The sequence below is a fragment of the Terrihabitans aquatilis genome (assembly GCF_052542005.1).
The window spans coordinates 666,967-777,383 of sequence record NZ_JBOCUO010000002.1 but is presented as its reverse complement, the minus strand read 5'-3'; the positions used below and the strand labels follow the sequence as shown (position 1 = coordinate 777,383).

Annotated in this window: 114 protein-coding genes and 1 tRNA gene (2 of these 115 only partly in view); 43 read left to right on the top strand and 72 right to left on the bottom strand. The window is 62.9% G+C overall.

Annotation, left to right across the window (positions count from 1 at the left end):
• Positions 1-598, top strand: the 3' portion of a protein-coding gene (locus ACQ6S1_RS09845; protein ID WP_445040999.1) for a methyltransferase domain-containing protein. The gene continues 176 nt to the left of window position 1, outside the view; the window shows 598 of its 774 coding nt (coding positions 177-774); the start codon falls outside the window, past its left edge; its stop codon occupies positions 596-598.
• A 33-nt stretch (positions 599-631) separates the two neighbouring features.
• Here the strand turns inward: ACQ6S1_RS09845 and trmB are convergent, their stop codons facing one another.
• The 14 genes from trmB to trpS all read right to left on the bottom strand — a co-directional run bounded on the left by trmB (position 632) and on the right by trpS (position 12,996).
• Positions 632-1,333, bottom strand: coding sequence for a tRNA (guanosine(46)-N7)-methyltransferase TrmB (gene trmB, locus ACQ6S1_RS09840; protein ID WP_445040998.1), 702 nt, complete (start codon positions 1,331-1,333; stop codon positions 632-634).
• Between the two features lie 19 nt (positions 1,334-1,352).
• Positions 1,353-2,531: a methionine adenosyltransferase gene (metK, locus tag ACQ6S1_RS09835; RefSeq protein ID WP_445040997.1), complete on the bottom strand. Its 1,179-nt coding sequence runs from the start codon at positions 2,529-2,531 to the stop codon at positions 1,353-1,355.
• An 88-nt stretch (positions 2,532-2,619) separates the two neighbouring features.
• Positions 2,620-3,027, bottom strand: a complete 408-nt coding sequence (locus ACQ6S1_RS09830; RefSeq protein ID WP_445040996.1) for a helix-turn-helix domain-containing protein — start codon at positions 3,025-3,027, stop codon at positions 2,620-2,622.
• A 146-nt stretch (positions 3,028-3,173) separates the two neighbouring features.
• Positions 3,174-4,742, bottom strand: a complete 1,569-nt coding sequence (gene lnt / locus ACQ6S1_RS09825; protein ID WP_445040995.1) for an apolipoprotein N-acyltransferase — start codon at positions 4,740-4,742, stop codon at positions 3,174-3,176.
• 5 nt (positions 4,743-4,747) lie between these two features.
• Entirely contained in the window at positions 4,748-5,776 is a 1,029-nt protein-coding gene (locus ACQ6S1_RS09820; RefSeq protein ID WP_445040994.1) for a transporter associated domain-containing protein, read from the bottom strand.
• An 18-nt stretch (positions 5,777-5,794) separates the two neighbouring features.
• Positions 5,795-6,295 (bottom strand): rRNA maturation RNase YbeY, encoded by a 501-nt coding sequence (ybeY, locus tag ACQ6S1_RS09815; protein WP_445040993.1) that lies wholly within the window; start codon positions 6,293-6,295, stop codon positions 5,795-5,797.
• Entirely contained in the window at positions 6,292-7,311 is a 1,020-nt protein-coding gene (locus ACQ6S1_RS09810; RefSeq protein ID WP_445041262.1) for a PhoH family protein, read from the bottom strand. Before ACQ6S1_RS09810 ends, ybeY begins: the two co-directional genes overlap by 4 nt.
• A gap of 2 nt (positions 7,312-7,313) precedes the next feature.
• The gene (miaB, locus tag ACQ6S1_RS09805; protein WP_445041261.1) at positions 7,314-8,699 is read right to left on the bottom strand and encodes a tRNA (N6-isopentenyl adenosine(37)-C2)-methylthiotransferase MiaB; all 1,386 of its coding nucleotides are present in this window, start codon (positions 8,697-8,699) and stop codon (positions 7,314-7,316) included.
• A gap of 114 nt (positions 8,700-8,813) precedes the next feature.
• Positions 8,814-9,602, bottom strand: a complete 789-nt coding sequence (gene olsA, locus ACQ6S1_RS09800) for a lyso-ornithine lipid O-acyltransferase (RefSeq protein WP_445040992.1) — start codon at positions 9,600-9,602, stop codon at positions 8,814-8,816.
• A gap of 7 nt (positions 9,603-9,609) precedes the next feature.
• On the bottom strand, positions 9,610-9,990 hold the full coding sequence (locus ACQ6S1_RS09795) for a Fur family transcriptional regulator (RefSeq protein ID WP_445041260.1): 381 nt from the start codon (positions 9,988-9,990) through the stop codon (positions 9,610-9,612).
• Positions 9,991-10,083: 93 nt separating this feature from the next.
• On the bottom strand, positions 10,084-10,566 hold the full coding sequence (locus ACQ6S1_RS09790; protein WP_445040991.1) for a GNAT family N-acetyltransferase: 483 nt from the start codon (positions 10,564-10,566) through the stop codon (positions 10,084-10,086).
• Between the two features lie 4 nt (positions 10,567-10,570).
• On the bottom strand, positions 10,571-11,245 hold the full coding sequence (gene tsaB / locus ACQ6S1_RS09785; protein ID WP_445040990.1) for a tRNA (adenosine(37)-N6)-threonylcarbamoyltransferase complex dimerization subunit type 1 TsaB: 675 nt from the start codon (positions 11,243-11,245) through the stop codon (positions 10,571-10,573).
• A 64-nt stretch (positions 11,246-11,309) separates the two neighbouring features.
• Positions 11,310-11,876 carry a NifU family protein gene (locus ACQ6S1_RS09780; protein WP_445040989.1) on the bottom strand — a complete coding sequence of 189 codons (567 nt, stop codon included), beginning with the start codon at positions 11,874-11,876 and terminating at the stop codon, positions 11,310-11,312.
• Between the two features lie 82 nt (positions 11,877-11,958).
• Positions 11,959-12,996, bottom strand: a complete 1,038-nt coding sequence (trpS, locus tag ACQ6S1_RS09775; RefSeq protein ID WP_445040988.1) for a tryptophan--tRNA ligase — start codon at positions 12,994-12,996, stop codon at positions 11,959-11,961.
• Between the two features lie 96 nt (positions 12,997-13,092).
• Here trpS and ACQ6S1_RS09770 point away from each other — a divergent pair, with 96 nt between their 5' ends.
• The 3 genes from ACQ6S1_RS09770 to ACQ6S1_RS09760 are packed head-to-tail and all read left to right on the top strand — an operon-like array spanning position 13,093 to position 15,149.
• Positions 13,093-14,100, top strand: a complete 1,008-nt coding sequence (locus ACQ6S1_RS09770) for an adenosine kinase (RefSeq protein ID WP_445040987.1) — start codon at positions 13,093-13,095, stop codon at positions 14,098-14,100.
• The gene (locus ACQ6S1_RS09765; RefSeq protein ID WP_445040986.1) at positions 14,097-14,420 is read left to right on the top strand and encodes a YnfA family protein; all 324 of its coding nucleotides are present in this window, start codon (positions 14,097-14,099) and stop codon (positions 14,418-14,420) included. The genes ACQ6S1_RS09770 and ACQ6S1_RS09765 overlap by 4 nt, the downstream gene beginning before the upstream one ends.
• A 21-nt stretch (positions 14,421-14,441) precedes the next feature.
• Positions 14,442-15,149: a DUF3053 family protein gene (locus ACQ6S1_RS09760; RefSeq protein WP_445040985.1), complete on the top strand. Its 708-nt coding sequence runs from the start codon at positions 14,442-14,444 to the stop codon at positions 15,147-15,149.
• 21 nt (positions 15,150-15,170) lie between these two features.
• Here the strand turns inward: ACQ6S1_RS09760 and coaA are convergent, their stop codons facing one another.
• From coaA to hisB, 7 genes are read right to left on the bottom strand one after another with little or no spacing between them, the layout of a single operon-like run.
• Positions 15,171-16,118: a type I pantothenate kinase gene (coaA, locus tag ACQ6S1_RS09755; RefSeq protein WP_445040984.1), complete on the bottom strand. Its 948-nt coding sequence runs from the start codon at positions 16,116-16,118 to the stop codon at positions 15,171-15,173.
• A gap of 13 nt (positions 16,119-16,131) precedes the next feature.
• Positions 16,132-16,452 (bottom strand): phosphoribosyl-ATP diphosphatase, encoded by a 321-nt coding sequence (locus tag ACQ6S1_RS09750; RefSeq protein WP_445040983.1) that lies wholly within the window; start codon positions 16,450-16,452, stop codon positions 16,132-16,134.
• Positions 16,452-17,249 carry an imidazole glycerol phosphate synthase subunit HisF gene (hisF, locus tag ACQ6S1_RS09745; protein WP_445040982.1) on the bottom strand — a complete coding sequence of 266 codons (798 nt, stop codon included), beginning with the start codon at positions 17,247-17,249 and terminating at the stop codon, positions 16,452-16,454. Before hisF ends, ACQ6S1_RS09750 begins: the two co-directional genes overlap by 1 nt.
• Positions 17,249-17,992 carry a 1-(5-phosphoribosyl)-5-[(5-phosphoribosylamino)methylideneamino]imidazole-4-carboxamide isomerase gene (gene hisA / locus ACQ6S1_RS09740; RefSeq protein WP_445040981.1) on the bottom strand — a complete coding sequence of 248 codons (744 nt, stop codon included), beginning with the start codon at positions 17,990-17,992 and terminating at the stop codon, positions 17,249-17,251. The genes hisF and hisA overlap by 1 nt, the downstream gene beginning before the upstream one ends.
• Entirely contained in the window at positions 17,980-18,615 is a 636-nt protein-coding gene (gene hisH / locus ACQ6S1_RS09735; RefSeq protein WP_445040980.1) for an imidazole glycerol phosphate synthase subunit HisH, read from the bottom strand. Before hisH ends, hisA begins: the two co-directional genes overlap by 13 nt.
• Entirely contained in the window at positions 18,612-19,115 is a 504-nt protein-coding gene (locus tag ACQ6S1_RS09730) for a DUF2628 domain-containing protein (protein ID WP_445040979.1), read from the bottom strand. The genes hisH and ACQ6S1_RS09730 overlap by 4 nt, the downstream gene beginning before the upstream one ends.
• 7 nt (positions 19,116-19,122) lie before the next feature.
• Entirely contained in the window at positions 19,123-19,719 is a 597-nt protein-coding gene (hisB, locus tag ACQ6S1_RS09725; RefSeq protein ID WP_445040978.1) for an imidazoleglycerol-phosphate dehydratase HisB, read from the bottom strand.
• A 176-nt stretch (positions 19,720-19,895) separates the two neighbouring features.
• Between hisB and hslV the strand changes: the two genes are divergently transcribed.
• From hslV to ACQ6S1_RS09710, 3 genes are all read left to right on the top strand, one after another.
• Positions 19,896-20,447 carry an ATP-dependent protease subunit HslV gene (gene hslV / locus ACQ6S1_RS09720; RefSeq protein ID WP_445040977.1) on the top strand — a complete coding sequence of 184 codons (552 nt, stop codon included), beginning with the start codon at positions 19,896-19,898 and terminating at the stop codon, positions 20,445-20,447.
• A gap of 33 nt (positions 20,448-20,480) precedes the next feature.
• Entirely contained in the window at positions 20,481-21,797 is a 1,317-nt protein-coding gene (gene hslU, locus ACQ6S1_RS09715; protein ID WP_445040976.1) for an ATP-dependent protease ATPase subunit HslU, read from the top strand.
• A gap of 61 nt (positions 21,798-21,858) precedes the next feature.
• On the top strand, positions 21,859-21,945 hold the full coding sequence (locus ACQ6S1_RS09710) for a small membrane protein YohP (RefSeq protein WP_445041259.1): 87 nt from the start codon (positions 21,859-21,861) through the stop codon (positions 21,943-21,945).
• Between the two features lie 2 nt (positions 21,946-21,947).
• Here the strand turns inward: ACQ6S1_RS09710 and ACQ6S1_RS09705 are convergent, their stop codons facing one another.
• From ACQ6S1_RS09705 to ACQ6S1_RS09695, 3 genes are all read right to left on the bottom strand, one after another.
• Positions 21,948-22,292, bottom strand: coding sequence for a Smr/MutS family protein (locus ACQ6S1_RS09705; protein ID WP_445040975.1), 345 nt, complete (start codon positions 22,290-22,292; stop codon positions 21,948-21,950).
• A gap of 248 nt (positions 22,293-22,540) precedes the next feature.
• Positions 22,541-23,608 carry a murein transglycosylase A gene (mltA, locus tag ACQ6S1_RS09700; RefSeq protein WP_445040974.1) on the bottom strand — a complete coding sequence of 356 codons (1,068 nt, stop codon included), beginning with the start codon at positions 23,606-23,608 and terminating at the stop codon, positions 22,541-22,543.
• Complete coding sequence (locus ACQ6S1_RS09695) at positions 23,605-24,297, bottom strand: Tim44/TimA family putative adaptor protein (RefSeq protein WP_445040973.1); 693 nt, start codon at positions 24,295-24,297, stop codon at positions 23,605-23,607. The genes mltA and ACQ6S1_RS09695 overlap by 4 nt, the downstream gene beginning before the upstream one ends.
• A gap of 212 nt (positions 24,298-24,509) precedes the next feature.
• On the opposite strand from ACQ6S1_RS09695, the gene secB reads away from it, so the two are divergent.
• Positions 24,510-24,983, top strand: coding sequence for a protein-export chaperone SecB (gene secB, locus ACQ6S1_RS09690; protein ID WP_445040972.1), 474 nt, complete (start codon positions 24,510-24,512; stop codon positions 24,981-24,983).
• Between the two features lie 6 nt (positions 24,984-24,989).
• On the opposite strand, the gene dnaQ is transcribed toward secB, so the two are convergent.
• From dnaQ to ACQ6S1_RS09670, 4 genes are read right to left on the bottom strand one after another with little or no spacing between them, the layout of a single operon-like run.
• A complete protein-coding gene (dnaQ, locus tag ACQ6S1_RS09685) occupies positions 24,990-25,700 on the bottom strand; it encodes a DNA polymerase III subunit epsilon (RefSeq protein ID WP_445040971.1) in 711 nt (236 codons plus the stop codon).
• A 14-nt stretch (positions 25,701-25,714) separates the two neighbouring features.
• On the bottom strand, positions 25,715-26,320 hold the full coding sequence (gene coaE, locus ACQ6S1_RS09680; protein ID WP_445040970.1) for a dephospho-CoA kinase: 606 nt from the start codon (positions 26,318-26,320) through the stop codon (positions 25,715-25,717).
• Positions 26,317-27,162, bottom strand: a complete 846-nt coding sequence (locus ACQ6S1_RS09675; protein ID WP_445040969.1) for a shikimate dehydrogenase — start codon at positions 27,160-27,162, stop codon at positions 26,317-26,319. The genes coaE and ACQ6S1_RS09675 overlap by 4 nt, the downstream gene beginning before the upstream one ends.
• The gene (locus tag ACQ6S1_RS09670) at positions 27,159-27,788 is read right to left on the bottom strand and encodes a Maf family protein (RefSeq protein ID WP_445040968.1); all 630 of its coding nucleotides are present in this window, start codon (positions 27,786-27,788) and stop codon (positions 27,159-27,161) included. The genes ACQ6S1_RS09675 and ACQ6S1_RS09670 overlap by 4 nt, the downstream gene beginning before the upstream one ends.
• A gap of 287 nt (positions 27,789-28,075) precedes the next feature.
• Here ACQ6S1_RS09670 and hemE point away from each other — a divergent pair, with 287 nt between their 5' ends.
• From hemE to rho, 3 genes are all read left to right on the top strand, one after another.
• Positions 28,076-29,131: a uroporphyrinogen decarboxylase gene (hemE, locus tag ACQ6S1_RS09665; RefSeq protein ID WP_445040967.1), complete on the top strand. Its 1,056-nt coding sequence runs from the start codon at positions 28,076-28,078 to the stop codon at positions 29,129-29,131.
• Positions 29,131-29,562, top strand: coding sequence for a protoporphyrinogen oxidase HemJ (hemJ, locus tag ACQ6S1_RS09660; protein ID WP_445040966.1), 432 nt, complete (start codon positions 29,131-29,133; stop codon positions 29,560-29,562). Before hemE ends, hemJ begins: the two co-directional genes overlap by 1 nt.
• A 201-nt stretch (positions 29,563-29,763) precedes the next feature.
• Positions 29,764-31,026: a transcription termination factor Rho gene (gene rho, locus ACQ6S1_RS09655; protein WP_445040965.1), complete on the top strand. Its 1,263-nt coding sequence runs from the start codon at positions 29,764-29,766 to the stop codon at positions 31,024-31,026.
• Between the two features lie 60 nt (positions 31,027-31,086).
• Here rho and ACQ6S1_RS09650 read toward each other — a convergent pair whose 3' ends face one another.
• Positions 31,087-33,111 carry a thioredoxin domain-containing protein gene (locus tag ACQ6S1_RS09650; RefSeq protein ID WP_445040964.1) on the bottom strand — a complete coding sequence of 675 codons (2,025 nt, stop codon included), beginning with the start codon at positions 33,109-33,111 and terminating at the stop codon, positions 31,087-31,089.
• Positions 33,112-33,163: 52 nt separating this feature from the next.
• Here ACQ6S1_RS09650 and mnmE point away from each other — a divergent pair, with 52 nt between their 5' ends.
• From mnmE to ACQ6S1_RS09625, 5 genes are read left to right on the top strand one after another with little or no spacing between them, the layout of a single operon-like run.
• Positions 33,164-34,471 (top strand): tRNA uridine-5-carboxymethylaminomethyl(34) synthesis GTPase MnmE, encoded by a 1,308-nt coding sequence (gene mnmE, locus ACQ6S1_RS09645; RefSeq protein WP_445040963.1) that lies wholly within the window; start codon positions 33,164-33,166, stop codon positions 34,469-34,471.
• Positions 34,472-36,334, top strand: coding sequence for a tRNA uridine-5-carboxymethylaminomethyl(34) synthesis enzyme MnmG (mnmG, locus tag ACQ6S1_RS09640; RefSeq protein ID WP_445040962.1), 1,863 nt, complete (start codon positions 34,472-34,474; stop codon positions 36,332-36,334).
• Positions 36,331-36,984: a 16S rRNA (guanine(527)-N(7))-methyltransferase RsmG gene (gene rsmG, locus ACQ6S1_RS09635; protein WP_445040961.1), complete on the top strand. Its 654-nt coding sequence runs from the start codon at positions 36,331-36,333 to the stop codon at positions 36,982-36,984. Before mnmG ends, rsmG begins: the two co-directional genes overlap by 4 nt.
• On the top strand, positions 36,984-37,793 hold the full coding sequence (locus ACQ6S1_RS09630; protein WP_445040960.1) for a ParA family protein: 810 nt from the start codon (positions 36,984-36,986) through the stop codon (positions 37,791-37,793). The genes rsmG and ACQ6S1_RS09630 overlap by 1 nt, the downstream gene beginning before the upstream one ends.
• A gap of 29 nt (positions 37,794-37,822) precedes the next feature.
• Positions 37,823-38,692, top strand: a complete 870-nt coding sequence (locus ACQ6S1_RS09625; RefSeq protein ID WP_445040959.1) for a ParB/RepB/Spo0J family partition protein — start codon at positions 37,823-37,825, stop codon at positions 38,690-38,692.
• Positions 38,693-38,861: 169 nt separating this feature from the next.
• Here the strand turns inward: ACQ6S1_RS09625 and holA are convergent, their stop codons facing one another.
• Genes holA through leuS form a run of 3 tightly spaced genes read right to left on the bottom strand, consistent with a single transcriptional unit; the run spans position 38,862 to position 43,044 of the window.
• Positions 38,862-39,887 carry a DNA polymerase III subunit delta gene (holA, locus tag ACQ6S1_RS09620; protein WP_445040958.1) on the bottom strand — a complete coding sequence of 342 codons (1,026 nt, stop codon included), beginning with the start codon at positions 39,885-39,887 and terminating at the stop codon, positions 38,862-38,864.
• A 6-nt stretch (positions 39,888-39,893) separates the two neighbouring features.
• The gene (locus ACQ6S1_RS09615; RefSeq protein WP_445040957.1) at positions 39,894-40,454 is read right to left on the bottom strand and encodes a hypothetical protein; all 561 of its coding nucleotides are present in this window, start codon (positions 40,452-40,454) and stop codon (positions 39,894-39,896) included.
• Complete coding sequence (gene leuS, locus ACQ6S1_RS09610; RefSeq protein WP_445040956.1) at positions 40,441-43,044, bottom strand: leucine--tRNA ligase; 2,604 nt, start codon at positions 43,042-43,044, stop codon at positions 40,441-40,443. Before leuS ends, ACQ6S1_RS09615 begins: the two co-directional genes overlap by 14 nt.
• 133 nt (positions 43,045-43,177) lie before the next feature.
• Here leuS and ACQ6S1_RS09605 point away from each other — a divergent pair, with 133 nt between their 5' ends.
• Entirely contained in the window at positions 43,178-43,894 is a 717-nt protein-coding gene (locus tag ACQ6S1_RS09605; protein WP_445040955.1) for a YggS family pyridoxal phosphate-dependent enzyme, read from the top strand.
• On the opposite strand, the gene ACQ6S1_RS09600 is transcribed toward ACQ6S1_RS09605, so the two are convergent.
• Together ACQ6S1_RS09600 and ACQ6S1_RS09595 are read right to left on the bottom strand one after the other, a co-directional pair.
• Positions 43,875-44,336, bottom strand: a complete 462-nt coding sequence (locus tag ACQ6S1_RS09600; RefSeq protein ID WP_445040954.1) for a Crp/Fnr family transcriptional regulator — start codon at positions 44,334-44,336, stop codon at positions 43,875-43,877. The two genes, ACQ6S1_RS09605 and ACQ6S1_RS09600, sit on opposite strands and share 20 nt — an antisense overlap.
• A gap of 35 nt (positions 44,337-44,371) precedes the next feature.
• Positions 44,372-45,058 carry a response regulator transcription factor gene (locus ACQ6S1_RS09595; protein WP_445040953.1) on the bottom strand — a complete coding sequence of 229 codons (687 nt, stop codon included), beginning with the start codon at positions 45,056-45,058 and terminating at the stop codon, positions 44,372-44,374.
• Between the two features lie 113 nt (positions 45,059-45,171).
• On the opposite strand from ACQ6S1_RS09595, the gene ACQ6S1_RS09590 reads away from it, so the two are divergent.
• The gene (locus ACQ6S1_RS09590) at positions 45,172-45,699 is read left to right on the top strand and encodes a L,D-transpeptidase family protein (RefSeq protein ID WP_445040952.1); all 528 of its coding nucleotides are present in this window, start codon (positions 45,172-45,174) and stop codon (positions 45,697-45,699) included.
• Between the two features lie 13 nt (positions 45,700-45,712).
• Here the strand turns inward: ACQ6S1_RS09590 and ACQ6S1_RS09585 are convergent, their stop codons facing one another.
• From ACQ6S1_RS09585 to tesB, 6 genes are all read right to left on the bottom strand, one after another.
• Positions 45,713-46,513, bottom strand: coding sequence for an exodeoxyribonuclease III (locus ACQ6S1_RS09585; protein ID WP_445040951.1), 801 nt, complete (start codon positions 46,511-46,513; stop codon positions 45,713-45,715).
• 296 nt (positions 46,514-46,809) lie between these two features.
• A complete protein-coding gene (locus ACQ6S1_RS09580; protein ID WP_445040950.1) occupies positions 46,810-47,646 on the bottom strand; it encodes an outer-membrane lipoprotein carrier protein LolA in 837 nt (278 codons plus the stop codon).
• A gap of 75 nt (positions 47,647-47,721) precedes the next feature.
• Positions 47,722-50,211 carry an FtsK/SpoIIIE family DNA translocase gene (locus ACQ6S1_RS09575; protein WP_445041258.1) on the bottom strand — a complete coding sequence of 830 codons (2,490 nt, stop codon included), beginning with the start codon at positions 50,209-50,211 and terminating at the stop codon, positions 47,722-47,724.
• 213 nt (positions 50,212-50,424) lie between these two features.
• The gene (locus tag ACQ6S1_RS09570; RefSeq protein WP_445040949.1) at positions 50,425-51,798 is read right to left on the bottom strand and encodes an ammonium transporter; all 1,374 of its coding nucleotides are present in this window, start codon (positions 51,796-51,798) and stop codon (positions 50,425-50,427) included.
• 44 nt (positions 51,799-51,842) lie between these two features.
• Positions 51,843-52,181, bottom strand: coding sequence for a P-II family nitrogen regulator (locus tag ACQ6S1_RS09565; RefSeq protein ID WP_445040948.1), 339 nt, complete (start codon positions 52,179-52,181; stop codon positions 51,843-51,845).
• A gap of 219 nt (positions 52,182-52,400) precedes the next feature.
• Positions 52,401-53,261 (bottom strand): acyl-CoA thioesterase II, encoded by an 861-nt coding sequence (gene tesB, locus ACQ6S1_RS09560; RefSeq protein ID WP_445040947.1) that lies wholly within the window; start codon positions 53,259-53,261, stop codon positions 52,401-52,403.
• A gap of 104 nt (positions 53,262-53,365) precedes the next feature.
• Between tesB and ACQ6S1_RS09555 the strand changes: the two genes are divergently transcribed.
• Positions 53,366-54,577 (top strand): FAD-dependent monooxygenase, encoded by a 1,212-nt coding sequence (locus ACQ6S1_RS09555; protein WP_445041257.1) that lies wholly within the window; start codon positions 53,366-53,368, stop codon positions 54,575-54,577.
• Positions 54,578-54,589: 12 nt separating this feature from the next.
• On the opposite strand, the gene ACQ6S1_RS09550 is transcribed toward ACQ6S1_RS09555, so the two are convergent.
• Genes ACQ6S1_RS09550 through trxA form a run of 3 tightly spaced genes read right to left on the bottom strand, consistent with a single transcriptional unit; the run spans position 54,590 to position 56,369 of the window.
• Positions 54,590-54,781 carry a Trm112 family protein gene (locus ACQ6S1_RS09550; protein WP_445040946.1) on the bottom strand — a complete coding sequence of 64 codons (192 nt, stop codon included), beginning with the start codon at positions 54,779-54,781 and terminating at the stop codon, positions 54,590-54,592.
• 10 nt (positions 54,782-54,791) lie between these two features.
• Entirely contained in the window at positions 54,792-55,463 is a 672-nt protein-coding gene (locus ACQ6S1_RS09545; protein WP_445040945.1) for an LON peptidase substrate-binding domain-containing protein, read from the bottom strand.
• Between the two features lie 6 nt (positions 55,464-55,469).
• Positions 55,470-56,369 (bottom strand): thioredoxin, encoded by a 900-nt coding sequence (trxA, locus tag ACQ6S1_RS09540; protein WP_445040944.1) that lies wholly within the window; start codon positions 56,367-56,369, stop codon positions 55,470-55,472.
• A gap of 161 nt (positions 56,370-56,530) precedes the next feature.
• Between trxA and ACQ6S1_RS09535 the strand changes: the two genes are divergently transcribed.
• From ACQ6S1_RS09535 to ACQ6S1_RS09525, 3 genes are all read left to right on the top strand, one after another.
• A complete protein-coding gene (locus ACQ6S1_RS09535; RefSeq protein WP_445040943.1) occupies positions 56,531-57,037 on the top strand; it encodes a GNAT family N-acetyltransferase in 507 nt (168 codons plus the stop codon).
• A 65-nt stretch (positions 57,038-57,102) separates the two neighbouring features.
• Positions 57,103-57,669 (top strand): inorganic diphosphatase, encoded by a 567-nt coding sequence (ppa, locus tag ACQ6S1_RS09530; protein WP_445040942.1) that lies wholly within the window; start codon positions 57,103-57,105, stop codon positions 57,667-57,669.
• Positions 57,670-57,784: 115 nt separating this feature from the next.
• On the top strand, positions 57,785-61,132 hold the full coding sequence (locus ACQ6S1_RS09525) for an autotransporter domain-containing protein (protein ID WP_445040941.1): 3,348 nt from the start codon (positions 57,785-57,787) through the stop codon (positions 61,130-61,132).
• A 61-nt stretch (positions 61,133-61,193) separates the two neighbouring features.
• Here ACQ6S1_RS09525 and folD read toward each other — a convergent pair whose 3' ends face one another.
• The 3 genes from folD to ACQ6S1_RS09510 are packed head-to-tail and all read right to left on the bottom strand — an operon-like array spanning position 61,194 to position 62,696.
• Positions 61,194-62,078: a bifunctional methylenetetrahydrofolate dehydrogenase/methenyltetrahydrofolate cyclohydrolase FolD gene (gene folD, locus ACQ6S1_RS09520; protein ID WP_445040940.1), complete on the bottom strand. Its 885-nt coding sequence runs from the start codon at positions 62,076-62,078 to the stop codon at positions 61,194-61,196.
• A gap of 1 nt (position 62,079) precedes the next feature.
• Complete coding sequence (locus tag ACQ6S1_RS09515; protein ID WP_445040939.1) at positions 62,080-62,406, bottom strand: DUF167 family protein; 327 nt, start codon at positions 62,404-62,406, stop codon at positions 62,080-62,082.
• The gene (locus ACQ6S1_RS09510; RefSeq protein WP_445040938.1) at positions 62,403-62,696 is read right to left on the bottom strand and encodes a YggT family protein; all 294 of its coding nucleotides are present in this window, start codon (positions 62,694-62,696) and stop codon (positions 62,403-62,405) included. The genes ACQ6S1_RS09515 and ACQ6S1_RS09510 overlap by 4 nt, the downstream gene beginning before the upstream one ends.
• 119 nt (positions 62,697-62,815) lie before the next feature.
• Between ACQ6S1_RS09510 and ACQ6S1_RS09505 the strand changes: the two genes are divergently transcribed.
• Positions 62,816-62,891: transfer RNA gene (locus ACQ6S1_RS09505), tRNA-Ala, on the top strand.
• 14 nt (positions 62,892-62,905) lie between these two features.
• On the opposite strand, the gene ACQ6S1_RS09500 is transcribed toward ACQ6S1_RS09505, so the two are convergent.
• The 5 genes from ACQ6S1_RS09500 to glk all read right to left on the bottom strand — a co-directional run bounded on the left by ACQ6S1_RS09500 (position 62,906) and on the right by glk (position 68,186).
• On the bottom strand, positions 62,906-64,606 hold the full coding sequence (locus ACQ6S1_RS09500; RefSeq protein WP_445040937.1) for an EAL domain-containing protein: 1,701 nt from the start codon (positions 64,604-64,606) through the stop codon (positions 62,906-62,908).
• A 116-nt stretch (positions 64,607-64,722) separates the two neighbouring features.
• On the bottom strand, positions 64,723-64,908 hold the full coding sequence (rpmF, locus tag ACQ6S1_RS09495; RefSeq protein ID WP_445040936.1) for a 50S ribosomal protein L32: 186 nt from the start codon (positions 64,906-64,908) through the stop codon (positions 64,723-64,725).
• Between the two features lie 116 nt (positions 64,909-65,024).
• Complete coding sequence (mtgA, locus tag ACQ6S1_RS09490) at positions 65,025-65,765, bottom strand: monofunctional biosynthetic peptidoglycan transglycosylase (RefSeq protein ID WP_445040935.1); 741 nt, start codon at positions 65,763-65,765, stop codon at positions 65,025-65,027.
• A gap of 33 nt (positions 65,766-65,798) precedes the next feature.
• Positions 65,799-67,058 carry a flavodoxin-dependent (E)-4-hydroxy-3-methylbut-2-enyl-diphosphate synthase gene (ispG, locus tag ACQ6S1_RS09485; protein ID WP_445040934.1) on the bottom strand — a complete coding sequence of 420 codons (1,260 nt, stop codon included), beginning with the start codon at positions 67,056-67,058 and terminating at the stop codon, positions 65,799-65,801.
• 168 nt (positions 67,059-67,226) lie between these two features.
• A complete protein-coding gene (gene glk / locus ACQ6S1_RS09480) occupies positions 67,227-68,186 on the bottom strand; it encodes a glucokinase (protein ID WP_445040933.1) in 960 nt (319 codons plus the stop codon).
• Between the two features lie 84 nt (positions 68,187-68,270).
• Here glk and ACQ6S1_RS09475 point away from each other — a divergent pair, with 84 nt between their 5' ends.
• Positions 68,271-68,996, top strand: coding sequence for an RluA family pseudouridine synthase (locus ACQ6S1_RS09475; protein WP_445040932.1), 726 nt, complete (start codon positions 68,271-68,273; stop codon positions 68,994-68,996).
• Between the two features lie 28 nt (positions 68,997-69,024).
• Positions 69,025-69,933 carry a diacylglycerol/lipid kinase family protein gene (locus ACQ6S1_RS09470; protein ID WP_445040931.1) on the top strand — a complete coding sequence of 303 codons (909 nt, stop codon included), beginning with the start codon at positions 69,025-69,027 and terminating at the stop codon, positions 69,931-69,933.
• Here ACQ6S1_RS09470 and ACQ6S1_RS09465 read toward each other — a convergent pair.
• The 3 genes from ACQ6S1_RS09465 to ACQ6S1_RS09455 are packed head-to-tail and all read right to left on the bottom strand — an operon-like array spanning position 69,930 to position 72,366.
• A complete protein-coding gene (locus ACQ6S1_RS09465; protein WP_445040930.1) occupies positions 69,930-71,621 on the bottom strand; it encodes a sensor histidine kinase in 1,692 nt (563 codons plus the stop codon). The genes ACQ6S1_RS09470 and ACQ6S1_RS09465 overlap by 4 nt on opposite strands.
• 9 nt (positions 71,622-71,630) lie before the next feature.
• A complete protein-coding gene (locus tag ACQ6S1_RS09460; RefSeq protein ID WP_445040929.1) occupies positions 71,631-72,188 on the bottom strand; it encodes a sigma-70 family RNA polymerase sigma factor in 558 nt (185 codons plus the stop codon).
• Entirely contained in the window at positions 72,181-72,366 is a 186-nt protein-coding gene (locus tag ACQ6S1_RS09455) for a NepR family anti-sigma factor (protein WP_445040928.1), read from the bottom strand. The genes ACQ6S1_RS09460 and ACQ6S1_RS09455 overlap by 8 nt, the downstream gene beginning before the upstream one ends.
• 233 nt (positions 72,367-72,599) lie before the next feature.
• Between ACQ6S1_RS09455 and ACQ6S1_RS09450 the strand changes: the two genes are divergently transcribed.
• The gene (locus ACQ6S1_RS09450; RefSeq protein WP_445040927.1) at positions 72,600-73,400 is read left to right on the top strand and encodes a response regulator; all 801 of its coding nucleotides are present in this window, start codon (positions 72,600-72,602) and stop codon (positions 73,398-73,400) included.
• A 75-nt stretch (positions 73,401-73,475) separates the two neighbouring features.
• Here ACQ6S1_RS09450 and ACQ6S1_RS09445 read toward each other — a convergent pair whose 3' ends face one another.
• Positions 73,476-74,390 carry a PRC-barrel domain-containing protein gene (locus ACQ6S1_RS09445; RefSeq protein WP_445040926.1) on the bottom strand — a complete coding sequence of 305 codons (915 nt, stop codon included), beginning with the start codon at positions 74,388-74,390 and terminating at the stop codon, positions 73,476-73,478.
• 181 nt (positions 74,391-74,571) lie between these two features.
• Between ACQ6S1_RS09445 and ACQ6S1_RS09440 the strand changes: the two genes are divergently transcribed.
• Positions 74,572-75,507 (top strand): AEC family transporter, encoded by a 936-nt coding sequence (locus ACQ6S1_RS09440; RefSeq protein ID WP_445040925.1) that lies wholly within the window; start codon positions 74,572-74,574, stop codon positions 75,505-75,507.
• Here the strand turns inward: ACQ6S1_RS09440 and gluQRS are convergent.
• Positions 75,467-76,363 (bottom strand): tRNA glutamyl-Q(34) synthetase GluQRS, encoded by an 897-nt coding sequence (gene gluQRS, locus ACQ6S1_RS09435; protein ID WP_445040924.1) that lies wholly within the window; start codon positions 76,361-76,363, stop codon positions 75,467-75,469. The two genes, ACQ6S1_RS09440 and gluQRS, sit on opposite strands and share 41 nt — an antisense overlap.
• 36 nt (positions 76,364-76,399) lie before the next feature.
• On the opposite strand from gluQRS, the gene ACQ6S1_RS09430 reads away from it, so the two are divergent.
• A complete protein-coding gene (locus tag ACQ6S1_RS09430; RefSeq protein ID WP_445040923.1) occupies positions 76,400-77,080 on the top strand; it encodes a DNA-3-methyladenine glycosylase family protein in 681 nt (226 codons plus the stop codon).
• Here ACQ6S1_RS09430 and ACQ6S1_RS09425 read toward each other — a convergent pair.
• Positions 77,038-77,631 (bottom strand): GXWXG domain-containing protein, encoded by a 594-nt coding sequence (locus tag ACQ6S1_RS09425; RefSeq protein WP_445040922.1) that lies wholly within the window; start codon positions 77,629-77,631, stop codon positions 77,038-77,040. The two genes, ACQ6S1_RS09430 and ACQ6S1_RS09425, sit on opposite strands and share 43 nt — an antisense overlap.
• 120 nt (positions 77,632-77,751) lie before the next feature.
• Between ACQ6S1_RS09425 and ACQ6S1_RS09420 the strand changes: the two genes are divergently transcribed.
• From ACQ6S1_RS09420 to ACQ6S1_RS09410, 3 genes are all read left to right on the top strand, one after another.
• On the top strand, positions 77,752-78,252 hold the full coding sequence (locus tag ACQ6S1_RS09420; RefSeq protein WP_445040921.1) for a CreA family protein: 501 nt from the start codon (positions 77,752-77,754) through the stop codon (positions 78,250-78,252).
• Between the two features lie 5 nt (positions 78,253-78,257).
• Positions 78,258-78,911, top strand: coding sequence for an alpha/beta hydrolase (locus tag ACQ6S1_RS09415; RefSeq protein ID WP_445040920.1), 654 nt, complete (start codon positions 78,258-78,260; stop codon positions 78,909-78,911).
• Between the two features lie 82 nt (positions 78,912-78,993).
• Positions 78,994-79,551, top strand: coding sequence for an HNH endonuclease (locus tag ACQ6S1_RS09410; protein WP_445040919.1), 558 nt, complete (start codon positions 78,994-78,996; stop codon positions 79,549-79,551).
• Here the strand turns inward: ACQ6S1_RS09410 and ACQ6S1_RS09405 are convergent.
• From ACQ6S1_RS09405 to ACQ6S1_RS09395, 3 genes are all read right to left on the bottom strand, one after another.
• Entirely contained in the window at positions 79,518-80,048 is a 531-nt protein-coding gene (locus ACQ6S1_RS09405; protein WP_445040918.1) for a disulfide bond formation protein B, read from the bottom strand. The two genes, ACQ6S1_RS09410 and ACQ6S1_RS09405, sit on opposite strands and share 34 nt — an antisense overlap.
• A 2-nt stretch (positions 80,049-80,050) precedes the next feature.
• Complete coding sequence (locus tag ACQ6S1_RS09400; RefSeq protein ID WP_445040917.1) at positions 80,051-80,632, bottom strand: YqaA family protein; 582 nt, start codon at positions 80,630-80,632, stop codon at positions 80,051-80,053.
• A gap of 64 nt (positions 80,633-80,696) precedes the next feature.
• On the bottom strand, positions 80,697-82,277 hold the full coding sequence (locus ACQ6S1_RS09395) for an alpha-amylase family glycosyl hydrolase (RefSeq protein WP_445040916.1): 1,581 nt from the start codon (positions 82,275-82,277) through the stop codon (positions 80,697-80,699).
• A 145-nt stretch (positions 82,278-82,422) separates the two neighbouring features.
• Here ACQ6S1_RS09395 and ACQ6S1_RS09390 point away from each other — a divergent pair, with 145 nt between their 5' ends.
• Positions 82,423-84,060: an alpha-amylase family protein gene (locus ACQ6S1_RS09390; protein WP_445040915.1), complete on the top strand. Its 1,638-nt coding sequence runs from the start codon at positions 82,423-82,425 to the stop codon at positions 84,058-84,060.
• A gap of 40 nt (positions 84,061-84,100) precedes the next feature.
• Here the strand turns inward: ACQ6S1_RS09390 and ACQ6S1_RS09385 are convergent, their stop codons facing one another.
• Positions 84,101-85,081, bottom strand: a complete 981-nt coding sequence (locus ACQ6S1_RS09385) for a TIM44-like domain-containing protein (RefSeq protein ID WP_445040914.1) — start codon at positions 85,079-85,081, stop codon at positions 84,101-84,103.
• Positions 85,082-85,184: 103 nt separating this feature from the next.
• On the opposite strand from ACQ6S1_RS09385, the gene ACQ6S1_RS09380 reads away from it, so the two are divergent.
• Complete coding sequence (locus ACQ6S1_RS09380; protein WP_445040913.1) at positions 85,185-86,489, top strand: GNAT family N-acetyltransferase; 1,305 nt, start codon at positions 85,185-85,187, stop codon at positions 86,487-86,489.
• 54 nt (positions 86,490-86,543) lie between these two features.
• Here the strand turns inward: ACQ6S1_RS09380 and aptA are convergent, their stop codons facing one another.
• The 3 genes from aptA to ACQ6S1_RS09365 form a co-directional block, all read right to left on the bottom strand.
• The gene (aptA, locus tag ACQ6S1_RS09375) at positions 86,544-87,878 is read right to left on the bottom strand and encodes an omega-aminotransferase AptA (RefSeq protein WP_445040912.1); all 1,335 of its coding nucleotides are present in this window, start codon (positions 87,876-87,878) and stop codon (positions 86,544-86,546) included.
• Between the two features lie 89 nt (positions 87,879-87,967).
• A complete protein-coding gene (locus tag ACQ6S1_RS09370; RefSeq protein ID WP_445040911.1) occupies positions 87,968-88,264 on the bottom strand; it encodes a DUF2293 domain-containing protein in 297 nt (98 codons plus the stop codon).
• 3 nt (positions 88,265-88,267) lie between these two features.
• Positions 88,268-89,353 carry an alkene reductase gene (locus tag ACQ6S1_RS09365; RefSeq protein ID WP_445040910.1) on the bottom strand — a complete coding sequence of 362 codons (1,086 nt, stop codon included), beginning with the start codon at positions 89,351-89,353 and terminating at the stop codon, positions 88,268-88,270.
• Between the two features lie 121 nt (positions 89,354-89,474).
• On the opposite strand from ACQ6S1_RS09365, the gene ACQ6S1_RS09360 reads away from it, so the two are divergent.
• Both ACQ6S1_RS09360 and ppdK read left to right on the top strand, forming a co-directional pair.
• Positions 89,475-90,338 (top strand): alpha/beta hydrolase, encoded by an 864-nt coding sequence (locus ACQ6S1_RS09360; protein ID WP_445040909.1) that lies wholly within the window; start codon positions 89,475-89,477, stop codon positions 90,336-90,338.
• 234 nt (positions 90,339-90,572) lie between these two features.
• Positions 90,573-93,239: a pyruvate, phosphate dikinase gene (gene ppdK, locus ACQ6S1_RS09355; protein ID WP_445040908.1), complete on the top strand. Its 2,667-nt coding sequence runs from the start codon at positions 90,573-90,575 to the stop codon at positions 93,237-93,239.
• Between the two features lie 53 nt (positions 93,240-93,292).
• On the opposite strand, the gene ACQ6S1_RS09350 is transcribed toward ppdK, so the two are convergent.
• Positions 93,293-94,576, bottom strand: a complete 1,284-nt coding sequence (locus ACQ6S1_RS09350) for an OmpP1/FadL family transporter (RefSeq protein WP_445040907.1) — start codon at positions 94,574-94,576, stop codon at positions 93,293-93,295.
• Between the two features lie 86 nt (positions 94,577-94,662).
• A complete protein-coding gene (locus ACQ6S1_RS09345) occupies positions 94,663-95,493 on the bottom strand; it encodes a class I SAM-dependent methyltransferase (RefSeq protein ID WP_445040906.1) in 831 nt (276 codons plus the stop codon).
• Between the two features lie 122 nt (positions 95,494-95,615).
• Here ACQ6S1_RS09345 and ACQ6S1_RS09340 point away from each other — a divergent pair, with 122 nt between their 5' ends.
• Positions 95,616-96,479: an alpha/beta fold hydrolase gene (locus ACQ6S1_RS09340; RefSeq protein WP_445040905.1), complete on the top strand. Its 864-nt coding sequence runs from the start codon at positions 95,616-95,618 to the stop codon at positions 96,477-96,479.
• Between the two features lie 9 nt (positions 96,480-96,488).
• Here ACQ6S1_RS09340 and ACQ6S1_RS09335 read toward each other — a convergent pair whose 3' ends face one another.
• Entirely contained in the window at positions 96,489-97,232 is a 744-nt protein-coding gene (locus tag ACQ6S1_RS09335) for an N-acyl amino acid synthase FeeM domain-containing protein (RefSeq protein ID WP_445040904.1), read from the bottom strand.
• Between the two features lie 262 nt (positions 97,233-97,494).
• On the opposite strand from ACQ6S1_RS09335, the gene ACQ6S1_RS09330 reads away from it, so the two are divergent.
• Complete coding sequence (locus ACQ6S1_RS09330) at positions 97,495-99,741, top strand: putative bifunctional diguanylate cyclase/phosphodiesterase (protein WP_445040903.1); 2,247 nt, start codon at positions 97,495-97,497, stop codon at positions 99,739-99,741.
• Positions 99,742-99,747: 6 nt separating this feature from the next.
• Here the strand turns inward: ACQ6S1_RS09330 and ACQ6S1_RS09325 are convergent, their stop codons facing one another.
• From ACQ6S1_RS09325 to hemP, 4 genes are read right to left on the bottom strand one after another with little or no spacing between them, the layout of a single operon-like run.
• Positions 99,748-100,548: a heme ABC transporter ATP-binding protein gene (locus tag ACQ6S1_RS09325; RefSeq protein WP_445040902.1), complete on the bottom strand. Its 801-nt coding sequence runs from the start codon at positions 100,546-100,548 to the stop codon at positions 99,748-99,750.
• Positions 100,549-100,550: 2 nt separating this feature from the next.
• On the bottom strand, positions 100,551-101,621 hold the full coding sequence (locus ACQ6S1_RS09320; protein ID WP_445040901.1) for a FecCD family ABC transporter permease: 1,071 nt from the start codon (positions 101,619-101,621) through the stop codon (positions 100,551-100,553).
• A gap of 4 nt (positions 101,622-101,625) precedes the next feature.
• The gene (locus tag ACQ6S1_RS09315) at positions 101,626-102,483 is read right to left on the bottom strand and encodes a heme/hemin ABC transporter substrate-binding protein (protein WP_445040900.1); all 858 of its coding nucleotides are present in this window, start codon (positions 102,481-102,483) and stop codon (positions 101,626-101,628) included.
• A 59-nt stretch (positions 102,484-102,542) separates the two neighbouring features.
• Complete coding sequence (gene hemP, locus ACQ6S1_RS09310) at positions 102,543-102,752, bottom strand: hemin uptake protein HemP (RefSeq protein ID WP_445040899.1); 210 nt, start codon at positions 102,750-102,752, stop codon at positions 102,543-102,545.
• Between the two features lie 192 nt (positions 102,753-102,944).
• Here hemP and ACQ6S1_RS09305 point away from each other — a divergent pair, with 192 nt between their 5' ends.
• The 3 genes from ACQ6S1_RS09305 (at position 102,945) to ACQ6S1_RS09295 (ending at position 106,107) form a co-directional block, all read left to right on the top strand.
• Positions 102,945-105,215, top strand: coding sequence for a TonB-dependent hemoglobin/transferrin/lactoferrin family receptor (locus tag ACQ6S1_RS09305; protein WP_445040898.1), 2,271 nt, complete (start codon positions 102,945-102,947; stop codon positions 105,213-105,215).
• 71 nt (positions 105,216-105,286) lie between these two features.
• On the top strand, positions 105,287-105,625 hold the full coding sequence (hmuQ, locus tag ACQ6S1_RS09300) for a heme-degrading protein HmuQ (protein ID WP_445040897.1): 339 nt from the start codon (positions 105,287-105,289) through the stop codon (positions 105,623-105,625).
• Positions 105,626-105,723: 98 nt separating this feature from the next.
• The gene (locus ACQ6S1_RS09295) at positions 105,724-106,107 is read left to right on the top strand and encodes a DUF4112 domain-containing protein (RefSeq protein WP_445040896.1); all 384 of its coding nucleotides are present in this window, start codon (positions 105,724-105,726) and stop codon (positions 106,105-106,107) included.
• Here the strand turns inward: ACQ6S1_RS09295 and hisE are convergent.
• Positions 106,104-106,424, bottom strand: a complete 321-nt coding sequence (gene hisE / locus ACQ6S1_RS09290; protein ID WP_445040895.1) for a phosphoribosyl-ATP diphosphatase — start codon at positions 106,422-106,424, stop codon at positions 106,104-106,106. The genes ACQ6S1_RS09295 and hisE overlap by 4 nt on opposite strands.
• A 201-nt stretch (positions 106,425-106,625) precedes the next feature.
• Here hisE and ACQ6S1_RS09285 point away from each other — a divergent pair, with 201 nt between their 5' ends.
• From ACQ6S1_RS09285 to ACQ6S1_RS09275, 3 genes are all read left to right on the top strand, one after another.
• Positions 106,626-107,915, top strand: a complete 1,290-nt coding sequence (locus tag ACQ6S1_RS09285; protein WP_445040894.1) for a hemolysin family protein — start codon at positions 106,626-106,628, stop codon at positions 107,913-107,915.
• A gap of 208 nt (positions 107,916-108,123) precedes the next feature.
• Positions 108,124-109,545 (top strand): circularly permuted type 2 ATP-grasp protein, encoded by a 1,422-nt coding sequence (locus ACQ6S1_RS09280; protein WP_445040893.1) that lies wholly within the window; start codon positions 108,124-108,126, stop codon positions 109,543-109,545.
• Between the two features lie 22 nt (positions 109,546-109,567).
• Positions 109,568-110,417 carry the 5' portion of an alpha-E domain-containing protein gene (locus tag ACQ6S1_RS09275; RefSeq protein ID WP_445040892.1) on the top strand. Its footprint extends 95 nt past the window's final position, so the window shows 850 of its 945 coding nt (coding positions 1-850); it begins with the start codon at positions 109,568-109,570; its stop codon lies off the right edge, out of view.

Sequence of the window (110,417 nt, the reverse complement as noted above, 5' to 3'; positions counted from 1 at the left end):
CGCGAAGATGCGCTACGCGGACGTGATGGACGAGGTGCAGATGAGGGGTGTGCTCTCGGCTATTCCCATCGAGAACCTTTACCACGAACAATTGGTAAAGCCCGACATCATCATAAGACCACCGAAATACGACCTTCCATCAATTGAGGATAGTACCCTCGACTTCGTGTATTCATCGCATTCGCTGGAGCACAGCCCAAACCCGATCTTCGCTCTCTCGGAATATTCGCGTGTCATCCGACAGGGTGGTTGCATCTATACGATTATTCCGAACAAGGACGAGACCTACGACCGGAAGCGCGCAACGACACCCGTAACGATTCTGATCGACAAATATCGAAACGGCATTTTCGAATACACGCTGGAGGAAGCGCGCGATGTGGCCGAGAATACCGTTGATCATCCGCTTTATGTCGGCCGCGGCCCGGAATATGCGGCGGAGCTCCTGGCAGAAAACAGCGGTATCCACCATTTCCACACGTTCGACATCGTCAATTCAGCCGAGATCATCAAGTTCTCGGAAGCCGAATTCGGCCTGAAACTTCAATATCTCTGCGCAGAAGGCCTCAACATTCACTTCTGTCTCAGGAAAACTTGAGCGGGGCTGACCTCTCGGGGCCGGCACCGCGGTTCAACGTCGACGGAAGATCAGATAGGCTGGGGGCCGGTTTTCGCGCAGGGCCTTGGCCTCATAGCGCGTGCCGGGCCAACCGGCCCAGGGCTTGCGCCATTCATCGGCCCGCTCCGCCGTCCACTCGAAATCGGTAGAGCGGCGCAGATGTTCCAGCGTCCATGTCACATAGGTGTCGATGTCGCTCGCGAAACGGAACTCACCCCCCGGCTTCAGGGCGCGAGCGATGCGTCCGACGTTCGCGTCCGAAACAAAGCGGCGCTTCCAATGCCGGATCTTCGGCCACGGGTCGGGATAGAGCAGGTCGACCCGGACAAGACTGGCCGGGGGCAGCCAGTCGAGCAACAATGCCGCGTCGTTATCGAACAGCCGCACATTGCGCAGACCGTCCTGCTCAACGCCGCCAAGAGCCTTGGCCATGCCATTGAGGAACGGCTCCACCCCGATAAAGCCCGTCTCCGGATGTGCCGCCGCCTCGGACAGGAGATGCTCGCCCCCACCGAAACCGATTTCGAGACGCACGTCTGAAACGGACGCCTCGAACAACGTGTTAAGATCGTCCGGAGCGGGCTGAGACAGATCGATCCGCAGACGCGGAAGGAGATTGGCTACACGCTCGCTCTGCCCGGCACGCAGGGGCTTACCCTTGCGCCGGCCATGAAGAGCCCCTCGCCCGATCGCGGCGTCGGATGCGTCGGGCATCAGATCCTCCAGCGAGGCCTCAGCGGATGGCCGACTTCAGGGCGTCGGCGAGATCCGTCTTTTCCCAGGAGAAGCCACCCTCGGCATCCGGCTCGCGGCCGAAATGGCCATAGGCGGCGGTGCGCGCATAGATCGGCTTGTTGAGCTGCAGATGCTGGCGGATGCCGCGCGGCGACAGGTCCATGACCTCACCCAGCGCGCGTTCGAGCGCCGCCTCATCCACCTGTCCCGTTCCGTGAAGGTCGGCGTAGATGGACAAGGGCTTCGACACGCCGATTGCGTAGGCGAGCTGGATCGTGGCGCGCTCGGCGAGACCGGCCGCCACAACATTCTTGGCGAGGTAGCGCGCGGCATAGGCTGCCGAGCGGTCAACCTTGGTGGGATCCTTGCCCGAGAAGGCGCCGCCACCATGTGGAGCCGCACCGCCATAAGTGTCGACGATGATCTTGCGGCCGGTGAGACCGGCATCACCGTCCGGGCCGCCGATGACGAACTTGCCCGTGGGATTCACGTGCCACTCGGTGGCATCACCGATCCAGCCTTCCGGCAGAGCGCCGCGAATGTAAGGCTCCACGATCGCGCGGACATCGCCGGAGCTCAGGCTCTCGTCGAGATGCTGCGTTGACAGCACGATGGAGGTGACGCCAACCGGCTTACCGTCCTCATAACGGATCGTGACCTGGCTCTTGGCATCAGGACCGAGCTTGGCAGCATCGCCCTGGCGCGCATGGCGTGCTTCCGCGAGACGGCGCAGGATGAGATGCGAATAATGCAGCGGAGCCGGCATCATCTCGGGCGTCTCGCTGCAGGCATAGCCGAACATAATGCCTTGATCGCCGGCGCCTTCGTCCTTGTTGCCGGCGGCATCGACGCCCTGAGCGATATGGGCCGACTGAGCATGCAGCAGAACGTCGATCTGCGCGTGTTCCCAGTGAAACCCGTCCTGCTCGTAGCCGATGTCCTTGATGGCGGCACGGGTCAGATCGACCAGATGTTCCTTCGTTACGCTTTCCGGACCACGAACTTCGCCGCCGATAACCACACGATTGGTGGTGGCGAACGTCTCACAACCCACCCGCGATTCGGGGAAAGCCGCGAGATAGGCGTCCAGAACCGTATCCGAGATGCGATCGCAGACCTTGTCGGGATGCCCTTCCGACACGGATTCACTGGTGAAGAGATAGGAGGAACGGCGCACGATGGAGGCTCCGGCAGAATAGACGGCGCAAGGATTTGAGCCGGGGTTCTCGCAGCCAGTGTGGCCGCCGTCAATACGGAGCGCAACCCTAGTTGGTCGACTGTTCCGTTGCGAGCGCGGTCACCAGATCCACAATGCGACGACGTACTTTGGGGTCCGAAACCTTCATGAAGGATTTCGTGAGCTGGAGACCATCGGACGTCGCCAGAAATTCCGCGACGTAATCATTGGCCTTGGGCTCACCCAGACCATCATCGATGCTCTCGCCCGCCGCATCCTCGAAGAAATAGGACACCTGAACACCGAGCAGGCTGGCGATCTGCTGCAGCCGGCTCGCACCGATGCGGTTAGTGCCCTTCTCGTATTTCTGGATCTGCTGGAACGTGATGCCCAGGGCGGAACCCAGCTTTTCCTGAGACATGCCCACCAGCAGGCGGCGCATGCGGACCCGGCTTCCGACGTGCTTGTCGATCGGATTGGGTGCCTTCGTGGTCATCAATTGCTCCTCAAGCACGCGGGCCGCTGTCAGGACCGACGCTCGGCGTGCTTACGCATGGCTAAGGGCAAACCGAGCGGGAGAAGCGGCGGCTTGGCCTCGTGGACATCTCAGGGCGTGCACAATGGTTCCAGCGTTTGGCAAAGTCAAACCCGTACACGGCCTACTAGAGCCCCGACAATAGTAGCAATGTAGACGAGAACAGCCGCCCAGAGCCCAAATCTGGCGAAGGGGGTCGGAGCCAGCGCTGCAGGGATTTTCGCGTCCAAAACCCCAGCAATCCCAAGAGGAAGGCTCGCAGTCCTTCGTCCCAATGGATCGATAACCGCAGATATCCCGGTATTGGCTGCGCGCAGAAGCGGCAATCCCTGCTCGATCGCGCGAACGCGGGCCTGCGCGAGATGCTGGTATGGTCCGGGCGTGATCCCGAACCAGCCGTCATTTGTCACATTAACCAGAACGCCAGGCCGTTGATCCGGGTCAATTGTTCCGGTGGAAAAGATCGCCTCGTAGCAGATCAACGGAGCAATGATCTGCCCTCCTGGCAGCATGAGATGGCGCGGTGTCTGGCCAGGCGTAAAGCCTCCCGGCAGGCGGGTGAGCTGACGCAGCCCAAGGGATTCGAGCGCGTCCTGAAACGGAAGATATTCACCGAACGGGACGAGGTGCACCTTGTCGTAGGTAGCGATGATCGAGCCGTCGCCGGCAAGCGCGTGGATCGAATTGAAGAACAGGCGCCTGCCGTCGCCGTCTTCTTCCATGCGCGCGGCACCGGTCAGGAGAATCGTTCGGTCGGGAAGCAGCGCGCCGATTTCCGCCAGGGCCTCCGGCGTGCGCGCCAACAGGAAAGGGAATGCGGATTCCGGCCAGATCAACAGGTCGATTTCGTCGAGACCGCGCGGCTCCGGTCCACCGGAGCCTACCGAGAGGGCGAGATAACGCGCCAAGGTGGCCGGGCCCGCCGATGCCCGGAACTTGTCGTCCTGCTGAACGACGGGCTGCATGATTCGGACATTCGTTTCCGTCTCGAGCGTCGGCGAGGCAGCCAGCCGCCATGCGCCGAATCCTGTGAGGAGGGCGAGCGCGCCGACGGCAAGAACACTCGGCCACCATCTGCCGCGTCCGGGATCCGCCAACGCGGCCGGCGCCGCAAAGATCAGGATCGCCAGAGGGGTAAGGCCATCGACGCCGAGAATGGACGCGCTTTGGCCCAGCACGGAATTGTCCGCCAGCGCGTATCCGAATTCATTCCAGGGAAAGCCGGACAAAAGACGTCCACGCAGGAATTCCGAAAGGCCCAGCCCGAACGCCAAAGCACAGATCCGGCCCCATCCCGGACTCCACAATCGCCAGGCCAGGGCGCAGCCGAACGCAGGAAAGACGGCCAGAAGCGCCGGCAGGCCGAGCACGGCAAACGGCATCAACCAGCCAAAGCTTTCCGCATCCACAAGGAACGCTGCACCGATCCACCAAAGACCGGCGAGGAAATAGCCAAATCCAAACGCGAATCCGGTTCCCGCCGCCGCGCGAAATCCCGCTCGGCCGGGACCCGCCCCGTCGAGCAGCCATACGAGGACCGGGAACGTCAGGGCAAGGACCGGAAAGATGCCAAATGGAGGCATCGCCAGCGCGCTGGCCGCCCCCGCTAGAGCTGCGGCCACAAGGCGCCGAGCGCCCTCCAGCAGGACGATCCTGTGCACCGGAAGTGCAATCAAGGCGTTTACTCCGACGGCTTGCCCGTGACCGGAGGCGGAAGAAGAATGGTCGGCCCGGTGTCCTCCGCCGGAAGCCCCTCCTCGGGCTTCCTGCGCCGCACGCGCACCCGCTTCACGCGACGGGGATCTGCTTCCAGCACCTCGAACTCGATGTCGCTCGGGCCGGAAATGATCTCGCTGCGCGCCGGAACGCGGCCTGCAAGAGTGACGATGAGGCCGCCCACGGTGTCGACCTCCTCGCCGAGCTCGATCAGATCCGGGTCGTTGCCCATGCGCTCGATCAATTGCTCGATGGGCGTGCGGGCGTTGGCGATCAGCGACCCGTCCCGGGCCTTCTGGATCATTGGCCCCTCGATCTCGTCGTGCTCGTCCTCGATCTCGCCGACGACGATCTCGATCAGGTCCTCGATGGTGACGAGACCGTCGGTCCCGCCATATTCGTCGATCACCAGCGCCATATGGGTGCGCGTCGCCTGCATCTTGGCCAGCAGATTGCTGGCGGCGGTGAACGGCGGCACATAGAGCACGTTGCGCAGCAGATTGGCTTGGCCCAGCGACACGGACAGATCCGCCCGGGTCAGATCAACGCCGGCGCTGGTGCGTCCGCGCGTGGCGACATAGCGCAGCACGTCCTTGATGTGGACCATGCCCCGCAGATCATCGATGCTCTCGCCGAAGACCGGAAGGCGGGAATGCTCGGCCTCCTCGAATCGCATCAGAAGTTCGGCGAGGGTGATGTCGATCGACACCGCCACGATGTCCGGCCGAGGCACCATCACGTCGTGGATGCGCCTCTCGCGCAATCCGAGGAGATTCTTCAGCATCGCCCGCTCAGCGGTCGAGAAGTCCGGCAGCAGCGTGTCGTCGGAGGCCAGCGCGTCTTCGATCTCGTGGCGCAGGGATGTCGCGGGCTTCATGCGCAACAGGCGCTTCAGAAGGCTCGTCCAGCGTTGCTCGGAGACCGGCTCGGAAGGCGGCACGACCACCGGAAGGTGATCGCTGGTTCTACTGGAATCGTCGGAAGAGGCTGTCATTGTCTCCTCGTCGGCCGCTCAGGCGGGCGACGTCTCGCTGTAGGGATCTGCGATGCCGAGGAGGGACAGGGCGGCACGCTCGGTGTCCTCCATCTCCTCGGCCTCATCGTCGGTCAAATGGTCGAAGCCGAACAGATGGAGCGTGCCGTGGACGACGAGATGCGCCAGATGGTCGGCGAAGGCCTTGCCTTCGTCAGCCGCCTCGCGCGCCACGGTCTCATAAGCGAGGATGACATCGCCCAAGAGGGTGGCCTCCTCGATCTCCTCGTCCTCGGCTCCGGGGAACGACAGCACGTTGGTCGCACTGTCCTTGCCCCGCCAATCGCGGTTCAGCTCGCGAACGCGGGCGTCATCGGCCAGCACGACCGACAATTCGGCGTTCTTCTGGCATTGCAGGCCCGCTGCCTCCATGGCCGCAAACACCGCCCGCTCGGCAATTTTGACACTCTCGGAATGGGCCGACCACAGGTCGCTTTCCGCCGCGACGTCGACGATCGGCCGTGGTCCGACGCCGTTCATCGCCGGTCCGCTGGGAGGCTGGCAGCTTCGTCCGCCGCCTCGTAGGCACGTACGATGCGGCCGACCAGCTCATGACGCACCACGTCTTCCTGGCCGAAGCGGGCGACATGGACGCTCTCGACGTCGCCCAAGAGGCGCACGGCCTCAGACAGACCGGATTTCTGGCCGGTCGGCAGGTCGATCTGGGTGACGTCTCCGCACACGATCATGCGCGAATGTTCGCCCAGCCGGGTCAGGAACATCTTCATCTGCATCGAGGTGGAATTCTGGGCTTCGTCCAGAATGATGGCCGCGTTGGAAAGCGTCCGGCCGCGCATGAAGGCCAGCGGTGCGATCTCGATGATGCCGGCCTGAAGGCCGCGCTCGACGCGTTCGGCGGGCATCATGTCGTAGAGCGCGTCGTACAGAGGGCGCAGATAGGGATCGACCTTCTCGCGCATGTCGCCGGGCAGGAAGCCGAGCCGCTCGCCGGCCTCAACCGCCGGACGTGACAGTACGATGCGATCGACCTCGCCGCGCTCCAGCAGCACCACCGCATGGGCAACCGCAAGATAGGTCTTGCCGGTACCGGCCGGGCCCACTCCGAACACGAGTTCGTTGCGGCCCAGCGCGCGGATATAGGCGTCCTGCGCGGGCGTGCGCGCCGTCACCGTCTTCTTGCGTGTGGACAGCTGCGCCATCAGCGGGCGCGTGGAATCATCACCGGGGAAGAGCGTGCCCTGGGAGGCCGTCATGCGGATCACGCCCTCGACATCGCCAAGCGCGACATGCTCGCCGCGCTTGACCCGCGCCGCCAATCCATCGAGAACGCGGCGCGCCTGCTCGATGGCGCCGACAGGACCGCGAAGGGCGAGATGATTGCCGCGGGGCGTGACCTCGACGCCGAGGCGCCGCTCGATGAAGGCGAGGTTCTGATCGTGGCTGCCGAAGACGCCGCTGGCGATGCGATTGTCCTCATAGCTGAGGACGATTTCGTTGCTTGCGCCCTGGGCGGGCGCGGCCGGCGAGGCAGGCAGCGTCAAGCAATGACCTCCAAAGCGTGCTGTTGCGATTGTTTCACGAGGGCCGGCTCGCCGAACAGGCTGTTGCGTCCGTTCGACAGGATGCGCACCGATACGATATCGCCGATCTTCACGTCCGGCGCCTCCATCTGCACCGGCTGGAGGAACGGCGAACGCCCCGCGACCTGACCCGGATGACGACCGGCGCGATCGAACAGCACATCCATGGTGCGGCCGACGCAGGAGCGGTTGAAGTCCTGACGCTGCTCCTCGAGCAGGCCCTGGAGGATGGCGAGGCGCTCGGATTTCACGGCTTCCGGCACCTGGGCGTCCATATCGGCCGCGGGGGTGCCGGGGCGCGGTGAATATTTGAACGAGAACGTCGAGGCAAAACCGACAGCCCGGATAAGATCGAGCGTCGCTTCGAAATCCGCATCGGTCTCTCCCGGGAAGCCGACAATGAAATCACTCGACAGGGCCAGCTTCGGCTGGGCGGCGCGGATGCGCTCGATCAAGCGAAGGTAATCCTCCGCAGTGTGCTGCCGGTTCATGTCGGCGAGAATACGGTCCGAGCCGGATTGCACAGGTAAATGCAGATACGGCATCAATTCCGCCAGATCGCCGTGGGCGGCGATCAGATCCTCGTCCATATCGCGGGGATGGCTGGTCGTGTAGCGCAGTCGATCGATGCCGGGAATCTTCGCGAGGCGTCGCAGCAGCCGGCCAAGCCCCCACACCGTGCCATCCGGCCCGTCGCCATGGAACGCATTGACGTTCTGGCCGAGAAGGGTGAGCTCGCGCACGCCCGCATCGGCAAGGCGCTCGGCCTCGCGGACGAGATGATCCACGCGCCGCGACAATTCCGCCCCGCGTGTGTAAGGCACCACGCAGAAAGTGCAGAACTTGTCGCAGCCTTCCTGCACCGTGAGGAAGGCGCTGGGGCCACGCGCGCGCGTCTTGGCTGAACTCGCCGCCGGCAGATGGGCGAACTTGTCCTCGACCGGGAATTCGGTGTCCACGACCTTGCCGCTGCGCGCACGGGCCATCAGATCGGGAAGGCGATGATAGCTTTGCGGGCCGACGACGAGGTCGACGCCTGCGGCGCGCTTCATGATCTCCGCGCCTTCGGCCTGGGCCACGCAGCCCGCTACCGCAATCATCGTGTCCTGCCCGCCGGCGGCGCGCTCGGCCTTCATCTCGCGCAGACGGCCGAGTTCCGAATAGACCTTATCGGCGGCCTTCTCGCGGATGTGGCAGGTATTCAGGACGACGAGGTCGGCGTCTTCGGGACGATCGGTTTCGACATAGCCTTCCGGCGCCAGCGCATCGGCCATGCGCTGGGCGTCATAGACGTTCATCTGACAGCCATAGGACCGGACGAAAAGCTTCCTGGGTTGTCCCATCATTCCTGCGATGTGCTCTGGCGCAGGCCCGTTTCGGCCACGAGGCGCCTGTGTATCCCGTCCAATAATCCCAGCTTCTCTTTAGACGTTTTTCCGGTCCAAGAGAATAGCGTGTCATTCAGCGCCGGAACGAAGGCGGCGCGTCATCTCGCGAACCTGCCGTTCCGCAGCACGGGCCAACGCCTTCCGGTCCGTGCCTGAATCGATCGCGATGGGCTCGCCGAACGAAATGGTGGCGTCGAGCACGCCGCGCTTCAAGAGCGCCCATAGATGCGGCGGCAAGGTCATGTCGCCGTACCAGGCGATCCTGGGACGCCAGAAGCGGCCGATCGGCACGCCGTGCCAGCCCGTATAGGTGATGGACACCGGCTGCACCCAGACACGCTCGCCGACGTCCTCGCCGAGCGCATCACGCGTCGCTCCCAGCAGCGCGCTACGAAACGGCAGCACGCGGTTGTGATCGCTCGACGTGCCTTCGGCGAACAGCACGATGGCGTCTCCCGACTGGAGCCGGCGCGCCATGGCGCCGGTCACATCGCGGGTGGCCGTCCTTCGGGTCCGATCGACGAAAATCGTCCGCTGCAAGCGCGCGAACAGGCCGAACACCGGCCAGGATCCGACCTCGCTCTTGGCCACGAATGAGACGGGAAGGACGGCCGAGAGAACGGAAATATCCAGCCATGAGACGTGGTTGGCGAGGAGAAGGAGCGGCCGCTGCGGGGCGGGCGCGCCCTCCACATGCCGCCGGACGCGGATGATGCGGTTCAGCGCGCGATGATAGAGCCAGGGCACCCGTCGGGCACCCGGCAGGCCGGTCTTCAGCAGCGCCCATTGCACTGGAATTCCGGCGAGGCTCAGCATCGTCAGGGCGCCGATCCGCCCGATCGCTCCCGGGACGGACATGAGGTGGCTAGCGCTCCTCGTCCTTCAGCGGCACGGCGTACAATTCCATGCGATGGTCGATCAGCCTGAAGCCCAGACGGCGCGCGATCTCGGCCTGGAGGCGTTCGATCTCCTCGTCGCGGAATTCCACCACCTTGCCGCTGCGCAGATCGATCAGGTGATCGTGGTGCTCGTCCGGCACGGGCTCATAGCGGGACCGGCCGTCCCGGAAATCATGGCGGGCCACAATGCCCGCATCCTCGAACAGCTTCACGGTGCGGTAGACCGTGGAGATCGATATCCGCGAATCGACGCGGGACGCACGGCGGTACAATTCCTCGACATCGGGATGATCGGTGGCGCCTTCGAGAACACGCGCGATCACGCGGCGCTGCTCGGTCATGCGCATGCCCTTTTCGGCACATTGCTCTTCGATGGAGGATGGGTCCAACACTGCCGCTCCCAGGCATTTACGTTTCGATGTTAGCCGCGGATCACGGTCTCAGCCAAGCCGGCGGGCCATGACAAGGGCAGTGCCGCGCGTGCCGTCGCGCCGCGCATAATAGGCCGGCCTTGTGCCGACCTGCTCGAATCCGAAGCGATTGTAGAGCCCGCAGGCCGGTGCGTTCGCCTCGTCGACCTCGAGCACGACGCGCCGCACGCCTGCCATCGCAACCCGGGCGAGATGACGGGTGAGAAGAGGCGTCGCGCCGCCTTTGCCGCGCTGCCGGGCCGCGATTGCGATGGAGAGAAGCTCGGCCTCGTCGGCCGCGATGCGCGACAACGCGAAGCCGTCGATGGAAGGGCTCTGTGCGGCCGAGCGAAGGATATCCGCGATCACCGCACGGTCACCGAGAAGATCCTCGATTTCGGCGGTGCTCCATCCCCGCGCGAAGCCTTCCGCATGCAGATCCGCAATCGCGGCCGCGTGTTGGGAGCCTGCGCGATCGACGCGCCATTGCGGCTTTCCGAAGAAGTCGAACATGGCGTCAGGCCCGCGCCACGCGTCCCGCCGTCTGCGGCTTGGCATCGGCGGCGCGCAGATAGACCGGACGCGGCGGACGGTCGGGCAAGGCCGAAACGGCGCCCAGCCGGGCCACCCATACGGTATCAGGGATTGCGGCATCCGCCTCGATGTCATGCTGCACGCCGCTCGCCGCCTCGGCGACAAGAGCCGAGCCGGAGCCGACCAGCCGGAAGGGCGAGGCTCCGGCCATGCGCGCCGCATCCTTCGCGGTGAGGAGGCGGGCCGGCACCATGCTGCGGCCATTGGGCGAGAACATCTGGAAGAAGACACGGCCATGGCGGGCGTCGATTGCGGCGCCGACCGCCCGCCCGTCATCAAGCGCGAGGATGGGCGCGGCAAGAGCGGCAAGAGTGGTGATGCCGATCAATGGGATGCCGGACACGAGACCGAGCCCGCGGGCGGCGGACAGCCCGACACGAATGCCGGTGAAGCTGCCGGGGCCTGTGGTGACCGCGATCCGATCGACGTCGCCCAAAGCCTCGCGATTGACCAGTACACGCTGGATCATGGGAAGCACGGCCTCGGCGTGGCCGCGCTCCATGTCCATGCTGTCACAGCTCAGCACCATGTCCTCGTCGGTGTCGAGCAGCGCCACCGAGCAGGCGGTGAGCGAGGTATCGATGGCCAGCACGCGCACTTTGGATCTCAGCCCCGAAAATCAGACATCACATTGGCCGAGATCGCACTGCGCCGGAAGCCCCTCAGACGGGACGCACTTCCTGCACTTCGGGCACGAAATGGCGCAGCAGGTTCTCGATGCCGTTCTTGAGCGTGGCGGTCGAGCTCGGGCAGCCGGCACAGGAGCCCTTCATGTTGAGGAAGACGATACCCTCGCGGAAGCCCTTGAAGGTGATGTCGCCGCCGTCCTGCGCCACGGCGGGCCGGACCCGGCTTTCGATCAGTTCCTTGATGGTGGCGACGAGGGTCTCGTCCTGCGGCTCGTAGAACTCGCCCTCCTCCGCGCCGTGGTCGGCCGCTATGCCTTCGGCAAGAAGCGGCCCGCCGCGCAGATAATGCTCCATGATGGCGCCGAGAATGGCCGGCTTGAGATGCTGCCAGTCTTCGCCTTCTGCCTTCGTCACCGTCACGAAATCGGAACCGAAGAACACGCCGCGCACCCCGGTGATGCCGAAGAGCCGCTCCGCCAGAGGCGAGCAGGGCGCGTCATGCGCGTCGGTGATCTCGAGCGTGCCGCCGGGCAGCACATCGCGGCCGGGCAGGAACTTCAGGGTGGCAGGATTTGGCGTGGCTTCGGTCTGAATGAACATATCGGTCTCCGTTCGCCACCGGGTTCAAGGCACGGGGCGTTCGCCCTCCCGATATGGCGCAAGGCACCGCCGATTGCAAAGATCAGCGGCGCACGAAGCCCACGATGTCCTTGATCTCGGCCATGTTCTTCGCGGCGATGGCCTCGGCGCGCTCGGCGCCATTGCGCAGGATGGCGTCGATCGCATCCGGATCGGCCATCAGGCGCTTCATCTCGCCGCCGATGGGCCCGAGCTTTGAAACCGAAAGATCGACCAGCGCCGCCTTGAACGCGGAGAATTGCGCACCGCCGAAATCGTTCAGCACCGCTTCACGGGTCGTGTCCGACAGGGCCGCGAAAATGCCGACCAGGTTGTCGGCCTCGGGCCGCGCCTTGAGGCCCTCGACCTCGGACGGCAGCGGCTCCGGATCGGTCTTGGCCTTGCGCACCTTGGCGGCGATGGTGTCGGCGTCGTCGGTGAGATTGATGCGGGAATTGTCGGAGGGGTCCGATTTCGACATCTTCTTGGAGCCGTCGCGCAGGCTCATCACACGCGTGGCCGGCCCGGTGATCAGCGGATCGGGCAGGGGGAAGCAGGCCTCGCCATAGCCTTTGGCGGCAATGCTCTCGGCGAAGTCGTTGTTGAACTTCTGGGCGATGTCGCGCGCGAGTTCGAGATGCTGCTTCTGATCCTCGCCTACCGGCACCTGGGTGGCCTTGTAGACGAGGATGTCGGCCGCCATCAGCACGGGGTAATCGTAGAGTCCGATGGACGCATTCTCGCGATCCTTGCCGGCCTTTTCCTTGAACTGCGTCATGCGGTTGAGCCAGCCGATGCGGGCCACGCAATTGAAGATCCAGGCCAGTTCGGCGTGCTGCGGCACCTGGCTCTGGTTGAAGATGATGCTCTTCTCGGGATCAAGGCCGCAGGCGATGAAGGCGGCAGCCACCTCGCGGATGGTGTGCCTCAGCTCGTCGGGCTTCTGTGCCACGGTGATGGCATGCAGGTCGACCACGCAATAGAGGCATTCGTGGTGGTGCTGGAGCGCCACGAAGCGCGAGATCGCGCCGAGATAATTGCCGAGGTGGAGATTGCCGGTGGGCTGAACGCCCGAAAATACGCGCGGCTGGAAAATGGCCATAACATCAACGTCCCGAAAGAGGCGCGGGTTATCGCAACCCCGCTTGCAGCGCGCAAGCCCGGCGGCTAAGCCTGCCCGACCCTTCCGGAGATACCCATGCCCTCGACCCGCTACGACGTTCTCGGCCTCGGCAACGCCATCATCGACGTTCTCGCCCGCGTCGAGGACGATCTCGTTGTCCGCGAGGGTCTGCACAAGGGCAGCATGACGCTGATCGACGAGGCGCGGGCCGCGGATCTCTACGCGAAGATCGGCCCCACGATCCTTGTTTCGGGCGGAAGTGCGGCGAACACCTGCGCGGGCATCGCCTCGCTGGGCGGCCGAGCAGCGTTCATCGGCAAGGTGCGCGACGACGCCTTGGGCGACAGTTTCGCCCACGATATCCGCGCCGTGGGCGTGCATTACGACACGCGGGCCGCCAATTCCGGGCCCGCAACGGCCAGCTGCACCATTCTGGTGACGCCGGATGGCGAGCGCACGATGAACACCTTCCTCGGCGCGAGCCAGCATCTCGGCCCGGAGGATGTCGACGCCGAGATCGTGCGCGCCAGCGGCACGATCTATCTCGAAGGCTATCTATGGGACCCGCCGCAGGCGAAGGAAGCCTTCCGGCGCGCGGCCGACATTGCTCACGAAGCCGGCCGCCAGGTCGCACTTTCCCTGTCGGACCTGTTCTGCGTGGAGCGGCACCGGCCGGAATTCCTCGACCTCATCCGCTCCGGCCGGGTCGATCTCCTGTTCGCCAACGAGCATGAGTTGAAGGCGCTTTACGAAACCGCTGATTTCGACACCGCCGTCGTCGCGCTGCGCAATGACGCGCGACAGGCGATCGTGACCCGCAGCGAAAAGGGTGCGCTTGTCGTGACGCGCGAGGAAACCTTTGCCGTTGCCGCTTTCCCCGTGGAGCGGGTGGTGGATGCGACGGGTGCAGGCGATCTGTTTGCCGCCGGCGTATTGACCGGCCTCGCCAAGGGACTGGCCCCCCGCGAAGCCGCTCGGCTGGGGGCGCTGGCCGCGTCCGAATGCCTTTCGCATATGGGGCCGCGTCCGCAGGCGAGCCTGTCCGATCTCGCGACGCAAAACGGCTTCTTCGCCGACGCATGAAGGCGTTCGCGATCTACGGCGCGGCCGCACTCTGCGAAATCGCCGGCTGCTTCGCCTTCTGGGCCTGGCTACGGCTTCATCAGCCGATCTGGTGGCTGCTGCCCGGCCTCGCCGCGCTGGCCGCATTCGCAGCCCTGCTGACCCTCGTCGAAAGCGATTTCGCCGGACGCGCTTATGCTGCCTATGGCGGCATTTACATTGCCGCGTCCCTGTTGTGGCTCTGGGCGGTGGAGGGCCATAGGCCCGATGCCTGGGATATGTCCGGCGCCGCGCTGTGCGTGGTCGGAGCGTCGATCGTGCTGCTGGCGCCGCGTGGCTGAGAACCGTCTGAACGGAGAGTGATGATGACCCGTCTTGTGCGCAAACTGACGATGGCTTTCGCGCTGCTGGGTGCCCTTGCCGTCGCCTCGTGCGGAGATTCCGACGCCGAGCACCGCAAGGCTTTCGCGCAATTCCTGCAAACCCGCATCGTCGACAAACCGGGCCTGCACGTGCCGCAGCTTACCGAGGACGAGCGAAAGAGCTTCGGTTCCTATGCGGCGCACTATGCCGTCATCACCGATTTCCACACAGCGATGAACGACAGCGTCTCGCCGAAGGTCAACGAGGCCATGCGCAAAGGCGGCTTCACCTCGGCGGGCGAGCTGGTGACCCGAAAAGGCGATATCGAAATCGCCCGGACGACCATCAACCAGATGGCCGCCGCGCTGGACGGGTCGCTGGCCAAGGCCGACACCGCGCATGCGGGACTGGACCAGCCGGACGACCTCAAGCCCGTCTACGATCAGGCCTACGAGCGCTCGGTGACGCAGCCTGCGGCGACCTTCAAGAGCATCGTGCCGGTGCTGGAGACGGTCTTCACCCAGGCGCTCGATCTCGGGGCGTATCTGGAGCAGCACAAATCCGTCATCACGATATCCGGGCCGGCCCTCCAGGTGACCGATCCCGCCGTGCTGAAGGAGGTCAACGCCAAGCTTCAGCAATTGCAGAGCTCTCAGCAAAGCGTGCTGAAGGCGCAGCAGGACATGGTGCGGATGATCCGCGGATAGGATGCAGACGGCAGCGCCGCCCTACAATTTCCGCAGCTTCACTTCCTCGACGCGGTGGTCGGCGCCCTTTTTCAGGATGAGGCTGGCGCGGCCGCGCGTGGGCAGGATGTTGTCGCGCAGGTTCGGCAGGTTGATGCGGTCCCACAGGCCCTCGGCCAGCTGGCGCGCCTCTTCCGCCGGCAGCTTCGCATAACGCTCGAAATAGGAATTCGGATCGCGGAACGCCGTGTCGCGCAGGCGCTGGAAGCGGCTGACATACCAATCGTGGATCAGCTCCTCCTCGGCATCGAGATAGATCGAGAAGTCGAAGAAGTCCGAGACGAATGGCATCGTACCCGCTCGCACCGTGCCGGCCTGCAGGACATTGAGACCTTCCAGGATGAGGATGTCGGGCCGATCGACAACGACCTCGCCGCCCGGCACCACGTCATAGGTCAGATGCGAATAGACCGGGGCGGCGACGCGGTCCTTGCCGGCTTTGATATCGGCCATGAACGCGAGCAGCGCCGCAAGGTCATAGCTTTCCGGGAAACCCTTGCGCTGCATCAGGCCTTCCTGCTGCAGGACCGCATTGGGCAGAAGGAAGCCGTCGGTGGTGACGAGATCGACCTTCGGCATGTTCGGCCAGCGCTTGAGAAGCGCCTGCAACAGCCGCGCGGTGGTGGACTTGCCGACCGCCACCGACCCGCCGATGCCGATGATGTAGGGCACTTTAGCGCCGCGCGTGTTGAGAAACGCCCGTGTCGCGTTGTAGAGGCCTTGCGTCGCCTCGACGTACAGGGCCAGCAGGCGGGAAATCGGGAGATAGATCTCCTCGACCTCCCGCTGGTCGACGGGATCGTCCAGCGAACGCAGCCCCACCACCTCTTCAGCCGTCAGCGTCATTGGCGTGTCGGCACGCAGCTTGGCCCATTCCTCACGGGCGAAGGTACGATAATGGGATTTCGGTCGGACCGGGCGCATGTCCATATTGTTCGCCCTCCTATCCACGTCGCGCCGCTTTTTCAGCGAGGCCGGACTGGGCCGTGCGCGATTCCAACTCCGCCATCACCTCATCGAGCGGCACGCCCTTCAGACGCAGCAGCACGAGAAGATGATAGAGCACGTCGGCAGCCTCCTTGGTGAGGCCGCTCTTGTCGTCGAGTGCCGCAGCCAGAACGGCCTCGAACGCTTCCTCGCCGAATTTCTTACCGCAGCGCTCGACACCGGCTTCGAGCAATTGCCGCGTATAGGACGAGCCCGCGTCCGCCGAGGCGCGCTGGGCGATCAATGCGTCCAGATCATGGAGCGTGAAACCGGCCATCAGAGATTCTCCCGCCAGGAGGGATCGAGCCGGACGGGAATGCCGCCGCGCGCCATGTGAGCCTTCGCCTCGCCGATGGTGAATGTGCCAAAATGGAACACACTCGCCGCAAGCACCGCGCTGGCGCCGCCGTCGCGCACGCCTTCCACGAAATGATCGAGCGTGCCGACGCCGCCCGATGCAACGACCGGCACCGGCACCGCGTCGGCCACGGCCCGCGTCAGCGCAAGATCGTAGCCGTCCTTGGTGCCGTCGCAATCCATGCTGGTCAGCAGGATTTCGCCGGCGCCCAAAGCCGCGACGTCGCGCGCGTAGTCCAGCACATCGATGCCGGTGGGGCGACGACCGCCATGGGTGAAGATCTCCCAGCGGTCGGCTTCGTTTGGCCCCGAAACCTTCTTCGCGTCCACGGCAACGACGATGGCCTGTGCGCCGAATTTATCCGCCGCGCGGCCCACGATGGCGCGATCCGCTACTGCTGCGGAATTGATGGAGACCTTGTCGGCACCAGCCAGCATCAGATTGCGCACATCGTCCACGGTGCGGACGCCGCCGCCGACCGTGACCGGCATGAAACAGTTCTCGGCGGTGCGCGCCACCACATCGAGCAGGATCGCACGCTCCTCATGGCTCGCGGTGATGTCGAGGAAACAAAGTTCGTCCGCGCCCGCGGCATCATAGGCCTTGGCGGCCTCGACGGGGTCGCCCGCATCCACCAGATCGACGAAGCGGACCCCCTTCACCACGCGGCCGTCCTTGACGTCGAGACAGGGAATGACGCGAACCTTGAGGGACATCAGGCAGATGCTCCCCGCACGAGGGCGATCGCCTCGGCCGGATCTAGCCGACCGTCATAGAGCGCACGGCCGGTGATGGCGCCGGCGATGGCCCGGTTCTCGGGCTCGAGCAGGCGCTTCACGTCCTCGATCGAGGCGAGCCCGCCAGAGGCGATCACCGGGATCGACAGAGCCTCGGCCAAAGCGCGCGTGCCGTCGAAATCGAGGCCCTTCAGCAGGCCGTCGCGCGAGATGTCGGTGTAGATGATGGCAGCCACGCCGGCATCCTCAAAGCGGCGTGCCAGATCGAGCGAGGTCAGTTCCGACAGCTCGGCCCAGCCTTCCACGGCGACGCGGCCATCGCGCGCGTCGACACCAACCGCGATCTTGCCGGGATGGGTGCGCGCGGCTTCCTTCACGAAGTCCGGATCGCGCACCGCCGCCGTTCCAAGGATGAGGCGGGCGATGCCCCGCTCCAGCCAGGTGTCGACAGCCGCCATGTCGCGAATGCCGCCGCCGAGCTGCACCGGCATGCTGACCGACTTCAGGATGGCTTCCACGGCATTCAGGTTGATACTCGAGCCGGCGAAGGCACCGTCGAGATCGACGACGTGCAGCCATTCAAAGCCGGCTTCCTCGAATTCCTGCGCGGTTGCGCCCGGATCGACCCCGTAGACGGTGGCCTGGTCCATGTCGCCCTGCTTCAGGCGCACGACGTTGCCCTGCTTCAGATCGATGGCGGGATAGAGGATCACGGCGTCCACCTCAGGAAGTTGGCAATGAGCGTCAGGCCGAGGCGCTGGCTCTTTTCGGGATGGAATTGCGTACCCGCCACATTGCCGCGCGCCACCATGGCCGTGACGCGGCCGCCGTAATCGGCGTGCGCCAGCACGTCCTGCGGATCGGCCGGCACGAAATGGTAGGCGTGCAGGAAGAAGGCATGCAAGCCGTCCGGACCGAGCGGCACGTCCTTCAGCAAGGGATGGTCCCGGTCGCGCTCCAGATTGTTCCAGCCCATATGCGGAACCTTGAGCGCCGCGTCGGAAGGCGTGATGCGCACCACCTCGCCGGGGATCCAGTCGAGGCCGTCGGCGCCTTCGTGCTCCACGCCGCGCGTGGCCAGCAATTGCATGCCGATGCAGATGCCGAAGAACGCCGCGCCGCGCGTGTGGACGGCCTCTTCGAGCGCCTCGCTCAGGCCATCGACCGCGGCCAGGCCGCGCCGGCAGTCGGGAAAGGCGCCATCGCCCGGCAACACGATGCGGGCCGCCGCCGCGACCTTTTCCGGATCGGACGAGATGACGAGATCGCGGGCGCCGGCCACTTCGAGCGCCTTGGCGGCGGAGCGGAGATTGCCGGCGCCATAATCGACGAGAACGACGCTCATCGCGACGGTCCCGGCTGAGGAAAGAGGCCGAGCACGGAATTATCAGGCTGCGGACGCAGCGCAGCCGCAAAACGCCCAGTGTCCGGAAGCTTCGGCGCGGGCGCCTGCTCGACTGCCGCAATGGGTGGATTGACGGTGAAATATTCCGTCTCGGCCGCCAATCCGTTCTTCGCCGCGATGCTGGCCACCTGGACGAAATCCCGTCGGGCCAGTTTGCGACGACGCAGATCGTTGCCCTCGAAGCCCGCATACAAGGCCGGAATTATGCCGAGGAGAAATTCGGCGCCGCCGGCAAGCGGAAGCCAGGCGCCGAGCAACCCGATTGCCGCCGTGACCAGAAGGTAGATGAGCGTGCCGAGCCAGAGCCGGTTGTAGAGCAGCCAGGGCAGCGAGAAAAAGAAGGCCAGCCACGAAAAGCCGTCCTTGACGACGACGAGCCGATCCGCCCGCTCCAGGGCGTTCTTGGCAGAGCGGGGCTCGTGAACGGTCCAGATTCGCATGAAGACCTCAGCCGCCGAGGCTGCCCTTGGTGGACGGAATGCGGTTTTCCGCACGCGGATCCACCGCGAGCGCCACGCGCAGCACACGCGCCAGACCCTTGAAGCAGGATTCAGCGATGTGGTGGGCGTTCACACCATAGGGGGTTTCGACATGCAGCGTGACCGCGGCATGGGTGGTGAAGCCCTGGAAGAACTCGCGCACCAGCTCGGTGTCGAAATCGCCGACCTTCTCGGCCGTGAACTGCGTGCGCCACACGAGAAACGGACGACCAGAGATATCGAGCGCGACTCGCGTCAGCGTTTCGTCCATCGGCATCGCGACGTCCGCATAGCGATTGATGCCTCGCATGTCGCCGAGCGCCTGCCGCACCGCCTGCCCGAGCGCGATGCCAATATCCTCCGTGGTGTGGTGGAAATCGATGTGCGTGTCACCCGTGGCGTCGACATCCAGATCGATGCCGGAGTGCCGGGCGAGAAGATCGAGCATGTGGTCGAGAAAACCCACACCGGTCGAGATGTTCGACCGACCCGAACCGTCGAGATCGACGGAGAGATTGATGCTCGTTTCGTTCGTCGTGCGGACGATGTTGGCGCGGCGGCTCATGGGCATACCTGACTTCGTGCGGCCATCAATGGACCACAAAGCATGAAAACCCCGTCACCGGGGCGTCATGGGCGCGTCTTTAGCAGGCCAGCCCCCGCCGCGCCAATGGTTCTGGCCCAAGCCTTTGCGGAACGCGCCCGCGCCCTTAGATAGAACGCCTGTTTTTCGGAGTGTTCATGAGCGATACCAGCACAATCTGGCACGGCACCACCATTCTCCACGTTCGCAAGAACGGAAAGATCGCCATCGGCGGCGATGGTCAGGTCTCGATGGGACAGACCGTGATGAAGCACACCGCCCGCAAGGTGCGGCGGCTGGCGGGCGGCACGGTCATCGGCGGCTTTGCCGGCGCAACCGCCGATGCCTTCACCCTGTTCGAGCGGCTGGAAGCCAAGCTCGAACAATATCCGGGGCAATTGCTGCGGGCCTCCGTCGAGCTCGCCAAGGATTGGCGGACCGACCGATATCTTCGCCGGCTGGAAGCCATGATGCTCGTTGCCGACCCGTCGACGAGTCTGGTGCTGACCGGCACGGGCGACGTTCTGGAGCCGGAGCGGGGTGTCGCTGCCATCGGCTCCGGCGGCAATTATGCCCTCGCGGCGGCCCGGGCGCTCGTCGATACCGAGCTTTCCGCTGAGGAGATCGTGCGGAAATCCATGAAGATCGCCGCCGAGATCTGCGTCTACACCAACGATCAGCTCACGCTCGAAGTTCTCGACGCAGCCTGATCCGGCCCACGACCGCATTCACGAAAGACCCAGATGACCGATTTTTCCCCCCGCGAGATCGTTTCCGAGCTGGATCGCTTCATCGTAGGCCAGTCCAAGGCCAAACGTGCGGTGGCGATTGCCCTGCGCAATCGCTGGCGCCGGCTGCAGCTCGACGAGGGCCTCCGCGAAGAGGTGCTGCCGAAGAACATCCTGATGATCGGCCCCACCGGCGTCGGCAAGACGGAAATCTCGCGGCGTCTCGCGCGCCTTGCCAATGCGCCCTTCCTCAAGGTCGAGGCCACGAAGTTCACCGAGGTCGGCTATGTCGGCCGCGACGTGGAGCAGATCATCCGGGATCTCGTCGAGATCGGGATAAACCTCACCCGCGAGGCGCGCCGCAAGGACGTCCAGACCCGCGCCCATCAGGCAGCCGAGGAGCGCGTTCTCGATGCGCTGGTGGGGCCGGGCTCCGGACCGGCGACGCGTGACAGCTTCCGCCGCAAATTGCGGGCCGGCGAGCTGGACGACAAGGAAATCGAGATCGAGCTGACCTCGGGCGCGGGAGCCGGCGGGATGCCGAATTTCGAGATTCCCGGAATGCCGGGCGGCGGGCAGATCGGCGTGATGTCCCTCGGCGACATTTTCGGCAAGCTCGGCGCCGGGCAGAAGCGCACGCGCCGCGTCAATGTGAAGGAGAGCCACGATCTCCTCCTGGCGGAAGAATCCGACAAGCTGCTCGATCAGGAGCAGGTGGTTCAGGAAGCGATCCGCTCGGTCGAACAGAACGGCATCGTTTTCCTCGACGAGATCGACAAGATCGCGGTGCGTGAGGGCCGCTCCGGCGGCGATGTCTCGCGCGAAGGTGTACAGCGTGATCTTCTGCCCCTGATCGAGGGCACGACGGTCGCGACGAAACACGGCTCGGTGAAGACCGACCACATCCTGTTCATCGCATCCGGCGCGTTCCATGTGTCGAAGCCGTCCGATCTGCTGCCCGAGCTTCAGGGCCGGTTGCCGATCCGCGTCGAACTGGAACCATTGTCGCGCCAGGATTTCCGCCGAATCCTGACCGAGACCGAAGCGAGCCTGATCAAGCAGACGGTTGCGCTGATGGGCACGGAAGGCGTGACCGTGACCTTCACCGATGACGGCATCGATGCCATCGCCGATGTGGCGGCGGAGGTGAACTCCACGGTCGAAAACATCGGCGCACGGCGTCTTTCCACCGTCCTCGAGCGCGTGCTGGACGAGATCTCCTTCACCGCTACGGACCGCACGGGTGAGCACATCGTCATCGACGAGGCCTATGTGCGAGCACGCATCGGCGACCTGGCGAAGAACGCCGATCTCTCCCGCTTCGTCCTTTAGACGTTGATTGGAACGTTGCAGCGTGTGCCGCGTCTAACCTGTACAAACACGGGGACGGCACATGCTGAAAGTACTGCTCTGGATCATCGCGTTCATCTTCATCGTCGGCCTTCTCGTGGTGACCGGAGTTCTGAAGCTGATCTTCTGAGCCTAACGTGTGCGGCGGATGCGGACGTAGAGCGCGCCGGATCCGCCATGGGCAGGCGCTGCGGGCGTGACCGAGAGAACGGCATCGCGCAGGTCGGGTTCGGCAAGCCACATCGGAACATTGCGGCGCAGCACTCCGCGTTCCTCAAACAGGGGCTGGTCGCGCAGAGGCGCGCCCTTTCCGGTGATAACGAGAACCACCCGCGCGCCCTGCCATTGCGCCTGTCGAATGAAGGTTCGCAGACGGGCGTGGGCCTCGTCCTGCCGAAGGCCATGAAGGTCAATCCGCGCATCGACCTCCCCGCCACGACGCAGGGTACGGGCGATTTTGGGCTCGAGGCCAACCAAAGGAGGCGCAGGTGGTTTGGAAGGAGCCGGTCGCTTCTGGTCCGGTGGAGCACCTCGCGACTTGCTGTTGGATGTCTGAGCGGGCTCTGATTCTTTTTCAGCCGAGGTGGGGAGCTTTGTGGGTTCGTGGGCAGCAGGCTTGAGCCGGCGCGGCTTCAATGGTGTGACGGTTTCCGCGATCTTCTCCCAGAGCGCCTTTTCCTCCGAGGTGAGTTCACGCCGCCGCCGGGGCCGCCAGACCCCGCTTTTCATCGCGAGCCGCGCGGAAGAAGCACCACGAAATCAGCCGGGTGCTTGGTGAGGCCGGCGATGTGCCCGGCCGCATCCCCGGACCCGACGAAAATATCGCCCCGCGCAGGCCCCTTGATCGCCGCGCCCGTATCCTGCGCGACCATCAGGCGGCTGATCTGCGCTTCGCCATTGCCGACAGGGAGTTGCCCCGAAATCCACACCGGCAGCCCCAATTGCCAGGCCGCACGGTCCACCGCCAGGCTGCGGCCGGCCGTCAGCGGCACCTGCTGCGCACCCAGCGGGCCTTGGCTTCCCTCACGCGAATCGATCCGGAAGAAGATGTAGGAGCGATTTTGCCGCATGAGCGCCGGTGCTTCTGCAGGGTGGGCCAGCATCCAGGCGCGGATGGTCTGCATGCTGACTTCTTCGCGCGTGAGTTCGCCACGATCGACGAGGATCTTGCCGATGGCCGTAAATGGCAGCCCGTTTCGACCGGCAAAGGCAACGCGGAGAACCGAACCGTCCTCCATGCGAATGCGGGCCGAACCCTGGATGTGAACGAAGAACGCATCCACGGGATCGAGCCATACGAGCGGCTGCGCCGTGTTCTTCAAGGCACCGGCCTCGATGGCCCCGCGATCCGGTGCCGGTTTCGGCAGCGCCTTCGGCATGGCCAGGAGGGGTGCCACGTGACGCGCGTTTCGACGGCGCGATCCGGAGAATTCCGGTTCATAATAGCCGGTGAGGAAGCCGGCGCCCGATGGCGGACGGACGCGAAAGGGCTGAAAGTGCTGCTCGAAGAAGGTCCGCGCAGAGGCTTTGTCGGCCCGACCAAGAGCCTGCGCCACCTGGCACGGCGCGCGGAGAGAGCGGCCCTTCATCACCGGCGTTGGCGACACCGGCTTGGCGCAGCTCTTGCGAAAAACCTCGAATGCCGCCGGGTGATCGTCCGCCGCCCAGTCCGGAAGAGCCTCGAACGCGGTGGGGGTGAGGTCGGCGCCAACCACCTGCTGCGCCGCTGCCGGAATGGACCCCGCGATGACGGCAAGCAACGCAGCCGCCGCCATACGGATGGCGGAAATCACGCCGCCTCGGTGCTGATGAGCTTCCAGTTCGGGTCCCGAGAGGTGACGTCGCGCGCGAAGGTCCAGTGATCGATGACTTCCGTCACCGTCTCGGGGCTGCCGTCGATGACGTTGCCCGATTTATCGCGGGTGACAGTGATCAATTGGGACGCAAAACGAACGCCGATTTGCGCCTGATTGCCCGCCAGCTCGGCTTCCTGGATTTCCGCCTTGCCGACGGCCACGAAACTGGATTCGACGGTTTCACCCTGGCGCTCGCGATCGGCGATCGTCGCAGCGAAGCTTTCGTAGACGTCCTTTGCCAGCAAGGTCTTGAGCATCTTCGTGTCACCCGACGCGAAGGATGTGACGATCATCTCATAGGCAGCGCGCGCGCCTTCGAGGAACATCTTTCCATCGAAGGACGGATCCTTCTCGACGATGGCGTCGAGGCCCGCTTCGGCGCGGTGACCTTCCGACACCACACCGTCCCAGCGCCGGCGCGGCGTGGCATCGTCCTCGTCGGCACCCTCGGGCAGCGGCAGCTTGACGACGTTTTCGTTGGCGCTCGTTTCCGGCGGGGCCTCGCGGCGGGCGAAGGGATCGGTCGGCGGGCGTTCATTGCCGGTCCGCGTACCGAGGACCGAACGCAGCCGCAGGAAAATGAATACGGCCAGAACGAGGAAGATGACGGTGTAGATATCGAACACGTCGCGAATTGACCTTGAGCAGGTGTGGCACTCAGCCCGAATATATGGGCGCGGACCGGGCAGGCGCCAGCTTTCGCCGTCGGAACGTCCCGCGGATCCAGCAATCTTAGAGCATAGGGCGCGGCCTGCCGTCCACCCGCGCTTGCGGCAGCAAGAAGCGGTGTGCTAGCCAGCCCCTCGGCCGGACAGGGGCCGAACAACGAGGATGTGACATGGCCACGAGCAACGGCGCACCGGAACAGAATGCGGCTCCTTCCCTCTCCGTGCTGGCGCAGTACGTCAAGGATTTCTCCTTCGAAAACCCCAACGCGCCGAATTCCCTGCGCGCTCAGGGCCAGAGCCCGAACATCCAGGTCAACGTAAACGTGAACGCGCGTGGCCTTTCGGAGAACGATGTCGAGGTCGAGCTGAAGATCGAAGGCCGCGCCGGCGAAGGCGCCGATACCGTCTTCCAGTTCGAACTGGTCTATGCAGGCGCCTTCCGCATCGAGAACGTGCCCGACGACAGCAAGGGTGCGGTGGCGCTGATCGAATGCCCGCGCCTTCTCTTCCCGTTCGCACGGCAGATCATTGCCGATGCGGTGCGCAATGGCGGCTTCCCGCCCTTGATGCTGGACCCGATCGATTTCGCGGCTCTGTATCGCCAGCGCGTGACGGCCCAGGCCGGCTCGCCGACCCTCAGCTGATCGCTTCTATTCGGCTGCGTCGCTCAGGGGCGTCTCATAGGCGCCCCAGATAGCCTCTCCACCCAGCGTGGAGATGAAGGCCGCATGCGCGGCCAGATCATCGGCCGTGAGGCGTGGCGGCAAGGCGATCGGGCGCTGCCCGATGGACGAGGTGCCATCGCCGAATGAACGCCGACCCGTGACGGACAGGCCGAGGCTGGCCTGTCGGCCCCCCATCAATTCGGCATAGACCTCCGCCAGCAATTCGGCATCGAGCAAGGCTCCGTGCTTGGTGCGGTGCGAATTGTCGATGCCATAACGTGCGCACAGATCGTCGAGGCGGTTCGAGGCAAAGCCGTGCCTACGCCGCGCCAGGGACAAGGTATCCACCATCCGGTCCGGATGAAGGATGGGCTTGCCGCACCGTGTCAGTTCGGCATTGAGGAAGCCGAAATCGAAGCTCGCGTTATGGGCGATGAGTTTCGTATCCGAGCCGACGAACGCCAGGAAATCGTCGACGATCTCATGGAAGCATTTGTGGCCTGCGAGAAATTCCGCTGACAGGCCATGCACCCGGAACGCCTCTTCAGGCATGTCGCGCTCGGGGTTTATGTAGACGTGATAGGTTTGCCCCGTCGCGATCATGTTGAGGATCTCGACGCAGCCGATCTCGACGACCCGATCACCCTTGTGGTGCTCGAGGCCCGTCGTTTCGGTATCGAAGATGATCGCTCGCATCGGCCCTGCTTCCCTCAGAGCGTCTTATCATCATCGGCGGGCAGGCTGTACCGCGCAATCAGCCGCTTCACAGCTTTGCGCGTGTCGTCCAGGCCCGTTCCCGTATCGATCACGGCGTCGGCCCTGCGGCGTTTTTCCTCATCCGCCATCTGATGGGCGAGTATGGCAGCAAACTTCTCCTCATTCATGCCCGGTCGCGCCAGCACCCGCGCGCGCTGGACCTCCGTCGGCGCCGAGACCACGAGGATGGCATCGCAGCGGTCCGCCCCGCCTTTTTCAAACAGAAGCGGGATGTCGATCACGGCCAAGGATGAACCCGCCTCGCGCGCAGCCTCGATAAAATCGGTCTCTGCCTGACGCACCAAGGGATGGACGAGACCTTCGAGCCGCTTCAGTGCTTCCGGCTTGCCGAGCGCCGCGGCTGAAAGAGCCCTACGATCAACCACACCTTCACGAACCGTGCCAGGGAACGCCTGTTCGATAAGAGGCGCTGCGGCACCACGGTAAAGGGCATGCACCGCCGCATCCGCTTCGAAGACAGGAACGCCCTCCGCCGCGAACATCGCCGCCACGGTGGTTTTTCCCATGCCGATAGAGCCTGTGAGGCCGAGGACAATCACCCTGCCTGTCCCAAGATTTCGGCTTCAACGATCGCGCGCAGCTCGCCCGTGACCTTTGGCCTGATACCGAACCATTTCTCGAAACCGGGAACCGCCTGATGGAGAAGCATGCCGAGGCCTTCCGCCGTGCGGTGCCCGCGAATCTCGGCCTCCTTAAGAAGCGGCGTCTTCAAGGGCACATAGACGATGTCGCTGACCACGGCGGCTTTTGGAAGCGGGCCAAGATCGATGTCGAGGGGTGGCTGCCCCTGCATTCCAAGGCTTGTCGCATTCACGAGGAAGGTTGCGTTCTTCAAAAGATCCGGCAGTTCTTCCCAGGCGAATGCCTGAACGGGTTCGCCGAGATCAGCTGAGATTGCATCGGCCCGTGGCTTCGACCGGTTGACCACGGCGACATTGTCGGCGCCGCGCGCTTTCAACCCATATGCCAGCGCGCGGGCAGCGCCGCCTGCGCCCAAGATCACCGCCTGCAAGGGGGATCTGTCCCATTCCGGGACAAGCTCATCGAGATTTGCGAGAAACCCATCGGTATCGGTGTTGCCCCCGATCAGCCTGCCGTTCTCACGCCAAACCGTGTTCACGGCCCCAATGCTGCGCGCGGTCGGTGTCACTTCGTCAAGGAGAGGCATGATCGCCTCCTTGTGCGGCACCGTGACGTTGCATCCGACGAAGCGGCCCTGGCGAAGCTCGCTCACGAAGGTCGGCAGGGACGTCGGCTCCACCGCGTGGCGCACATAGGATCCGGCAAGATCGTGCCGATCGAGCCAATGGGAGTGGATCAAGGGCGAGCGTGAATGGTTGATCGGCCAGCCGATGACGCAGGCCCGAGGTGCAATGTTCATTCGAGGATCAGACCCCGCGCGCGAAAACGATCGAGCAATGAGAGGAGCGGCAGACCGAGAATGGTGAAGTGGTTGCCCTCGACGCGGCTGAACAAATGCACGCCGGCGTTCTCGATCTGATAGCCGCCCACGCTGCTGCCGATCCGGTCGCCCATGAAGGCCAGATAGCGATCCAGAAATTCCTCGCTGAAGGCCCTCATCTCGAGGATGGCCTGATCCCAGACCCGCTCGATCACCACGCCATCGACGACGAGCACCGCGGCCGAGATCAGCCGATGTTCGCGTTCCCGGAGCTTCAGAAGCTGGCGGCGCGCGGCGGCCAGGCCGTCGGGCTTGTTGAAGAGTTCATTCCCGGCCGCGAGGATTTGATCGGCCCCAAGAACAAAACGCCCTGGAAAACGCTCGCTGACATGCAGCGCCTTGGCTGCCGCAAGGGCCAGCGCGATATCCGGCGGTGGCGATTTGGCCGCCACCAAGGGCGCTTCGACCGTGCGCTCGTCCAGATCAGCCGGTGCGCAGAGGATCGGAATCCCCGCACTTCTGAGCATTTGGGCGCGCGAAAGGCTGGCGGATGCCAACACCAGCGGCCAGGGCTCTATCCAGAGAGGGTGGGCGAGGTCGCTCATGCCGCACGATTTGGTTAACGTATTATTAACAGGGCGGCAGGGCATCTGTGGACAGCCGGCCGAGGATCGGGATCCTTCTGCCAGTCTGGGGGTTTTGGCTCAAGTCATCAACAGACAAGGCGCGGTGGATGAAGTCGGGAGAGGGTTCTGTGAAGAACGGTGAGAAATGCCGTCTCAATCTCTGGCCGGAGCATCGTCGCTGACGAGCGTCCTGTGTGGGTTTCTTGTGGACCCTCCGGAACGCCGCTAAAGAGCCCTGAAACAAACAACTAAAAGAAGAAAAAACCTTGGTAAATATTGGGTTAAGCGCGCAATCGGCCAAGCCGTTCCTGAGGGTCCTTGCGGGAGAGGTTCTCGACACCCCTCCTCTCTGGATGATGCGCCAGGCCGGCCGCTACCTGCCGGAATACCGTGCCCTACGGGCGGAGGCCGGGTCGTTTCTGGACCTTTGCTACAATCCGGAATTCGCGGCCGAGGTTACGCTCCAGCCCATCCGACGGTTCGGCTTCGATGCGGCAATCCTGTTTTCGGACATCCTGATCATCCCGCACGCGCTCGGACTCGGGCTTCAATTTCTGGAAGGCGAAGGCCCGAAGCTCGAGGTCATCCGGGATGCGGCGGAGCTTGGCCGACTGCGAAACGAACTCGATTCGTCAAAGACGAAACCGGTCTATGACGCGATCCGATTAATCCGGACCTCTCTGCCAACCGAGGTGGCGCTTATCGGGTTTGTCGGTGCGCCCTGGACAGTCGCGACCTACATCGCTGCTGGCGGAGGATCGAAGGATCATGCGGAAGCCCGACTTTGGGCGCTGCGCGATCCGCAGGGTTTCGATCAGCTGATGCGGCGGTTGATTGATGCTTCGGTCGAGCATCTGGCAGGACAGATCGAGGCCGGCGCGGAAGCCGTGCAGATCTTCGACAGTTGGGGAGGGGAATTGCCGCCCCGCGAGTTCGAGCACTGGTGCATCCGCCCAGTGGCCGAGATCGTGGCGCGCCTTCGGGCGCTTCATCCAACCGTTCCGATCATTGCCTTTCCACGGGGCGCGGGTTCGAAACTCCAGCGCTTCGGGGAAGGTGTGCCTGGCGTGGCGATCGGCCTCGATACGGCGGAGAGCCCCTCAGGCGCGGCGCTATTGCTTCCGGCCGATCGCGTGACGCAGGGAAATCTCGATCCTCTCGTTCTGGTCGCGGGGGGCGCGGCATTGGACCGCGCCGTCGATGACATCCTGGAGGGATTTTCGAATCGTTCTCATGTATTCAATCTGGGACACGGCATTCGGCAGGAAACGCCGATCGCTCATGTCGAGCAATTGGTCCGGCGCGTGCGCAGAGGGATGTGATGGCCGAATATTATCCATGGCTGAAGGCCTTCCACATCGTGGCCGTGATCGCCTGGATGGCCGCCCTGCTCTATCTGCCGCGGCTGTTCGTCTATCATTCCGGCGTCGCGGCGGGCTCGGACGCGTCGGCCACGTTCAAGATTATGGAGCGCCGGCTTCTCAAGGCGATCGCCACGCCGGCCATGATCGCCAGCTGGATCTTGGGACTGGCGCTGGCCGTAACGATCGGCGCCTTCAGCGAAGGGTGGATGCACGCCAAGTTTCTGCTGGTGCTGATCCTGTCCGGTTATCATGGCTTTCTGGCACGCACGACACGGCAGTTCGCCAGTGACGGCAACACCCGAACGGCGGGATTTTATCGGTTTCTGAACGAGGTCCCCACTGTGGCACTCGTGCTGATCGTCATCCTGGTCGTGGTAAAGCCGTTCTAAAATCACGAAAACGGCACTTGCGGGTTGTGGGCCGAATCCTTATTGCTAAAAGCATCTCCTAGCAGGTGGATGCATTCGGACGTTTCTGAAACCTCTGGCTTCAGATGAACCGGGGCAGATCGCGCCCAGTCTCATCCGGCACTCTGCTCTTCCGCCTCCCACCTTTGTCGCTTCGGCGACCACGTCATTGAAAGTTCTCCGATGGAGATCAGGCTTCAGGACCTGAAAAAGAAATCGCCGCAGGAATTGCTGGCGCTTGCCGATGAGTTCGAAGTCGAGAATGCCTCGACGCTGCGCAAGCAGGAATTGCTGTTCGCCATTCTCAAGCAGCATGCGGCGCGCGATCATGAGATCATCGGCGGCGGCGTCGTCGAGGTTCTCCAGGATGGTTTCGGGTTTCTGCGTTCCTGGGACGCGAACTATCTGCCGGGGCCGGACGATATCTACGTCTCGCCCTCTCAGATCCGGCGATTTTCGTTGCGAACCGGCGATACCGTCGAAGGGCATATTCGCAGTCCCAAGGAAGGCGAGCGCTATTTTGCGCTTCTTAAGGTCAATACCCTCAATTTCGAGGACCCCGAGAAGGCCCGACACAAGGTTCATTTCGACAACCTCACTCCGCTCTATCCGTCCGAGCGGCTGAAGCTTGAAATCCAGGATCCCACGATCCGCGACCAATCGGCCCGCGTGATCGACATCGTCTCTCCGATCGGCAAGGGCCAGCGCGGCCTGATCGTGGCACCGCCGCGCACCGGCAAGACGATGCTGCTGCAGAACATCGCCCGTTCGATCACCACCAATCATCCCGAATGCTATCTGATCGTGCTTCTGATCGACGAGCGTCCGGAAGAAGTCACCGATATGCAGCGGACGGTGAAGGGCGAGGTCGTTTCCTCTACCTTCGACGAGCCGGCTGTTCGCCACGTTCAAGTGGCCGAAATGGTCATCGAAAAGGCCAAGCGGCTTGTCGAGCATGGCCGTGATGTCGTCATCCTGCTGGATTCGATCACGCGTCTCGGTCGGGCCTACAACACGGTCGTGCCGTCCTCCGGCAAGGTGCTGACCGGCGGTGTCGATGCCAATGCCCTGCAGCGCCCGAAGCGCTTCTTCGGCGCCGCCCGTAATATCGAGGAAGGCGGCTCGCTGACCATCATCGCTACCGCCCTGATCGACACCGGCAGCCGCATGGATGAGGTGATTTTCGAGGAGTTCAAGGGCACCGGCAATTCCGAGATCATTCTCGACCGCAAGGTGTCGGACAAGCGCGTCTTCCCGGCAATGGACATCACCCGCTCGGGCACCCGCAAGGAGGAGCTCCTGGTTGCTCCGGACATTCTCAAGAAGATGTATGTCCTGCGCCGCATCCTCAATCCGATGGGCACGGTCGATGCCATCGAATTCCTCAACGACAAGATGCGCCAGACGAAAACGAATTCCGAGTTCTTCGATTCGATGAACACGTAATCGTGTCGAAACGGTCGCGACATCCAACGGGCCCGATCGATTCGGGCCCGTTTTATTTTGTCAGGCGGATGGTAAATCCTGACCCTGCCTCATTCGCCACGCCAGCGGGACGAGTTGGGTGGCATCCGTGATTGGACGGGAGCAGACCTGTCCGGCGCAAATGATGGCGCGTGCCTGACCCCCCGTTTGGGCAAGGGAATAAGCCGGGTGGCTTTCAGGGACGCTTGTCACGTCCTCAATCCAACGAACAATTGCGGTCGTGAAAGACAGCTTCTCAGCCTCGCGGCGAAGTTCATCGGCTTCTTGGCCGACGATGAGGATTTCAAGGCCAGCGATGCGCTGATCCAAGGCGTTCAATACGGAGAGGTGCCCGAACACATTCTTTGCGGCTGTGGCGCCCAAGGATTGCAGGATGGTATCGGCACGTTCGCCGTGCCGGTCTTCGCCGGTTAGAATCGCGGCTCGGATCAAGGCTGCGGCGGCAACGCCGGAGGCGCTTGGCGTTGCTTCGTCCTGATTCGCCGCAGGCCTGATGAGAAGCATTTCGCCATCGTCCGCCGAGAGGAAATAGCCACCCTTAGATCGGGCATGATGGCCATGGAGGCGATCCAGCCATTCGATGCTCTGCCGGAGATAGGCCGGTTTCCGGGTGGTTTCGGCAAGGGCGAGTCCGGCACGCGCCATCGCCGCGAGATCCGTCGCAAAACCCGGAAACACGAGTTGGCCGTCTCGCCAGGAATGACCGAGGCGATTGTTGCGCGACATCGATTCGGCCACGAAAGAAAAAGCGGTTTCCGCCCGCGTGATCCAATCCGGTCGGTCCAACGCATGCCCGGCACGTGCCAGCGCGGAGATGGTCAAGCCGTTCCAATCCGCGAGGACCTTGTCATCGAGACCAGGCCGAACGCGTCGTTCGCGCGCTTCAAGGAGCCTGAGCCTGAGCGCTGAAAGCTGTTCGTCCTCACGATCTTCATAGCGAACCGCGGATCGATTCGGGATCGAAACGCCTTCCCAGTTTCCGATATCGGTGATGTCGTAGGCTCCGGTAAACCGGGCTGAGTCGTCGCTACCCAGTACTTTTTCGATCTCTTCTTTACGCCAGACGTAAAATCGGCCTTCGTGCCCTTCGGAATCGGCGTCCAGGCTCGACGCGAATGCGCCGCCGGACTGAAGCATTTCCCGCTCCAACCAGATGATTGTCTCTTCGATTCGGCGACGAAACAGGTCTCGTCCGGTCTTACGCCAGGCGAGGACCAACAGCTCGATCAACTGGGCGTTGTCGTAGAGCATCTTTTCGAAATGAGGGACCAGCCATTCGGCATCGACGGAATACCGGGCGAAGCCGCCTCCGATATGATCGTAGATGCCGCCCTGGCAAATGCGGTCGAGAGTATGCACGGCAAGGTCTGTAAACCGATCGTCACCCGTCCGCTCACCGGCGCGCCATAGAAATTCCAGCAATGACGGGCTCGGGAATTTGGGCGCGCCCTTCAATCCGCCATGAACAGGATCTATGGCGCCCGCAAGCTGCTGCGCGACCGAATCAAGGTCGGCCCGTGACAGATCAACGGACGCTCCGCCATCCTCTTTCGCAATACGGCTTCGGATCAGTTCGGCGTTGTGGGCGACGTCCGCGCTCCGCTCCCGATATGTCGCGGCGACGCCTCGTAGCGCATCTACGAAGCCTGGCCGGCCATATGCGGACGTCTTGGGAAAATAGGTTCCTCCCCAGAAAGGCTCTCCGGAGGAGGTCAGAAACATGGTCAACGGCCATCCGCCTTGCTGGCCCATGGCGTGGAGGGCGGCCATATAGACCTGGTCAACATCGGGCCTTTCTTCACGGTCGACCTTGATGTTGACGTAGAGCTCGTTCATCACCTCTGCGGTTGCCTGATCTTCGAAGCTCTCATGGGCCATGACGTGGCACCAATGGCAGGCGGCATAGCCAACCGACAGCAGGATAGGCCGCCCGGTCCGTTGTGCTTCGGCCAGAGCCTCCGGTCCCCAGGGCCACCAATCCACCGGATTGTCGGCATGCTGGCGTAGATAAGGGCTTGTCTCGGCACGCAGACGGTGGGCGGGCACTGGCGGATCCTCCTGAACGAAGCCGAACTCTAGTTAGGTCGCGGAGACGGAATTGCGAACCGAAGATACGATCTTTGCGCTGTCGAGCGGCGCCGGGCGGGCCGGAATAGCCATTGTCCGCGTTTCCGGCTCCAAAGCCTTTGCGTGCGTCCAATCCCTCGCCGGCGATGTGCCGGCGGAGCGAAGGGTCACGAACGCGACCTTGCGCGACGGGAGAACCGGCGAGGCTCTGGATCGTGCCCTCCTGATCTGTTTTGCAAAACCGCGATCCTTCACAGGCGAGGATGTTGCTGAATTTCACGTGCACGGCAGCCCGGCCGTTGTTGCCGGTCTCCTGGATGCGCTTGGATCCATGGCAGGGGTTCGGCCGGCGGAACCGGGCGAATTTACCCGGCGCGCATTCGAAGCTGGCAAGATGGATCTTGCCGAGACAGAAGCCCTCGCCGATCTTCTTGCATCGGAAACCGCGGCCCAGAGAAGACAGGCATTGCGCGGCCTGGAAGGCGGGATCGGACGCTTGGCAGAAGGCTGGAGAACGCAGCTCATCGAGGCGATGGCCTTGATCGAAGCCGATATCGATTTCCCCGATGAGGGCGACGTTCCCACCGGATTGGTCGAACGCGCCCGTGACGTCGCGCACGGATTGCTGGGAAATCTTCGTGATGTGATCGCCTTGCCGGGGGGTGAACGCCTGCGCACGGGTGCCACAATTGTTATCGCCGGCCCGCCGAACGCTGGCAAATCGACGTTTCTCAATCGCGTGGCGCAGAGGGAGGTTGCGATTGTGACGCCCCATGCGGGAACGACACGCGATATGATCGAGGTCGCCCTGGATCTCGACGGTTACCCCGCCGTCTTGATCGATACAGCAGGATTCAGGGCGACCAGCGATCCCGTGGAAAGGGAAGCGCTCAATCGAGCACGGGGAAGAGCCGCCTCGGCCGACCTCGTTTTGTGGTTTCGCGACTCTTCAGCAATTGATTCGCAGCCGGATCGATTGCTCAGTGATGCGCCGATCTGGGAGGTTACGAACAAGATCGATTTGGCGAGATCGTCTGCCGATGGCTTCAATATCTCGGCCCAGACAGGTGCCGGGGTGGCCGACTTATTGGATGCGCTCACAGGTTGGGTGAAAACCAATTTTGCTTCCGCCGAGAATGCGATCGTGACACACCAACGCCATCGGCTAGCGCTTGCCGAAGCCGGAAGCGCGTTGGATCGAGCCATATCCTTGAAAGAATCAGATCTGATAGGCGAAGAATTGCGCCTTGCCGCGAGTGCTCTGGGTCGTATTTCCGGGCGAGTGGACGTAGAAGACCTCCTCGACGTGGTGTTCGGAACTTTTTGTATCGGAAAATAGATGTTTCACGTGAAACATTCTTTCGACGTGATCGTGGTTGGCGGTGGGCATGCTGGCTGTGAGGCTGCCTGCGCGTCCGCACGAATGGGCGCGTCAACGGCGCTGATAACCACGAATCCCTCCACGATTGGAGCTATGTCCTGCAACCCGGCAATTGGTGGGTTGGGAAAGGGGCATCTTGTCCGCGAAATCGATGCCCTCGATGGGATCATGGGGCGCGCCGCAGATCTGGGCGGTATTCAATTCCGACTGCTGAACCGACGGAAGGGCGCGGCTGTTCAGGGCCTTAGGGCTCAGGCAGACCGTAAGCTTTATGCGAGGGCGGTGCAGGACGCAGTCGCGAGACAAACAAATCTTATAGTCATCGAGGGTGAGGTTGATGATCTTGAGGTGAAGGACGGGCAGGTCCAGGCCGTTCTGTTGGCCGACGGATGTCGATTCGGAACCGGATCAGTCGTGCTGACTACAGGCACGTTTTTGTCAGGCGTGATCCATATCGGACAGGAGACATGGCCGGCGGGTCGGGTTGGGGAGCCGCCCTCGTTAGGACTGTCCAAAACCCTTAAATCTGCGGGGTTCGCAGTGGGCCGTCTGAAAACCGGCACTCCCCCACGGCTGGACGGGACAACAATTGACTTTGCGGTGCTGGAGCCCCAGCCGGGAGATGAATCCCCGGTTCCGTTTTCAACGCTGACCGATGTTCTGCCAAATACTCAGATCGATTGTCACATCACCCGCACGACACAGGCGACACATGATGTGATCGCAGCCAATCTGGCCGACGCTCCCGTCTTTTCCGGGCAAATTGCCAGCCGCGGACCGCGGTATTGCCCTTCTATCGAGGATAAGGTGGTGCGATTCCGCGAGCGGGAAAGCCACCAGATCTTTTTGGAGCCGGAGGGACTGGACGACAGCACGATCTATCCGAACGGGATTTCCACCTCGCTCCCAGAAAAGGTCCAGGCTCAGGTGATGAGCACCATTCCCGGTCTGGAGAGGGCGCGAATGGTCCGGCCCGGCTACGCGATCGAATATGATTATGTCGATCCGCGGGAATTACAGGCCAGCCTCGAGACGAAGCGTATCGCGGGGCTCTTCCTTGCCGGTCAGATCAATGGAACGACGGGTTATGAAGAAGCCGGGGCGCAGGGACTCGTCGCTGGATTAAATGCGGCTCGAACGGCTGCGGGCGGTTCGCAAATCGTCTTCGATCGGGCCGAGGGATATATTGGCGTGATGATCGATGATCTCGTCACACGGGGTGTGTCGGAACCCTATCGGATGTTCACGTCGCGCGCGGAATACCGCCTAGCGCTCCGTTCGGATAATGCCGATCAACGGCTTACCGAGAAAGGGCTCGCACTGGGGTGCGTCGGTGCGGAGAGGGCTCAAGCCTGGGCTGCCAAGAAGGATGCCCTTGACGCAGCCCGCGCGCTTCTGGAGCAGCTGAACGTGTCCCCTTCTGAGGCTGCAGCGAAGGGACTGCATGTGAACCGGGATGGCGTTCGCCGCAGTGCTTTCGAGCTGCTTTCGCGCGCAGACGTAGCCATGAGCGACCTCACGGGCGTCTGGCCTCAGCTCGCGGAGATGGATTTGGCCATTGCGGGTCAAATGGAGATCGAGGCCACCTACTCAGTTTATCTCCAACGGCAGGAAGCGGATATCGCAAGTTTCAGGCGCGAAGAATCGCGCGTGTTGCCTGAAGCTATCGTCTATCAGGAGGTGTCCGGGCTTTCCGCAGAATTGCGGCAAAAACTCGATTCGATTCGGCCCCGTACTCTTGGCCAGGCGGGCAGGATCGAGGGGATGACCCCGGCCGCATTGACGTTGCTTCTCGCCCATGCCCGGCGATATGCGGCATGAGCAACCGTCAGGCGGCGGAGGCCCTTCTTCCGGATGTTTCACGTGAAACATGGGATCGTCTCGCTATCTTGATCGAACTCCTTGGAAGATGGCAGCAGACGATCAACCTGATAGCCGCCTCGACCCTTCCGGAGGTATGGACGCGGCATATTGCTGATTCGCTTCAGATGGTTTCCCTGGCGCCTGACGCCGCCAAGGTCTGGGTGGACCTTGGCTCCGGGGCTGGATTTCCCGGCCTCGTCATCGCTGCAGCGCTTGCAGACCGACCGGGCGTCGAGAGTCACCTGGTGGAAAGCGATTCCCGAAAGTGCGCTTTCCTTCGGGAAGGCGCTCGTGCAATGGGCCTTCGTGTTTCCATCCACAATCAACGCGCCGCTCCATTGCTGGAAAAATGGGCTGGCAACGTGGATGTCGTCACTGCTCGTGCGCTGGCACCTGTCTCCGATCTGCTGGCTTTGGCTTATCCTCTTTTGGATAAAGGTGCTGTGGGGCTGTTTCCGAAGGGGAGAGACGTCGAGACCGAATTGACCGCAGCCGCCAAATCCTGGAAATTGATTTACGAAGTGATGCCGAGCATCGTTGATCCGCGGTCGTGCGTGCTGGCCATATCCCGCGCTGAACCGCTTGAAGCTTTCCGACCCAGGCGGTGATGAACATGGTGGATAGCGCCAAGACGATCCGGATTCTGGCCGTCGCCAATCAGAAAGGCGGCGTGGGTAAGACGACGACCGCCATTAATCTCGGAACCGCGCTTGCCGCGATTGGTGAGCGGGTTCTTATCGTCGATCTTGATCCGCAGGGAAACGCATCGACGGGTCTCGGTATCGACCGAAAAAGTCGCAAGATTTCGACCTATGACGTCATGGTCGGCGACGCGACCATGCGGGAAATCATCCTGCCGACGGCTGTGCCCCAGCTCGATGTCGCGCCCTCAACGATGGATCTGCTTGGAGTCGAGCTGGAGATCGCGAACGACCGCAATCGTGCGTTTCGCCTGAGAGAAGCCCTCAAGGTTCTTCAGCGCGATGAGGCCTACACCTATGTTCTGGTCGATTGTCCGCCGTCCTTCAATCTGCTGACGATCAATTCCCTCGCCGCGGCACAGGCGATCCTCGTGCCGTTGCAGTGCGAATTCTTCGCGCTGGAAGGATTGTCGCAATTGCTGCGCACGGTCGAGCAGGTTCGGACGACGTTGAATCCCGATCTCACTATTCAGGGGATCGTTCTGACCATGTTCGACGCGCGCAACAATTTGTCCAACCAGGTGGTCGCGGATGTGCGTGAGTTCATGGGCGACAAGGTCTTCCAGACCGTCATTCCGCGTAACGTCCGCGTCTCGGAGGCGCCGTCTCACGGCAAACCGGTCCTGCTGTACGATTTGAATTGCACGGGCAGCCAGGCCTATCTGCGGCTGGCCTCCGAGATCATTCAGCGTGAGCGTACTCTACGAGCGGCCTGAGCCGCGTTCTCTCTCCCAGGACGATTGATATGGCCGACGAACCCATACGCCCCCGGCTCGGACGCGGTCTCGCCGCCCTTCTCGGAGATGTCGGGGACGATGAGACAACGGCGCGTCCGAGGGCCGGACAGAAGCGCGTTCCCGTCGAGTTCTTGCGGCCGAACGCCCGCAATCCGCGCAAGAATTTCACCGAAGATGAGCTGGAAGATCTCGTCAATTCAGTGCGCGAGAAGGGCATCGTCCAGCCCATCCTCGTGCGCTCGGTTTCAAACGAGCCAGGGTCTTACGAAATAATCGCCGGGGAGCGGCGCTGGCGTGCGGCGCAACGAGCCGGTCTGCATGACGTGCCGGTGGTCGTTCTCGAAGTCTCTGATCGAGAGGCGCTCGAGCTTGCCATCATTGAAAATGTTCAGCGGGCGGATCTGAACGCGGTCGAGGAGGCTGCCGGCTATGAGGCATTGATTGCTTCCTACAATTACAGCCAATCCGATCTTGCCAAGATCATCGGAAAGAGCCGCAGCCACATCGCCAACACGATGCGGCTGCTGAAGCTCCCGCAGGATATCCAGCACGCGGTCCGTGAAGGTGAATTGAGCGCGGGACATGCCCGAGCTCTGCTCTCTCTGGACGATCCATCCGCCATTGCTCGGAAAGTCATCGAACAGGGATTGAGCGTGCGAGATGTCGAATCGCTCGTGCAAAGCGCTGCGCCGTCTGAACGGCGCACTGCACGGGCCCGTGCAGCAAAGGACGGCGATACCGTTGCGCTGGAACGGGAACTGACGGATTTGCTCGGATTGACGGTGAGCATCGATCACAAGTCCGGTTCGGGGCGCCTCAGCATTCGATATGAGAATCTTGACCAGCTGGACGGAATTTGTCGTCGATTGAAACACTGAGCGGTCTGCTCGAAGGTTCGGTAAACCGGCATACCCTCGTGCACGGCCGGAAACAGGGGTTCAGAGGCGGGTCGCGATTGGAGGTCCGATCGCACCTCCACAGTTGAGAATGGGCGCTGACGGCCTATTTCTCAGAGCAAAATTTTCCGGCGCTTGCCCTGAAAAGCGATCAGCGTCGACGGGCTTCGCTTGCCAAACTCGCGAGGACCCGCTTGGCGGCGATTTCTCCGAATGCTCCATGTCGGCGACCGTCCAACACCCCATTCGAGGCGCGGCCCAAAGCATCCTCAAGCCGGGGGATGTTCCATCGGTTCAGGGCGGCTTCTACCGACGCGCGCCGGCTGAAGTGCAAGGATGGCCAGTTACGCTCCAGCACCTGTGCGGCGTTCGATCCTTTTTCAACGTCGGCACGGAGGCGGTGCAGCTGCAGAAGAAAACGCAGCGTTGCTCCCAATATCTGACTTGGAGGCGTACCCGCACCGGCGAGCCGTGACAGGCCGTCTTCGAGCTTGGCCGCATCTCCCGCAAAGACGGCATCAACCACGGTATCGATCGCTCCGGCATTGCTGTCGGACGTGACGGCTTCGATATCGGCGGCCGTCAGTCGCGTTTGCCCATGCGCGTAAAGCAGCAGTTTGTCGATTTCCATCCGGGTTGCCAGACGGTCTGAACCGAGTGCCGAGACGAGCGCCCCCCGTGCATCTCGGTCGATCTCGATCCCGGCCTCGGCGAAGCTCATATCGACGAGGCGCGCCAGAGCGGCATCGTTGTCGGTGAAACACGGCAGCGCCGCAGCACCAGCGTTCCGCTCGCACAGCGCCCGCAACGGGGCGCCCTTCCGAAGCTCTCCCGCCTCGATCACGATTACCGCATCTGGTCTCGGACCTGTCAGCAGGCGTTCTACGGCGCTGTGAAAGGGACGTGAGCCGGCCTTGATGCGGATGACGCGTTGCCCGCCGAACATCGAGATGCTGTGGGCTTCATCCAGCAGACGGCTGGCATCGGCCGACAGCTCATCGCCGTCGAGCCGGACGAGACCAAAGGATTCATCGAGATCGGGCGCGACCTTCTTGATCAGCATCGCGCCGCGCTCGGCCACGAGGCCAGCGTCCGGACCGTAAATCAGAACGCAGAAGATGTCGGCGGGTGGGCGGGCGAGAAAGCCTTCGACACCGCCCGCCTTGACGGCGACCATCTTGGATCAGCCGCCCTTCGAGAAATGGCCCTGAAGCTGGGCGCGGATCTGCTCCACAACGGCGGTGGCGGCACGATCCTCGGCATCGCGACGTGCCCGCACGCTGGCGTAGCGCTGGCGGGTGCGCGTGTACGTGGCCCGGCCGAACGCCTTGCCGGTGAACAGGGCCGTGCCGTTGCCCGCATGCGTCAGCGTGAAGATGGCGTCGACACCGGCTGTCTCGACTTCCGGGCGATCCGTATAGGGATCGACGACCGCGGATTGTGCGCCGATGACCTGCGTCGAGATGTGGAGGCGATAGGCCGCGGCTGGCGGAGCCGATCCACCCGTGAAGGCGAAGATCAGATCGTTACGGATCCGCTGGCCGATACGGCCATCGATGGGCAGGATGTCAACTGACGCAAGCGCCCGCGCCGTCGTGCCGGCCGCGCCGGGCGTGATTGCGACCGACGTGGCCGTTCCGCCGCCCGCATTGTGCAGGGGTTGGAAACAGCCGCCAAGCAACAGCGCCAATCCCGCGACGCCGATGCCATAGGGCAGCCGGTGAAGCCTGCTAGAGCACGACATTGACGATCCTTTTCGGCACCACGATCACCTTGCGTACCGGCATATCACCAATCGCGCGTGCAATGGAATCGAGTTTCAAGACCTGCGCCTCTATGTCGGCAGCATTGGCATCGACCGGAACGGTGATTTCATCCCGTCGCTTGCCGTTCACCTGCACGGCAAGCGTCACTACGTCGGCGGCAACGAGGCCTGCATCGGCTTTCGGCCAGGGAGCCTCCGCGACGAGGCCCTGGTGACCGAGCGCGCTCCAGCACTCCTCCGCCAGGTGCGGCATCATCGGGGCCACCAGCTGAACGAGGATGCCGGCCGCTTCCCGCGCCGCCACGGCAAGGTCCTGAGCGCCCTTCCCCTCCCGGAGCTTCTGCAACGCGCCAGCCAGCGTGTTGGTGAACTCGTAGATGTGCGCCACGCAGCGATTGAAGCGCAGCCGGTCGATGTCCTCATCAACTGCGGCCAATGTGCGATGCGCCGCCTGGCGCAAGGCATGTGCGTCAGGCCCGAACGTTTCTGGTGCTGCCTCCGCCGGCAGGGCCGCCGTCTCCTGCACCAGGCGCCACAGGCGTTGAACGAAGCGCCCTGCTCCTTCGACGCCCGCTTCGGTCCAGATCACATCGCGTTCCGGCGGGCTGTCGGACAGCACGAACCAGCGGGCAGTGTCGGCACCATAGGTTTCGATGATGTCGGTCGGGTCCACCGTGTTCTTCTTGGACTTCGACATCTTCTCGATGCTGCCGATCTCGACGGGTCCACCGTCTGCGGCGTACGCCCGGCGAGCGCCATCGGTCTCCTCGATCCTGATTTCGGCTGGCGAGAGCCATTGCCCGGCCGCGTCCTTGTAGGTTTCGTGGACGACCATGCCTTGCGTGAACAGGCCGGCGAACGGCTCCTGAACACGTGTGTAGCCGGCTTCCGCCATGGCCCGTGTGAAGAAGCGCGAATAGAGAAGGTGAAGGATCGCGTGCTCGATGCCGCCGATATATTGATCCACCGGCAGCCAGCGATCCATGGTTAGCGGCACGACGGGCTGTTCGGCATTGGGATCGGTGAAGCGCGCGAAGTACCAGGACGAGTCCACGAAGGTGTCCATCGTATCGGTTTCGCGCCGTCCGGCCCCGCCGCATTGCGGGCAGGCGACGTGTTTCCAGGTCGGATGATGATCGAGCGGGTTGCCCGGACGATCGAAATTGATGTCGTCCGGCAACGTCACAGGAAGCTGATCTTCCGGCACCTGGACAACGCCACAGCTTTCGCAATGGATGACCGGAATCGGGCAGCCCCAATAACGCTGCCGGGAAATTCCCCAGTCGCGAAGACGGAACTGCACCTCGGCCTGGCCCCAGCCGCGCTCTTCATAAAGTGCGAGCGTGCGGTCCATGGCTTCCTGGCAGGTCTGCACGACACCCGGCTCGCCATGCCATTGAACGTAGCGCACCGTCTCGGTCTTCGGCGGCACGAAGGCCGTGTCGCCGACGCTCTCGTCGCTGTCGAGCGGCTTGAAGACGTCGATGACCGGCAGGCCGTATTTACGTGCGAAATCAAGGTCGCGCTGATCGTGGGCCGGGCAGCCGATCACCGCGCCGGTGCCGTAATCCATCAGCACGAAATTGGCGATCCACAACGGCAGGTGCAGCGTCGGATCCGCCGGGTGGGTGACCGTGATGCCCGTGTCGAAGCCGAGCTTCTCGGCCGTTTCCACCGCCTCTTCGGAGGTGCCCAGCGAGCGGCAACGGGCATTGAAGGCCGCAATCTCTGGACTGCCTTCTTCCAGCCGCTTGGCGAGCGGATGATCGGCCGCGATGGCCGCGAAGGTCGGCCCCATCATCGTATCCGGTCTAGTTGTGTAGACAGGCAGTTTTTCAAAGCCTTCTGGCGCGCCGTTCAGAGTGAATTCGAACGCCAGGCCCTTGCTCTTGCCGATCCAGTTGCGCTGCATCAGGCGCACCTTCTCCGGCCAGCGGTCCAGCGTATCGAGGCCTTCCAGCAATTCCTCGCCGAAATCGGTGATGCGGAAAAACCATTGCGTGAGTTCCCGCACCTCGACCAGAGCGCCCGAGCGCCAGCCACGGCCGTCCACCACCTGCTCGTTGGCGAGCACGGTCTGATCCACCGGATCCCAGTTGACGCGCGATTGCTTGCGGTCGACGAGGCCGACCTTCAACAGCTCCAGAAAAAGGCGCTGCTGATGGCGATAATAGGAGGGATCGCAGGTCGCGATCTCGCGCGACCAGTCGATCGACAGGCCCATGCTCTGTAATTGGCCGCGCATGGTGGCGATGTTGGCGTAGGTCCACTCGCGCGGATGGACCTTGTTCTGCATCGCCGCATTCTCCGCGGGCAGGCCGAACGCGTCCCAACCCATCGGGTGCAGCACGTTGAAGCCCTTGGCGCGCTTCATGCGGGCGACGACGTCGCCCATGGTGTAGTTGCGGACGTGGCCCATATGGATGCGGCCCGACGGATACGGGAACATCTCCAGCACGTAATATTTCGGGCGAGGATCGGAATTGTCGGTGGTGAAGACGTTGCGCGAGGTCCATTCGCGCTGCCATTTCGGCTCGGCTTCGCGGGCGTTGTAGCGCTCCGTCGTCATCGTATATGCCATCTCGAGGATTGGGCGGCTTGGCCGCAGGATCGAGCGGCGAAAGTGGCCTTTTGAGAGTACGGGGTCAATGGCACCTTCCGCCCAGGCGGGCGGCGCAGGCTGAAACGAAGGCAAGGGAACGATGGCAGCAGGCCTGACGGATATGGAAACGGCGGCCGAACGGGTGGGCGCCGTGCGCACGAACCTGGCGCAGGCAGTTGTGCAAAGCGGACGGGACGAAGAGGCCTGTGGGCTCGTCGTGGTGTCGAAGACCTTCGATGCCGATGCTGTCGCGGAGGTGCTCGGGCTCGGCGAGCGCGTGTTCGGCGAGAACCGCGTGCAGGAAGCCGCGGGCAAATGGCCCCAGCTGCGCGCCCGTTATGCGGACATCGAGCTTCATCTGATCGGCCCCTTGCAGTCCAACAAGGTGCGCGAGGCGGTGGAGCTGTTCGATGTCATCCAGAGCGTGGATCGGCCCAAGATCGCTCAGGCGCTTGCGGCCGAAATGGAGCGCCAGCAAAAGCGGCCGAAACTGTTCGTTCAGGTCAACACTGGCGCAGAACCGCAAAAGGCCGGCGTGCTGCCGGAGGATGTCGACGCGTTCGTGCAAATGTGCCGGGACGATCTGAAGCTTTCGGTCGCGGGCCTGATGTGCATCCCGCCGGTGGAGGAAAATCCGGCGCCTCATTTCGCGCTTCTCGAAAAGATCGCCCGGCGAAACGGCCTGACGGAGCTCTCGATGGGAATGAGCGGCGATTACGAGATCGCGGCCCGTTTTGGGGCGACCTGCGTTCGCGTGGGCAGCGCCATCTTCGGCGCGCGGCCGCCGCTTCCGGACGTCAGTGGTCCAGCTGCCTGAGAGTCGCGCCGATCTCGTCGAGCGCCGTCTGCCCGGCTCTCAGGCGGTCGGCCAGCCGCTGACGCAGAATGGCGGCGATCTCGGGAAACTCTTCCAGCATGCGCCGGAAGAGAGGACGAGGAATACCGATCAGACGCGTGGTTTCGGCGGCCAGCGCGTTGCACGGCCGCTCCGTCGGCACGAGCAGTGCCATTTCGCCGATCAAGGTTCCCGCGCCGACGATACGCTCGCTGACATCCTTGCCGTGAGCCGCCACAAGCCGCATGCGGCCGGATAGGACGATGAAGGCGCCTTCCGCCGGCGTGCCGCGTTGGAACAGCGTCTCGCCTTCGCCAAGCACAAGCTCCTCGCCCGAAAAGGCAAGCAGCCGCATCGCGTCGCGCCCGATCTCCGCGAACAGGGGCGCGCGTTCCATCACGCGAAGCGTGTCCTCCAGGCTCATACGGCTCCTCGGCTTCGTGCCCGAGGCAGCGCTTCTCACGGAATCAGCTTGTAGCCGCCAGCCTCAGTCACGAGCAGCGCCGCATTCGACGGGTCTTTCTCGATCTTCTGCCGCAAACGGTAAATATGTGTTTCCAAGGTGTGGGTTGTGACCTCGGAATTATAGCCCCAGACCTCCTGAAGGAGTTCGTCGCGCGCGATGACCTTGCCGCCGGCCCGGTAGAGGTAACGCAGGATGGAGGTTTCCTTCTCCGTCAGCCGCACCTTGGAGCCGCGTTCGCTGGTCAGCAGCTTCGTTGAAGGCCGGAAGGTGTAGGGACCGATGCCGAACACCGCGTCTTCGCTTGCTTCATGGCTGCGCAATTGGGCGCGGATGCGCGCCAGCAGCACGGCGAAGCGGAAGGGCTTCGTGACGTAATCGTTTGCGCCGGCATCCAGGCCCTGAATGGTGTCATCCTCGCTGTCCTGACCGGTCAGCATGATGATGGGGCCCTGATATCCACCGGAGCGGACGGTCTTTACGACATCGCGCCCGTCCGCATCGGGCAGGCCGACATCCATTAGAACAAGATCGAGATGACCGCTCTTGATGAGCGAAATGGCCGTCTCTCCGTCGGCGGCGGAGGAAACCTCGAATTCGCGATGCCCGGCCAATTGCTCGGTCAGCGCCTGCCGCAGGTCTTCGTCATCTTCAACGACGAGGATCTTGCGTCCAGCGGCCATGAAATTCTCCTTGTTTCGAGCCAGAACCGGCTCATGAAGATGCCTGGACGAAGTAGATCAGGCTTTACGCGCGGTGCAAGCCGCATCAACCCCATATTGTTTGTCGGGAATCGATGATCCAGCCCCTGAGAACCATTTATGTCCGGGCTTCGGCCTTGGACGCCCGCCGGGGCTGGCTCCGGGCGGGCGATCTGGTGGTGCCGTGCGCGCTCGGCAGCGGCGGGATCAGATCGGGAAAACGCGAGGGTGACGGCGCGACACCACGTTCCATTTTGCCGATGCGTCGTGTGTGGTGGCGTGCGGACAAGGTCGCTCGGCCGGCAACGTCGCTTTCTGTCCGGCGTACGCATCGTGATGATCTCTGGTGCGACGCACCGCTCCACCGCCGATACAATCGACCGGTGAAGGCACCGTTCGAGGCTTCGCATGAGAAGATGTGGCGCGAGGATGATCTCTACGACGCGGTCGTCGAGCTCGGCTGGAACGACCGCCCGCCGAAGGCCGGACGCGGCAGCGCCATCTTCATGCATGTGGCACGGCCGGGCTTCAGGCCCACGGAGGGCTGCGTGGCGCTGCGCAAGCGCGATCTCGTGCGGGTGCTGGCAAGGCTCGGCCCGCGCACCAAGCTCGTCATCGCCTGAGAAGGCTGCTGTCCTAGAGCTCGAACTCGGCAATCACCGGCACATGATCGGAGGGCCGTTCCCACGAACGGGCTTCCTTGCGGATGGCCACATTGCGCAGCGCCGGCTCCAGATCGGGCGTCGTCCAGATGTGGTCGAGGCGGCGGCCCCGGTCGGACGCTTCCCATTGCGGTGAGCGGTAGCTCCACCAGGTGTAGACGCGCTGCGGCTCCGGGATCAGATGGCGCACGGTGTCGACCCAGCCGCCTTCGATGCGGACCGCGTTGAGCCGCTCCGTTTCCGCCGGCGTGTGGCTGACGACATTCAGCAGCTGGCGGTGGCTCCAGACATCATCGGGCAGAGGGGCGACGTTGAGATCGCCGACAAGGATCGAGCGGCTGGAGGCGGCGTTGCCCGTCCAGGCGCGCATCTCGTCCAGATAAGCGAGCTTGTGCGCGAACTTCGGATTGAGTTCCGGATCGGGAATGTCGCCGCCGGCGGGAACGTAGAAATTGTGCAACGTGAGCCCGCCGCCGGCCGGCCCCATCGTGGCGGAGATGTGCCGGGCGTCCTCCTTGCCGCCGAAGCGAAACCGATCGACGGCCGCGAAGGGATGGCGCGAGAGGATGGCGACGCCGTGGTAGCCCTTCTGGCAGGTGAGGGCCGAATGTGTGTAGCCGCGCTGGTTGAAGGCCGACAGCGGGAATTGGGCCTCCATGCATTTCGTTTCCTGCAGGCAGACGACGTCGGGCTTTTCCTCATCGAGGAAACGCATGACCTGATCGATCCTGAGACGAACCGAGTTGATGTTCCAGCTGGCTATCTTGAAAAGCATCGCACATGACGTGGTGAAGAAGGGACGGCGGCAGGCTTAGCCTGTGCTGCTGCACTTCGCCAGACCTGCATCCGATGGGGTCCAGACAAAGCAACGCCCGGTCTGGGGGGATGACCGGGCGCGCTTTACGCTTATCGCGTGACCGCCGGGAGGGTTGGGACCGGCGTTGCAGGGGCTACTTGGAGACGGGGGCATCACCAGAAGCAGCCGTCCTGCCTGATGCAATATTTAGGTGTGGCCGTGCGTCGAACAAGCGGCAATGTATTCACGACGGCGTGAGCGCGGTTTCGCGCCAATCACTGGACGTAGCGTGTGTAATCGACCTTGAAGAGCTTCTCGTCCGGACGCGACCGGGGGTCGAGTTCCGACACGAAGATCGTGGTGTCCAGGCCCTGGGGGTCCGTCACCGTCCATTGCTTCAGCTCGATGCTCTGGGGATCGCTGCTGCTCGCGCCGAACACCAGCAGGATGCGGGACTTGCCGGCAAAGGTCGACTTCTCCTCGATCATGACGCTGACGACGTCGCCTTCCTGACGCACGCCGACGACCTTGGAATCGCGCACGAGATCGAGGTTCGGATCGAGCAGGAACCGAAGCGGTGTCTGCGACAGCGGGTAGACGTCCTGCGTCGCGAGCTTGCGATCACGCACGACGAGCGATTTGCCGTCGGCGATGATGTCGGTCGTGGAGGGCGCCTGATAGTAGAAGCGGATACGGCCGGGCTTCGCCAGGAAGAATTTGCCGGCCGTGCGGCTGCCATCCGGACCCACTTGGGAGAAATTGCCGACGAGCGTGCGGATGCCGTTGAAATAGGTGTTGACCTTGCGGACTGCTTCCGCAGGACTGGATTGCGTTGAGGCCGCCACGTTTTGCGCGGACGGGCGAGGCGACGGAGCCGTGGATGACGCTTGGGCCATGAGGGCCATGGGCGCATCGGATCGGCTCTTCGCACGCCGCGAGGCGGCCAGCGCCTCCGCGGTCAATGCCATCGGCGCCCCTGCGCCCGGCGCGTTTGCCGCCGCGATCAGCCCGGCAGGACGAGGCACGGGATGGGGAACGCCCTGCGCCCGGGCCTGATGCGGCATAGCGAGGGCGAGCAGGACGAATGCTGGGAGGGCGGCGCGCAGAATCATAATCAACCCGTTTGCCGGACCAGATAAAGCAGGTCTGTGGCGACAGTGCGGTGGCGGCCCTTGGGCACGCCGTTCTCAGTAATTTTCCGCGCGTTCGTTCTCGATCAGAATTTCACGCTTGCCGGCATGGTTCGCGGGGCCGACGACGCCCTCGCGCTCCATCCGCTCAACCAGGGACGCGGCACGGTTGTAGCCGATCTGCAGGCGGCGCTGAATATAGCTGGTCGAACATTTCTTATCGCGGATGACGATCTGGACGGCCTGGTCGAACAAATCGCTGCCCGGTTCGCCGAAATTGCCCTTGTCGAAGACCGATCCGTCCTCGCCGCCGCCCTCTTCGTCCTCGGCTTCGGTGACCGCTTCGAGATAATCGGGATGGCCCTGGGTTTTCAGATGCGCGACGACCTTCTCGACCTCGTCATCCGAGCAGAAGGGACCGTGCACGCGGCCGATGCGGCCACCGCCGGCCATATAGAGCATGTCGCCCTGGCCAAGCAGTTGCTCGGCGCCCTGCTCGCCCAGAATGGTGCGGCTGTCGATCTTCGAGGTGACCTGGAAGGAGATGCGGGTCGGGAAATTGGCCTTGATGGTGCCGGTGATGACGTCGACCGAGGGACGCTGCGTCGCCATGATGATGTGGATGCCGGCGGCGCGCGCCATCTGCGCCAGCCGCTGGATGGCGCCTTCGATCTCCTTGCCGGCGACCATCATGAGGTCGGCCATCTCGTCGACGATGACGACGATGTAGGGGAGGCGGCTGAGATCCATCTCCTCGGTCTCGTAAACCGCCTCGCCGGTGGCTTTGTCGAAGCCGGTCTGCACCGTGCGCTGGATGATCTCGCCCTTCTGGGCCGCCTCGTCGACGCGCGCATTGAAGCCGTCGATGTTGCGGACACCGACCTTCGACATCTTGCGATAGCGCTCTTCCATCTCCCGCACCGCCCATTTCAGCGCGATCACCGCCTTCTTGGGATCGGTGACGACGGGCGCCAGAAGATGGGGGATGCCGTCATAGACCGACAGTTCGAGCATCTTCGGGTCGATCATGATGAGCCGGCATTCCTCCGGCTTCAGCCGATAGAGCAGGCTGAGGATCATGGTGTTGATGGCGACCGATTTGCCCGAGCCGGTGGTGCCCGCGATCAGGAGGTGCGGCATGCGCGCCAGCTCGGCGATAACCGGCTCCCCACCGATCGTTTTGCCAAGGCAGAGCGGCAATCGCATCTTCGATTCCTCGAAGTCCGCCGAATCGATCATCTCCCGCAGGAAGACCGTGTCGCGCTTGGTGTTGGGTAGCTCGATGCCGATGACGTTGCGGCCGGGCACCACCGCGACGCGGGCGGACACGGCGCTCATCGAGCGTGCGATGTCGTCGGCGAGGCCGATGACGCGCGACGATTTGATGCCGGGCGCCGGCTCCAGCTCATAGAGCGTGACGACGGGGCCGGGGCGCACTTCGATGATCTCGCCCTTGACGCCGAAATCCTCGAGCACCCCCTCCAGGAGCCGCGCATTGTGCTGAAGGGTCTCACGACTCACGAGCCCGGCAACCTGCTTCTTCGGCGGTGCCAGCAGCGTGACAGGAGGAAGTTCGTAATCCTCGTTGCCGCTGAAGCGGGGCGGGGCCTCGTCACGAATCTGACGGCGCGGTGCGATCTTGTTGGCGGCGGGGACCACGGGCGGAGGCGCGGCGTTGCGGCCGGCCTTCTTCGCGGGCGGTGGGCTGACGAAGGAATCGTCTTCGTCCTCATCGTCCTGATCGAAGCCGTGCGACGTCAAAGGCGCGAAATCGTCCTCGTAATCGTCATCCGGAAGAGGCTGTCCCCGGTCCTCGGCGTCAAGCCGGCGCAGCACATCGCCCAGGCCCGTCGCGGGCTCACGGCGGGCGATGGCAGGGCGGGATCTGATCTGACGCCGGCGGGCGATGGCGCCGCGCAGCATGTACCAATAATGCGCGATGAGGCCGATCGGCAGGAACGAGCGATCCTCGTCCTCCAGATCGTCGATGAGATCGTTCTCCTCGTCGTCATCCTGCGCGGCACCGCCGGTGTGGAAGCCGAAGCCGGCGGCAAAAACCATGGCCAGTGCCGCGATGATGCCCAGGACGATCATCGAGACGATGCCGCCAAACCCCGCTTCCGGCACGAAAGCCCTGACGAACGCCAGCATGCCGTCGCCGCCAAAGCCGCCGAGGCCGCTTGGGAGCGGCCAGCTCGCGCCCGGGGGAATGGAGGCGGCAACCGCCGAGCCGGCGAGCGTCGCTGCGATCCAGGCCGAGAGGCGAAGCTTTTCCCGGTCGAGGGCGCGGTGGGTCACAAGACGCCAGCCCCAGGCCGCGACGGGAAACAGCAATACGATGGCTGCGAGACCGAAGGTCTGCATCAGGATGTCGGAGACGAAGGCGCCCGCCGCTCCCAGCAGATTGCTGACGGGCCCATCCGACGCATTGTTCAGCGACGGATCAAGGGCCGACCAGCTGGCAAGCGACAGCGCCGCCAGCGCCGTCAGCGCCACCAGGGCCAATCCGCCCAATTCAAAGGCGCGGCGCGTCAGCGCCTCCCACATTTCGTCGGAGAACGCCCGTTTGCGCCGTACTCCGCCGCGATAGACCAGCGTTCGCACGAGAGAACCTCCACAGCCGTTCGGAAGGTGTAACCGAACAGGGTAAAGGCTCGCTTAACCTTGATCGGCGGCACGAAGGAAAGCGTTCGGCGCAAAAAGAAAGCCCGGGCGGCGTGGGCCGTCCGGGCTTTGCCCTCTGGGAGGAGAGGGACCAGATTACATCGTGTAGGCGCGCTCGCCATGGGACGAGATGTCGAGACCTTCGCGCTCGGCCTCGGTCGAGACCCGCAGGCCGACGACCATGTCCACGATCTTGTAGAGGATGAACGAGACCACGCCGCCCCACGCGATGGTGATCAGCACGCCGACGATCTGGATCCAGACCTGGCCGCCCATCGTGTAGCCGTCGACGCCGACACCGCCGAGCGCCGGGCTGACGAAGATGCCCGTGCCAATGGAGCCGATGATGCCGCCGACGCCGTGGATGCCGAACACGTCGAGCGAATCGTCGTAGCCGAGGGCGTTCTTGATCGTGGTGCAGCAGAAATAGCAGATCACGCCTGCAATTCCGCCCAGCACGATGCCGCCGATCGGCCCGACGAGGCCGGCGGCCGGTGTGATCGCCACCAGACCGGCGATTGCGCCCGACACCGCGCCGAGCAGCGACGCCTTGCCCTTGGACATGGATTCCACGAGCAGCCATCCGAGAGCCGCGGCGGCCGTGGCAACCAGGGTGTTGATCAGCGCAAGAGCCGCGCCACCCGTGGCTTCGAGGTTGGAGCCCGCATTGAAGCCGAACCAGCCGACCCATAGAATGGCAGCACCGATCAGCGTCATCACAAGCGAATGCGGCGCCAGGATCTCACGTCCGTAGCCGATGCGCGGTCCGAGCACGAGCGCGCCGACGAGCGCGGCAATGCCGGCATTGATGTGAACCACCGTGCCGCCGGCGAAGTCGAGCGCGCCGAGCTTGAACAGGTAGCCTTCCGAATACCAGACCATGTGCGCGACCGGCAGATACACGAAGGTGGCCCACAGTACGCAGAACAGCAGGATGGCGGAGAACTTCACGCGTTCCACCAGACCGCCGATGATCAGCGTGGGCGTCAGCGCGAAGAACGTCATCTGGAAGGCCACGAAGACGTATTCCGGAATGACCACGCCGTCGGTGAACGTGGCAGCTGTGGAATCAGGCGTGATGCCCGAGAGGAAAAGCCGGCTTGTGCCGCCGAAGAACTGGTCGGCGATCGTCCCGGCGTTCAGGGCCACGCTGTAGCCATAGACCACCCAGATGATCATCATCAGGGAGGCAACCACGGTGACCTGCATCAGCACGGACAGCATGTTCTTGGCGCGCACGAGGCCGCCATAGAACAGGCCGATGCCCGGCATGATCATGAAGGTGACGAGGATGGTGGACACCAGCATCCAGGCCACGTCGCCCTTGTCGGTGGTGGCGGCCGCGGCAGCCGCCGGGGCGGCGGGATCCGTTGCGGATGGGAGGGCTTCCTGAGCCAAGGACGGCTCGATGGCCAGCAGGCCGAGCAGCGCTGCGGGCGCGGCCAGGCGTGCGAGTTTCGAAAGATTCATGGGCGGGCTCCGAATATCAAGATCGGGAAAGGTCGGGAAAGGGCTCACAAGGCGTCGAGGTCGGATTCACCGGTGCGGATCCGGACGGCCTGTTCGATCGGCGTCACGAAGATCTTGCCATCGCCGATCTGGCCGGTCTTCGCGGTGGTCGTGATGGTCTCCACGACGGCGTCGACCATGCCCGCCGCGACGGCCACCTCGATCTTGAGCTTCGGGAGGAAGCTGACGGCGTATTCCGCGCCGCGATAGATTTCTGTGTGCCCCTTCTGCCGCCCGTAGCCCTTCACCTCGGTCACGGTCAGGCCGTGTACGCCCAAGGCCGTCAGCCCATCGCGGACTTCGTCCAGTTTGAATGGCTTGATGATCGCCATAACGAGTTTCATGTTGGCCCCCAATCGCTCTCCGCCGGGGCTTGTGCCGGGCGGATCGAGTGACCCGCCGTTCGACCGGCCGGATCAATCCGGATTGGTATATTCAAGTGTCATGCCAAGTTGCGTTACCAGACACAATTCGCGCCCAAACCGCAGGCAGACGCTCGAAAACCGTTCACGTGCATATTTTCTATGCAAAAATGGCCAACTAGTTTTGCCTAGATTCTAGGCTCACTTGCGTGCCTCACGGATCAGCCCTTCCTGCATCGTCGATGCAACCAGCCGGCCGTCGCGCGTGAAGATCTGTCCCCGCGCAAGGCCCCGTGCTCCACCGGTAAACGGGCTTTCCTGTGCGTAGAGAAGCCAGTCGTCGGCCCGGAATTCGCCGTGAAACCATACCGAATGATCGAGGCTCGCGGCCGCTATGTCCTCGGCGAACACCGTGCGTCCATGCACGACGAGGGAGGTGTCGAGCAGGGTCATGTCGGATGCATAGGCCAATGTCGCCCGGTGCAGCCAGGGCGCGTCGGGCAGATCGCCGGCGGCGCGGAACCAAGAGGCTTGGTGCGGGACGCTGCGCCGGGTGCCGGTGTAGCGTCCCAGATCCACCGGACGGATGTGGATGAGACGCTTACGTCCGAAATAGCTGCGGATCAGCGGCGGTGCATTGGCCAGGAGGCGGTCGAACTCCTCGCTGCCCGGTAGCTCCTCCGGGGCCGGCACGTCGGGCATAGCGGTGCGGTGTTCGAAACCGGGCTCGACCCTGTGAAACGAAGCCGACATGGCGAAGATCGGCCGACCCTTCTGGATCGCGAGAATGCGGCGCACGCTGAAGCTCCCGCCGTCTCGCAGGCGGTCGACCGAATAGATGATCGGAATTTCCGGGTCGCCCGGCAGCAGGAAATAGGAATGGAGCGAATGAGGCGGACGCTCCCCGTCCACGGTGCGCTCGGCCGCGACAAGAGCCTGGGCGACGACCTGTCCGCCGAAGACGCGGATGCGATGTTCGCGCGGCGACACGCCACGAAAAAGGTTGTCTTCCAGCTGCTCGATATCCAGAAGCGTGGAAAGATTTGCGATCGCATCGGGCATGTGGTCTCTCGCGGATGGCGCCGGAACGGGACTAAAGGGGCGAACCCCGACCCGCGGTCAAGCGAGGCAAAGAGATGATGTCGCCTGGTTCTGCCACACCGATGATGGCCGCGCGCGCCGATGTGGTGATCGCGGGAGCCGGTTTCGTCGGCCTTGCGCTGGGCACGGCGCTTGCGCGCGCCGGATTGTCCGTGCTCATCGCGGATCCCACTCTCGCCCGGCCCGCGGGCAACGATCCGCGGGCCTCGACGCTTGTGGCCGGCGCCGTGCGCATGCTGCGGGAACTCGATGCGTGGTCGGCGATCGAGCCGTCGGCCGAGCCGATGCTGGGAATGGACATCACCGACAGCCGGCTTTCCGACGTGATGCGCCCCGTTTTGCTCTCCATCATCGAGGCCGCTGCTCCGGGCGAGCCGTTTGCGTATGTCGTGCCAAATGGCGCTATCCGTGAGGGGCTTATGGAGGCGGCTTGGCGGGCGGGCGTTCAGTTCCAGGCGTCTGCGATCGCGAGCATCGAGGTGGGCGAAGGCTATGCGCAGGCCCTGTTGTCGAATGGAGAGGCGCTGGTCTCGTCGCTTCTCGTCGGCGCAGAGGGAGCATCATCACCCTTGCGCGGGATGGCCGGCATCGCCGTTCGCGGGTGGCGCTACGATCAGGCCGCCATCGTCACGAACGTGTCGCTCGAAAAGCCGCATGAAGGCATCGCCGTTCAGCATTTCGTCGACGGCGGACCATTCGCCCTTCTTCCGCTTCCGGGACGAAGGGCTTCGGTGGTGTGGTCCGATCGGCGGATCGCCGCCCTCAAATTTGCCGCGCTCGACGATGCCGATTTCCGGGACGAATTGCAGGCGCGCGCGGGCTACAGGTTCGGCAGAATCGAGCTGGACGGCCCGAGGGCTGTGAGGCCGCTCAAGTTTGCTGTTGCCCGCAGCTTTGTCGCCACGCGCGTGGCCCTTGCGGGAGATGCCGCCCATGCGATGCATCCGATCGCCGGGCAGGGTCTCAACGTGGGACTGCGTGATGTTGCGGCGCTTGCCGAGAGCGTGGTGGATGCCGCGCGCCTCGGTCTCGACATCGGGTCGGAAGAGGTGCTCCGGCGCTATGAGACCTGGCGCCGGTTCGACGTGATGGTGTCGAGCGGGACGATCGATGGTCTGGTGCGGCTGTTCACCGCCCGCTCGGGCCCGGCGCGGCTGGTGCGCGATGTCGGGCTCGGCGTGGTGAACCGGCTTCCGAGCGCGAAATCGGCTTTTGTCCGATCCGCGGCCGGGTTGGCGGGCGATGTCCCCCGGCTTCTGAAGGGCGAGGCGCTCTGAGCGTCTCCCCGTTCAGTCATCGAGATGGCGAGCTTCTTCCGGCAGCATGATCGGGATGCCGTCGCGAATGGGATAGGCCAGTTTCGCCGGTCGGGAAATCAGCTCCTGCCGCGCGGCATCGTATTCCAGAGTTGCCTTGGTGAGCGGGCATACCAGGATTTCGAGGACCTTCGGGTCGATCCGCTGGGTGATGGTGTCGGTCATGGCATTCCGATCATTGCAGTGAGGTGTCGGTCTCGCCCCGGGTTTTGGCAAGATCCATCTCGGTCACGGCGACAAGGATATCGGCCCGGCTCTTGAGGTCGGGCGCCTCCAGAAGGGCCTGTTTTTCGCGGGCGCCATAGGGGCTCATCATCGACAGGGCGTTGACGAGCGCCTCGTTCGAAGCATTGCGAATGCCGGACCAGTCGGCCTCGAGGCTGTTTGCCTCGAGATAGGCCTTCAATGTGGCGAGCAGGGCAATGCGATCCACCGCATCTTCGCCAGCGCCGGGTACGAGATCCCCGGTGAATTCCGAATAATCCACCTCGAACTGGCGGTAGGGCGTATCGACATTCACCTCGTCGCGGCGGCGGAAGCGGCAAACCCCGGTCAACGTCACGAGATAGCGTCCGTCGCCTGTCTCCTGAAACGCGGTGATGCGGCCGACGCATCCGACATGAACCAGCGGCGGAGCCGGATTGTCTTCGACGACGTCAAAATCAGGCTGGATCATGCCGATGAGCCGGTTGCCTGAGATCGCCTGATCGATCATGGCGAGATAGCGCGGCTCGAAGATGTTGAGCGGCATCTCGCCGCGCGGCAGCAGCAGGACCTCCGGAAGCGGAAACAGAGGCAGCACCGCCGGCAGATCCGATGGCGCGTGATAGGCTGTGTTGATCGGCATGATGCCTCAGGAAAACAGGACGGACGACAGTCGCCGACGACCGGCGACGGCAGCGGGATCGGTGAAGCCCCAGGCTTCGAACAATTGCACCAGCTGCTTGCGCGCGCCGTCGTCGTTCCAGGAGCGATCCTGCCGGATGATGGTCAGAAGGTGATCGACGGCTTCGTCCTTGCGGTCGGCGGCGGCAAGGGCCGTGGCAAGCTCGGCGCGGGCCTCGTGATCGGCCGGATCCTGCGCGATCCGCGCCTCCAGCTTCTCGATCTCCCCGGCTTCGGGAGCGTTCTCCAGAAGAGCGATCTGGGCGCGTACCGAAGCGATCGACGCATCGTCCGCTGCGGATGGCGGCACCGATGCGAGCAGGCCCTGTGCGCCTTCCAGATTGCCGGCGGCGAGCTGGACCTTGATCAACCCCGCCATCGCGCGGGGCTCCTCAGGGTTCTGCGCGAGAAGCGCGCCCAACATTTCCGCCGCGCCGGCCAGGTCGTTCTCGGCGAGCAAGGCCTCTGCCTGTTCGAGGATGGCGGACGTGTCGGCCGCCTCCATCGGCTTGGTGAGGCGCTCGATGAAAGCGCGGATCTGTCCCTCGGGTTGCGCGCCCATGAAGCCGTCGACCGGTTGACCGTCGATGAACGCGATGACCGAGGGCAGGGACTTGATGCCGAGCTGGCCGGCGACGGCCGGGTGCTCGTCGGTGTTCATCTTGACGAGCTTGACCTTGCCGCGCGCTTCCGCGACCACCTTTTCCAGCACGGGCGCCAATTGCTTGCAGGGGCCGCACCAGGGCGCCCAGAAATCGACGAGCACCGGCTGCGTACGCGATTCCTGAACGACATCGACCATGAAGTCCTTGGTCGTCGTGTCCTTGACCACCGGCACGTCCGAGGCGGGGGCATCGCTGAGCAGCATATTGTCTCTCCTGCACGAACGGTGGTGATCCGATGATAATTGGGATCGGGCGTGCGTCTGGCAACCGGGAGGCTCCCGATAGCGTGGAGCGCCCGGACCGGCAAGCCGCGCGCGCGTTTTGCCTCTTGGCTTAAGCGGCGCGTCAGGCATAGACTTTTGCCATGAGCACGCTAGCGATCGATCTACGTCCCGCCCGCTTCGACGATGCCGACGGCCTCGCGACGGCCCATGATGAGACGTGGCGCTATGCGTATCGTGGCATTATCCCGGGTCGTGATCTCGAGCGCATGGTGATGCGGCGTGGCCCGGATTGGTGGCTGCGAGCCGTGCGGCGCAATCGCAGCCTGCTCGTCGTGACCGTGGCGGACGAGATCGCCGGCTATGCCAGCTTCGGCCGCAACCGCGCGGCCACTTTGCCGGTCAGCGGCGAAATCTACGAACTCTACGTGCGCCCGGAATTCCACGGCATCGGTCTGGGCCGGCGTCTGTTCGCGGCCAGCCGTGCGGATCTCGAGACGCGGGGCATGCCGGGTCTCGCGGTGTGGGCGCTGCGGGATAATGAGGATGGCTGCCGCTTCTACCGGGCGGCCGGCGGGTCGGAGACGGCGCGGGGCGCGGAAACCTTCGGCGATGTCACGCTCGAAAAAATCGCCTTTACCTGGCCTTGATATAAGATAGCTAGAAGCCCAGCCGGCCCGGCCCTGCGCCCAGCAAGGCATCAACAGGAGCGTCAATGCGCATCGAAGCTATTCCGATCGGCACCAACCCGCCGGATGATGTCAACGTCGTGATCGAAATTCCGATCGGTGGCGAGCCGATCAAGTACGAACTCGACAAGGAGTCCGGGACGCTCTTCGTCGATCGTTTTCTCTACACTTCCATGCGCTATCCGGGGAATTACGGCTTCGTGCCGCACACCCTGAGCGACGATGGCGATCCGATCGACGTTCTGGTTGCGAACACACGCGCCATCGTGCCCGGCGCCGTCATCAATTGCCGGCCGGTCGGCGTCCTCAAGATGGAGGACGAGAGCGGTGGCGACGAGAAGATCATCGCTGTGCCGGTGACGAAGCTCACCCGTCGCTACGAGAAGATCCAGACCGTATCGGACATGCCCGAGATCACGCTCCAGCAGATCGCGCATTTCTTCGAGCACTACAAGGATCTGGAGAGCAGCAAATGGTCCCGCCTGGTGGGTTGGGGCCAGGTGGAAGAGGCGCGCGAGATGATCGTGAACGCGATCCAGCGTGCCAACGGCGTCAAGAAGCTCGCCAACGAGACCCTGCTGGCCGGCAAGTAAACCGGCGGCTCTTCGCACGATGGCTGGCGGTGGATCGTACCCCGTCAGCCGTCATCCAGTTGTAACACCCGCGCCCTACTAGCCCGTCCTTACCCCCTTCCAGGTAGGACGTCCGATGGCACGCTGGTTCATGCACTCCAGCCATATCGCGCTGGTGCTCGCTCTTTCTCCGCTTGCCGCGTGGCATGCGAACGCTGCCGATTTCTCGGTGCCCGCGGGCACGACCGATACCAGGTCGAAGACGGTCGGCGGTGCCGATCAGGGCCAAATCGCCGCAGGCGCGAGCCTTTCCACATCCGGAACGTCCATTTCCCAGAACGGGGCGGCCACGGGCGTCGTCATCACGAACGACGGCACGATCAATTCCGGCAATCGAGGGTTCGACACCAGCGGAAGCAGCACCGACCGCACGATCTCGCTGGTCAACAACGGCGCCATCATCTCGGCCGATGACAGCGTGCGGATCAACACCGCGCTGACGAACGGCTCTGTTTCCGTGATCAACACGGGCACGATGACTTCGAACGGCGGCCAGGTACTGGATTTTTCGGCCCTGACCACCTCGGCCGCGAACAGCGCGAATGTCGCCGTCAACATCAACAACAGCGGCCGGCTGGAAGCGTTGGACAACGACGCCCTGCGACTTGGCGGCGGCTCGATCAGCGTCACGAACAGCGGCGAGATCCTTTCGACACAGTCGGAAAATCGCGCCATCAACCTCAATTACGGCACCAGCATCGCGTCGTTCACACTCAAGAACGAAGCGGGCGGCGTCATAAGCTCCATCGACGATGCGGTGCGCATCAGCGAAGTGCCGTCATTGGGGAGCGTTCTTGTCGAGAACGACGGCACCATCTCGGCCCGCGATGGTCAGGCTATTGATTTCAACAATGCGCGCGCCGGCAGCATCGTGATCCGCAATACGGGGACGATCGAAACGGCCGATGCCGATGCGATCCGCTCCGGAAACGGCAGTCTGGTCGAAAACTGGGGCACCATAAGTGGCGGTGCGAGCGATCCCAACGGCTCTTCGGACGGCATCGATTTCCAGGATACCAATAGCGGCACCGTCATCAATCATGCCGGCACGATCAGCGGCGCGCGGCACGGCATCACCGGCAAGCAGAATTCCAGCATCACCAACGAGGCCGGTGCCACGATCATTGGCCACAACGGTTCGGGCATCAATTTCGATACCCTTCCCGAACAGGGACCGATGATCGTCACGAATTACGGCACGATCATCGGCACCTTCAATCCGGACGCCGAATATGGCGATGGCGACGGCGTCGATATCGATGCGCTGGGTACGATCTACAATTATGGAACCATCATCGGCCAGGGCTCGAAAGGCACGAAGGGAGGCGACCTAGCGCCAGCCACGAGCGAAGCCATCGCCATTGGCGGCGGCACGATCGTCAACGGCTCCACCGATCACCGCAACGCGCTGATCAGCGGTGTCGACAACGGAATCCTGGTCGACGACAGCGATACGGGGCCGGCCTTCGCCGCCATCGATATCGTCAATTACGGCCGCATCGAGGGTCTGGACGGGTACGGCATCCGCATCGTCAGCAACGACGAAAACACCATCGAGAATTATGGCACGATCAGCGGTACGAACGGGATCGCGGTGGAGTTCGGCGCGGGCGACGACCTGTTCGCCTATCATGTGGGCAGCAGGGTCGAGGGCTATGTCACGGGCGGCGCCGGCACCGACACGTTCCGCCTTGCCGCGGCCGGATCGGCCAATTCCTTCGATGTCGCTCAGCTCGGCGATGATGCCACCTACCGTGATTTCGAGGTCTTCGAGGTCGCGCAGGGCGGTGTCTGGACGCTGAACGGGACGAGCAGCTTCGCCGGCGATACCCGGATCGGTTCCTCCCTCGTCGCGCTCGACGGCGCCGATCTCGGCGGATCCGCCGTAACCATTGCTGACGGCAGCCTCAGCGGATCGGGCACGATCGGATCGCTGGCTCTCGCGGGCTCCGATGTGCGGCTGTCGACATCCGGCGGCGCACCGGCGGTGCTTCAGGTCAATGGCGACGTGTCCTTCGACGCCAATTCCAGCCTCGTCGTGGATGTGAACGGCGATGCCGGAACGCTCATGTCCGGCGGTACCGTGTCGGTCGCGGATGGCGCGAGCTTCATCGTACAGGGCACCAGCGGCTGCGCAACGCGCGCGCCGTGCACCGTGATTTCCACGCAGAACGGTATCACCGGCACTTTCACGATCGACAATCGCCTCGCATTTCTCGATGCCAAACTCGATTATGTCGGTCTGGATGCGCTTCTGTCCCTGAGCCGCAACGGTGCCAGCTTCGCGAGCATCGGCGCCACAATGAACCAGACGAATGTCGGCAACGCGCTGGATCTCGCGGGTTCCGGATCCACACTCTACGATGAGATCGTCGGCTTCACCGAAAGCGCTGCCCTCGATGCCTTCGACCAGCTTGCCGGCGACGCCTTCGCCAGCCAGGCCAATGCGGTGAAATGGCAGGAACTGGAATTCGGCGATGCCCTGCTCGGCCGCGCACGCAGCAATCTTGCCCTGCGGCCACAGACAAGCGGTGCGCTGGGCTATGCCGAAACCAGGGCGTTGCCCGAGCCGTTCCGCGAGGACGCCACGTCCGGTGCCGCTTACGGCACATGGGTTCGTGGTACCGGCGGGCGCCTGGAACTCGATGGCGACGGCAATGCCGGCGGGCTCAAATCGACCTATGCCGGCCTGGTCGGCGGCGTTGATGCGGTTTGGGATCGCTTCACGCTCGGCCTCGCTGGCGGATACCAGAACAGCAGATCCGATGTGGACAGCCGCGATACCGAAATCGAGGCGGACACCGGTCGTGTGGCCATCTATGGCGGCGCCCGGTTCGACGCCCTACGGATCACCGGCGGGGGCAGCTTCGGATGGTCGTCCTATGCATCGGAACGCGAGATTGCGTTCGGGGGCATCGATGAGACGGCCGAGGGCGATTACGAGGGCAATAGCGGTTCGCTGTTCGCGGAGATCGGCTACACGTTTCTGGCCGGCAATCTCGGCATCGAGCCCTTCGCCGGCGTGAACTGGACGCATGTTTCCACGGACGGTTTCGACGAGGACGGCGCGGATGTGACGGGCCTGAGCGTTGGAAAGATCAGCGACAGCAGCACGTTCACCACGGTCGGCCTACGGCTCTCGCAGGAATTTGCCACGGCCGATGCGCTGGTCGTTCCGAGCGCTGGGCTTGCCTGGCGCCACGCCTTCGACAACGATCCACTCAATGTCGACATGAGGCTGCTTGGCACCGGCACCGACTTCGAGGTGCAGGGCCTGCCGCTCGGTGAGGACAGCCTGCTGGTCAATGCCGGTATCGACATCGGCTTTGCTTCGGGCCTCGCGCTTGGCCTGTCCTATCAGGGTGAATTTTCGGACGAGGGCGTGAGCCGTACCGCCCGGGGCATGGCATCATACCGATTCTGACAAAAGGCGGCGCGCTCCCCGCAGGAACGCGCCGCCTCAATTCTTTCCGTGATCGGCGCTGTCAGAAATGGGGCGCGTTCAGCCCCGCCTTCAGCATGGCCGCTTTCAGCGTGTTGGCAAGCAGGCAGGCAATCGTCATCGGTCCCACCCCGCCCGGCACCGGCGTGATGGCGCCCGCCATGTCACGCGCCTCCGCGAAGTTCACGTCGCCGACGAGCTTCGACTTTCCGTTTTCGCCCGGCACGCGGTTGATGCCCACATCGATCACGGTCGCGCCCGGCTTGATCCATGAACCGCGCACGATTTCCGGGCGCCCCACTGCGACGACGAGCAGATCGGCGCGGCGGCACACCGCTTCTAGATCGCGCGTCTTGGAATGAGCCACGGTGACGGTGGCGTTCTCCTGCATGAGCAATTGCGCCACAGGTTTTCCAACGATGTTGGAGCGGCCAAGCACCACTGCCTCGAGTCCCGTCAGATCGGGATGGACGGTTTTCGCCAGCAATACGCTGCCCTGCGGCGTGCACGGCACCAAGGCGTCATGCCCCACAGCAAGACGGCCGGCATTGATGGGATGAAAGCCGTCGACGTCCTTGTCCGGATCGATGGCGGCGATCACGAGATCGCCGTCGATCTGCGGCGGCAATGGAAGCTGGACAAGAATGCCGTGGACTGCGGGATCGCGGTTGAGACGCTCAACCAGCGCCAGCAATTCCTCCTGAGACGTCTCGGCGGGAAGAACATGCTCGAAGGACGCGAGCCCGGCTTCCTTGGTCTGCCGCACCTTGTTGCGGACATAGACCTGGCTGGCGGGGTTCTCGCCCACGAGGACCGCGGCGAGGCCCGGCACGATGCCGTGCGTGCGCTGCAATTCGGCTGCAGCCTCGGCAATCTTCGCGCGGATGGTCTCGGCAAGAGCTTTGCCGTCGATGATCTGGGCCGCCATGTCAGTCTCTCTTAGATGCGATAATGGATGAAAGCCGCTGGGCGATCCGCGATCCGTCGCCCGTAATGCGCAGTGTCTTCAGGCGGGCGGTGTGGCCGGCGGCCAGCGTGATGGACGAGCGAGGAACATCGAGTTCGGCCGCCATCAGTGCAATCAGCCCCGCATTGGCAAGGCCATCCTCCGGCGCGGCGCGCACGCGCGCCTTCAGCACCTGCCGGCCGTCCGACAAAGCAATGATCCCGTCGATGGCATCCCGGCCACCTTTCGGTGTCAATCGCACCGAAAGGGACAGCCCGTCTGCCGTCTCGGCCCAGGCGCCGGCGCTCAAAAGGCCAGAGCGGGCCGGATATCCCACCACAACAGATTGCGCAGGAAGCTGATCAAAAGGAGCACGATGACGGGCGAGAGATCGATGCCGCCCAGATTCGGCAGGAAGCGGCGGATCGGGTTCAGTACCGGTTCCGTCAGGCGCACAAGGGTGTCCCACACCATGCCGACATATTGATTGCGCGGATTGGCAATGTTCAGAGCAATCAGCCAGCTCATGACGGCCGACAGGACGATGACCCAGAACACCAGGGACAATATGGCGTCGATCAGGATGAAAAGGGCATTCATGCGGGGCCTCGGCGCGGCGGGAAGCAGGCGATATGTATCGGTGCATGCCCCAAGCCACAAGGCCACGCGCCTTTGCTTGACAGTGTTCCCGGCCACACCGTAAATGGCGCTGCCTGCGAGGGGCCGTAGCTCAGTTGGTAGAGCGCATCGTTCGCAATGATGAGGTCAGGGGTTCGATTCCCCTCGGCTCCACCACGCAGGCCAGCCCCCTATATTTTCGGAAGAGATCCGGCGGCGCCGTAGAGGTCGCCCTGCAGGAAATCCGTGCCGATCTCGCGCAGAATCTCGGCGATTTCCGGGTCCTCGACACTCTCGGCCACGGTGCGGAAACCGATCTCGCGGGCCAGCGAGACGATGGCGCGGATGAAGGCGCGGTCCCCGGAATTGCTTCTCATGCCGCGGATGAACTCGCCGTCGATCTTGACGAGATCGACGCCCAGCGCGCGCAGCGCGCGAAACGAGGTCTGGCCGGCTCCGAAATCATCCAGCGCAACCCGCACACCGGCCTCCCGAAGCGCCGAAACGAAATCGAGCGCCTCCGCAAGGTCGCCCGGAGCTGCGGTTTCCGTGATTTCGACGAGCAGGCGCCGGGCGGTCTCGGGGTGGCGGCGAAACGCGGCCAGAAGATGCTCGCGCCATTCATGATCGCTCATCGTCTCAGCCGAGATGTTGATGGCGATTTCGGCGGATGGCGCGGCGACGAGGGCTGATATCGTCAATTCCAGAACGCGGCGGTCGAGCAGATGAATGAGGCCGAGCTTTTCGGCGGCCTCGACATGCCGGCTGACCGAAATTGCTTCACCGTCGACCTTCCGCAGGCGAGCCAGCGCCTCGTACCAGACGGGCTGCAGCGAGCGCGCATCGACCACGGGCTGGAACGACAGGATCAGCCGATCGTCGTTGAGCGCTGCGATCAGTTCTTCGGCGAGCCGCATGTCCTGCCGGCGTTGCGCGTCGCGTGCGGGGCTCGGCGCGTAGACCTCGAAACGTCCCCGCCGCCTGCGGCGAAGCGCAACCAGCGTATCCACCGCCCGGCCCACCATTTCCGCCTGGTCGGCGGCATGGCGGGGGGCGACGATGCCCGCGCCGGTGACGCGAACGCCTATGGGCCCGGCACCGGTCTGCACCGGTTCGTCATGGATGGCGTCCATGAAGCGGCGCGCGGCCACGAGCAGATCGGCCGACGTGCAATTGGCCAAGGCGAGGCCGAAAATGGTGGTCGAGAACCGTCCGATGGCGTCTCCCGCGCGCATGCTCGCCCGCAAGCGTCGCCCAACGGCTCCGATCAGTTCATCCGCCGCGCGGCCGTAGGAATGATCCAGCAGGCCGACATTTTCCACCGCGAGGAGAAGAAACCCGCAGGAGGTCTGAAAGCGGCGCGCATCCGTGATCATGACCCCCAATGTGTCGAGGAGGCGCGGCCGGCTCAGCGTGCCTGTCAGCGGATCGATGCGGCTTGACGATGAGGCTCCGGAGGTTCCGCTGCCCCGACCTGCGACGATTCTGACAATGCCGTGAGCATAGAGAGGGCGACCGTCGGCACCGGCGTAACAGCGGCCGATATCCTCGATCCATACGAGCCGCGTCCCGTTCCGGTCGCGCACACGCAGCGGATATTCCAGTTCGTAGGGAATTCCGTTGCCGTCATCGGCGCCGGCAATCCTGAGAACCGAATTGCGGCGGTCGGTGATCGCGTCGGAATCTGTCCGCTCGTCCCATTCGGCTCCCGACAGCAGCGAGCCGGACGCGGCGAGGCCCTGCGGGGGCGCGGGAAACCAGTCCAGCTGATCGCTTTCAATCGTCCAGCGATAAAGCGCGCTGTCCAGTGCCGTGACAAGGGCCGATGCATCCAGTCGCGCTTCGTCCCCGATGGAACCATCTGTCTGCCCAGGTTCCATTGGCGCGACCATCTCTCCCGTAAACTGGATTATCGCGGCAATCGAGACGCGCGTCCAGCGTGCATGATCCCATCACGACAGCAAAAAGCCGGCGCGAGGCCGGCTTTTCAAGCACATGCGAAAATGGATCAGGCGTCGGCCTTGGGCGTCAGAACCTGGCGGCCACGATACATGCCGGTCTTCAGGTCGAGATGGTGAGGACGGCGCAGTTCGCCGGAATCCTTGTCCTCGATGTAGGTCGGAGCCTTGATCGCGTCGGCGGAGCGGCGCATGCCACGCCGGGACGGCGAGGTCTTTCGCTTTGGAACGGCCATGAGAATACTCCTGAAGAAAGCGCAGTGCGGCTTGTTCAGGCGCGCGCTAATTGGAATTGGGTGGTGCTGATATCAGAGAAGGGCCCGAATGGCTAGACCCCTCCGACGCGCTTACGCTAGTTCGCGGCGCAGGAAATGTCGGCCGTGCGCCGGGCGATCAGGGCGGCCCGCTGGATCTGGCCTCTGGTCGGCCGCGCCGTGTTGCGAATGATGGGATTGGGCAAGGCGGCGGCCATGAGGGCGGCTTCGCGCGGTGCGAGATTGGTGGCGGATTTGCCGAAGGCGTGCCGCGCGCCGGCCTCCGCGCCGAAAACGCCGTTGGGTCCCCATTCCGCCACGTTGAGATAGACTTCGAGAACCCGTTTCTTTGTCCAGACCAGATCGATCCAATAGGCGAGCACGATCTCGATGGGTTTGCGGATATAGCCTGCGCCGTTCCAGAGAAAGAGGTTCTTGGCAACCTGCATTGTGACCGTGGAGGCTCCGCGCGTGGGTCCATCCTCGCCAGCGGCTTCGAGCACGCCGCGCAGTTCGCGCCAGTCGATGCCGTTATGAGTGCAGAATCGGGCATCCTCGGAAGCGAGAACCGCGCGCTGGAGCGTGGGCGAGATGCTGGCGATCGGCACCCATTGCCGCTGCACGGGGCGCAGGGTCGCCCAGCGCGCCACCATCAGGGTGGAGACGGGCGGAATGACCGTATAGACGAGCGTGAGCGCAAACGGCAGCGCCACCAGCAGAACCACTAACCAGACGATGGAACGGAACAAGGAACGCGGCCTCCGATCCTCAAGCTGGATATCGTCGAATGAGTAATCGTCGGTAGGCACATCCCGCCGTGCCACGAGGTCGTCGTCCATGCGCCCCCGCAGCGTTCGGCGGTTTGCCCGAGATTATTCCGCAGCCTGTTCCGGAACCTTGCCCGTGACGCCAAACCGGCGCTGGACGTAATCCTCGACCATCCGGGTGAAATCGGCGGCAAGGGTCGGGCCACGCAGCGTCGTGACCTTCTGCCCGTCCACGAAGACGGGCGCGGTGGGCTGTTCGCCCGTACCCGGTAGCGAAATGCCGATATCCGCGTGCTTGGATTCGCCGGGACCGTTGACGATGCAGCCCATGACCGCGACGTTCAACGTCTCGGCGCCCGGGAATTCCGTCTTCCAGACGGGCATGCGGGTGTGGATGTAGCCCTGAATTTCCTGGGCCAGTTCCTGGAAGGTCGTCGAGGTTGTGCGGCCGCAGCCGGGGCAGGCGGCGACGAGCGGCACGAAGGTGCGGAAGCCCATGGTCTGCAGGATTTCCTGCGCGACCTGCACCTCCTTGGTACGATCGCCGCCCGGCTCTGGCGTGAGCGACACGCGGATCGTGTCGCCGATGCCGTTCTGCAGCACGACGCCCAGCGCCGCCGCCGAAGCCACGATGCCCTTGGAGCCCATGCCGGCCTCCGTCAGGCCGAGATGCAGCGCGTAGTTCGAACGTGTCGCGAGGTCGAGATAGACGGCGATGAGATCCTGCACCGCCGAGATCTTGGTGGAGATGATGATCTTGTCCGCGCCCATGCCGAGTTCCTCGGCGCGTTGAGCGGAAAACAGGACGCTGCGGATCAGCGCCTCGCGCGTCACGGCCCGAGCGCTTACCGGGGTGGCGCTCTTGGAATTCTCGTCCATCAGGGCGGTCAGCATCTCGCCGTCGAGCGAGCCCCAATTGCCGCCGATGCGGACCGGCTTGTCGAAGCGCAGCGCGGTCTCGATGATCTGGGAGAAGTGCTTGTCCTTCTTCTCCTTGAAGCCGACATTGCCGGGATTGATGCGGTATTTCGCCAGCGCCTCGCCGCAGGCGGGGTGATCGGCCAGCAGCTTATGGCCGATATAGTGGAAGTCGCCGACCATCGGCACGTCCACGCCCATGGCGGCCAGCTTGTCGCGGATGTGCGGCACGGCGGCCGCCGCCTCGTCGCGGTCGACGGTGATGCGGACCAGTTCCGAACCGGCCCTGGCCAAAGCCGCGACCTGACGGACAGTGCTCTCGATGTCCGCGGTGTCCGTGTTGGTCATGGACTGGACGACCACTGGCGCGCCGCCACCGACGGTCACGTTGCCGACCCGGACCGCCACAGATTGCCGGCGCCGGTTCTTCAGAGCCTCGTCCACCATCACGTCCTCTTCTCAGCCATCATTCGTCGCGCCGGGCGCGCAGCCTACGCTCTATAACAGATGATCGCGTGCCCGTCGCGCCAGGATCGGCACCGTTGCCAGAGTCGGTTTATCATCCGTGGATGGCAGACATGTAGCAATGTTGGACGAGATTGCCAGAGGCGCGGTTCAGCCTTCGATGGAGGCCATGGCCGCGCATCCCGTCAGGGCCGGGTAGGGGGCGGTGATCACCCGCGTGGCAATGGTGGAGACAAGCCGCTCGTGCGGCGCCTTCGCCTCGAACGATGCCCGGAAGGCTGCGCGGTCCATCAGGTCGATGGTCTTCTGCATCACGCCCCCGGCAAGATAGACGCCGCCCTGGGCGAGGAAGGTAAGCGCCATGTCTCCCGCAAAGCGGCCAAGCGCCGAGAAGAAGATGTCCATGGCCTCGCGGCCGCGCGCCTCTCCATCGCGGGCGGCACCGGAGATATCGGCACCCTTGCGCGATGTGCGTTCGCCGGAATCGATGAAGGCGAGCGCGGCGTCGATGCGGGTGAGACCGGTGCCGCAGGCGATCGCCTCGGCGGAGACGCGCCCCAGACCGCGGCGCACATGGTCGAACACCGCGGCTTCACGCTCCGTGCTCGGGGCGAGCTCGGCATGCCCGCCTTCGCTGGGAACCGGAATCCAGCGCTCATGATAGCGGATCAGTGCGGCGACCCCCAGCCCGGTACCGGGCCCGAGAACGAGTTTCGTCGCGTCATCGGTCGGGATGGCATCCCCGATCGCGCGCAGATCGGCCGGCAAAAGATGGGGCAGCGCCCAGGCGAGCGCCGCGAAGTCGTTCATCACGTCGACGCGGGCAAAGCCGAGTTGATCGGCCAGCACTCCCGGCACGAACGACCAGCCGCGCCGGTTAGTCAGATGCACCGTGCCCCCCTTGATCGGGCCCGCCATCGCGATGACGGCCCGATCCGGCCTGAAGGACGCGCCGGAGAGATAGAAGGGGACCGCCTCCTGGAGATTGGCGAAATCGTCGTTGCTGAGTTCGCGAATCTCCTTGGGGACCAGGGAGCCCGGCGTGACGATACCAAAGCGGCTGTTGGTGCCGCCGATGTCGGCGACGAGAACGCAATCGAGAGAAGCCATGCCGCGAGTCTAGCCCGCCATGCGAAGTGCGCACAACGCCGGCAAAGAATGCCTGCGCCTTCGCGGTGTGCTAAGCGCAGCGTCATGACGCCGCAAGACATCCAATCCCGTGTGCTTTACCGCGATGCCCTGATGCTCGTCATCAACAAGCCCTCGGGTCTGCCGGTCCATGCCGGACCGAAGGGCGGCGAGACGCTCGATCAGCATTTCGATGCGCTGACCTTCGGTCTGCCCAAGCGTCCCGAATTGGCACACCGACTCGATCGCGAGACGTCGGGCTGCCTGGTGCTGGGGCGTCATCGGCAGGCGCTGGCCAGCATCGGCAAGATGTTCCAGCGCGGTACGGTCGAGAAGATCTACCTTGCCGTGGTCCGTGGCGCTCCGCCGGAAGAGGCCGGGCGGGTGGAATTGCCGCTCGCCAAGCGCGATGCCAAGCGCGGCTGGTTCATGAAGGTGGACCAGGAGCATGGTCAGGCTTCGGCAACGAGCTACCGCGTGCTGGCGCGTTCCGGTGATTTCAGCGTGCTGGAGCTCAACCTCCACACCGGCCGCACCCACCAGATCCGGGTGCATATGGCGGCGCTCGGCTGTCCGGTTCTGGGTGAGCGGATCTATGCGACCGCCCCGCCGCCTCCGGCCGGCCCCTTGCTCCACCTTCATTCGTGGCGCGTGGGGCTGCCGCTGTATCCGAAACGCGAGCCCATCCGCGTGGAGGCGCCGTTACCGGGCCATATAGAAGCCACTTTGGCGGCTCTCGGTGTGGATCGCGACATTATGCGCGAGGGAACCAACGCCGACCCCGGCGTTTAGAGACCAGTTTCCCACGGCGAAGGACGTCATGACCTGTCTTGTTCTCCTCAATGCCCGTGCCGGAACCCTCCTCAGCGGCGGCATCAGCAATGCTGCCGACATCGTACGCGACGCCTTCGAAAAGGCTGGCCGACAGGCTGAGGTCCATCTGGTCGAGCCCGCGCAGATGGATGAGCGGCTGCAAACCGCCGCCCATTCGTCCCACGAGATCGTCGTGGTGGGCGGCGGCGACGGGACGTTCTCCCATGCTCTCCAGGCGCTGGCGAAAACCGACAAGGTTCTCGGCCTGCTGCCGCTCGGCACGATGAACCTGCTCGGCCGCGACCTTCAGTTTCCGCAGGGCGACCTCTTCACGCTCGCCTCTGCGCTGGCGCTGGGCGAAATTCGCAAGCTCGATCTTGCCACCGTCAACGGGCGACCGTTCCACACATTGTGCGGGCTCGGCTATTTCAGCCGTGTGGCGCGTGAGCGGGAACAGACGCGCTTCAGCATTCCGCTGGGCCGGCTTCTCAGCGTGACCATGTCGATCTGGCGTTCGGTGACCAAATCCGGCCGCATCCGCTACATGATCGAAGCCGACGGGCAGCGGATCGACACCGACGCCTACGCCATCCTCGTCACCAACAACCGGATCGGCAATGACTGGCGCCGCACCCGCCTCGACGAGGGCATTCTCGAACTTCACCTGATGCGGCATTCCCATCTGGCCGGGCGCGCTCGGGCGGGCTTCGAGCTGATCTCGGGCCGCTGGCGCGACGGCGAGGCGATCGAATCGTTCGCCACCCATGAAATCACGATCAGTTCGGCGCGCAGCCGGGTCTGGCTCGCGGTGGACGGAGAGCTCCGCCGCGCGAAGATGCCGTTGAGCCTCAAGATCGAGAAGGATGCACTGCGCATGCTGATGCCGGCGCCGCGGCTTACCGAACTGGAACGCTAGGCGCCGAGCTCGACCCGGCCCGGATGTTCCTGGGCGCTGCCGTCGATCGACATGGAAATACGTACCATGTCGTCCTCGATCAGCTGCAGATCAGCCCCGAGCTGGGCCTTGTAGGCGGCGATCAGCCGAGCTGCCAGCCCCATCGTCGGGACGGTCTCCACCAGCCTTTCGCTCTCGATTTCGATCTGCACGGAATGGGGGCTGGCGCGCAGGATCGTGAGGCTGATGGGACGGGAGGCGATGTCCTCGCGATCGAGGGCCGCCGACATCAATTCCGAGGTCAGCAGGCCGAGAGGGACAGCACGGTCGAGATCGAGCCAGACCGCTTCCTCGCTGCGAATCTTGATAACAGGGCTGGAGACCGCAAAGCTCTGGCGGAGCTGGGCCGCGATATCGCGCAGAAGGTCGAGCAGGGAAACGCGGCCGATCTCACCCGTGGCATAAGAGGCCTTGTAGGCCGACGCCATTGCCAGAACGCGGTCTTCCGGCACGCGCAGCAGGGTGCGCAGCCGAACGGGCAATTCCCTGCGCTGAAGCGCCAGCAGGCTCGCGATCATCTGGAAATTGTTCTTCACACGGTGATGAAGCTCGCGCAGCAGGCCGTTCTTGCCGTCCAGCGCTTCCTGCAAAGCGTGGGAGCGCTCCTCGATCTTGCCGGCCATCACGTTCACGCTGTTGCCGAGGTCCGCGATCTCGAGCGGTGCGCGCGACAGATCCTGCACGCGCGGGCTGTAATCGCCCTGCGCATAGGAGCCGGTGACGTTGCGCAAGGCCGCGATCCAGCGCAGGACGAGCCGATCCACGCCCATGAAGACGGCGGCTATCCCGAGCACGAGCATCAGCAGAGGGGCAAGAAGCGCCGCACCCAGTCGTGACCAATCCGGAGCGGTGATGAAAGAGGTCGGCGTGGCCAGCACGACATTCGACATGGTGCCTCGTACCGGGGCCACGGCGTAATAGAAATTCTCGCCGCTGGCATTGGCGAACGTCATTCCCGAGGCGGGGTCCCCGGGTATGCCGACAGGGAGCGGTTGAAGGGGCCGCCAGCCCTGCAGCGAATTGCGGCCCAGTTCGCTGACGATCTGCCCGCCATTGCGGATCAGCGCGAGAGCGCTGTTGGATTGACCCCCGCTGCCCGGCATATCCGCGAAAATGGCGTCGAACGCGGGACGGCGAATCAAAAGCCCGATGGCGCGGCGGGCGCCACTTGCGTCGTTGAATGGCCGCGATGTCAGAACGACGTCCTCGTCAGGGCTGATCTCCTCCGGCAGAAACACCGTGTCGCCGATGTCGTTGGGAGAACTGATCGCCCGCAGGAGGGACGAATGTCGCGTGGCGGCAGGCGGAATCTCACCAGCCGCACAGACGATGTCGCCATGGCGGTCGGAGACGAGAATGCCGACATAATCCGCGCGGGAGGAGAGCGTCGCCTGAAGCATTTCAGGGCAGGCGGCGCTGCCGCTGATCACGGCGGGATTGGCGGCCAAAGTATCGGCCACGCCCTCCGCAATTCCCAGGGTCAGGCCCGCGCGCGTGGCGATGAGCTCCGCCTTTTGCACGGCGGCCCCTTCCCGCTCGGAAACCGTTGCCTGTTGGGTCTTCCAGGTCGCGCCGACCGCGAGAACCGCCGCCGGGAGATTTGCCAGCAAGAGCAGAAGGGCGAGACGTCCTCGAAGGCTGCCGATCACGACGGCGGCCTAGCTGGACGATCCAGAGCCCGGCACCATGGCTGCCTGCAATGTGGCTTCCGGGCCGAACTCCGAGCCAGCCTGAACGGCCAATGCGCGTGTCAGTGCGCCGCGCGCACGGTTGACGCGGCTTTTGATCGTTCCCACCGCCACCTCGCAGATTGCCGCCGCTTCCTCATAGGAGAAGCCGGACGCGCCGACGAGAATCAGGGCTTCGCGCTGATCGGAAGGCAGGGTCGAAAGTGCGTCGCGAAAATCCTGCAGGTCCATATGGCCGTTCTGGGATGGATGAACCATCAGACGGGCCGAAAACATCCCATCGGCGTCCTGCACCTCGCGCCGGCGCTTGCGATGCTCGGAATAATAGACGTTGCGAAGAATGGTGAAGAGCCACGCACGCATATTGGTGCCCTCGGTGAAACTGCCGAGGTTGGACCAGGCCTTTACCAGAGCTTCCTGAACCAAGTCATCCGCCTTGTCCATCTGGCCGCAAAGCGACACGGCGAAGGCGCGCAGGCTCGGGATCTGCGCGAGGAGATCGTCACGGACAGACGAGCTGTCAGTCATTGCTGTCGTCCTGCGAAGATCCGTTCTGTTCCTTCTGTTCGAGCGTCTTCAGCAGTTCGAGAAAACGGTCCGGCACATTCTGGACCAGAATATCGTCGTACGATGCTTTCAGGTGGCGACCGATATGGGCCTGGAGCTCGCTATCGATCTCCGGGGAACCCTTGTCTGAGTGAGCCATGTTCCGCACATCCTGTTGGGCCTCGCCACCGGCCCGTACTGTGTTCGATGATCATCGTCGTACGCCAAGCGTCTGGTTGCACGCAATCGTACGATGTTTGCCCGCGGCCGCAGTCAACTCGAACCAACGTCGATGGGGCAATTCCGTTCCCGCGGGTTGAAACTTTTCTACTCGCCTGAACGTTTGGTGGTTGCTACCGTCGCGCCGCGACGAAGAGGGGAACCAGTCTCGTTATGTCCATCGTGCCCATCATCGCGGCCCAGCTGCCGTTTTTGCGTCGTTATGCCCGTGCGCTCACGGGAAGCCAGTTGAGCGGCGATTCCTATGTGGCGGCGGCGCTGGAGACGCTGGTCGAGGATCCGTCCCTGTTCCCGAAGGATATCGAGCCGCGCATCGCGGTCTATCAGGTATTTACCCGTATCTGGTCGTCAGTCCGGGTGAACCTCGAGGGTGAAAGCGGTTCCTCCACCTCCTCGGGCCGCACGCTTGAGGCGCTTGCCCCATTGTCGCGTCAGGTTTTTCTGCTTGTTTCGGTCGAAGGCTTCTCGACAGCCGACACGGCGCGCATCCTCGGCATTACCGAAGAAGATGTGACGACGGCGATCGATGATACTGGCCGCGAGCTGGCGGGGCTTGTCGCCACCGATGTCCTCATCATTGAGGATGAGCCCATCATCGCCATGGATCTCGAAGCGCTTGTCGAGAGCCTCGGTCATCGCGTCGCCGGCGTCGCCCGCACGCATAAGGAAGCTGTTGCGCTGGCGCAAAGCACGCGGCCGGGCCTCGTCCTCGCCGACATCCAGCTGGCCGACGGATCGTCCGGTCTCGAAGCCGTCAACGATATCCTCACCGAGTTCGATGTGCCCGTTATCTTCATCACGGCCTATCCGGAGCGGCTGCTGACCGGCGAACGTCCCGAGCCGGTCTTCCTGATCTCGAAGCCGTTCCAGACGCAGACCGTAAAGGCGATCGTCAGTCAGGCGCTGTTCTTCGGAACGCGGGCGCATCGGCGCGGAGAACGCGCGACAGCCTGAACGTTTCAATCCCGCGCATAAAAGAACGCCGGGTCCGTGAGGACCCGGCGTTTTTTCTTCTCAATGCCTCGTCGCTTACGGGGCTGCCGGAGCTTCAACCGGAACGTTCGAGGTGCCGGCTTTCAGCGTGATCTCCGGATCGGAGGGCGTGCCCGCGATGTTGAGGTTCTCGAATCTTACCTCGGAGACATCCGTGCCTAGGCCGAGCGCGCCCTTATCCACCAGGGCTGCAGCAACCTTGTTGCCTTCGAAGCGCAAATCGTTGATCGCCGCGCTGTCCTGAGCGTTCGTGATGGTCGCACCCACGAGTTCGCTCGCGGGCCACAGCGCATCAGAGGGAACGATTGCTGCGGACGGAGGCGCCATGCCGCCGGCCGGCGGAGTTTCCGTGGTGTTTGCGGCCATGTCGTTGGTGCTGCCGGGAACATTGCCGCCCGGCGCGACGGTGCCGGCGGGCGGGTTGGTTCCGGCCGGAGCCGTCGCATCGGTCGCGGCGCGGCCCGTCTCTGCCTTCGGATAGGTGAATTCCGGCAGGGCTTCCAGCGAAGCCGTGGTCATCTCGCCGAGGCGCACCTTGCCATCGGCCACCTGGGGCAGCTCGCTCGCATCGTAGGCGCGAAGCGTCTCACCGACACCGAGGAGGCCGCCATGGCCGATGATGACCTGGCGAAGCTGGCCGGTGTTGTCGAGCAGGATGTCGGCGATACGGCCGAGCGACTTATCCTGGCTGTCGACAAGGTCGGCGCCCTGGACGTTGGAATAGAGATTGGGGTCATCGGCCTGCGCCTGGGCAGCGCTGGCGTCGGCCGGAACGGTTGCGTTTGCGGGCGCATCCATTGCGGCCGGCGCACCTGTCACTGACGGGGACGTCGCATGGGGCGGGGCCGGGTTCGTGCTCGGATCGTTCTGCGCCGGAGCGGTGGTCTGAGCGAGGGCGAGCGTCGCGGTCACAGACAGGGCTGCGCCGGAAAGAAGAAGTCTCTTCATCATCGAATTGGCTCCTTGGGGTTTGTCTCCAGGCTCCTGCGAGAGCGGGGTGGCCTGTTGATAAATCAACGCAAGACATCCCCGATGGTTCGGCCGGTGGGCCGATTTAACGCCTCCGCGTCACGGGTTTTCGTTTTCCGGCGGTGCGGAACCGGCCATAACAGAAGCCCGCCGGAGAATGATCGTGCCCAGTCTTTTATCCATCGTCCTGCCTATCTTCGGCCTCATCGCTGTAGGCTTCCTAGCAGCGAAACTCGGCTGGATCGGCGAGCGGGTCGGCGAGGGGCTGGCCGATTACGTGTTCGCCCTGGCCGTGCCGGCGCTGATCTTCCGGATGCTGTCCGAGAGCGAAGCCCCGATCACCTCGAGCCCGTGGGGATATTGGGTCACCTATTTCGCGGCGGTCGCCATTGTCTGGGCGATCGCGATGGTGATTGCCCGGCGGGTCTTCCACCGCGATCAGCGGGAGGCGGTGATCCATGGATTCAGCTCCGCGCAGTCGAACACGGTGTTTCTCGGCATCCCCCTCATCCTGCGGGCCTATGGCGATGCGGGCGCCGTGCCCTTGTTTCTGCTGCTGGCCATCCATCTGCCCATCATGATGGGGGTGGCCTCGATCCTCATCGAGACGTCCGGATCCAGTGAAAAGAAGGGCGGGCTTCGGCGCTTCGCCAAGACGCTTCTGACGCATCCCATCCTGCTGGCGCTGGCCGCAGGCCTGATGGCCCATCTCATCGGCTTCCGAACGCCCGAAATGCTGCGCCCCATTGTGGACGGCCTTGCACAATCGGCGTCCCCGGTCGCCCTCGTGTCGATGGGCATCGCGCTTGCGCTTTATGGCTTCCGCTCCGACCCCTGGGCGGCGAGCCTTGTCGCGGCGCTGAAGCTCGTCCTCCACCCCCTCCTCGTGTGGCTGATCGGCACCTTCGTCTTCCGGCTGGAACCCGTCTTCGTCGGCGTGGCCGTGCTGTTCGCCGCATTGCCCAGCGGCATCAACGGCTATCTCATCGCCATGCGCTACAAGACGGCCGAGGCGTTCGCGTCCAACACCATCGCGATCTCCACCACCGTGTCGGCCGTCACCGTGGCGGTGTGGCTGTGGGTGTTGGGGGTGGGCTGAGGCCGATCATGCGCCGGATATCGCCCGGTCCGACGCCTTCGGCCCGAAGGTCGCGCAGAGCTGGCGATCCATGGCTCTTGGCGAGCTTGTGGCCGTCTTCTCCCACCAGCAACCGGTGATGGTGATAGAGCGGCGCCGGCATTCCGAAAATCTCCTGCAGGAGACGATGCAGTGCCGTAGCGAAGTAGAGGTCGCGGCCGCGCACCACATGCGTCACGCCCTGCGCCGCATCGTCGTGGACCACGCACAGATGATAGCTGGCCGCCACATCGCGACGGGCCAGCACGGCGTCGCCCCAGATCGCCGGATCGGCGGCAATCCGGACCATTGATCCATCGTCGGAAATCTCGTCCCAGCCGAGGGCGCCGCTTACCCCGGCACAGGCGTGGGCCATTTCCACTCTCCAGACATGGGGCGCGCCGGAGGCGAGGCGTCGGGCGCGTTCGGTATCAGGAAGGTGGCGGCATGTGCCGGGATAAAGCGGCGCGCCGTCCGGATCCTTCGGCCAGGCGCCGCCCTTTGCCGCCACCGCCGCCCGCACCTCGCCGCGTGAGCAGAAACACGGATAGATCAGCCTCCGCGCGCGCAATTCGTCGAGGCGAGCGGCATAATCGCCGAGGTGCGCGGACTGGCGCCGCACCGGCTCTTCCCATTCCAGGCCAAGCCAGGCGAGGTCCTCGAAGATCGCCGTTTCGAACCGGGCCTGGCTGCGTGTCGGGTCGATGTCCTCGATGCGCAGCAGAAGGCGTCCGCCGGCCGCGTGCGCCATGCCGGCGTTTAGAATTGCGGACAGAGCGTGGCCAAGATGAAGATAGCCGTTGGGGCTGGGCGCGAAGCGAAAAACGGGAGACGTCATGGGGAACCGATCGCCATCTCCACGGCTGAAGAGAACATGAAGCCCGTCGTCATCCTTCCAAATACGCCGCTTCCGCCCGCCATCGCAAACGAGGACGACCTCGCGGCCCATTTGCGTGCGTTGATTCTGGCTGCGCCGGACCTTGCGGCTGTGGCTGAGCGCGCCGGTGCCATTCCGCTGCGCAAATTGAGCCCGGATTTCGCGGGATTGGCCTGGGTTGTCGTCGGCCAGCAGATCTCGGTGGCCGCCGGACGAGCCATCTTCAACCGGCTGGAAATTGCGCTTGGTGGCCATGTGAGCGCGGGCGCCGTCATGGCGGCCGGCGACGACGATCTGCGGGGTGCCGGTCTGTCCATCCAGAAGATCCGCACGCTTCGCGCTTCGGCGGCGGAGATCGCGGCGGGCCTCGATCTTGCCGTTCTGGCGCGCACCGAAGCCGAGAACGCCATCGCGGAAATGTGCCGGATCAAGGGTGTAGGCCGCTGGACGGCGGAAGTGTTCCTGCTGTTCGCGGTCGGCCATGCCGATGTCTTTCCGGCAGGCGATCTCGCTTTACAGGAAGCGGCGCGGTTGGCGTTTGGTCTGGATGAGCGCCCCGGCGAAAAAGCCCTGCGCCAGCGCGCGGAGGGCTGGCGGCCCAACCGTGGCATCGCCGCGCGCCTGCTGTGGGCCTATTATCGGGTCGCCAAGAGCGGACGCGACACAACGCCCGTCTGAGACGGCTCACGGTGCAGCGCGAAGAAAAACGGCTGCATGCCGTCCATCTCCATGAGCCCGAGCACGGTGTCGCCATCGATCGTGCGGAACACATCGCGGATCGGCCGGGCGTCGTAGATCATGGCTGTGGTCTGTGCCCCGCGATGCGCGACGCGCTTCAAGCTGGCCTTTGGCTTCGAGGTGCGCAGCAGCGGCAAGGCGGCGCGAAACGGGCGGTGCACGGGAAGGCGGCTCAGCCGGCGGCCGTAGAACCGCGCCACCCAAACCGGAATGAGAGAAGGATCGACCGCGCAGGTCTCGTGTTTTCCCGTGTGAAACAGGAGAGGATGTACGCTCTCCGGACCCAGGAAGGCCTTTCCGTACCAGCCAAGCATTTCCAGCAAGCCGTCCATATCATGCCCGCTGGGAACGCCAGTGCCCCGCCAGAAACCGGTCATCATTTCCATCTCTACGGGCGGCAGGCTGTCAAAGAAGGCCAGCACATCGGGCAGGCGCGGCGGCAGTTCGGCGAGCCGGTCCAGTGCCGAATTGTAAGGCGTGCCGATCATCATCTTCCGTGAACCCGTCCGTGGCGGAAACGGTTTCGTTCGCACGGCGTTTGCGCGTTGCTATATCTTGCCGAACGCGGGCGCTTCCTCATCGTCCGCCGAAACATCTCCGAAAGGTTCGCGATGCGCTTTCCTCTTGTGATCGGGCTGCTGGCTGCCCTGTGCGCCCCGGCTTTCGCGGCCGACGATCCCGACCTCATCTTCAAGAAAAGCACGGTGTGGCGCTTCCTGTCGCCGGACGCCAAGCTTGCCGTCTATGCCATCGACGATCCATTGGTCGAGAACGTCTCCTGCCATTTCACCCTGCCGGAAATCGGCGGCTGGAAGGGGTGGGCGGGTCTCGCCGAGGAAGCGTCCGATGTATCCCTGACCTGCCAGCAGGTCGGTCCCATCTCGATCAAGGGCAAGTTCAAGCAGGGCGAGGAAGCGTTTCGCGAGCGCCGCTCGCTGTTCTTCAAGAAGGTGCAGATCGTCCGCGGGTGTGACGCCCGGCGCAATGTTCTTGTCTATCTGATGTACACCGACAAGATGATCGAGGGTTCGCCGAAGAACGCCACGTCCGCCGTTCCGATCATGCCCTGGGGCACCGAAGTCGGTCCTCGCTGCAGCGATTTTCTGGAGTAATGTCTATGTCTCTCGACGGTCCCCGTCTCGACGCCGCCAGCGGCACCATCTCCTCGCTCGTCATCTTCCTCCACGGCTATGGCGCGGACGGCAACGATCTCCTCGGGCTTGGCTCGGAATGGGCGCGCGCTTTGCCGAACACGGAATTCGTGTCTCCGCACGCGCCGGAAGTGTGCATCCAGAACGCGCAGGGGCGTCAATGGTGGGATCTTTCCGACCGTAGCGACGAGGCTCGTTGGGCCGGCGTCCAGCGCGCGGCTCCGCGTCTCGATGCCTTCATCGACGCCGAGATCAAGCGTACGGGCCTGCCGGCGTCGAGGATCGCACTCGTGGGATTCAGCCAGGGCACGATGATGGCGCTGCATGTTGGGTTGCGCCGGGCGGACCGCCTCGGCGCCATTGTCGGCTATTCCGGCGTGATCGCGGGTGCCGAGCATCTCGGCGCGCAAATCCGCTCGCGGCCTCCCGTATTTCTGGCGCATGGCACGCTGGATCAGGTCATCCCGGTCGATGCCCTTGTGCAGACCGTGGAGGCGCTTGCGGAGAACGGCGTGCCGCGCAAATGGCACGTCGCTCATGGCATGGCGCATGGCATCGACCGGGTCGGCCTTGCCGCCGCCGCCGACTTCCTGAACAGCGCGCTGTCGACATCTTCATAAGGGGGCTTCACAAGGGCGACATACAAACCATAGACTGTCGGAGTGCGTCGGCTGGGCGCCGGCGCATAGCCCGGAGCGCTCGGTGACGATACACGTCTCCCCCGAAGCATGTCCTGCCCTCGTCCTGAACGCGGATTATCGTCCGCTGTCCTATTATCCCCTGTCGCTGTGGTCGTGGCAGGATGCGACGAAGGCCATTTTCCTCGACCGCGTCAATGTGCTGTCGCATTACGATAGAGTGGTCCGAAGTCCCACCTTCGAGATGCAATTGCCCTCGGTCGTGTGTCTCAAGAGCTACGTCAAACCCTCCCGCAATCCCGCCTTTACCCGCTTCAACGTTTTCCTGCGCGATCGGTTTACCTGCCAATATTGCGGCTCGCGCGACGATCTGACCTTCGACCACCTGATACCGCGCTCGCGCGGCGGACAGACCACCTGGGAAAACGTGGTCACAGCCTGCTCGCCCTGTAATCTGCGTAAGGGAGCGGCGCTGCCGCAGCATTGCGGCATGATGCCGGAGCAGATGCCCTATCCGCCGAGCGTCAACGACCTGCACCGCAACGGACGGATGTTCCCGCCGAACTATCTGCACGAATCCTGGATCGACTATCTGTACTGGGACACCGAGCTGGAGCCGTAGAACCGGGCCCGCGCGGCCAGGCCGAACGCCGCGATCGCGGCAAGGACCGCGCTGATCGCCATGTTCCAGCCGGCGAAGGACAGGCCCAGGAAATGCCAGGGAGCGGCATCGCATGCGACGATGCGGGTGCGTTTCAGGTCCTCGATCAGATTGCCCGTGTTGGGCCCTGCCGCGCCCGCCGAGCAGGTCGAGGGGCCGGGCCAGAAACGCCATTCCACGCCCGCGTGATAAAGGCCGAGTACGCTGTTGACGGCAAACAGGATCAACAGAACCGCGAGCCCGGCGATCACGGCTCCGCGCGGCAGGCTTACCCCGCCAGCGGCCAGAACCGCCGCCACTGGGATGCCGATGTAATAGGGCCAGCGCTGCCACAGGCACAGCGCGCACGGCACATAGCCGAACACATGCTGGAACACGAGCGCCGTGATGATGGAAGCGATGGCCAGCAGGGCGATCACCAGGGGCACGGCGCGCGGAAGAACGAACTGCCTGTTCATGGTCACACCAGATATTTGGCGGCGATGAAGCCGAGCACGATCACGATGAACAGCAGGAGCATGATCAACTCCAGCCGTTTCTCGATGAAGGCCCGCACCGGCTCGCCATAAATGCGCAGCAGGGCCGCGATGAGAAAGAACCGGATGCCGCGTGTGATGACCGACAGCACCACGAACCACGCGAAGTTGTAGCCGGCAAATCCAGAGGCGATCGTCACGAGCTTGTAGGGGATGGGGGTCAGGCCCTTGAGCAGGATGATCCATGCGCCCCATTCGGCATAGGCCGCGCGGAAGGCGTCGAGCTTATCGCCATATCCGTAGAAATCGATCAGCCATGCGCCGACCGAATCGAACAGCAACGCGCCGATGAGGTAGCCGACGATGCCGCCGATCACGGAGGTGAGGGTGCACCATGCCGCGATCCAGTAGGCGCGGTGGCGGTTGGCGAGAACCACCGGGACGAGGATGACGTCGGGCGGGATGGGGAAGAACGAGCTTTCCGCAAACGACACCGCGCCGAGAGCGGGAAGCGCATGGCGACTGGCGGCCAGCTTCATCGTCCAATTGTAGAGCGGGCGCAGCATCGGGCGGCCTTATTCGCGAGGGCCTCTCCCTGTAGACCTTGCGATGGCGGCCGTCCATTGAGGATCAGCCCAGCAGCACACCCTCGTCCGGCGCGAGATCAAGAGCCTCCGCGGGCGGGGCCGGGCCGCGATCTGTCGTCGAGCAGAGCACCTGCATATCCCGGAAGTTCGCGGGCAAGACGATCGTCTGTGCCTCATTGCTGAAATTGAGTGCGATAAGGCGGCGATCCCCCTCGGCGATCCGGGCGAACGCCAGGACGTGATCCGATACGAACACACGCTCATAGCGTCCGATCTGCAAAGCAGGAGACGCACGGCGCAGCGCAATGAGCCGGCGATAGAGATTGAGGATCGATTCCGGGTCCTCGCTGAGCCGGGCCACATTTCGCGCATCGTGGTCGTCCGTCAGCGGCAGCCAGGGCTCGGCCGAGCTGAATCCCGCATTCTTGCCCGGCTCCCATTGCATCGGCGTGCGCTGCGGATCGCGTCCGAAGCCGTGGCCGCCCTCGTTCTTCTCCCATGGGTCCTGCACACAGTCGGGCGGAATGGGCACATTCGGGATGCCAAGTTCATCGCCGTAATAGAGGGTGGGCGTGCCGCGCAGGGTCAACAAAAGCATCGCCGCCACCCGCGCCTGCGCATCGCCTACGCGCGTCGCGATCCTCGGCTGGTCGTGATTGCCGAGCACCCAGTTCGGCCATCCGCCCTCCGGCAGCTTCTGCTCATACTCGCCGATCACCCGCGCAACATCCGGCGCATTCCAGGAGGTCTGCAAAAGCTGGAAATTGAAAGGGAGATGCGTCCCATCGAGGTCGCGTCCGTAATAGGCCATCAGTCGCCCGATCGGCAGATAGATCTCGCCAATCAAAACCCGCTCCGAGAATTCATCAACGACACGGCGAATTTCTGCAATTACGTCGTGAATATCTGGATGATCTGTTGAGTATACTTGGAGAAGTCGCGCAATGTCTGGCTGTTCTTCGGTCCAAGACGGGTTTGGCGGATTGTCACGAAGGTCCGGATCCTTCATCAAATGCCAGATCACATCGACACGGAACCCGTCCACCCCACGTGCCAGCCAAAAGCGCAGCACGTCGTGCATGGCGGCACGCACGTCGGGATTTCGCCAATTCAGATCAGGCTGTTCGGCGAGGAAGGCATGGTAATAATACTGGCCCGTGGCCTCGTCCCATTGCCAGGCGCTGCCACCGAAATTGCTGTACCAATTGTTCGGCGGTGAGCCATCGGGCCTAGCATCGCGCCAGATGTACCAATCGCGCTTCGGGTTCTCGCGCGAGGAGCGGCTCTCCTTAAACCATGCGTGCTGGTCTGAAGTGTGGTTCGGCACGAGGTCGAGGATGACCTTGATTCCCAACCGGTGGGCATCCGCGACCAGCGCATCGAAATCGTTCAGGGTGCCGAAGAGAGGATCGATCGCCCTGTAATCGGCGATGTCATAGCCAAAGTCGGCCATAGGCGAGACAAAGATCGGGGAGAGCCAAACTGCGTCAACGCCCATCTCCGCGAGGTAGGGTAAACGCGTGCGCACGCCCGCAAGATCGCCTACGCCATCCCCGTCACTGTCCTGGTAGGATCGTGGATAGATTTGGTAGATGATGCCGCTCTGCCACCAAAGCACCTGCATGACGTCTCCCTGAAAGATCCCCGGGTTTCAACGCCTGGGGTAGCAATGCGTTCATCCGACTTGGTTTTCAGCGGTCGAAGGAACGGCCGAGGGATCGCTGCGTTCCATCTGTAACTTCCTCAAAGCCAGAATCAGGGTGCTTGCGATGTGGTATCAGGATGCGGTCATCTACAGCGTGGACGTGCGGCGGTTCGCTGACAGCAATGGTGACGGCATCGGTGACTTTCCGGGTCTGACGGCAAAGCTTCCTTACCTGAGCAGCCTTGGCGTGTCGTTGGTCTGGCTGCTCCCGTTCTTCGAGACGCCCGGCTATGACAACGGCTATGACGTCAGCAATTATTACCGCGTCGATCCCAATACGGGCACGTTGCAGGATTTCATCCATTTCGTGCAGAAGGCGGGTGAGCATGGCATCCGCGTGATTGCGGACCTGGTGGTCAATCACACATCGAATGAGCATCCGTGGTTCGAGGCTTCTCGACGTGATCCGAAAAGCCGGTTCCGGAACTTCTATATGTGGACGGACATGCCGCCCAAGCTCGATCCGGACGACACCCCGATCTTCCCAGGTGAGGAAGATTCAGTCTGGACTTATGACGAGATCGCCCGCTCCTATTATTTTCACCGATTCTACAAGTACCAGCCCGATCTCAACGTCGCGAACGACGAGGTACGACACGAGATCACCAAAATCATAGATTTCTGGATGGCGTTCGGACTGGCGGGCTTTCGGGTGGATGCCGCGCCCATCATCGTGGGTGAGAACGGGCTCGCCAGTTCTGAGCCGGAGGATCCGCATGGTCCGCTGAGGGACATGCACAGGGAATTGTGCCACCGGATGCCGGACGGCCTCCTTGTGGGAGAGGCGAACGTGCCGCCCGCCGAAATCAAGAAATTCTTCGGCCAGGGTGATCAGCTCGGCCTGCTCTTCAACTTCCTGCTGAATTCATATCTTTACCATGCGCTTGCGCGCGAGGAGGCGGCACCGATCACGGAAGCGTTGACGCTCCTGCCGGTTCCCCCGGAGAAATGTGGCTGGGCCAATTTCCTGCGTACGCTCGATGAACTCGATTTGTCGCGCCTCACCGAGGCGGATCGACAAGAGACGTTTGCGGTGTTCGCCAGGGACCCAGACATGAGACTCTACGAGCGCGGTATAAGACGGCGTCTTGCCCCCATGCTGGAGGGCGATCAGAGAAGGCTGGAGATGATCCATTCCCTCCTGTTCTCGCTGCCGGGCTCGCCCACCCTGGTTTACGGTGACGAGATCGGCCTCGGGGAGGATTTATCTCAGGATGCCCGCAATTCGGTGCGCGTGCCCATGCAATGGTCCGGCGGGCGCAATGCCGGCTTCTCGAGCGCTGCTGCGACAAAGCTCGTGCAGCCGATTGTGAAGCAGGGCAAGTTTTCCCACCGCCGCGTGAATGTCGAGAAACAGGACGCCGATCCAAACTCGCTGTTGAACAAAATACGTAGGTTCAGCGTCGTTCGCCGGGAAAGCGAGGCGATCAAGCGCGCGGCATTGCAGGCGATCCATACCGGGCACAAGGCGGTGCTGGGACATAGATGTCAGCACGACGGCGGCGGGCTTATCATGCTGCACAATCTTTCCCGCAAGCCGGCCAGAGTGAGCATCAATTCCGGGTTCTCCGGTGAAGGGTCCTTTACGGACCTGATCTCGAATAATGTGATCACATTCACGGACGGCCAGATCCAGATGACATTGCCGCCCTACGGATATTCCTGGGGGCAGCTGAGCTCTCCGGCCGCCGAAACAAAATGAAAACGGCCGGCATCGAAGCCGGCCGTCCGATCAATTCATGTTAGCCCTGCTGGATGGCTGAAACGGTCCACTTTCCGGCAGGAACGCGGCGGAACGTCCAGACTTCTGTGACTTCCACAGGCTGAGCCGAATCTCCATCGACGATGGCGTTCGAAGCCCTGTCGCGCATCACGTCTCTCATCTGAAACCGCATGGCAGCGCTCGCATATTCTGCGCCATCCTCGCGCCATGCTTCGGCGACGTCGCCCTGGAGCAGTGCAACGTCCCCCAACTCGTTGATCACGCCCTTGCTGGCATTATCCGCGAGATCCTCGGAGATGAAGCTCAGCATTTCAGGCGTCACGAGCGCACGCAGCTTGCCGAGATCCTCCCGGCCATAGGCCTCCTGTGTCTCGATCAGAAGACGGCCGAATTCCTCCTGGTCGGCTTCCGAAACCGTGAAATCCCGGGCAGAGCTGCCAAATGCGAAGCCGCCGGCGTCGCGGGCCATTCCAAGGTTCTGAGGATGAGCGGAGGAGGCGCGCGTGGAACCGGGATTGCCTGCCGCGGCCGCGAAAGCCGGCTGTTCCCTGCGTCGACGGAACCAGCCCATGACCAGACGCACCGCAAGCACGATCAGGCCGACCTGCAGCAGCAGGCCGAAGATGGAGGCCAAACCTCCCAAGCCACCGAAAAAGCCATTGCCCATCAGGAGGCCGAAAAGGCCGGCGCCGAGGAGACCACCCATGAGGCCACCCGCGAGACCGCCACCAAACAGGCCGCGACGTGGCTGTGCCTGAGCGGCTGCACCGCGTTGCGCCGCCGATCCGGACTGCATGGCGCCGGGCTGCGTCGTCGAGCGTTCGATGGGCTGAGCCTGGCGGGGGGCCGTGGGCGTGGCTGGAGGCGCCTGGAATGTACGCGCGCCGCGACTACCAAAGCTGCCGCCCCGGCCCATGCGGGCATCGGCGTAATCGCCAGTGACGACGATAAGGGCTGCGGTGGCCGCGATGAGCGTCAGCAGACGGGTAGAGCGTGACATGAGAGGCGGCGTCTCCTGAAAGATGTTTTTGTTCCTGTTGTTTATGTAGTCATCTCCGGTCCAACTCGCCATAAAAAGACTGTGACCGCTGAGCTTCGTTTCATTGGTCAATGAAAAGCACAGTGATTTTGGTGCGACGATTCAGTTTTCGATCATCTCAGCGCGCTATCACCGAAACAACGAATCGCAAACGCCTCTTGGAAAGGGCGGCTTAACCGACGTGCAAGCCATACTGCCCTCGACCCAGGATGACGGCGACGTCAAATTTGCGGTCTATACGTCTTTGGACGCCGCCGAAGCCGTTTGGCGCGAGATCGAGACGCGCGGGGTTCTCACCCCTTATCAGCGCTTCGACTGGAACAGGGCTTTCATGGAATCGGGCGGTGAGCCCTTTGCGCGCCCGATCATAATCACTCTCTTAGATGCGGACGGAGTAATTGCGCTTCTGCCACTCGTGGTGGAGCGTCGTCGTCGCTATGGCGTCTCGCGGGCGCGCTTCCTTGGATCCTGCGTCTCGAACAGCGACTGGCCGATCATTGATCCGTTGCGAAGCGCCAAACTGACCTCTGCCGATATCGGGCGGGTGCTCAGGGCAGTTTCACGAGAGGTGGGTTTTGATATGGTGGGCCTGTCCAATCAGCCGGAAAGCTGGCAGAGCGTGACTAATCCTCTGCTTGGTTTTCCGCACGGTGCAGCGCCAAGCCACCTCTATTGCGCAACAATCGAGCCGGATCCGCGCCCTTTTCTCGAATACGGATTGTCGAGCAAGGATCGCAAGAATATCCGACGCGGAATACGCCAACTTACCGAGAGCCATGGCCCGGTGACGGTTCGGCGGGCCAGGACAGCAGCGGACATAGAGCGCATTCATGAGACCTTCCTCGCGCAGCGGGGAAAACGGTTCGTGGAAATGGGCGTCGAAAACCTTTTCGCCGAGGATTGTTTCGTAGCCTTTTTCCGCAGCCTCGCTGTGCAGGGCTTGGGCGATGCAACGCCGGCGCTGGCCTTCCACGCCCTCTATGCCGGCGACACGATCCTTGCGACCAGTTGCGGTGCGTTCACCGGCACGCATTATTCGAAGTACATGAACTCGACGACAGCCGGTCCCGAAGCTCGCTTCTATCTGACCGGCATCATGATGGTTTACCTGATCGACGAGTTAAAGCTGCTCGGCATCCGCTCATTCGACATGGGGATCGGCGATTTTGCCTATAAAGCCGACTGGGCGGACCCGCGGTCCGTTTACGATGCTATTATTCCGATGACGCGGCTTGGCCATCTCGCCGCGCCCGGTTTTGTTGCGGCACGCCGGTTTAAAAGGGCGGTAAAACAGAACGAGCGTTTGTGGAAAATGGCGCGCTTGCTGAAGCGTACGGCACGCCATTGGACCCGCCAGGATACCAATTGACGCTGATGCTGTCTTTGGCGAAAGGGGATGGCCCTTTCGCCACGTTTCCTCTTGTCAGCTCAGCCGATCAAGTGCCGCGCCGAGACGTTCGGCGATCTGGTTGATCTCCGTGGGCTCGATCGTGAGCGGGGGTGAGATGGCAACGATGTCTCCCGAAACACGGATCAACAGATCACGGCTGAAACAGTCGACCAGAAGATCATAGCCACGCTTGCCGACTCCATCCTCGCGCGGCTTCAGCTCGATCGCCCCCATCAGGCCGATATTCCGAATGTCGATGACGTGCGGCTTGCCCTTCAGACTGTGCAGCGCATCCTCAAAATGTTGGGCGAGGCCGGCGACGCGGGTCAAAAGGCCTTCCCGCTCGTAGATATCCAGCGTAGCGAGCCCGGCAGCGCAGGCGGTCGGATGTCCGGAATAGGTGTAGCCGTGGAAAAGCTCCATGGCGTTGTCTGGGCCAATCATCAGCGCGTCGTGCACGTCCCGTTTAACGAACACGGCGCCCATCGGAACCACGCCATTGGTAATGCCCTTGGCGGTGGTCATGAGGTCTGGCGTGATGCCAAAATACTGGCCTGCAAACGGCCTTCCCAGGCGGCCGAACCCGGTGATGACTTCGTCGAAAATCAGCAGGATGCCGTGCTTCTCGGTGATGGCGCGCAGCCGTTCGAGATAGCCCTTGGGGGGCGGCAACACGCCAGCCGAGCCTGCGACCGGCTCAACGATGACGGCAGCGATGGTGTCGGCGCCGTGCAATGCGATGAGGCCTTCCAGCACATCGGCCTTCTCGACCCCATGCTCGGGCAAGCCCCGGCTGAACGCGTTTTTCGAGAGATCGAAGGTGTGTGGCAGATGGTCGACGGCGGGCAGCAATTGGCCCGCGAACTGGCGGCGATTGTTGACCAGGCCGCCCACTGACATTCCCCCGAAGCCGACGCCGTTATAGCCTTTCTCACGGCCGATGATGCGGAAACGCCCGCCTTCGCCGCGCGCCTTGTGATAGGCCAAGGCGATCTTCAACGCGGTGTCGACGGATTCCGAGCCGGAATTGGTGAAGAACACGCGGTCCATGCCTTCGGGCGCCAGCTTCGCCAGACGCGCCGCAAATTCGAAGGCCGCGGGTTGGCCCATCTGGAACGGCGGCGCGTAATCGAGCGTCATGAGTTGGTGGTGAACCGCATCGGCGATCTCGGCCCGTGCGTGCCCGGCATTGACGCACCACAAGCCTGCGGAAGAATCGAGCAGGATGCGGCCGTCATCGGTCGTGTAATGCACACCTTTCGCTCCCGCCAGGATGCGCGGCGCCGCCTTGAACTGGCGGTTCGCGGTGAAGGGCATCCAATAACTCGAAAGATCGAGCGCGTTGGTGGCGTGCACGGGGGCGTTCATGATGGGCTTTCTCCTGCTGCGGATGTGCCTTTAGGTGTTCCAAGGATGGGGCGGTTGCGCGGCGGCGGCAAGACAGGGAAAGAACGGGATTAGTCGTCCTCGGAGAGACGGCGCTTCACGCCCCATTCGGCCAGTCGCTCGTTGATGTCATTGAAGACGAAATGACGTGCGCTGTCGCGGTCATAGCCGTCGGCCAGGAGGTCGTCGTAATCCGCGAGCGCGTGGCGGATGTAGGCAGTCATCGAAAGCCAGACTGCATTCTCAGGGCTGGCATGACCGAGCCCGGGGCTGGTGACCGCATGATCGGTCACCGCCCCGAATTCGAAATCGGGAATATCCGGCGCGAGATGGCGAAGCGCTTCTTCGATCGCGCGCCGGGATGCCATGGATCAGGCCGCGTCGAGGGTCGGATAATCCGTGTATCCCTTGGCGCCACCGCCATAATAGGTCTCGCGCGAACTTTCAGCCAAAGGCGCGCCACGCTTCAGCCGCTCCACCAGATCGGGGTTGGCGATGAACGCACGGCCGAACGCCACCAGGTCAACTGCCCCGCTGTTCACCCGCTCGCGCGCCAGCTCCAGATCGTAGCCGTTGTTGGCGATGTAGGTGCCGGTGAAGAGCTTGCGCAGCTTTGCGAAGTCGAAGTCCGGTGCGATGTCGCGCGGACCCTGCGTCTGGCCCTCGACCATGTGAAGGAAGCCGATCCGGCGCTTCGCCAATTCGGAAACCGCCAAATCAAAAAGCGGCTGCGGGTTGGAATCTGTAATGTCGTTCGACGGTGTCACCGGCGACAGGCGGATGCCGGTGCGGCCGGCGCCGATCGCGTGCACGACTGCGTCCACGACTTCCGTCATGAAACGCACGCGGTTCTCGATGGAGCCGCCATATTCGTCCGTGCGGGTGTTCGCGCCATCGCGAAGGAACTGGTCAACCAGATATCCGTTTGCGCCGTGGATCTCGACGCCGTCGAAGCCGGCTTCGATCGCGTTCCTCGCTGCGGTCCCGTAATCCTTCACCAGTTGATGGATCTCTTCGATCTCCAGAGCGCGGGGCTCTGACACCGAATCGAATCCCGAGGCCAGATAGGTCTTGGTGTTGGCCGGGAGGGCGGAGGGTGCGACCGGTTTTTCGCCGTTCAGCAGCGAGGTGTGCGAGATGCGGCCGACATGCCAGAGTTGGCACACGATCTTGCCGCCCGCGTCATGGACGGCCTTGGTGACTTTCTGCCAGCCCTTGATTTGTTCGGGCGAATGAATGCCGGGCGTGTCGAGATAGCCTTGGCCGTCGGGGCGAATTTGGGTGCCTTCGGAAACGATAAGGCCGGCGCTAGAGCGTTGAGCGTAGTAAGTGGCCGCGAGGTCACTCGGCACCTGGCCTTCATCGGCACGATTGCGCGTCAAGGGTGCCATGACGATGCGGTTGCTGACGTCGATGTCACCGATCGTGGTGGGCAAGAACAGCTTTTCTTCAGACATGGGGCGAAGGCTCCGAGGTTCCTGTGTGCTGGAAGTGTGGTTCTGACCCGCATTCAACAAGGCTTCACTGGCTCATTCGATCCGCTAGTTTGAGAAAACAGGTGGGAGAGGTGCGCGGCGTATGGTCAAGCGGTGGGTGTCGCGGACTTTGGTCTCGCTGGTTGTCGGCTTCGGATTGTTCTGGCTGACGATTGACCACCTACTTGATCGGCTTGTCCCCCGCCGGGACATGACGGTCGCCAAAGGCTTGCCTTATCGTGACGGGCTACGGGGCCTCCTCGACGTTTATGCGCCGGCAGACGGCTGCGGCCTGCCGGTCGTCGTATTCTTTTACGGCGGTGGTTGGACGCGCGGTCGGCGGGAGCTCTACGAATTCGTCGGAAAGGCGCTCGCCACACGTGGCATTGTTGCGATCGTGGCGGATTATCGTCTTTATCCGGAAATCCGCTTTCCTGACTTCCTGCGCGACGCCGCGGCTGCCACTTCGTGGGCCCGACTACATTGTTCGGAATTCGGCGGTGATCCCAATCGGCTTTTCCTGATGGGACATTCGGCTGGCGCGCATATGGCTGCGATGCTTGCTCTCGATCCCCAATGGCTGAATGTGCACAGCCTCGACCCGCAGAGGGATATCGCCGGTTTTATCGGCCTATCTGGGCCCTACGATTTCGGGACTCTCACACGTCCGGAGCTGATTGATTTGTTCGGCGGCGCCAATCGGCCTGAAGCCAAGCCCATTCGCTTCGTCACGGCTGGAGTGCCACCAGCTTTTCTTCTTTCGGGCCAAACCGACGCGACTGTCGAGCCGGGCAATACGTCCCGAATGACGGCTCGGCTTCGTGAAAAAGGGAATGACGTGCGCGCGGTATTCTATCCGGGAGGACATTTCCGCATCATCCTGGCGTTTTTACGTTCGCTTCGTGGGTTAGGTTCGGCTGCGGATGATGTTGCGGACTGGATTATGGGCCGGACTGCCAAAAAATGAAGTTTTGCTAATGTACCGGAGTCCTTGTGAACGAAACCAAACACAATTCGATGATGGTATTCGGTATACATAATTATATTACGTTATGATTATTTGGAATGTCTGGTATCCATAGGATTTCTAGCAGACTTTCCTTGCCGCAGCTTCGTCGTTGGGGAATGAATTAGAGCCCGCTGCTTTGCAAAGACGTGAGGCCAGCAGGACCTGATTCAACCGAGCTGGCAGGAAACGTTGATGCGCAAATGGGTTTACGCTTTCGGTGACGGTAAAGCGGAAGGCGAGGCTTCTTTTCGTAACCTTCTGGGGGGTAAGGGCGCCAACCTAGCGGAGATGTCGCGAATGGGGCTGCCCGTTCCCCCTGGTTTCACGATCACTACCGAGGTCTGCAATCTCTTCTATGAGAATGGGCAAACCTACCCGCAGGAATTGCAGGCTCAAGTCGATGCTGCTCTTGCCGACGTCGGACGTCTGACATCCCGAAAATTCGGAGACGAAAGGGACCCCCTGCTGCTATCCGTCCGCTCCGGCGCGAGGGCGTCCATGCCAGGCATGATGGACACTGTCCTCAACCTTGGCCTGAATGACCGAACCGTCGAGGCGGTGGCTGCCGCTTCCGGAGATCCGCGTTTCGCCTACGACAGCTATCGCCGGTTCATCCACATGTATGCGAATGTCGTTATGGGAATGCCGCACGATGCGTTCGAGCATCAACTCGATGAGCTCAAGTCTGCTCGCGGCCACGTCCAGGATACCGATCTTTCGGCCGATGATCTGAAACATCTTGTGGGGGCGTTCCGCAATCTTGTCGAGGAGCATTGCGGGACGCCGTTTCCTCAGGATCCCCACGATCAGCTGTGGGGTGCAGTCGGCGCCGTCTTCCAATCATGGATGAGCCGCCGGGCGATCGTCTACCGCCAGCTCAACAATATTCCCGAGAATTGGGGCACCGCGGTCAACGTCCAGGCGATGGTCTTTGGAAATATGGGAGCCCAATCGTCGACCGGGGTCATGTTCACGCGCAATCCATCGACAGGTGAAAACCGGATCTACGGGGAATTTCTTGAGAACGCTCAGGGAGAAGACGTCGTGGCCGGCATTCGTACGCCGCGTTCCATCATGACGGCTTCGCGGCTGGAGTCGGGCTCCGGTGAAGCCTCGATGGAAGAGGCCTTTCCAGAGGTGCATGCCGATCTCATGCGTGTCGCAAAGCTTCTGGAGGAGCATTTCCGCGACATGCAGGATGTCGAATTCACCGTTGAGAAGGGCAAATTGTGGGTCCTTCAGACACGCTCGGGAAAACGCACCGCGAAAGCAGCCGTCCGGATCGCGGTGGAACTCGAAGGCGTGGGTTCAATCTCTCGCTCAGAAGCGATCCTGCGGGTCGATCCGGCCAGCCTCGATCAATTACTCCATCCCGCGCTCGATTCCTCGGCAAAGCACGAGGTCATCGGAATGGGGCTGCCGGCGTCGCCCGGTGCGGCCTGTGGTGAGATCGTGTTTTCGGCCGAAGACGCAGAGCGGCTGAAGAAGGAAGGCCGAAAGGCGATTCTTGTGCGGTTGGAAACATCTCCCGAAGACATCAACGGCATGCACGCGGCCGAGGGGGTGCTGACGGTCCGTGGTGGAATGACGTCGCATGCGGCCGTGGTGGCGCGAGGCATGGGCAAACCTTGTGTCTGCGGAGCGGGTGGGGTTCGGATCGACGTAGCCGCCGGCTTGCTGATAGCAGGTGGTGTAACGCTGCGCCCAGGAGACATCCTGACCATCGACGGCGGAACGGGGCGCATCATTGCTGGGGAAGTGCCGATGATCGATCCCGAGCCTGGCGAAGATTTCGTCACGCTTATGGGATGGGCGGATGCCGCGCGGCGGCTAAAGGTCCGTGCCAATGCCGAGACCGCACGCGATGCGCGGATGGCACGTTCCTTCGGTGCCGAGGGCATCGGCTTGGCCCGTACGGAGCATATGTTCTTCGAGGGTGATCGCATCACAGCGGTGCGCGAGATGATCCTCGCCGAGGACGAGGCCGGACGAACAGCCGCGCTGGACAAGCTTCTGCCGGCGCAGCGCGCGGATTTCGTCCAGTTGTTTGAGATCATGGCCGGGCTGCCGGTCACGATCCGTCTGCTCGATCCCCCCCTGCACGAATTCCTTCCGCATGGCGAGGAGGAGATAGGGGAGGTGGCGGCATCGCTCGGCACCAGTCCTGACACGTTGCGAAACCGGGCTCGCGCGCTGGCCGAAGCCAATCCTATGCTGGGCTTCCGTGGCTGTCGGCTGGCAATCGCTTTTCCCGATATCACCGCCATGCAAGCGCGTGCCATCTTCGAGGCCGCGTCCGAGGTGCATTCGGCAACGGGCGCCGCGCCTGTGCCGGAAATCATGGTTCCACTCATTACAGGCCGGCGTGAATTCGACATCATCAAGAAGATCATCGATGACACGGCCCGTACGGTTGCCGAAGAGCGCGCCGTGAGGATCGATTATCAGGTCGGCACCATGATCGAGCTGCCGCGTGCGGCGCTGAAAGCCGGGGAGATCGCGGAGACGGCGCAGTTCTTCTCGTTCGGGACGAACGATCTCACCCAGACCGCGTTCGGCATTTCGCGCGATGATGCGCATTCTTTCCTGGGCCATTACCTCGCGCAGGGCATCTTCGAGGCAGACCCGTTCGTCTCGATCGACGAGGACGGTGTGGGCGAACTGGTCAGCATTGCAACGGAGCGGGGCCGCGCGGTTCGGCCTGACATCAAGCTCGGCATTTGCGGCGAACACGGCGGCGATCCGGCCTCGGTTGCCTTCTGCGAAAAGGCCGGACTGGATTACGTGTCCTGCTCGCCCTTCCGGGTTCCTATCGCCCGCTTGGCCGCCGCGCAGGCGGCATTGGCCAAGGCCATTTGAATGGCTGGCGATGTTCAGCGGCGCCGGGCGCCGCTGAACATAATAGGCCGGCTTTAGCGAAGACGCGCGCTTGGCATCCCGTCGAATTTTACGCTGATGGCTGCCGACACGATGCTGACATCGAGATCTGACGCGGCATAAAATGGCAGGCCTACATAAGAAGGCTTGTCGGGGCCGATCTCGATGTCACTATCACCCACGCCGATGGATTGCAGATAGCTGAAGTCGAGCGTGACGCGGTCGTTATATTTGTAGGATAAACCAGCCGACAGGATAACCTGATCCGCCTCCGGGAACCTTGTGTCGCGGTTGGCTGAAGAAAGTGGCGCGACTTCGTAGCCGAGACCTGCCCGGACGGTCATCTTGGCGGTCGCGTCATATTCCGCTCCTACCGAATACAGCCAGCCATCCCGATAATTCAGGTACAGGGAGGTCAAGGGCGTTCCCTCTGGCGTAACGAGCGGAAGCGTGCCGACGCGGCTCCAATTGTCCCATTCGATCGTGCCATGAACACGCAGCCGGTCCGTCACCCTCTGGCTAAGACCGATGCTCAGGACGTCCGGTGTTTCCAGGGTGGTCTGGCCATTGAAGACCATTCCCGGAACCTGGAGTGTACCTTCGAGATCGTGTGAGATGGAGGAGCGATAGCCAATGCCGATGGTGGTGCCATCCACCGGTCTGAGCTGCAGGCCTAGGGTGAAACCGATGCCCAGATCATCCGCGTCGAGCGCGACATCCGGCGCGTCGGCAAACGGTGACGATGCCTGTGTGAGATGCGCATCGAAATACTGGAACTGAACGCCGGCACCGACCGCAATCTTGTCGTTGATCCGGTAGGACATCATCGGATTCGCGTTCAAGGAAAACATCTCGGATGTGCGTGAATAGGCCTGGCCGGCCCAGTTTCTTGGCGCTTCCGTGGCCAAGCCGAATGGGCTTGTAATGGCAAGACCGACCACGAGATCCTGAGTGAGTGGAGATGCGGCAAAAGCGGCCGGCACGCGCGCATTTCGGCCGATGTCGACGCGCGATGTCGGCGTTCCGCCGATACCGCCGACGATTGCGTTGGTCGTCGTGTCCGGCATGATCTCGACGGACGGGAATATGCCCGTCGCGACGCCTTCGAATTCCGGCGCGGATATGGTGCCGAGAACGGCCGGGTTCCAGAACGAATATGACAGGCGATCACCCGACGCGACGCCCGCGATTGCCATGCCAAAGCCGGCGGCACTGTGGTCACGGATCAGGAAGCCACCCGCATGCGCGCTAGAAAGGGAGGTGAGGGCAAACAAACCTCCGGCAATCCAGCGCGCGCTACTCTGACGTGCCGCTCCCATAACGCTACAATCTCCAATTTCAGACTGTTATTATAGGCAGCCGCTTCTTTACGGAGCGTGAAGGCGTGCGTGAGCTTCTACAGGCTCTAACGCCCCTTTGCCGCCCATGCGCCAATAAGGCGTGGAAAGAAAACGCAATGCTCACCGCCTGCTGCCTGCTCAGCCAGGCGTTGCCCCAGGGTGTCGATGTCGATATCGGCTGGTGTTGCGATCGCGAGCTTTTCCATAAACGGCATCAGGCTTCGCACGGATTCGACGACAAATCCGATTCCCGGGATTTCGGAGCCAGCGGCGATACGCGTAAATCCGCTCAATTGAGGATCAAGACCCGCTTTACGGAAGGCGGCAAACAGATGTGATCCCATATCCATCTGGCGGCCGGACCGCCGATAGACATCCATGATGCGCTCGAGGGTCTGCTGGAGCAGAGGCAAAGGCGGCAGCGCACCGGCCGTGCTCATGTCCATCTCGATCATTGCGAGGATGGCGTCGTTCTTCAGATTCGAGGCAACGTGGCTCAGCACGCCGGCGGGGTCCGGCATATGAACGAGAATGAACCGTCCGATGACGGCGTCATAATCAGCAAAGCCGGAAAAGGTCTCAATCGCGGATGTTTCGAAGCGTACGTGTTGTTTCCCCATGGCTGATGCTCTGCGCTCGGCTACAGCGAGTGCGTCCGCCGAAACATCTATGCCGAGCACAGATCCGGTCGGCCCGACGAGGTCTGCGGCGATCAGTGAGACATCTCCCACGCCACAACCAAGATCCAACACGCGCATGCCTTCCGTCAGCCCCGCGCGGGTGAGAACATCCCTCGTTGCATCAGCAAAGAAACTGGCCTGCTTCTCCAAGCGCGCGAGTTCTCGCTCGGAAGAGCCAAGGACGTAAGTGTTGGTCTGCTCGTCAGCCTGCTTCATGAGTCCGCCCTCTTAATGTCGTATGTTGGGTGTGCTTCGGTATGCCGTCGAAGGCCGCTCTCTCGCCTAAGGGTGCGTACACCTTTTGGGGTCATTCTGACCGGTATGGACATCGCCCCGACATGACGCTGCGCCCCAGAACGGTTCGGCTCCCGCAGGCCGATATTGCCGTGATCGAGACGTCGGGCACAGGAATCCCGGTGGTGTTTCTGCACGGAAATTCGAGTTGCAAGGAGGTGTTCCAGGCCCAGTTCGACAGCTCTCTCGGAGAGCATTACCGGATGTTGGCGCTGGATCTTCCCGGCCACGGCTCGTCGAGTGACGCGTACGACGTCGGCACCTATTCCATTTCTGGCTACGCTGACAGCGTGCTTGGCGTCTTGGATGTTTTGGGGGTGATAAACCCGGTCATCGTGGGTTGGTCGCTCGGCGGGCACGTCGGCATTGAGCTGCTTGGGCGGAATGTGGCGCTTCGGGGCCTGATGATTATCGGCGCGCCGCCGTTCGCAAAGGGCGTCGTGGGATTGCTTAAGGCCTTCCACCCGCATTTGAGCCTGTTACTCGCAACCAAGGGCAGGCTGAGTTCCCAGGATGTAAAGCGCTTTGCCGATACCTGCCTGGATGGCCATCTCGATCCGTTCTTGATCGACATGATGGTGCGCACGGACCCTCGTGCCCGCCCGCACCTGTTCCGGAGCATGATGGGAGGTGAAAATGCCGATCAGAGAGCTCTTGTCGCGCACACATCGACTCCTGTCGCCGTCCTGAACGGTGCCGGCGAGCCTTTCGCAAGGCTCGATCATCTTGCTGAGCTCTCTTACGGCCATCTTTGGGAAAACCGAACTCACGTCATCCGGGGGGCCGGGCATGCGCCGTTTCGGACCTGTCCGACTCAGTTCAACGATATCCTGGGGCGCTTCTTGGCTGACGCTGAACATCAGATTTACAGCTCCTCGGAACAGCCTGCCTCGTCACGTAAAGCCTGATCGTATCGCTTATGCTGCCCGATGATTGGCGTTACGCGGGGCATCTCGCTTCGGAGGCGGATCGAAGGACGGTTCCGGGATGCTTCCGTCCGGCTTGCCAAACAATTGCGCGCGCTCCTCTGGTGTGGAGAGCAAAAACGGATAACGGTTGACAACGCTTTCGCGAAATTCCCGATATTCGATGGCCATCAGGCTGATTGGCTTTGTGAGGCTTGGGTATTCCCGCGGCGGGCATAAGGGTTTGAAGCTAAAAATTCGTCGGTAAAAGGCCTGATGCTCTGCCCTGACAGTGGCGAGAGCAAGATCTGCCTTATAATACTCTGTCGCTACGAACCCTAGTCTTACTGTCGCGTAGGGTAGTTCCGGATGCAATCGTGCAAGTCGGTGGTCCGCAACGAAGCGTGTCGGATCGATGATGGTCCTTCCACGCTCAAGTTCCGGCACCAGGATATCGGAAAAAACTCCCATTCCCGGCACGTCCGGGTAAGCTGGAGAGGCGAGATGAACCCTTAGGGAACTGGCGAGCACGCCCTCAATGTATATGCCGAAAATATGGGCGTTGGGTGAGAGATCATAGGAATCCGTGAACCGTTTCGACGGATCGCCAGAGATCGCTCCCTCACGAAGATACGCATTATAGCGTAGCCGGAATACCGCCTCCAGGTCGTCCGGCTCGGTCAATTGGCGCGCCTCGATTACATCGAGAAAATCGAGCAGCCGATCAGAAAAGCTGCGGCCTGCCACTGCGCCCATTACCCCCGCTCCTGTCTGGGTATTTCGACTGCGGAGTTAATCAGAAAGCCATACCCATACAAAGATAAAATTTTAATAAATTTTTAAACAATTTGGCGGGGTCGCTCCATGGTCCGCAGAGAAAAGGAACAATTTTCATAAAGCGCGGGACGGATCGTAAAGGAAATCAGGAGCAAGGTACGCCTGGTATCCCAACGAGAGATCAGGCGACTTGTCGCGTTCTTCAAGGCATTCCTCCAGTTCGCTGCCTCAGCACGTCTACGTGTCGACGGTTGATGCGCTTTATGCCGACGCGCGCTCTTTGGCTGCAGGCGCGGGAGCGGCGTCGTTTGCGGCGTTGCTGACGTTCTGGAAAAGTTCGGACTGGACGCTTTTAGGATGCGCGATTGCGCTGATCCTCATCGGGACCGTGCGCGGCCTCGAAATGCGTTCCTATGCTTTAAAGACCGCGAAGGCCAAAAGCATAGAGACCGCCCGGCACTGGGAAACGCGGTACATGTTCTGGTCTGCAGCGTATGTGGCTGTCATGGGCCTGTGGTGCCTGCTCGCCTTTGCGCGCACCTCCGATGCGGTTGTGCACCTGATCAGCCTCTCGGTGCTGCTCGGCTACCTTGTCGGCATTGCGGGACGAAATTTTAGCAGCGACAGGCTCGTCGTCGTCCAGATCGCCTGCGCGGCATTGCCCATGCTGACAGGGTTGCTGCTGCAAAATGAAATTTACTATATTCTTCTGGCAGCTTTATTCGTTCCTTTTTATTTGAGTATTCGATTTATAGCCGCGAGGCTTAGGGGAATTCTATTTGATGCCGTAATTACCAGCCACGACATGCGAGAGCTGACTACACAATTCGATACTGCGTTGAACAACATGCCGCATGGCCTTTGCATGTTCGACGCACAGCACAAATTCGTAGTCTCCAATTGGCGCTTCGAGAAATTGCTTGGCTTGCGTCCCGACGAGGATCGGCGTGGCGTCTCTGCGAAGGATGTTCTCCTGGAGGCTGGCTCTTTCGGTCAAATTTCGTCGTCTGGCATTGATGGTCTTATCGTTCAGGTGGAGGCGCGTTTATCTGCGGCTCAACCCGAGATCATGGTGATTGAAACCGTCAGCGGGCGGTCCCTCGAAATGACCTTTCAGCCAATGGAACGCGATGGCTGTGTGCTTCTTGTTGAGGACATCACGGATCGTCGCATCTCAGAGGCTCGGATCGAGCATATGGCCCGATATGATCAACTTACCGGTCTACCGAACCGCAGCTTCTTCACCGAAGAATTTCAGGAGATCGTTTCAAGGGAAACAGAGGACAATATTCGCGCGGTTCTGTTTGTTGATCTTGATGAATTCAAGCAGATCAACGACACGCTAGGGCATCCATTCGGGGATGCCTTGCTATGTGAGGTGGCCGAACGCCTGCGGGGTGTGGTTGCGCCCGATGATTTCGTTGCTCGGTTTGGCGGCGACGAATTCGTTATTCTGCAGAAGATAAGAGAAGTCGATGATGCGGCGAGTTTGGCGGAGCGGATAATCAAAACTCTGGGTCAAATCTACAACATTGATGACCATCAGATCGTCGCGGGGGCGAGCATCGGCATTTCGCTTCTGCCACGTGACGGTGAAGATGCCGATTATCTTCTGAAATGCGCCGATATCGCCCTCTATGATGCGAAGACTCATGGCCGCGCGGCATGGCGCTTCTTCGAGCCTTATATGGACGTGAAGGCCCAAGCTCGGCGCACCCTGGAGCTCGACCTGCGCGGAGCATTGAGCCGCGACGAGCTGGAAGTTCATTATCAGCCGATCATCGATATCAAGACCGGCCGTATCGTCACCTGCGAGGCCCTTCTCAGATGGAACCATCATGAAAAGGGAATGATTTCGCCTGCCGAATTCATCCACGTCGCGGAGGAAATGGGTATCATCGTTGATATCGGGCGTTGGGTTTTGCGAGAGGCGTGCCTCGAATGCAAAAAATGGCCTGGTGACGTGGGCGTTGCCGTCAATATATCCCCGATTCAGTTTCGCCGAGCGGACGTTGGACTTGCGGTGCGAGAGGCCCTCGAAGTATCGGGCCTGCCTCCTCGGCGACTGGAAATCGAAATTACGGAAACGGTGCTGCTACAGGATACGCCTCGAACGCGCGAGATATTGGATGATCTCCGCTCGCTGGGCGTGAGCTTGGCACTCGACGATTTCGGGACCGGTTTCTCGAGCCTTAGCTATTTGCAGGCCTTCCCCCTGGACAAAGTCAAGATAGACCGCTCCTTCCTGTCCGGAATCACCTCGGACCCGAGAGCGATGATCCTCGTCCGCGGCGTGGCGCGGCTGAGTGCAGAGCTTGGGATGACGGTCATTATCGAGGGTGTTGAAACGCAGCAGCAGCTTGCGGCCGTCGCCGCAGAGAAAAGTGTGAGCCACGTGCAAGGCTTCCTGTTCAGTCAGGTGCTGCCGGCTCAAGAGCTTCGGAAGCTCCTGTCGGACGACGCCGCGGAAATGATCCGGGTCGCGTAGCGGGGATCAACTCCTGGACGTGCGAAGCGATTGCGGAAGAATAAACGGCATGCCGGGTGACGGGCTCACGTTTACCTGAAGACTTATTTCGAATACATCCCGCATCAGTTCGCTTGATATCACTGTTGACGGCCTTCCTTCCGAGGCAACTTGGCCGTTTCGCATAACGATGAGATGGTCGGCGAAGGTAGCCGCGAGATTCATGTCGTGCAGGATTGCAAGAACCGCGCCCCCTTCCCGGGAGAAGCGGTGGGCGGCTTCCAATGTGCTTATCTGGTGGCGGATGTCCAGGCTGGACGTGGGTTCATCCAGGAAGAGATATTGCGGCTTCTCGTCCACGACGGGCGCTTCAATCTGGCATAGGACGCGCGCGAGGTGGACGCGCTGCTGCTCGCCGCCCGAGAGTTCCTGGTAGCGTCGATTGCCGAACCCGCCCAGATCGACCTGTTCGAGCGCGTCCAGAGGCGCACGACGACGCTGTCTTGCATCTAGCCCTGCACGCGCCTGCAGGCCGAGGCGAACGACTTCCAGCACCGTGAAGGGGAATGCCAGTTGCGAACTCTGAGGCAAGACCGCACGCCGGCGCGCGAGGTCCCGCGGAGGAAGCAAGCTCAGGTCTTTGCCGTCAAACAAGGCCTTTCCTGAATACGGCGCGATCTCGCCTGTCATGACCTTGAGCAGTGTCGATTTTCCAGCTCCGTTTGGACCCACGACGACCGTCAGCCGCCCGGGCTCAAGGCGGGCTGAGACGTTGTCCAGGATCTGACGTGAGCCGAGCTGGACACTGACGTTCTGAAGCTCGAACATCGTCACAGGTCCATGAAACCGCGCCGCCTTAGCAGCATCCACAGGAAGAACGGGGCACCGATTGCCGCTGTGACGATGCCGATGGGCAGTTCAGCCGGAGCAACGATGGTGCGCGCCAGCATGTCGGCCATCATGAGCAGAATTGCGCCGAGAAGAGCGCAGGCCGGCAGCAACGATCGGTGATCCGCTCCGATGGCGAGGCGGAGGAGGTGGGGGACGACGATGCCGACAAAGCCGATGACGCCGCTGGTGGCTACCGCGGCTCCTGTCGCCAGGGCGACGAGGACAATGGCGGATGCCTTGAGATGCTGCACCTTCACGCCGAGGTGATAGGCCTCTGCTTCACCGAGGACGATGGCGTTCAGACCGCGCCCCAGGAAGGGCATGGCGATCAGGACGAGGAGCATGATCGGCCCGGCCACGGTGAGCTTGCTCCAGGTCGCGCCGCCCAGGCCGCCGAGGGACCAGAAGGTGATGTCGCGCAATTGCTGGTCGCTGCTGATGAACACCAGAATCCCCGTAGCTGCCGCGGCGAAAGCGCCGAGCGCGATGCCCGCCAGCAGCATCGTGGCGACGGAGGTGCGGCCCTGACGCGTGGCGATGACGTAGAGGATGATCGTGGAAGCAAGGCCTCCCAGAAAGGCCATGAGGGGCAGGGCGTAGGCACCGAACAGGGCGATGACCGGCGCCAGCGCGGTGCCTCCGAGGACGATGGTGGAGACCGCTCCCAGCGCCGCTCCGGACGAAACGCCGACGAGGCCGGGGTCTGCCAGAGGGTTGCGAAACAGGCCCTGCATGACGGCTCCGGCGACGGCGAGCGATGCGCCGATAAGTGCGCCGATGATCAGCCGAGGTGCGCGGATCTTCCACACGATCAGCACATCGCCGGCATTCTCGCCGCGTGCCGCGGGTCCCATCATCAGAACCTCGATGACGCGGCCGGGCGCCAAAGCCGCCGGCCCGGTTCCAAGCGACAGGATCGTCACGACGATGAGGGCCAGAAAGAGCGCGACGATCGTGATCGCGGCCACGCGGGATCGATCGCCCTCGATGTGGTGTGCGTCTCGCAACATTGTGTCAGCGGATTTCGGAGAAGGCGATGTCCGGATAGAGCTTGCCCGCCAGCTCGCGCGCGGCAGCGGGCGTACGGGGCCCGAAGCCCAGCAGATAAAGCCCGTCCATTATGACGAGGGCCCCATTCCGGCCCGCCGGCGTTTCGGCAAGGGCGGGCTGCGCCAGCACGGCGGCCCCTCCTGTGGGAGCCGCATGGCTGGCCATCAAGACCAGTTCGGGTTGCAAGGCGGCTGCGGCCTCGGTGGAGAGGGTCTTGTAGCCCTGCATGCCGCTCAAGACATTCTCGCCCCCGGCCAGGCGGATCATGGCATCGGCTGCGGTTCCCGTGCCGGCGGCCATCGGGCGGCCGTCCACCATGGACATGATGAAGATGACCTTCTTCGGCGTCTTGACGGCGGACAGATCACGCTTCAGGGCGTCGAGCGTTCGTTCCGCCTCTTCCGACATGGCCTTTCCTTCCGTCGCCCGGCCGACGGCCTCGGCGACCGTCTGGATCTTCAAGGGTACAGCGTCCGGCACGGCACCCGAGGGAACGCGGACGATTTTGGCCCCTGATTGCATGATCAGATCGACGGCCTCGGGAGGGCCGGCACCGTCTTCCATCAGGATGAGGTCGGGCGAGGTGGCGAGAACGCCTTCCGCGGACAGGGCCCGCATGTAGCCGACATTCGATTTCGACGCGGTTTCAGGCGGATATAGGCTCGTCTCGTCCACGGCGACGATGCTGTCCTGAAGGCCGAGCCGGTACAGGATTTCCGTCACCGCACCTCCGATGGAAACGATGCGCTTCGGCTCCGCTTCGGGCTGGGACAAGGCCGGGCCGCACGCCAGCATGGCCGCGAGCGCAGCGATTGCGGACATCCGCGGCAGTTCTTTCAAGCACGTCATCTTCATCCCCTGAATGGGCATCGGGTCATGGGCTATTTGTTGAGAATGAGTTTCCCGCCGCGCGTTATGCGAAGCCTATACAGGGAATCCTCGTGGAGAATGCCAATCTCAACAGATGATCCGAACAATTCCTTGCTATCGACGGTCCGGAATCCAGAAGACGGCGAAGCTGCAGACGCCGGGGCAGGTTGCGACCGAGCGTTGTCTTTTTGGAACTTCTCCAAATCGGTTTTCTTGTTCATTAGAATTGTTTGATTTCTAATTTACGTGAGTTTGTCGTATTAATTTGACTTTCCTTGTCAGGTTTCGCTACAGGCGTCAATCAACGAAAGGGCGCGGGGCTGCGACCTTCGAAAAGGGGCTAGCAAGCCAGGTTCCGGACAGGTCCGACCCAGCCAGCAAAGCCTGTTTCCTCATGGATTCAGGGGCGGGGCATGTACAGGACTTCACTTTACGCAAGCGTGGCGCTGATGGCGCTCGCCATCGCAACATCCGCTCAGGCGCAGAACGCGGACCAGGAGCCGGGTATCCAGCTCGAAACCATCACCGTGGACGGAGCCCGCGGTGACGGCGACGGAATGGCATCCGATGTGCCCACAGAGCGCGAGACGGTTCTGACGACGCGCGTGGAACGGGCGGAAATCGACGATCGTCAGGTCACCGACATCCGCGACATCGACCGGCTGGCGCCGGGCGTGTCCTATGATCGCACGTCGCGCAGCTTCAACGTGCGCGGGCTGGACCGGAGCCGCGTGTTGACCACCATCGACGGCATTCGCGTGCCGTGGATCGAGGATGGCGCGCGCGGCCTGACCGGTGGCGTCAACAGTTTCGAATTCGACAGCCTGTCCTCCGTCGACATCGCCAAGGGATCGGACTCGACGGTGTTCGGCACCGGCGCACTGGGCGGTGCGGTGGCACTGCGCACGCTCGATCCGGAAGACCTCATCAAGCCCGGCCGGAACTGGGGCGCCATCACCCGCAGCGGGTTCGACAGCGCGGACGATAGCTGGCGCGTCGATCAGGCCGCGGCGCTTCGTGTCGGCGAGACCTTCATGCTGGTGCAGGGCGGCTATCGAAACGGCCACGAGCTCGACAACAAGGGCGAGCTGGATGTCTATGGCGCAACGCGCACGGCAGCCAATCCCTCCGACTACGACCAGGAAAACCTGCTCGTGAAGCTCCACCATTACGCTGATGGCGGTCATCGCTTCGGCTTCACGGGCGAGCTGTTCAACCGCGACGAGAACATCGATAACCGGCTCGGGACAACCTTGCCGACCTACCGGCCGGGCTCGGTAACGACCGACGAGGCGATCAAGCGCCAACGCATATCGGCGGATTATCGCTACGACGGTGGCGGCGTGATCGATCAGGCCAGCGCCATCGTGTACTGGCAGCGCCAGCAGCTCGATACGGAGTTCAACGGGTTCCGCGAGGGCGCCAGCCGCCCGTTCGGCGATTACCGCCGGCTGACGGAACGCGAGGAAGAACGGATCGGTACGACCGGCAGCGCGCTGTCCATCGTGGACATCGGCGGCACGGAACATCGCATCGGATTCGGCGGCGAATTGTTCGCCAGCAAGGCGTCCTCGTTTTCGTCGGGCCAGGACAATTGCCTGCCGCCACCCTATCCGCCGTTTGCCGCGTGCAGCTTCCTGCACACGAACCAGGCCGACATGCCCGAGGTTGAAGGGACGACGTTCGGCGCCTTCATCGAGGATGAAATCGGCCTCATGGGTGGGCGGCTGCGCGTAACGCCGGGTGTTCGCTTCGACTGGTACGAGGAGCGGCCGCAGGAAACGGCCGGGCTGGACGAAAACCCGACCTATGACGGCAGCCTGCCGCCGAATTCCAGCGATTCCGCGTTCTCCGGCAAGCTTCGCATCGAATACGATGTCGAGACGGACGTCACGGTCTATGCGCAATGGGCACAGGCTTTCCGGGCGCCGACGGCGAACGAGCTCTATCTGACCTATGGCGGTTCCGGCACCTATCTGCGCGTCGGCAACGAGGATCTGAAGCCCGAAACCAGCAATGGGTTCGACGTGGGCGTGAAGCTCGGCGATTCCGATTTCGGCGGCAGCGTCGGCGCATTCTACAATCGCTACGAGAACTTCATCACCACCGTGGGCATGACCGATGCGGAATATGGCATGCCGGGTGCTTATCCGCAGGGCGTGACGCAGACGGTCAACCTCAACAATGTCGAGATCTACGGCACCGAGATCGCCGCGCATTACCGTCATGAATCCGGCTTCCGGACCTGGGGTAATCTCGGCGTCTATGTCGGCGAGGACCTGGATACGGGGATCGGCCTGAACACGATCCCCGCTGCGAGGGTGCAGGTGGCGGTCGGCTATCAGGCCAGCCATTGGGGCAGCGACCTCATCATGACGGCGGCCGCCTCCCGCGATTTCGAGGGTAATTTCCTGCCACCGACACGGCCGGGCGGACCGGTCACGGCCGTTCCCGTGGCAGGCTCCGATGTCTCGAACCAGACCTCAGCAACGCCCGGCTACGCGCTGCTCGACCTCACCGCCTGGTGGCAGCCGCACTTCGTGGAAGGGCTGACGCTGCGGGCGGGTGTGTTCAACATCCTCGACAAGACCTATTACAAGACGCTCGACATCACGGCTTTGAACAAAGGATATTACTCCGAACCGGGCCGTAACTTTAAGGTCAGCGCCACGTATCAGTTCTGAGACCTGTTACACACATCTTCCAGCCGGGTGGCAGCGATGCCATCCGGTCTTTTCGTGAAAGGACCAAACCCATGTTCATCGCCATGAACCGCTTCAAGGTGGCCAAGGAATCCGGGAAGGATTTCGAGCAGATCTGGCTGGAGCGTGAGAGCCATCTCAACGAACTGCCGGGTTTCGTCGAGTTCCACATGCTGCGGGGGCCGGAGAACGAGGATCACATCCTCTACGCGTCCCACACCGTGTGGCAGAGCAAGGCCGACTTCGAGAACTGGACGCGCTCCGACGCGTTCCGTGCCTCGCATGCCCGCACGAACACCAGCGGCCGTGCGCCGACCTATCTCGGCCATCCGCAGTTCGAGGGCTTCGAAGTGTTCCAGCACATCTCGGCCGAGCAGGTGCCCGCAGAGTAAAGAAACATTTCGATCGGCCGTTTCTGCAGAGATGTAAAACCCCGCAGACCGCACCATTTCTTTCGGGGGCACGGATCGCACGCCCCCGGGAGATGTCCATGAGCGCAGGAACGAACGATTTCGCCTATCGTTTTGAGAGCCCGCGCGCCGCGCGGCTGGCGCGGCTCGACCGGCTGGCGCGCCTCATGGACAGCGCCTTCGCCATTCCCGGAACGCGCATTCGCTTCGGTGCGGATTCGGTTATCGGCCTCGCGCCGGGGGTGGGAGACCTCATCGCACAGGGCGTGGCGGCCTATATCGTCTATGAGGCGTACCAGATGGGCGTGCCCAAGCATAAATTGCTGCGCATGGGCGGCAATGTTCTGGTCGATCTGGTGTTCGGCTCGGTGCCGCTTTTCGGCGACGTATTCGACGTGTTCTGGCGCGCCAACAATCGCAATATGAGGATTGTGCGCGACCACCTCGAAAAGAGCGTGGATTAGCTGTCCGATTTGGGCAGCTTCTCGCACATGCCGTAAAGGCGCTCGCGCCGCTCCATCTCGGCCCAGACATCCGCCGGGCGGATGTCGAGCTCAGCCCAGAGCACGCCGAGATTGTAGATCAGGTCGACACTTTCGAGGATGACGTCGTGGCGATTGCCGGCAACGGCGTCGAGCGACACCTCCACCGCTTCCTCGGCCACTTTCTTGGCCATTTTGGGTATGCCGTCCTGGATCAGCTTGGCCGTGCGCGAACGGCCCGGATCCTTTCCTCGACAAGCCAGAATATCCGCATAGAGGCGGTCGATCGCATTGCTCATTCCGGATCCCGCCAGAGAGTTGTCTCAGGAGGTTAATAGAGCACCGGCGGGGTAAGAAAAAGAGGAGGCCGCCACTATCCCGAGAACAGAGATGTAGAAGCCACGGGTCTCGCCAAATCTCTCGCCGAGTTGCGGCGGATTTGATAATGGTTTGACGGTGCGCGCCATTCGCGATCAGCACCGTCACTCGCTAAGGACCCGATGCCCGTCTTTGAAATCGTGACCATCGTCGCGTTGATCATTCTCAATGGCTTCTTCGCAATGTCTGAATTGGCCGTGGTATCGGCGCGGCAATCCAGGCTTCAGAACCTCGCCAAAGACGGAAACCAGAAAGCAGCGCGCGCCCTCGAACTGGCCGAAGATCCCGGCCGCTTCCTGTCGGCGGTGCAGATCGGCATCACCCTTATCGGCATCCTGACGGGTGCTTTCGGCGGCGCGACCATCGCCGAAAGGCTGGCGGGCTGGCTCGTGCAGTTTCCGATGCTTGCGGCTTACGCGCACCCGCTCTCGGTCGGCATCGTCGTTCTCATCATCACCTACCTCTCGCTGATCCTTGGCGAGCTCGTGCCCAAGCGCATGGCGCTGTCGGCGCCCGAACGGATCGCCATGCAGGTGGCGGGGCCGTTGCTGCTGCTGTCGAAGGTGGCCAAGCCCATCGTTTCGCTGCTGAGCGTATCCGGCAGCGCGGTGCTGGCCCTGCTGGGCATCAAGGAAACCGACAAGGAACAGGTGACGGAAGAAGAAGTGCGCACCGTGATCGCCGAGGGCACGGCGTCCGGCGTCATCGATCCCGTGGAGCGGACCATGCTGGAAGGCGTGCTGCGCCTGGCCGACCGTCCGATCCGGGCCATCATGGTGCCGCGCCCGGACATCGTGTGGATCGACATGGACGATTCGGAGGAGGAGATCCGCAAGGAGCTCGTCAGCGGCACCGCCTCGCGCGTGGTCGTCGCCAAGGGTGGCAATATCGATGAGCCGATCGGCGTGGTGCGCAAGAAGGACCTCCTGGCGCAGATGCTGAAGGGCGAAACACTCGACATTCCGGGCTGCATGGTCCAGCCGCTGTACGTTCCCGAAGGCATTTCCGTCCTGACCATGCTGAACATGTTCAAGACGCAGCCGGCGCACATCGCGCTGGTCGTCGACGAGTTCGGTTCCCTTGAAGGCCTCGTCACGCCAACCGACGTGCTGGAGGCCATTGCGGGCGATCTCGGCACGCGCATGGCCAGCGATGTGCCGGAAATCTTTCCGCGCGGGGACGGCTCGTATCTTGTGGAGGGCGCGGCGTCGATCGACAGCCTTGCCACCACCTTCGGCATCACCCGCGACGAGGATGACGATTTCCATACCGCCGCGGGTCTCGTGCTCGATGTGCTCGGCCGGATTCCCGAAACCGGTGAGCGGCTGAAGATCGGCGCATGGACGGTGGAAGTCGTGGATATGGACGGCCGCCGCATCGACAAACTGCTTTTCACGCCGGCCCTGAACTGAGGCCGGCGCACCCCCGCTTTTTCCGGAATGGCGCATAAAATTCCGCCACATGCCTAGCAAACGGCTAGGTTGTGCTGTGCGAATGGGCTTGTGCGTAAACGTGCGCCGCATAAGCTGGCAGAATGCTGATTGTTCAGGTCCCGCTTCTTTTCCCAATCTCTGTGAAACGCCCGGCGCCCCGGAGCATTTGTTCCTCGCGGAGGGTGCGATGAGCGAGCGGATCTTTGATGAAATGTCCGGCCGGGATGGAGCCTGCCGCGACCCGTATCGCATTCTCAAGGACTGGCTGAAGAATGTGCCGGCTCCGCTGCTGGAAGGCCGGCGGGAAGAGGCCGAACTCCTGTTCCGCCGCGTCGGCATCACCTTCGCGGTCTATGGCCAGGACGAGGGCGAGGAACGGCTCATCCCGTTCGATATCATTCCCCGCATCATCGCCGGCAGCGAATGGAATCTGCTGGCGCGCGGGCTGGAGCAGCGGGTGCGGGCCCTCAACCTGTTCCTCAAGGATATCTACGGCGCGCGCGAGATCCTGCGGGCGGGCGTGGTGCCCGAAGAACTCGTCTTCCAGAACCCGTATTACCGGCCGCAGATGAACGGGCTGCAGGTGCCAGGCGATCTTTACGTCCAGGTCGCCGGCGTGGATGTGGTGCGCACCGACGACCAGGATTTCTACGTTCTGGAAGACAATCTGCGCACCCCTTCCGGCGTGTCCTACATGCTGGAGGGGCGCGAGATCATGATGCGCCTCTTCCCCGACCTGATCACCCAGCAGCGCATTCTGCCTATCGACAATTATCCCAACGAATTGCTGGCAACGCTGAAATCGGTGGCGCCGGAGAGTGCGCCGCCGGATCCCAATGTGGTGCTGCTGACGCCCGGCTCTCTGAACAGCGCCTATTACGAGCATTCCTTCCTGGCGGACCGCCTCGGGATCACACTTGTGGAAGGCCGCGACCTCCTGGTCCGCGACGAGACCGTCTACATGCGCACCACACAGGGGCCGCAGCGCGTCGACGTGATCTACAGCCGAATCGACGACGATTTCCTCGATCCTTTATCGTTCCGGCCGGACTCCGGATTGGGCGCGCCGGGGCTGATCGGCGCCTATCGTGCCGGGAACGTGGCCATCTGCAACGCGCCGGGGACCGGCGTGGCGGATGACAAGGCGATCTATTCCTATGTGCCCGAGATCATCCGCTTCTATCTCGGCGAGGACGCGCTCCTCAAGAACGTCCCGACCTGGAGATGTCGGGAGAAGGAGGGGCTCTCCTATGTGCTCGATCACCTCGATGAGATCGTGGTGAAGGAAGTTCACGGCTCCGGTGGATACGGCATGCTGGTGGGGCCGCACGCCAGTGCCGAGCAGCGCGAGGATTTCCGCCAGCGCATCCTTGCCCATCCCGCCAATTACATCGCCCAGCCGACCCTCTCGCTGTCGACCTGCCCCGTCTTCACCGATGGTGATCTGGCGCCGCGCCACGTGGATCTGAGGCCCTTCGTGCTTTCAGGGCGCGATGGCGTGCGGATCGTGCCGGGCGGCCTCACACGCGTCGCTCTCAAGCAGGGCTCCCTGGTCGTCAATTCCAGCCAGGGCGGCGGCACCAAGGACACATGGGTTCTCAGCGAATGATCTCTTGCCGCAGGACTGAACCGTGCTGAGCCGCGACGCCGACAGCCTTTACTGGCTCGCCCGCTATGTCGAGCGGGCCGAAAACACGGCGCGCATCCTCGATGTCGCCCAGCGTCTGGCCTCCATGCCCGTGTCTTATGGCGCCGGACACAGCAATGAATGGGAATCGGCGCTGCTGACGGCGAGCGCTTTCGATCATTTCAAGGAAATCTATGGTGAGGTGACGCCTGAGCGCGTCATCGAATTCCTGGCCGTTTCGGATGAAAACCCCTCAAGCATAAGACGCTGCCTGGAGACCGCCCGGCACAACGCACGCTCGGTGCGTGGCTCCATGACCTCCGAAATGTGGGAGGCGATCAATGGCGCCTGGCTCGACATGCGCAAGTTCAAGCGCAAGGATTTCCAGCTCGAGACACTGCCGCACTTCCTGAACTGGGTGAAGGAGGCATCCCTTCGTTTCGACGGTTCCGCCATGCGGACCATGCTGCGCGACGATGCGCACTGGTTCTCCCGCTTGGGCGTCTATATCGAGCGCGCCGACAACACCGCGCGCGTGCTGGATGTGAAATATCACGTGCTGCTGCCGCGCGGCGCGAGCGTGGGCGGCGGGATCGATTATTATCAATGGGCGGCCATCCTGCGCTCGGTCTCTGCGCTCGTCAGTTATCAATGGGTCTATCACCAGAACCTGAAGCCCTGGTTGGTGGCGGACTTCCTCATTCTCCGTGCCGAGATGCCGCGTTCACTTGCCGCCTGCTATTCGGCCATCACCCGGCATCTCGACGATATCTCGATGGCCTATGGCCGGGCGGGGCCCTCACAGAGGCTGGCGCGCAAGATCCACGCGCGGCTCGAGCAGGGGCAGATCGAGG

Bases quoted from the DNA above. Each gene is read 5' to 3' on its own strand.
- trmB (WP_445040998.1), bottom strand. From the start codon at position 1,333: ATGCCCGACGCATCCGACGCCGCGATCGGGCGAGGGGCTCTTCATGGC.
- ACQ6S1_RS09830 (WP_445040996.1), bottom strand. From the start codon at position 3,027: ATGACCACGAAGGCACCCAATCCGATCGACAAGCACGTCGGAAGCCGG.
- ACQ6S1_RS09820 (WP_445040994.1), bottom strand. From the start codon at position 5,776: ATGACAGCCTCTTCCGACGATTCCAGTAGAACCAGCGATCACCTTCCG.
- ybeY (WP_445040993.1), bottom strand. From the start codon at position 6,295: ATGAACGGCGTCGGACCACGGCCGATCGTCGACGTCGCGGCGGAAAGC.
- miaB (WP_445041261.1), bottom strand. From the start codon at position 8,699: ATGGGACAACCCAGGAAGCTTTTCGTCCGGTCCTATGGCTGTCAGATG.
- olsA (WP_445040992.1), bottom strand. From the start codon at position 9,602: ATGTCCGTCCCGGGAGCGATCGGGCGGATCGGCGCCCTGACGATGCTG.
- ACQ6S1_RS09795 (WP_445041260.1), bottom strand. From the start codon at position 9,990: ATGCGCATGACCGAGCAGCGCCGCGTGATCGCGCGTGTTCTCGAAGGC.
- ACQ6S1_RS09790 (WP_445040991.1), bottom strand. From the start codon at position 10,566: ATGTTCGACTTCTTCGGAAAGCCGCAATGGCGCGTCGATCGCGCAGGC.
- ACQ6S1_RS09780 (WP_445040989.1), bottom strand. From the start codon at position 11,876: ATGTTCATTCAGACCGAAGCCACGCCAAATCCTGCCACCCTGAAGTTC.
- trpS (WP_445040988.1), bottom strand. From the start codon at position 12,996: ATGGCCATTTTCCAGCCGCGCGTATTTTCGGGCGTTCAGCCCACCGGC.
- ACQ6S1_RS09770 (WP_445040987.1), top strand. From the start codon at position 13,093: ATGCCCTCGACCCGCTACGACGTTCTCGGCCTCGGCAACGCCATCATC.
- ACQ6S1_RS09765 (WP_445040986.1), top strand. From the start codon at position 14,097: ATGAAGGCGTTCGCGATCTACGGCGCGGCCGCACTCTGCGAAATCGCC.
- ACQ6S1_RS09760 (WP_445040985.1), top strand. From the start codon at position 14,442: ATGATGACCCGTCTTGTGCGCAAACTGACGATGGCTTTCGCGCTGCTG.
- coaA (WP_445040984.1), bottom strand. From the start codon at position 16,118: ATGGACATGCGCCCGGTCCGACCGAAATCCCATTATCGTACCTTCGCC.
- ACQ6S1_RS09750 (WP_445040983.1), bottom strand. From the start codon at position 16,452: ATGGCCGGTTTCACGCTCCATGATCTGGACGCATTGATCGCCCAGCGC.
- hisF (WP_445040982.1), bottom strand. From the start codon at position 17,249: ATGTCCCTCAAGGTTCGCGTCATTCCCTGTCTCGACGTCAAGGACGGC.
- hisH (WP_445040980.1), bottom strand. From the start codon at position 18,615: ATGAGCGTCGTTCTCGTCGATTATGGCGCCGGCAATCTCCGCTCCGCC.
- ACQ6S1_RS09730 (WP_445040979.1), bottom strand. From the start codon at position 19,115: ATGCGAATCTGGACCGTTCACGAGCCCCGCTCTGCCAAGAACGCCCTG.
- hisB (WP_445040978.1), bottom strand. From the start codon at position 19,719: ATGAGCCGCCGCGCCAACATCGTCCGCACGACGAACGAAACGAGCATC.
- hslV (WP_445040977.1), top strand. From the start codon at position 19,896: ATGAGCGATACCAGCACAATCTGGCACGGCACCACCATTCTCCACGTT.
- hslU (WP_445040976.1), top strand. From the start codon at position 20,481: ATGACCGATTTTTCCCCCCGCGAGATCGTTTCCGAGCTGGATCGCTTC.
- ACQ6S1_RS09710 (WP_445041259.1), top strand. From the start codon at position 21,859: ATGCTGAAAGTACTGCTCTGGATCATCGCGTTCATCTTCATCGTCGGC.
- secB (WP_445040972.1), top strand. From the start codon at position 24,510: ATGGCCACGAGCAACGGCGCACCGGAACAGAATGCGGCTCCTTCCCTC.
- dnaQ (WP_445040971.1), bottom strand. From the start codon at position 25,700: ATGCGAGCGATCATCTTCGATACCGAAACGACGGGCCTCGAGCACCAC.
- ACQ6S1_RS09675 (WP_445040969.1), bottom strand. From the start codon at position 27,162: ATGAACATTGCACCTCGGGCCTGCGTCATCGGCTGGCCGATCAACCAT.
- ACQ6S1_RS09670 (WP_445040968.1), bottom strand. From the start codon at position 27,788: ATGAGCGACCTCGCCCACCCTCTCTGGATAGAGCCCTGGCCGCTGGTG.
- hemJ (WP_445040966.1), top strand. From the start codon at position 29,131: ATGGCCGAATATTATCCATGGCTGAAGGCCTTCCACATCGTGGCCGTG.
- rho (WP_445040965.1), top strand. From the start codon at position 29,764: ATGGAGATCAGGCTTCAGGACCTGAAAAAGAAATCGCCGCAGGAATTG.
- mnmG (WP_445040962.1), top strand. From the start codon at position 34,472: ATGTTTCACGTGAAACATTCTTTCGACGTGATCGTGGTTGGCGGTGGG.
- rsmG (WP_445040961.1), top strand. From the start codon at position 36,331: ATGAGCAACCGTCAGGCGGCGGAGGCCCTTCTTCCGGATGTTTCACGT.
- ACQ6S1_RS09630 (WP_445040960.1), top strand. From the start codon at position 36,984: ATGAACATGGTGGATAGCGCCAAGACGATCCGGATTCTGGCCGTCGCC.
- ACQ6S1_RS09625 (WP_445040959.1), top strand. From the start codon at position 37,823: ATGGCCGACGAACCCATACGCCCCCGGCTCGGACGCGGTCTCGCCGCC.
- holA (WP_445040958.1), bottom strand. From the start codon at position 39,887: ATGGTCGCCGTCAAGGCGGGCGGTGTCGAAGGCTTTCTCGCCCGCCCA.
- ACQ6S1_RS09615 (WP_445040957.1), bottom strand. From the start codon at position 40,454: ATGTCGTGCTCTAGCAGGCTTCACCGGCTGCCCTATGGCATCGGCGTC.
- leuS (WP_445040956.1), bottom strand. From the start codon at position 43,044: ATGACGACGGAGCGCTACAACGCCCGCGAAGCCGAGCCGAAATGGCAG.
- ACQ6S1_RS09605 (WP_445040955.1), top strand. From the start codon at position 43,178: ATGGCAGCAGGCCTGACGGATATGGAAACGGCGGCCGAACGGGTGGGC.
- ACQ6S1_RS09600 (WP_445040954.1), bottom strand. From the start codon at position 44,336: ATGAGCCTGGAGGACACGCTTCGCGTGATGGAACGCGCGCCCCTGTTC.
- ACQ6S1_RS09595 (WP_445040953.1), bottom strand. From the start codon at position 45,058: ATGGCCGCTGGACGCAAGATCCTCGTCGTTGAAGATGACGAAGACCTG.
- ACQ6S1_RS09590 (WP_445040952.1), top strand. From the start codon at position 45,172: ATGATCCAGCCCCTGAGAACCATTTATGTCCGGGCTTCGGCCTTGGAC.
- ACQ6S1_RS09585 (WP_445040951.1), bottom strand. From the start codon at position 46,513: ATGCTTTTCAAGATAGCCAGCTGGAACATCAACTCGGTTCGTCTCAGG.
- ACQ6S1_RS09580 (WP_445040950.1), bottom strand. From the start codon at position 47,646: ATGATTCTGCGCGCCGCCCTCCCAGCATTCGTCCTGCTCGCCCTCGCT.
- ACQ6S1_RS09575 (WP_445041258.1), bottom strand. From the start codon at position 50,211: ATGTGGGAGGCGCTGACGCGCCGCGCCTTTGAATTGGGCGGATTGGCC.
- ACQ6S1_RS09570 (WP_445040949.1), bottom strand. From the start codon at position 51,798: ATGAATCTTTCGAAACTCGCACGCCTGGCCGCGCCCGCAGCGCTGCTC.
- ACQ6S1_RS09565 (WP_445040948.1), bottom strand. From the start codon at position 52,181: ATGAAACTCGTTATGGCGATCATCAAGCCATTCAAACTGGACGAAGTC.
- tesB (WP_445040947.1), bottom strand. From the start codon at position 53,261: ATGCCCGATGCGATCGCAAATCTTTCCACGCTTCTGGATATCGAGCAG.
- ACQ6S1_RS09555 (WP_445041257.1), top strand. From the start codon at position 53,366: ATGGCCGCGCGCGCCGATGTGGTGATCGCGGGAGCCGGTTTCGTCGGC.
- ACQ6S1_RS09550 (WP_445040946.1), bottom strand. From the start codon at position 54,781: ATGACCGACACCATCACCCAGCGGATCGACCCGAAGGTCCTCGAAATC.
- ACQ6S1_RS09545 (WP_445040945.1), bottom strand. From the start codon at position 55,463: ATGCCGATCAACACAGCCTATCACGCGCCATCGGATCTGCCGGCGGTG.
- trxA (WP_445040944.1), bottom strand. From the start codon at position 56,369: ATGCTGCTCAGCGATGCCCCCGCCTCGGACGTGCCGGTGGTCAAGGAC.
- ACQ6S1_RS09535 (WP_445040943.1), top strand. From the start codon at position 56,531: ATGAGCACGCTAGCGATCGATCTACGTCCCGCCCGCTTCGACGATGCC.
- ppa (WP_445040942.1), top strand. From the start codon at position 57,103: ATGCGCATCGAAGCTATTCCGATCGGCACCAACCCGCCGGATGATGTC.
- ACQ6S1_RS09525 (WP_445040941.1), top strand. From the start codon at position 57,785: ATGGCACGCTGGTTCATGCACTCCAGCCATATCGCGCTGGTGCTCGCT.
- folD (WP_445040940.1), bottom strand. From the start codon at position 62,078: ATGGCGGCCCAGATCATCGACGGCAAAGCTCTTGCCGAGACCATCCGC.
- ACQ6S1_RS09510 (WP_445040938.1), bottom strand. From the start codon at position 62,696: ATGAATGCCCTTTTCATCCTGATCGACGCCATATTGTCCCTGGTGTTC.
- ACQ6S1_RS09500 (WP_445040937.1), bottom strand. From the start codon at position 64,606: ATGGTCGCGCCAATGGAACCTGGGCAGACAGATGGTTCCATCGGGGAC.
- rpmF (WP_445040936.1), bottom strand. From the start codon at position 64,908: ATGGCCGTTCCAAAGCGAAAGACCTCGCCGTCCCGGCGTGGCATGCGC.
- mtgA (WP_445040935.1), bottom strand. From the start codon at position 65,765: ATGGACGACGACCTCGTGGCACGGCGGGATGTGCCTACCGACGATTAC.
- ispG (WP_445040934.1), bottom strand. From the start codon at position 67,058: ATGGTGGACGAGGCTCTGAAGAACCGGCGCCGGCAATCTGTGGCGGTC.
- glk (WP_445040933.1), bottom strand. From the start codon at position 68,186: ATGGCTTCTCTCGATTGCGTTCTCGTCGCCGACATCGGCGGCACCAAC.
- ACQ6S1_RS09475 (WP_445040932.1), top strand. From the start codon at position 68,271: ATGACGCCGCAAGACATCCAATCCCGTGTGCTTTACCGCGATGCCCTG.
- ACQ6S1_RS09470 (WP_445040931.1), top strand. From the start codon at position 69,025: ATGACCTGTCTTGTTCTCCTCAATGCCCGTGCCGGAACCCTCCTCAGC.
- ACQ6S1_RS09460 (WP_445040929.1), bottom strand. From the start codon at position 72,188: ATGACTGACAGCTCGTCTGTCCGTGACGATCTCCTCGCGCAGATCCCG.
- ACQ6S1_RS09455 (WP_445040928.1), bottom strand. From the start codon at position 72,366: ATGGCTCACTCAGACAAGGGTTCCCCGGAGATCGATAGCGAGCTCCAG.
- ACQ6S1_RS09450 (WP_445040927.1), top strand. From the start codon at position 72,600: ATGTCCATCGTGCCCATCATCGCGGCCCAGCTGCCGTTTTTGCGTCGT.
- ACQ6S1_RS09445 (WP_445040926.1), bottom strand. From the start codon at position 74,390: ATGATGAAGAGACTTCTTCTTTCCGGCGCAGCCCTGTCTGTGACCGCG.
- gluQRS (WP_445040924.1), bottom strand. From the start codon at position 76,363: ATGACGTCTCCCGTTTTTCGCTTCGCGCCCAGCCCCAACGGCTATCTT.
- ACQ6S1_RS09430 (WP_445040923.1), top strand. From the start codon at position 76,400: ATGAAGCCCGTCGTCATCCTTCCAAATACGCCGCTTCCGCCCGCCATC.
- ACQ6S1_RS09425 (WP_445040922.1), bottom strand. From the start codon at position 77,631: ATGATGATCGGCACGCCTTACAATTCGGCACTGGACCGGCTCGCCGAA.
- ACQ6S1_RS09420 (WP_445040921.1), top strand. From the start codon at position 77,752: ATGCGCTTTCCTCTTGTGATCGGGCTGCTGGCTGCCCTGTGCGCCCCG.
- ACQ6S1_RS09415 (WP_445040920.1), top strand. From the start codon at position 78,258: ATGTCTCTCGACGGTCCCCGTCTCGACGCCGCCAGCGGCACCATCTCC.
- ACQ6S1_RS09405 (WP_445040918.1), bottom strand. From the start codon at position 80,048: ATGAACAGGCAGTTCGTTCTTCCGCGCGCCGTGCCCCTGGTGATCGCC.
- ACQ6S1_RS09400 (WP_445040917.1), bottom strand. From the start codon at position 80,632: ATGCTGCGCCCGCTCTACAATTGGACGATGAAGCTGGCCGCCAGTCGC.
- ACQ6S1_RS09395 (WP_445040916.1), bottom strand. From the start codon at position 82,277: ATGCAGGTGCTTTGGTGGCAGAGCGGCATCATCTACCAAATCTATCCA.
- ACQ6S1_RS09390 (WP_445040915.1), top strand. From the start codon at position 82,423: ATGTGGTATCAGGATGCGGTCATCTACAGCGTGGACGTGCGGCGGTTC.
- ACQ6S1_RS09385 (WP_445040914.1), bottom strand. From the start codon at position 85,081: ATGTCACGCTCTACCCGTCTGCTGACGCTCATCGCGGCCACCGCAGCC.
- aptA (WP_445040912.1), bottom strand. From the start codon at position 87,878: ATGAACGCCCCCGTGCACGCCACCAACGCGCTCGATCTTTCGAGTTAT.
- ACQ6S1_RS09370 (WP_445040911.1), bottom strand. From the start codon at position 88,264: ATGGCATCCCGGCGCGCGATCGAAGAAGCGCTTCGCCATCTCGCGCCG.
- ACQ6S1_RS09365 (WP_445040910.1), bottom strand. From the start codon at position 89,353: ATGTCTGAAGAAAAGCTGTTCTTGCCCACCACGATCGGTGACATCGAC.
- ACQ6S1_RS09360 (WP_445040909.1), top strand. From the start codon at position 89,475: ATGGTCAAGCGGTGGGTGTCGCGGACTTTGGTCTCGCTGGTTGTCGGC.
- ppdK (WP_445040908.1), top strand. From the start codon at position 90,573: ATGCGCAAATGGGTTTACGCTTTCGGTGACGGTAAAGCGGAAGGCGAG.
- ACQ6S1_RS09350 (WP_445040907.1), bottom strand. From the start codon at position 94,576: ATGGGAGCGGCACGTCAGAGTAGCGCGCGCTGGATTGCCGGAGGTTTG.
- ACQ6S1_RS09345 (WP_445040906.1), bottom strand. From the start codon at position 95,493: ATGAAGCAGGCTGACGAGCAGACCAACACTTACGTCCTTGGCTCTTCC.
- ACQ6S1_RS09340 (WP_445040905.1), top strand. From the start codon at position 95,616: ATGACGCTGCGCCCCAGAACGGTTCGGCTCCCGCAGGCCGATATTGCC.
- ACQ6S1_RS09335 (WP_445040904.1), bottom strand. From the start codon at position 97,232: ATGGGCGCAGTGGCAGGCCGCAGCTTTTCTGATCGGCTGCTCGATTTT.
- ACQ6S1_RS09325 (WP_445040902.1), bottom strand. From the start codon at position 100,548: ATGTTCGAGCTTCAGAACGTCAGTGTCCAGCTCGGCTCACGTCAGATC.
- ACQ6S1_RS09320 (WP_445040901.1), bottom strand. From the start codon at position 101,621: ATGTTGCGAGACGCACACCACATCGAGGGCGATCGATCCCGCGTGGCC.
- ACQ6S1_RS09315 (WP_445040900.1), bottom strand. From the start codon at position 102,483: ATGTCCGCAATCGCTGCGCTCGCGGCCATGCTGGCGTGCGGCCCGGCC.
- hemP (WP_445040899.1), bottom strand. From the start codon at position 102,752: ATGAACAAGAAAACCGATTTGGAGAAGTTCCAAAAAGACAACGCTCGG.
- ACQ6S1_RS09305 (WP_445040898.1), top strand. From the start codon at position 102,945: ATGTACAGGACTTCACTTTACGCAAGCGTGGCGCTGATGGCGCTCGCC.
- hmuQ (WP_445040897.1), top strand. From the start codon at position 105,287: ATGTTCATCGCCATGAACCGCTTCAAGGTGGCCAAGGAATCCGGGAAG.
- ACQ6S1_RS09295 (WP_445040896.1), top strand. From the start codon at position 105,724: ATGAGCGCAGGAACGAACGATTTCGCCTATCGTTTTGAGAGCCCGCGC.
- hisE (WP_445040895.1), bottom strand. From the start codon at position 106,424: ATGAGCAATGCGATCGACCGCCTCTATGCGGATATTCTGGCTTGTCGA.
- ACQ6S1_RS09285 (WP_445040894.1), top strand. From the start codon at position 106,626: ATGCCCGTCTTTGAAATCGTGACCATCGTCGCGTTGATCATTCTCAAT.
- ACQ6S1_RS09280 (WP_445040893.1), top strand. From the start codon at position 108,124: ATGAGCGAGCGGATCTTTGATGAAATGTCCGGCCGGGATGGAGCCTGC.